This window comes from Delftia sp. WY8 (assembly GCF_018437695.1).
GTDB lineage: Bacteria > Pseudomonadota > Gammaproteobacteria > Burkholderiales > Burkholderiaceae_C > Comamonas > Comamonas tsuruhatensis.
Window position 1 is genome coordinate 282,510 of record NZ_CP049795.1, and the last position, 114,858, is coordinate 397,367.

Consider the following 114,858-nt stretch of genomic DNA (forward strand, 5'->3'; position numbering starts at 1 on the left):
GGCGCCTTCGCGCAGGAAGCTGGCCTGGATGGTCGGCTTGGCCAGCACCTGGTTCACGGCCTGGTTGAGGCGGTCCACGATGTCGGCGGGCGTGCCCGCAGGCGCCAGCAGCCCCCACCACAGATCGAACTCGTAGCCCGGGATGGCCGTTGCCATGGGCGTCAGGTCCGGCGCAATGGGGCTGGGCTTGAGGCTGGTGATGCCGATGGCGCGCAGCTTGCCGTTGCGCACCATGGGCAGGATGGACGGGCCGCTGGAGACCAGCATCTGCACCTGGTTGCCGATCACATCGGTCACGGCCGGACCCTGGCCCTTGTAGGGCACATGCATGATGTCCATGCCCGGCACCATGGAGCGCATCATCTCGGTCGCGAAGTGGTTGATGCTGCCGGTGCCCGAGGTGGCGTAGTTGAACTGGCCCGGGCTGGCCTTGATGGCGCGCACCAGATCCTGCGGCGTCCTGGCCGGGAATTCGTTGTTCACGGCCACCACCAGCGGGCCCTTGGCAAACATGGCCACGGGCGCCAGGTCCTTGACGGGGTCGAAGGGCATCTTGGCCTGCACCGCGGCATTCGTGGTCATGCTCGACGACACCGCCACCAGCGTGTAGCCGTCCGCCGTCGCCTTGGCCACCGAGGCCGTGCCGGTGTTGCCGCTGGCGCCGGGCCGGTTGTCCACGATCACGGTCTGCTTGAGCAGATCGCCCATTTCCTTGGCCACCTGGCGTGCGAACACATCGTTGGAGCCTCCCGGCGGATAGGGAACCACCATGGTGATGGCCTTGGACGGGAAGGCGCCCTGCGCCATCAATCCCGGCGAAGCCAGCCCGGCCAGCATGGCCACCGTTGCCGTGGCCGCCAGCGCCACCAGCCTGCGCCGCGTGCGGCAATGCGAAATGCTCATGTCTTTGTCTCCTGTCCTGTTTCTTGTCGTTGTGTTGCCCGGCATGCAGGACGCCGGTACACCGGAATGCCAGAACCCTATTCAGGCCACCAGCAGCCCCTGTGCATGCGCCGCAGCCACGATGGCCCGGGCACGCAGCACAAAGGGCTTGTCCACCATCTTTCCGTCCACCACATAGGCGCCCAGCGCATTGGCGTCAGCCTCGCGGGCCGCCTGGACCACCTTCAGCGAGTGGGAAATCTCCTGCTCGGTCGGCTGGTAGACCGCATTGGCCAGCGCGACCTGGCTGGGGTGTATGCACGTCTTGCCCAGAAAGCCCAGGCCGCGCGACAGCCGCGCCTCGGCGCTGAAGCCGTCGCTGTCGCGGATGTCGGCAAAGGCGCCGTCATAGGCATAGATGCCTGCCTCGGCAGCGGCCATGCGCACGGCAAGCAGCACCTGGGCAATGGCGGCGGGCTCGCGCCGGTTCACGCCAAAGGGCTCGAACAGGTCGCCCAGCCCCATCTGCAGGCCGGCCACGCTGGCGTGGGCGCCGGCCAGTTCGGCAGAGCAGCGCAGGGCGCGGGGTGTTTCGATGTTGAGCAGCAGGCCAGGCGCCTGGGGCACGCCGTTGGCATCTGCCGCATCGGCAATGCGCTGTGCGGCCTCGCGCACCTGCTGCACGGTCTCGGGCTTGGGCAGGTTGATGAGGTGCACGCCGTCGCGCACCATCTCGGCGATGTCGGCGCCGAAATGCGGCGTATCCATGGCGTTGACGCGCACGATCAGCGTCTTGCCATGGCCCCGGCTTTCAGGGCTGAGCAGGAAGCTGCGCAGCAGGCTGCGCGCCTCGTCCTTGCGCGCTTCGGCCACCGCGTCCTCCAGGTCGAAGGACAGCGCGTCGGCCTCGCCGGCCAGGGCCTTGGCGAACAGCTCGGGACGCGATGCGGGAACAAACAGTTTGCTTCTCATGGCCCGCATTGTGGGCGGCAGAAAGCCAAGAGAAACACAGGTAATATTTGTTCAAACCACACAAATTCTTTGTTTATGGAAACCAGCTACCTGCACAGCTTCCTGCTCGTGGTGGAGACCGGCTCCATGGCCGAGGCCGCGCGGCGCCTGGATATCACGGCGGCCGCCGTGGCCCAGCAGATCCGCATCCTGGAGCGCGAGTTCGACGCCCCCCTGCTGGCCCGCGCAGGCCCCACCGTGCTGCCCACCCCGGCCGGCCACCGCCTGGCCCAATCCGCGCCGCAGTTGCTGCGCGAACTGGCCAATGCCAAGACCCATGTCAGCCAGGAAGGCACGGCCGGGGAACTGGTCATAGGCACCATCAACACGGCGCTGCACAGCCTGCTGCCCGACATCCTGGCCGGCTTCGTGAAGAAGTGCCCTGACGCCAAGGTGTTCCTGCGGTCGGCCACCACGCGCGAGCTGTACGAGGCCGTGCGGCAGGGCGAGCTGGATGCGGCGGTCTGCCTGCACCCCTCGTTCGCCCTGGCCAAGACCTTCGACTGGACACTGCTGCGCGAGGAGCCGCTGGTGCTGCTGGTGCCGCGCCAGCTGGCGCACCTGGACCCGCACACGCTGCTGCGCACCCAGCCGCTGATCCGCTATGACCGCAGCTTGGGCGGCGGCCAGATGGTGGAGCGCTACCTGCGCGCCGCGCAGATCGCTCCCCAGGAGCGCTTTGAACTGAGCTCGCTGGTGGCGATTGCCATGATGGTGGACAGGGGCCTGGGCGTCTCCCTGGTGCCCGACACAGCCCTGAACCTGCCCGATGGCCAGGGCGTGGTGCGGCTGGCCCTGCCCGAGGAATCGCAGTCGCGGCGCTTCGGTGTGATGTGGCTGCGCTCTTCGGCACGCCTGCCGCTGATCCACAAGCTGGTGGAATGCGCGCGCACCGTGGTCAGGCAGCGCGGCGGTCCTCGCGCTGCCGCACGCGCAGCAACCAGGTCACCATAGTCCGCACCTTCAGGACTCCGCCACGGCCGCCGTGGCAACCAGGTCCTGGAACCTGCGCAGCACCGCAGACGCATCGCCCACGCGCGTGGCCAGATGCAGCGGAGCGGCCAGCCCCGGGCATTGCGACAGCGTGCGGTAGGCAATGCCGTCGCTGCGCAGGCGCTGCATGGAGGCCGGCACGATGGACAGCCCCAGCCCTGCCGAGACCAGGCTCAGCGTCGCCGTCATGCGCGGCGCCTCCTGCACCACGCGCGGGCTGAAACCGGCCTCCAGGCAGGCCTTGAGAATGGCGTCGTACAGGCCCTGCCCCACCCTGCGCCGGTACAGCACGAAATCCTCCGAGGCGAGCTGCGGCAAAGGCACGGGCCGGCGCAATGGGCGTGCCAGCGCATGCCCTGCCGGCAGGGCCAGCAGCATGGGCTCCTCCAGAATCGGCACGGCCTGCAGCCCCTGGCTGCCATGCAGGGGCGAGCGCACAAAGGCCGCGTCCAGCCGCTCTTGCAGCAATGCATCCATGAGCTCGCCCGTGCCCGCCTCCTCCAGCGCCACCGCGACGCCGGGCACCTGCTGGCGGAACATGCGCAGCACGCCGGGCACGAAGGGATGCAGTGCGGCAGAGCTGGTGAAACCCACGGCCAGCCGGCCCGTATCGCCGCGGGCGGCACGGCCCACCACTTCGGCCAGCCCATCGGAGCGGGCCAGCAGCGCCCTGGCCTCTTCCAGCAGCGCCAGCCCCGCCGCCGTGGGCCGCACGCCGCGCGGCAGGCGCTGCACCAACTCCACGCCCAATTCGTGCTCAAGGCCCTGCAGCAATCGCGTCAGCGGCGGCTGCTGCATGCCCAGGCGCTCGGCCGCGCGGGTGATGTGGCCTTCCTCGGCGATGGCGACAAAGGCGCGCAGTTGGCGAAGCTCGGGCACATCAATACTTTCAAGGTATGGGAAGGCTTCGATTGTGGCATTTGCAATCATGAATGGACGGATTTACGCTCGCGCCCCACAAGCACACCTACCTGAAAGGCAACACGATGACCTGGTCCGCAAAGCAGTACACAACGTTCGAGCAGGAACGCACCCGCCCCGTGCGCGACCTGGTGGCCGCCATTCCCGATCTGCCTGGCCGCGCCGTGCGGCTGGCCGTGGACCTGGGCTGCGGCCCCGGCAACTCCACCGAGGTCCTGGCCCAGCGCTTCCCCGGGGCCACCATGACGGGACTGGACAATTCCGAGGACATGCTGGATGCCGCACGCAAGCGGCTGCCGGGCACGGCCTTCTGCCTGGCCGACATCGCCACCTGGCAGCCCGACCAGCCGCAGGACGTGATCCTGGCCAATGCCTCGCTGCAGTGGCTGCCCGACCACCAGCAGCTTTACCCGCGCCTCGTCAGCCACCTGGCACCCGGTGGCAGCCTGGCCGTGCAGACGCCGGACAACCTGGAAGAACCGGCCCACCGGCTGGCGCGCGAAGTGGCCGCCAGCGGCCCATGGGCTGCCACGATTGGCGATGTGCGCCACCCCGCACGTCACAGCGCGGACTTCTACTACGCCCTGCTTCGCCCGCACTGCAGCAACGTCGATGTCTGGCGCACCACCTACTTCCACCCGCTGGCGGGCGGCCATGCCGCGGTGGTTGAGTGGTTCAAGGGTTCGGCGCTGCGACCCTTCGTCGCGCCGCTGGATGAGGAGCAAAAGGCCGGCTTCTACGCAGCGTATCTGCAGGCCATCTCCCAGGCCTACCCCGCGCTGGACGATGGCACGGTGCTGCTGCCCTTCCCCAGGCTGTTCATCGTGGCCAGCCGCTGAAGCAGTGCGCCTTAGGCCCTCAGCGCGCCGGATGCAACTCGATGAGATCCCACAGATTGCCGTAGAGGTCTTCGAACACGGCCACGGTGCCGTGGGGCTTGCGCTGGGGATCCTGCACAAAGCGCACGCCGCGCGAGCGGTAGGCCTCGAAGTCGCGCAGGCAGTCGTCGGTCTGCAGGAACAGGAACACGCGCCCGCCGGTCTGGTTACCCACGCGCGCGGCCTGTTCCTCATTCGTGGCACGGGCCAGCAGCAGGCGCACACCGCCGCCACCGGGAGCCACGGTGACCCAGCGCTTGCCCTCGGACAGGGCGGTGTCCTCGATCAGCACGAAGCCCAGCGCGCCCACATAAAAGCGCAGCGCCTCGTCATAGTCGCGCACGGCGACGCTCACCTGTCCTATCACCTGGGGCATGGAATCCTTTGCAGCAATGGTGCGGTCCTCGGACCACGGGGCCGCGAGGATAACGGAGCCCTGTCAATGCCCTGCCGCCCTGGCCCGTAAGCCCTGCGGCTGGCCCCACAATGGCGGCTTGCAATTGCCTCGTGAGGGACGGGAATCCATGCTGAATGCCTTGTGGCTGGGCTTTTTTCTGGTGGCGGCCGTGGCTGCGCTGGCCCAATGGCTGGTCGGCGGCCAGGCCGGGATTTTCTCGGCCATGGTGCAGGCGCTGTTTGCCATGGCCAGGCTGTCGGTCGAGGTCATGGTGCTGCTGTTCGGCACGCTGACGCTGTGGCTGGGCTTTCTGCGCATCGCAGAGAAGGCCGGCGTGGTGGAGTGGCTGGCGCGCGTGCTGGGCCCGTTGTTCGCCAGGCTCATGCCCGAGGTGCCGCGCGGCCATCCGGCCCTGGGCCTGATCACGCTGAACTTCGCGGCCAACGGGCTGGGACTGGACAACGCGGCCACGCCCATGGGCCTGAAGGCCATGCGCTCGCTGCAGGAGCTCAATCCCCGGCCCGACACCGCCACCAATGCGCAGATCCTGTTCCTGGTGCTCAATGCGTCGTCGCTGACCTTGCTGCCCGTGACCATCTTCATGTACCGCATGCAGCAGGGTGCGCCCGATCCCACCCTGGTCTTTCTGCCGATCTTGCTGGCCACCTCGGCCTCGACCCTGGTCGGCCTGCTGGCCGTGGCCGTCGTGCAGAGGCTGCCGCTGTGGAGCCCCGTGGTGCTGGGCTACCTGCTGCCGCTGGGCCTGGCGCTGGCGAGCTTCATGGCCTTTCTGGCCACGCTGTCGGCGGCCGCGCTGGCGCAGCTGTCATCGCTGCTGGGCAACCTGACGCTGTTTGCCCTGATCGTGCTGTTCGTCACCCTGGGCGCCTGGCGCAAGGTCGCGGTCTACGACAGCTTCATCGAGGGCGCCAAGGAAGGCTTTGACGTGGCCAAGGGCCTGCTGCCCTACCTGGTGGCCATGCTCTGCGCCGTGGGTGTGTTCCGCGCATCGGGCGCGCTGGAGTATGCGCTGTCGGGCATACGCTGGGTGGTCGATGCCATGGGCATGGACGCCCGCTTCGTGGACGCCCTGCCCACGGCCCTGGTCAAACCCTTCTCGGGCAGCGCGGCGCGCGCCATGCTGATCGAGACCATGCAGACCCAGGGCGTGGACAGCTTCGCCGCCCTGGTGGCCGCCACCATCCAGGGCAGCACCGAAACCACCTTCTACGTCCTGGCCGTCTACTTCGGCGCCGTGGGCATACAGCGTGCCCGCCACGCCGTGCCCTGCGCCCTCATCGCCGAGCTGGCCGGCGTGGTGGCGGCCATCGTGGTCTGCTACAAGTTCTTTGGCTGAAGGCACAAATGGGCGCTGCGCCTGAAGCCGACGCGGCCCAAGGCGAGGAAGACCGAGCAAGGGCCTACGCCACCCGCCCCGCCTCGCCCCGCCGCGAGGGTGTCGCACCTCTCGGGAGAAGCCGCGCAGCGGCTCAGGGGGAACTAAAGTTCCGGCATGATCGCCTCGGCATAGTCATACAGCGCCCCCAGGATTTCCTCGCCGCGCTCGTCGGCAGTTTCTGATAGCTGATCGACCATGGCAAACATCTGCTCGGCCGTGCGTGCGCCGCCCTTGCCTTCGATCAGGCAGGCCGCGCAGTGCTGCAGCCAGCGCTGGCGCTCGGCCGGGTTCAGGCTGGCGGGGAAGTTGCGGGCGCGGTAGCGGAACAGCAGTTCGGTCAGGCGGGCATCGTCGAATCCCGTGCGGTCCAGCGCCAGCTCCTGCGCGGACAGGCTGCGCAGGTGGTTCAGGCGGCGCCGGTCCTCATTGCCCACGAAACCGCCGTACAGGTCCTGGTCGGCATCCAGCCCTTCCTGCGCAGGGCGCTGGTGAACGGCACGCCACAGCGCGCTCATGTCGGGCAGGTCCCGTGCAATGGCCGCATGGCCCATGCACTGCTCCACATCGATGCCCCATTGCGCGGCCATGGCCGGGCTCAGCGTCTTGAGGCTGCCGACCACCATGGGCGACTTGTTGACGTGGATGCTCTTGATGGGCAGACGCTGCATGCCTTCGGGCAGGTCGGCCGCGCGCGAGAACAGGCGCAGGCGCAGCGTGTCCACGTCGATGGAGGCCAGCTCGGACGGGTCCTGCGCCAGATCCCAGCAGATGATCTCGTTCTTGTTGGTGGGGTGCGTGGCCAGCGGCCACATGACGGCGATGCAGCCGCGCTCGGGCCGGATCATGCCGCTGACGTGCAGGAAGGGCCTGGCATGCGCCGGCTCGGCCGGCAGGCCCATTTCCTGCAGCACACGGTCCTTCTTGTGCAGCGAGAAGGCGAAGTCGAACAATCTGGGCTGGACCTTGCGGATCAGCCGGGCCAGCCCGATGGTGGCACGCACGTCGGACAGGGCATCGTGCGCCTTCTCGTGCAGCAGGCCGTTGGCGCGGGCCAGGTCCTCGAGCTTGAAGCTTGGAGATCCATCCTCCTTTTTCGGCCAGACAATGCCTTCGGGGCGCAGCGCATAGACCATGCGCACCACGTCCAGCAGGTCCCAGCGCCCGCAGCCGTTTTGCCATTCGCGCGCATAGGGGTCGATGAGGTTGCGCCAGAACATGAAGCGCGTGATCTCGTCGTCAAAACGGATGGTGTTGTAGCCCACGCCCACGGTGCCGGCCTGGGCCAGTTCCGCCTCGATGCGGGCGGCGAACTGGGCCTCGGGCATGCCCTGCTCCAGGCATTGCTGGGGCGTGATGCCGGTGATCAGGCAGGACTGCGGATCGGGCAGGTAGTCGCCTGCCGGCTGGCAGTACCACATGACGGGCTCGCCGATTTCATTGAGTTCCGCATCGGTGCGGATGCCCGCGAATTGCGCGGGCCGGTCATAGCGCGGCTGGGCGCCGAAGGTCTCGTAGTCGTGCCAGAAGAAGGTATGGGCCATCGGGCGAGTATGCCTGCGAAAAAAGTGCGTCCGGACATCACAGCAAGGGTGAGCAAAGGCGCGCGCCGGAGTCGAACAGGCGCAGTGCGAAGCCCAGGTCGCGCTTGAAATGCACGCGCTGCGCCTGCTCCAGGTCCAGCTCGAACTGGCGCGCCAGGTCGCCATTGAGCTGGGGCCCGTAGGCGATGGCGCAGACTTCGTAGTTCAGGAAGAAGCTGCGGTAGTCGAAGTTGGCCGTGCCGATGATGGAGATGCTGCCGTCCACCACCAGCGTCTTGGAGTGCAGCATGCGCGCCTTGTATTCGTAGACGCGCACGCCGCAGCGGATCAGTTCGTCGTAGTAGGAGCGCGCGGCCGCCGTGACCAGGGCCGAATCGGAGCGGCGCGGCACCAGCAGCTGCACATCCACGCCGCGCAGCGAGGCATTGGTGAGCGCGGCCAGCGCGGCCTCCGTGGGAACGAAGTACGGCGTGGTCAGCCAGACACGCTCCTCGGCCGCGTTGATGGCCGCAAGATGGGCGCGGTAGATGGCCTGCAGGCCGTTGTCGGGGCCGGAGGTGATGATCTGCACGGGCAGCGGGCCCTCGGGCGCGTCCGGCAGCAGCAGGTCGATGTCGGCGGGCTCGCTCTTGGGGTCCTTTTCGAGGGCGTAGGCCCAGTCCTCGAGGAACACGGTCTGCAGCCAGTTGACGATGGCGCCCTCCAGGCGCAGGTGCACGTCGTGGTAGGCATCGGGCATGACACGCGCGTTCTCTTCGTCGGTCACGTTGACGCCGCCCGTGAAGCCCACCTTGCCGTCGCACACCAGGATCTTGCGGTGGGTGCGGAAGTTGATGACCGGGCGCAGCCGCCGGCCGATCTTGGTGCCATGGAACAGCGCGACCTCGGCGCCCGCATCCTCCAGCGGCTGCAGAAAGCGCCGCCCCAGCTTTTTGGAGCCCAGGGCATCCACCAGCAGGCGCACCTGTATGCCTGCGCGGGCCCGCTGTATGAGCAGGTCGCGCAGGGCCGTGCCGGTCTGGTCGGGCTCGAAGATGTAGTACTCGAGGTGGATGTGGTGGCGCGCGGCATTCACCGCGTCGATGATGGCGTCGAAGGTGGCCGCGCCACCGACCAGCAGCCGCAGGTCGGTGGCCGTGCTCACCGGAAAGTCGCTGGTGGCGGCCACCAGTCGCGCGACCTGGTGCAGGCGCTCGGGACTGCCAGGCATGCGCTCGCGCAGCCGCTGCACGCCCGAGCGCACGCGCGATGTCTTGCGCGCGCGCAGCCGCTTGATGCGCTGGCGCTTGAGCCGCTGCGGGCCGAAGAAATAGTAGATGGCCAGCCCGCCCACGGGAATCGCCGCCATGGACAGCAGCCAGCTCAGCGTGGCCACGGGCGCGCTGCGCTGCAAAAGGATCCACACCGCGACGATCACCACATAGACCGACCAGGTCACCGACAGCAGCAGCAGCGCATTCTCATGGGTCAGGTACTGACGAAGCCACTCCACAAAGACTCCTTCGGGCGGATCAAAGAAAAAGCCGGCAGCCCGGGGGCTGTCGGCTTGCGCGATGGGCATCAGGCGATGCACATCAGTCGGCGGTGGCCTCTTTGGGCTCGGCCGGCTCGGAAGCCGGATCCTGCCTGGGCTGGGGCGTGATGTCGAGCCTGACCTCGCCCTTTTCGGCGTCGTCGGCATCGACCACCCAGTCCACTTCCAGGCGGCCACCGTCGACGAGCTGCCCGAACAGCAGCTCGTCGGCCAGCGAGCGCCGGATGGTGTCCTGGATCAGGCGCTGCATGGGACGGGCGCCCATGAGCGGATCGAAGCCCTTCCTGGCCAGGTGCTTGCGCAGCGCATCGGTGAAGGTGACCTCCACGCGCTTTTCGGCCAGTTGCTGCTCCAGCTGCAGCAGGAACTTGTCGACCACGCGCAGGATGACCTGCTCGTCCAGCGGCTTGAAGCTGACGATGGCGTCCAGACGGTTGCGGAACTCCGGCGTGAACAGGCGCTTGATGTCGCCCATTTCGTCGCCGGCCTGGCGCGGGTTGGTGAAGCCGATCGAGGCCTTGTTGATGGTCTCTGCACCCGCGTTCGTGGTCATGATGAGGATCACGTTGCGGAAATCGGCCTTGCGCCCGTTGTTGTCCGTCAGCGTGCCGTGGTCCATGACCTGCAGCAGCACGTTGAAGATGTCCGGATGCGCCTTCTCGATTTCGTCGAGCAGCAGCACCGAATGCGGCTTCTTGGTCACGGCCTCGGTCAGCAGGCCGCCCTGGTCAAAGCCCACATAGCCCGGAGGCGCGCCGATCAGGCGGCTGACGGCATGGCGCTCCATGTACTCCGACATGTCGAAGCGGATCAGGTCCACGCCCAAAATGTAGGCCAGCTGCTTGGCCGCTTCCGTCTTGCCCACGCCGGTGGGGCCCGAGAACAGGAAGGAGCCGATCGGCTTGTCCGGCTTGCCCAGGCCCGAGCGCGCCATCTTGACCGAGGAGGCCAGCGCTTCCAGCGCCTTGTCCTGGCCGAAGACCACGCTCTTGAGGTCGCGCTCCAGCGTCTGCAGCTTGCTGCGGTCGTCGTTGGACACGTTGGCAGGCGGAATGCGCGCGATCTTGGCCACGATGGCCTCGATCTCGGCCTTGTCGATGGTCTGCTTGCGCTGCTCCACCGGAATGATGCGCTGCGCGGCGCCGGCCTCGTCGATCACGTCGATGGCCTTGTCGGGCAGGTGGCGGTCATTGATGTACTTGGCCGACAGCTCGGCCGCAGCCTGCAGGGCGGCAGCGGCGTACTGCACGCTGTGGTGTTCCTCGAAGCGCGACTTCAGGCCCTTGAGGATGTCCACGGTCTCGGCCACCGTGGGCTCGACCACATCCACCTTCTGGAAGCGCCGCGACAGGGCCGCGTCCTTCTCGAAGATGCCGCGGTACTCGGTGAACGTGGTGGCGCCGATGCACTTGAGCTGGCCGCTGGACAGCGCCGGCTTGAGCAGGTTGGACGCGTCCAGCGTGCCGCCCGAAGCGGCGCCCGCGCCGATCAGCGTGTGGATCTCGTCGATGAACAGGATGGCGTTGGGCTTGTCCTTCAGCGACTTGAGCACGCCCTTGAGGCGCTGCTCGAAATCGCCACGGTACTTGGTGCCTGCCAGCAGCGCGCCCATGTCCAGCGAATAGACCACGGCCTCGGTCAGCACCTCGGGCACCTTGCCTTCGGTGATGCGCCAAGCCAGGCCCTCGGCGATCGCGGTCTTGCCCACGCCGGCCTCGCCGACCAGCAGCGGGTTGTTCTTGCGGCGGCGGCACAGGATCTGGATGGTGCGCTCGACCTCGTAGTCGCGCCCGATCAGCGGATCGATCTTGCCATCCTTGGCCGCCTGGTTGAGGTTCAGCGTGAACTGCTCCAGGGGCGAGGCCTTTTCGTTGCGTTCGCCACCGGCACCCTCTTCGGATTCCGCAGGGTTCTCCGCCTTCGCAGGCTCGGGCGGCTCGCCCTTCTTGATGCCGTGGGCGATGAAATTGACCACGTCCAGGCGCGTCACGCCCTGCTGGTGCAGGTAGTAGACGGCATGCGAGTCCTTTTCACCGAAGATGGCCACGAGCACGTTGGCGCCCGTGACTTCCTTCTTGCCGTTGCCGGTCGATTGCACATGCATGATGGCGCGCTGAATCACACGCTGGAAACCCAGCGTGGGCTGCGTGTCCACTTCGTCGGTGCCCGCGACCTGGGGCGTGTTGTCCTTGATGAAGTTGGACAGGGCCGAGCGCAGGTCATCGATGTTGGCTGAGCAGGCGCGCAGCACTTCCGCTGCACTGGGGTTGTCCAGCAGGGCCAGCAGCAGGTGTTCCACGGTGATGAACTCGTGGCGCTGCTGGCGTGCTTCGACAAAGGCCATGTGCAAGCTGACTTCCAGTTCCTGGGCGATCATTGATGACTCCTTTTCGCTTGCTGGGGATTATTGACTGCAACCATAAATCAGGGCGGCCCGGGTTTATTCAACAGGCTCGAACATGGCCTGCAACGGATGGCCCGCTTTCTGGGCGGCCTGCAGCACCTGCTCGACCTTGGTGGCCGCCACATCGCGCGAGTACACGCCGCAGACGCCGCGGCCGTCGAGATGGATCTTGAGCATGATCTGGGTGGCCGTTTCGCGGTCCTTGCCGAAGAGTTCCTGCAGGACGATGATGACGAATTCCATGGGCGTGAAGTCATCGTTGAGCATCACGACCTGGTACATCTGCGGCGGCTGCACGCGCTGGCGCCGCCGCTCGAGCACCACGGCGCCGTCGTCATCGGACACGGGCCGTACTGTGGGAATGGCAGGAGGGGTCGAAGGGGGTTGGGTTGCCATGAAAATCATTCTAGCCATCGGAGCCACTGTTTTCCGGAAGGGATATGCGAGGCGTGCCTGAAGAATTCAAGCGCGGCGCCTGCCCGGGCTGGCCAGCACGCACCAAAGCAGTGCCTGCTTGCCGCCACCGGGCGCTGCGCCACCTTGCGCGTCATTCGTAGACCACCTTGACCTGGGCGCTGCCCGCCTGGGCATACCAGGCGGCCAGGGCCGCGTCGCTGGGATAGAAGCGGCTGCCGTCGCCCAGGGCCAGCTCGCAGCTGGCCGAGCCGCGCTCGTCCTCGCAGACCAGTCCCAGGCGCACTTTCATGCCGCGCTGCAGCTCGCCATGCTCGCCCTGCTCCACCACGGCGGGAAACTGGCGCAGCAGGCCAACCACGTCGGGCATCTTCTCGCCCACGCTGACCTGCAGGTAGCGCGCGAAGCGGCAGCGCGCATCGGCCAGGTTGAACAGCTGCTGTGCCTTCATGCGCAGGCCACCGCTGAAGTGGTCCAGCTGCAGGCGCCCGGTGATGACGACGAATTCGTCGTCCTTGAGCAGATCGCGATAGGTATTGAGCGTGTTCTCGTCCACCGAGGCCTCGATCACGCCCGAGCCGTCATCGATCTTGAACAGGCCCAGCCGCCCGCGCTGGCCGTTGATGGCGCGGAAGTCGCTGATGATGCCGGCCAGGGTCTGGGGCTCGCGGCTGTCGCGCAGCTCGGCCAGCGGCGTGCGCACGAAGCGGCGCACCTCCTTTTCGACCTCGTCGAACAGATGGCCCGACAGGTAAAAGCCCACGGCGGTCTTTTCCTGGGTCAGCCTCTCCTTCACGCCCCAGGGCAAGGCATCGGCCAGGGGCGGCTCCTGGGTGCTGGAGCCCACGGCGTCCTCGCCCATCATGTCGAACAGCCCGCCCTGGTTGGCATTGGCCAGCGTCTTGTTGGCGAACTCGAAGGCATGGTCGATGGAGGCCACCAGGGCCGCGCGGTTCAGTTCGATGGCATCGAAGGCACCGCCCTTGATCAGGGCTTCCAGCGTGCGCTTGTTCAGGCGCGTGCGGTCCACGCGCACGCAGAAGTCGGCCAGGCTCTTGAACGGCCCCTTGTCGGCGCCGCGCGGGCCCACGCCACGGCCTTCACGGGCCGCGATGATGGCCTCGATGGCCTGCTGGCCCGTGCCCTTGATGGCACCCAGGCCATAGCGTATGACCTTGTCGGTGACGGGCTCGAAGCGGTACATGCCGCGGTTGACATCCGGCGGCTCGAAGCTGATGCCCATCTTGAGCGCGTCTTCGTACAGCACCTTGAGCTTGTCGGTGTTGTCCATTTCCACGGTCATGTTCCCGCAGTAGAACTCTGCCGTGTAGTGCACCTTCAGCCAGGCCGTGTGATAGGCCAGCAGCGAGTAGGCGGCGGCGTGCGACTTGTTGAAGCCGTAGCCCGCGAACTTCTCCATCAGGTCGAAGACCTCGTCGGCCTTTTCCTCGCTGATGCCCTGCTTGGCCGCGCCCTCGCGGAAGATCCCGCGGTGCATGACCATTTCCTCGACCTTCTTTTTGCCCATGGCACGGCGCAAGAGGTCGGCGCCGCCCAGCGAGTAGCCGCCCAGCACCTGGGCCGTCTGCATCACCTGCTCCTGGTAGACCATGATCCCGTAGGTTTCGGCCAGCACCTTTTCGACCAGCGGATGCGGATACTCCACCACTTCCTTGCCGTGCTTGCGCGCCACGAAGCTGGGAATCAGGTCCATGGGTCCCGGGCGGTACAGGGCGTTCAGTGCGATCAGGTCTTCCAGCCGGCTGGGCTTGGCGTCGCGCAGCATGCCCTGCATGCCGCGCGATTCAAACTGGAACACGGCCTCGGTCTTGCCCTCGGAAAACAGCTGGTAGGTGCGCGCATCGTCCAGCGGGATGTTCTCGAATGCGAAGTTCTCCTGGCCCTTGTGGCGCTTGATGATGAACTCGCGCGCAATCTCCAGGATGGTCAGCGTGGCCAGGCCCAGAAAGTCGAACTTCACCAGGCCCACGGCCTCCACATCGTCCTTGTCGTACATGGCCACGGCCGAGTCGCTGCCCGGCTGCTGGTACAGCGGGCAGAAATCGGCCAGCTTGCCCGGGGCAATCACCACGCCGCCCGCGTGCATGCCGATGTTGCGTGTCATGCCTTCGAGCTTCTGGGCCATTTCAATCAGTGTCTTGACGTCTTCTTCTTTGTCGATGCGCTCGGCCAGCATGGGCTCGGCCTCGATGGCGTAGGTGTACTTGTCGCCCTCCTTCTTGGGGTTGGGCGGGTACTTGAGCGTGACGTGCAGGCCAGGCTTGTTGGGAATGAGCTTGGAGATGCCATCGCAGAAGGTGTAGCTCATGTCCAGCACGCGGCCCACGTCGCGGATGGCCGCGCGCGCGGCCATGGTGCCGAAGGTGGCGATCTGGCTGACGGCGTCGCGGCCGTACAGCTGCTTCACATAGTCGATGACGCGGTCGCGGTTGGCCTGGCAGAAGTCCACGTCGAAGTCGGGCATGGACACACGCTCGGGATTGAGGAAACGCTCGAACAGCAGGTTGTATTCCAGCGGGTCCAGGTCCGTGATCTTGAGCACGTAGGCCACCAGCGAGCCGGCGCCCGATCCGCGGCCCGGACCCACGGGACAGCCGTTGAGCTTGGCCCACTTGATGAAGTCGCCCACGATGAGGAAGTAGCCCGGAAAGCCCATCTTGAGGATGGTGCCGATCTCGAACTCCAGTCGCTCGACATAGCGCTCGCGCTGGGCCTCGCGCTTGGCGGGGTCGGGATAGAGATGGACCAGGCGTTCCTCCAGTCCCGCAAAGGACTCCTGGCGGAAGAACTCGTCCATGGTCATGCCTTCGGGCACGGGGAAGTTGGGCAGCTGCGGCTTGCCCAGCACCAGCGTCAGGCTGCAGCGACGCGCGATTTCCACGGTGTTGGCGATGGCGCTGGGAATGTCGGCAAACAGCGCCTGCATCTGCGCGACGGTCTTGAAATGCTGGTCGCGCGTGAAGCGGCGCACACGCTTGGGGTTGGCCAGGATCTCGCCCTCGGCGATGCACACGCGCGCCTCGTGCGCTTCGTAGTCGTCGGGGCCGAAGAACTGTATGGGGTGCGTGGCGACCACGGGCAGGTTCAGGCGATCGGCCAGTTGCACGGCGGCCAGCACATGGGCTTCGTCGTCAGGCCGGCCTGCGCGCTGCAGCTCGATGAAGAAGCGGTGCGGGAACATGCTCGCCAGCCGCTGGGCGACGGCTGCTGCGCCGGCCTCGTCACCGCGCATCAGTGCCTGGCCCACCGGGCCGGCCTGGGCGCCGGCCAGCACGATCAGACCTTCGCCCAGCTCCTGCAGCCAGGCCCATGTGTGCACGGCCTGGCCCTTGACCACATTGCGGGTCCAGCCCCGGGCCAGCAGCTCGGACAGGTTGTGGTAGCCCAGCGGGCTTTGCACCAGCACGATGATGCGCGAGATCGCGGCGCCGTTTTCGCCCTCGATCTGGATTTCCGCGCCCAGCACGGGCTTGACGCCCTTGGCCCGGCCTTCGCGATAGAACTTGACGCCGCCAAACAGGTTGTTGAAGTCTGTGACGGCCAGTGCGACCTGCCCATCCTCGGCGGCGGCCTTGACGATGGCGTTGATGCGGTTGGTTCCGTCCACGACGGAAAATTCGGTGTGCAGGCGCAAATGGACAAACATATGGGCGCCATTGTAGAAAGCTCCGCAATGCCGGGACCCGTTCGCGGCCATGCCTTTGCCGCCGCCCCCGCCTGCGGGGCGGGCATCGCAGGCCGTTACAATGCCTCGGCCCGGTTGCGGGAAAATCAGGCTTCATGCGGCCCCTCAGCGCGGCCCGCGTCCCTGCCCGCCAACCCTCTCACCGCCCTTCGATTGCCCGAGAAACGTCCACCATGCAGCGTATTCCCCTGTCCATCGTTCCCGCCGTGCTGGTCGCAGGCGTCCTGACAGCCTGCTCCAGTACGCAACAAGACCCTACTGCCAAGTGGACCCCGGACCGCATCTATACCGAGGCGCGCGACGAAGCCGCGTCCGGTGCGTTCGACAAGGCCGTTCCGCTGTTCGAGAAGCTCGAAGGCCGTGCCGCCGGCACGCCCCTGGCCCAGCAGGCCCAGCTCGACAAGGCCTATGCCCAGTACAAGAGCGGCGACAAGGTCCAGGCCACGGCCACGCTGGACCGCTTCCTGAAGCTGCACCCGGCCAGCCCCGCCACCGACTACGCCCTGTACCTCAAGGGCCTGGTCAACTTCAATGACAACCTGGGCATGTTCTCCTGGCTGTCGCGCCAGGATCTGTCCGAGCGCGACCAGAAGGCCGCCAAGGACTCCTTCGAGTCATTCCGCGAGCTGGTGACGCGCTTCCCCGAGTCGCGCTACGCCGAAGACTCGCGGCTGCGCATGCAGTACATCGTCAACTCGCTGGCGCAGTACGAAGTCCACGTGGCCCGCTACTACTACGGACGCGGCGCCTACGTGGCCGCCATCGCACGTGCGCAGACCGCCGTCAAGGACTACCAGGGCGTGCCCGCCGTGCGCGAAGCCATGCAGATCCTGGTGAACTCATACGATGCACTGGGCATGACCCAGCTGCGTGACGATGCGCAGCGCGTGCTGACCGCCTCGTACGGCCAGGACTCCGACAAGGACGTCACGGCAAAGCAGAAGTCGTGGTGGAAACTGTGGTGACCTGCGGCGCAGGCTGCGCCAGCGCCTGCAGGGCCTGAACAAAGGCCGCCTCGTCCTCCAGGGTCCGCATGGGCGGCAGCGCAGCGCGCAGCCGCCGCCCATAACCCTTGGCGGTCAATCTGGGATCGCAGACCACAAGCACGCCGCGATCCGTCTCGCGCCGGATCAGGCGCCCGGCGCCCTGCTTGAGCGCCATCGCGGCCTCGGGCAGCATGTAGTCGGCAAAGGCCTGCCGGCCCACGGATTCCAGACTGCGCGACCGTGCCTCGACCAGCGGATCGTCGGGCGGCGGAAACGGCAGCTTGTCGATGACCACCAGCTGCAGCGCATCGCCAGGCAAATCCACCCCTTCCCAGAAAGTGGCCGATGCCACGAGAATGCAGCCGCGCCCCGCGCTGGCGCCCTTGCCTTCGCCTGCCGCAACAAAGCGCTCGATCAAGGTCAGCTTGGGCGCCTGCCCCTGGACCAGCACATCAAGTTCACCGAACAGCCCCAGCGACTGCTGCAGCGTGTCGCCTATGGCGTGCAGGGCACGCAGCGTGGTGGTCAGCACCAGAGTGCGGCCGCCCAGGCGCTGGGCCGCATCCAGCGCCAGGCGTGCCACCTCGGCGCTGTGGGCCGTGCTTCCTGCCTCGGCAAAAGGCCGCGGCACATAAAGCGCCGCCTGCCGCGCATAGTCGAAGGGGCTGTCCACGCGCAGCACCTGGGCCTCTCGCAGTCCGCAGGGCTCGGTGAACCAGCTCAGCCGCTCGTCGTCGCCCAGCGTGGCAGAGGTGAAGATCCAGGCGGTGCCCGCTGGCGGCTCGTACGGGGCGGTGGGTGCGTTTTCCTGCGGCTCGGCGTCTTGCCCGCTTCCTTCCTGATGCTCTTGCTCTTGCGTCGGACCCAGCAGCCGCGTGCGCATGATGTGTGCAATGGTCAGCGGAGACTCCAGCATGCGCATCTGCTGGCTGCCCAGCTCCAGCCAGCGCACCGTGTCTTGCACGGCCGCCGCCGCGAAGGTGGCCAGGCGCCGCAGCAGTTCGCTGCCGCGCTCGAGCAGCCTGCGCAGTTCGGGATCGCTGACCTGCAATTGCACCAGCGGCTCCACCAGCGCCCGCAGGCTGCGCCCCAGCGTGACCAGGGCCGTGCGCCAGCTCTGGGCGTCCAGTCCCTGCGGCGTCACGCCCTGCCAGTACAGACGTCCGCCCACAGGGGGCTTGCCTGCGGCCAGGCGCAGCTCGCGCAGTGCCTGCTCCACACGCGCCGAGAGCATCATCCAGTCGGCCATGCCGCGTGCCAGTTCCTGGCCGGCGCGCAGCACATCGCGGGCATAGCCCGTCAATTGCTGGCCCGACAGACTCAGGCCAGCGAACTGCACGCCGGTGTCGTTGAGCTGGTGGGCCTCGTCCACCACCACCACGCCCGCGCTGGGCAGCAGTTGGGCCACACCCGAATCGCGCACGTCGAGGTCGGCAAACATCAGATGGTGGTTGATGACCACCACGTCGGCGTCCAGCGCGGTGCGGCGGGCCACGTTGACATGGCAGTCCTGCCAATGCGGGCAGTCCGAGCCCAGGCAGTTGTCGCGAGTGGAAGTGACCAGGGGCAGCGCGGGCGAGCGCTCGTCCAGCGCGGGCAGCTCGCCCAGGTCACCTGTGCGCGTGGTGCGCGCCCAGCGCTCGACCAGGGCCACGCTGCGCAGCACCTGCGGGTCCTGCGGCGCCGTGCGGCCCTGGCGCACGCGCTCCAGCCGCTCCAGGCACAGGTAGGCGCTGCGACCCTTGAGGCGCGCCATGCGCAGCGGCATGCCCAGGGCGGCCACCAGACGCGGCAGATCCCGTGCGAACAATTGGTCCTGCAGCGCACGCGTGGCCGTGGACACCAGCACGCGCTGGCCGCTGAGCAGGGCCGGCACCAGATAGGCATAGGTCTTGCCCACGCCCGTGCCGGCCTCCACGACCAGGGTCTGGCGCTCTTCGATGGCCTGGGCCACGGCCAGGGCCATGCGGGTCTGGCCTTCACGCGGCAGGAACTGCGCCTCGGCGCGCGACAGCAGGCCTTGCGGGGCGAAGGCCGCCTGCACGGCGGCGGTCAGGGAATGCACAGGACAGGTCCGGTTGTTGAAAAAGACAGCGCCACGGGAGCCGGGCGAACCGGCACCGGGGGCAGCGCTCCGATAATATGCGCCATGCCACTGGTGTGCCCATCCGCCGCCCCAAGAGCCCACCAAACCAGAGACCATGCAGCCAGCGTACCGACTCCAAGCCGCCACAGGCATCCATCGCGGTGACAGGCAATACCAGCAAGACCAGGTGATGCTCATGGCCCACCCGTATGTCCACGGCTGCCTGCTGGGCGTTCTGGCCGACGGCATGGGCGGGCGCAGCGGCGGGCGCAAGGCCTCCGACCAGGTCATGCTTACGGCGCGCCAGCTGTTCGAGCGCTTCGAGCCGGGCAAGGAGGACTGCACAGCGCTGCTGGAGAGCATCGTGCGCGAGTCGCACACGGTGATCCGTCTGACCGCCATTTCGGCCGAGCAGGAGCCGCACAGCACCATCGCCGCCTTCGTCCTGCTGCCCCAGGGCCGCTGCCACTGGGTGCATTCGGGCGATTCGCGCATCTACCACTACCAGGACGCGACCATGGTCCACCGCACCAAGGACCATTCCTATGTGCAGTCGCTGGTGGACCGGGGAGAGCTCACCGAATTCGAGGCCCACGTGCACCCCAAGTCCAACATCCTGCTGGGCTGCCTGGGCACCGAGGCCGAACCGCCCATGAGCCACCATGTGATCGAGCGCGTGTATCCGGGCACCACCCTCATGGCCTGCAGCGATGGCGTCTGGCACTACTACACGGCCGAGGAACTGGGCACCGTGCTCAACGCGCTCACTCCGCGCGAGGCCACGGAGTTCCTCATCGACAAGGCCCGCGTGCGCGCCCAGGGCGGGGGCGACAACCTGTCCTTGGTGGTGCTCAAGCTCGAGGCGCTGGAGTCGGCCCAGACGGCTTGAACCGGGGTTGGAGCATCCAGGCCCTCACGCCAGCCCCCACCCGGTTGGCCTGTTGGCGCGTGGCAGAGAAAAAAAGGATCAGGGAGCAGGCGGCACCGGCAGCGGCGCAGCCTGGGGACCGCGCTCGCGGGCCGCTTCGGCGGCACGGGCCTTGCGCTCGGCCGCTTCCTTCTGCTTGGCTTCGAACTGCGCACGCGATGCCGCGCGCCGCTCCTGCTCCTGGGCGGACTGGCGCTGCTCCATCTGGGCCTGCCGTTCGCGCTGGTGGCTGGCCTGCTGGGCGGCGCGCTGCTGCGCCTCCTGGGCGCGCTGCGCGCGCAGGGCCTGGGTATCGCGCTGCACGGCCGGCGGCCGTTCCTTGGCCTCCATGGTGGAGGCTGCCTTCTGCGCCTTCTTGGCCTCGATGTCTTCCAGGCGCTGGACGGCGCGCTCCTTGCGCTCCTCGTCGTTGATCTGAAGCTCGCGTTCGCGCAGCGGACGATCCTGCTCACGGGCCTCTTCGCGCGCCTGCTTGAGGCAGTCTTCCACGGCAAAGCGCTGGTAGCACTCGGACTCCAGGGCCGTGCGCCGGCGCTCGATGACGGCGCGCTGGGCTGCGATGTCGGCACGCGCGGCCTTGCGTTCGGCCTGGGCCTGCCTGGCCGCCTGGCCAGGCTCCCGCGCGGCATCGGCCGCCACGGCCGGGCCCGCCAAGGCCAGGCAGGCCAGCGCGGCGCCCAAAGGAACGGGCAGTTTCTTCACAAGGACAAAAGCAGAGGTGGGCAGTTTCAGCATGTACAGGTCCGGCAAACGACGCCAGGCGCGGCCACCTGCCTCAGGTCAGGCTGGTATCCACCACGCGGCGCTCCAGCGCCAGGAATTCCTTGGACTGCATCTCGTTCAGGCGCGAGACGGTGCGGGGGAACTCATGGGCCAGCGGGCCCTCAGTGTAAAGCTGCTCGGGCGGCACGGCGGCCGAGATGACCAGCTTGACCCTGCGGTCGTACAGCACGTCCACCAGCCAGGTGAAGCGCCGCGCGGGCGACGCCATGTTGACCGGCATATAGGGCACATCGGACAGCAGCACGGTATGGAACTGGCTTGCGATCTCCAGGTAGTCGTTCTGCGAGCGCGGGCCGCCGCACAGCTCGCGGAAGTCGAACCAGACCACGCCACCGGCGCGGCGGCGCGCACGGATCTCGCGCGCCTCGATGTGCAGCACCGGGTCCTCGTCCTTGACCTCGGCCAGCTTGTCGAAGGTCTCGGTCATGGCCGCATCGGCCTCGGCACCCAGCGGCGTGTGGTAGAGCCTGGCGTTTTCCAGCGTGCGGCGGCGGTAGTCCGTGCCGTTGTCCACGTTGACGACTTCCATGCGCTCGTTGAGCAGGTCGATGGCCGGCAGGATGCGGTCGCGGTGCAGGCCGCCCGGGTACAGCTCGTCGGGCTTGAAGTTGGAGGTGGTGACAAAGCCCACGCCGTTGGCGAACAGCGACACCAGCAGCCGGTGCAGGATCATCGCGTCCGTGATGTCGGCCACGTGGAATTCATCGAAGCAGATCAGTTTGTACTTCTTGGAGATGCGCGCACCCAGCACGTCCAGCGGGTTCTGGGTGCCCTGCAGCACGGCGAGTTCACGGTGGACCTCGCGCATGAATTCATGGAAATGCAGGCGCACCTTGCGCCTGAGCGGCACGGCGTTGAAGAAGCAATCCATGAGAAAGCTCTTGCCGCGCCCCACCCCGCCGTACATGTAGACGCCACGGGGGATCTCGGGATGGTTGATGAGCTTCTTGAAGGCGTTGGAGCGGCGCTGGCGGTAGACCGTCCAGTCGTCGGCACAGCGCTGCAGCGCCTCGACGGCGCGCAGTTGCGCAGGATCACTGTGAAAGCCCTTGGCTACCAGTTCGGCCTCGTAGGCCTCTCGCACTGAAACGCTCATGCAGCATCAACCATTTGCTATGTATTCAGAAGCTGAAAGCGCTTGCAGAGCAAGCGCTTTCAGGTCTCGGATTGGCTAGATGGCTAGCCTGGCACTCAGAAGTTCAGCGTACGCTTGTCGACTGCCAGGGCAGCCTCCTTGGTGGCTTCGGACAGCGAGGGGTGGGCATGGCAGATGCGGGCGATGTCTTCGCTCGATGCCTTGAACTCCATGGCAACCACGGCTTCGGAGATCAGCTCCGAGACCATGGGGCCGACCATGTGCACGCCCAGGATCTCGTCGGTTTCGGCATCGGCCAGGAACTTGACCATGCCCGTGGTGTCGCCCAGGGCGCGCGCACGGCCGTTGGCCAGGAAGGGGAAGGTGCCGGCCTTGTACTTGACGCCCTGCTCCTTCAGCTGCTGCTCGGTGCGGCCCACCCAGGCGATTTCGGGGCTGGTGTAGATCACCCAGGGAATGGTGCCGAAGTTCACATGGCCATGCTGGCCGGCGATGCGCTCGGCCACGGCCACGGCCTCTTCCTCGGCCTTGTGCGCCAGCATCGGGCCGCGCACCACGTCGCCCACGGCCCAGACGCCGGGCAGGCTGGTCTTGCAGTCGTCATCGACCACGATGCAGCCGCGCTCGTCCAGGGCCAGGCCCACCGCCTCGGCATTGAGGCCGGCGGTGTTGGCCGTGCGGCCAATGGAGATGATGAGCTTGTCAGCCTCCAGCGCCTGGGCTTCACCCTTGGCGTTGGTGTAGGCGATGGACACGCCCTTCTTGCCGGACTTGACTTCGCCGATCTTCACGCCCAGCTCGATCTTCAGGCCCTGCTTGTCGAAGGCCTTCTTGGCTTCCTTGGCGATCTGCTCGTCCACGGCGGGCAGGAACTTGTCCATGCCTTCGAGCACGATGACTTCGGTGCCAAGACGGCGCCAGACCGAGCCCATTTCCAGGCCGATCACGCCGGCGCCGATCAGCGCCAGCTTCTTGGGGGCCTTGCCCAGGCGCAGGGCGCCATCGTTGGAGAGGATGTTTTCCTCGTCAAAGGGCACGCCGGGCAGAGCGCGGGCGTTGGAGCCGGTGGCCACCACGATCTGCTTGCCCGTCAGCACTTCCTCTTCCTTGCCGGCGACCTTGATCTCGTAGCCGCCTTCGACGGCCTTGACGAAGGAGCCACGGCCGTGGAAGAACGTGACCTTGTTCTTCTTGAACAGGTACAGGATGCCGTCGTTGTTCTGCTTCACGACCGCATCCTTGCGGGCGATCATCTTGGCCACGTCCATCTCGACCTTGCCGGTGGAGATGCCATGGTCGGCAAAGTGCAGGTTGGCGTGCTCGAAGTGCTCGGACGACTGCAGCAGGGCCTTGGAGGGAATGCAGCCCACGTTGGTGCAGGTGCCGCCCGGAGCGGCGCCGCCGGCGGCGTTCTTCCACTCGTCGATACAGGCCACGTTGAAGCCCAGTTGCGCGGCACGGATGGCGGCGATGTAGCCGCCAGGGCCCGCGCCGATGACGATGACGTCGAATTGCTTGCTCATTTCAGGAATCTCTTGTCTGTGATGCATGAAAAAACCCACCGCAGGGCGCGCGGCCAAGGGTGGGTTTTCGTCGTGTCGAACCCTGTGGAATTACAGGTCGAACAGCAGGCGCGAAGGATCTTCCAGCGCGTCCTTCATGGCCACCAGGCCCAGCACAGCTTCGCGGCCGTCGATGATGCGGTGGTCATAGGACATGGCCAGATAGTTCATCGGGCGCACCACGACCTGGCCGTTCTCGACCATGGCACGGTCCTTGGTGGCGTGCACGCCCAGGATGGCCGACTGGGGCGGGTTGATGATGGGGGTGGACATCATCGAGCCGAAGGTGCCGCCATTGGAGATGGAGAAGGTGCCGCCGGTCATTTCTTCAATGCCCAGCTTGCCTTCGGCGGCCTTCTTGCCGAATTCGGCAATTTTCTTTTCGATGTCGGCGAAGCTCATCTGGTCTGCATTGCGCAGGATGGGCACCACCAGGCCACGGGGCGAACCCACGGCGATACCGATGTCGAAGTAGCCGTGGTAGACGATGTCGTTGCCGTCCACGGATGCGTTGAGCACCGGGTACTTCTTCAGGGCGTGCACGGCCGCCTTGACGAAGAAGGACATGAAGCCCAGCTTGGTGCCGTGTTCCTTGGTGAAGGCGTCCTGGAACTTCTTGCGCAGATCCATCACCGGGGCCATGTTCACTTCATTGAACGTGGTCAGGATGGCGTTGGTGGACTGCGACTGCAGCAGACGCTCGGCCACGCGGGCACGCAGGCGGCTCATGGGCACGCGCTGCTCGGGACGGCCGCTGAGGTCTTCCTTGGCGGACGGAGCCGACACCTGGGGCAGCGCCTTGGTGGGCACGCCGGTGGGAATGACGGCAGCGGTGGACTGCACGCCGCCCTTGATGGCGGCCAGCGCGTCACCCTTGGTCACGCGGCCATCCTTGCCGGAGCCAGCCACGCCGGCGGCCGACAGGTTGTTTTCGGCCAGCAGCTTGGCAGCGGCGGGCATGGCGACATCACCCTTGCTGCCACCGGTGGCGGCCGCGGCTGCGGGCGCTGCAGCGGGAGCGGCTGCAGCGGCGGGGGCGGCTGCAGGAGCGGCAGCGGCCACACCGGCCACGCCTTCGGTGTCGATCTTGGCGATCAGTTGCTCGGCCACCACGGTGGCGCCGTCACCTTGCACGATCTCGGCCAGCACGCCAGCGGCGGGCGCGGGCACTTCGAGCACGACCTTGTCGGTTTCGATCTCGATGAGGATCTCATCGACTGCAACCGCTTCGCCGGCCTTCTTCTTCCAGGTCAGCATGGTGGCCTCAGCGATGGACTCGGACAGCTGGGGAACTTTGACTTCAACGATAGCCATTTGTGATTCTTTCCAAAAGTGTTCTGTACTGATACGTAGCGGGTGGGGGCTGCCTTACTTGTTCAGGACAAAACCCTTGAGCTTGGAGAACGCGCCTTCCACCAGGGCCTTTTGCTGCTCCTGGTGCAGGTGGGCGTAACCCACGGCGGGCGATGCCGAGGCAGCGCGGCCGGAGTAGCCCAGCTTCTGGCCATCGAGCATGTTCTCGTGGATGTAGTGCTGCACGAAGAACCAGGCGCCCTGGTTCTGCGGCTCGTCCTGGCACCAGACGATGTCGGTGGCGTTGCCGAACTTCTTCAGTTCAGCGGCGAAAGCCTTGTGCGGGAAGGGGTACAGCTGCTCGACGCGGATGATGGCGACGTCCTTGCTTTCCTTCTCGGTGCGCTTCTTGACCAGGTCGTAGTAGACCTTGCCGGAGCATGCGATCACGCGCTTGACCTTGGCCGCGTTCTTCACGACGGCTTCGTCCTGCTCGGGGATCACGGTCTGGAAACCGCCGCTGGTGAACTCGGACAGCGGCGAGGTGGCGTCCTTGTTGCGCAGCAGCGACTTGGGGGTCATGATGACCAGCGGCTTGCGCAGCGGGCGCACCATCTGGCGGCGCAGCACGTGGAAGATCTGGCTGGCCGTGGTCGGCTGCACGATCTGCATGTTGGCGTCGGCGGCCAGCTGCATGAAGCGCTCCAGGCGGGCCGAGCTGTGCTCGGGGCCCTGGCCTTCGTAGCCGTGCGGCAGCATCAGCGTCAGGCCGTTGATGCGGCCCCACTTGACTTCACCGGAGGCGATGAACTGGTCGATCACGACCTGGGCGCCGTTGGCGAAATCGCCGAACTGGGCTTCCCAGATCACCAGGGTGTTGGGGTCGTTCGACGCATAGCCGTACTCGAAGCCCAGCACGGCTTCTTCGGACAGGATGGAGTCGATGACGGTGAACGGAGCCTGGCTGTCGGCCACGTTCTGCAGCGGGATGTAGGTGCCTTCGCTCCACTTCTCGCGCTTTTGGTCATGGATGACCGAGTGGCGGTGCGTGAAGGTGCCGCGGCCGCAGTCCTCGCCCGACAGGCGCACGGGGTAGCCCGATGCGACCAGCGATGCGAAGGCCATGTGCTCACCCATGCCCCAGTCCACGTTGACTTCGCCGCGGCCCATGGCTGCGCGGTCGTCATAGACCTTCTTGACCAGCGCGTGCGGCGTCACGGTCTCGGGGATGGTGGTGATGCGTTCGGCCAGGCGCTTCCATTCCGTCAGCGGGATGGCGGTGTCGCCGGCGTCCGTCCAGGTCTTGCCCAGGAACGGGCTCCAGTCCACGGCGTACTTGCTCTTGAAGTTGGTCAGCACCGGGTCCACGGTGTGGCGGCCTTCGTCCATGGCGGCGCGGTAGGCCTTGGCCATGTCGTCGCCCAGCGATTCGCCCAGGCCCTGTGCGGCCAGCTTGTCGGCGTACAGCTTGCGCGTGCCGGGGTGGGCGCCGATCTTCTTGTACATCAGCGGCTGGGTCAGCGCGGGGGTGTCCTGCTCGTTGTGGCCCAGCTTGCGGAAGCAGACGATGTCCACGACCACGTCCTTGGAGAATTCCATGCGGAACTCCAGGGCCAGCTGCACGGCCAGCGCCACGGCTTCCGGATCATCGCCGTTGACGTGCAGCACGGGCGACTCGATCATCTTGACGATGTCGGTGCAGTACAGCGTGGAGCGGGTGTCGCGCGGATCGGAGGTGGTGAAGCCGATCTGGTTGTTGATGATGATGTGCACCGTGCCGCCCGTGGTGTAGCCACGGGTCTGGGCCAGCGCCAGGGTTTCCTGGTTCACGCCCTGGCCGGCGAAGGCTGCATCGCCGTGCACCAGCACGGGCAGCACCTGCTTGCCGTGCGGGTCGTCGCGGCGGTCCATGCGCGAGCGCACCGAGCCTTCGACCACGGGGTTGACGATTTCCAGGTGCGAGGGGTTGAAGGCCAGCGACAGGTGGACGGGGCCGCCTGCGGTGGACACGTCGGAGCTGAAGCCCTGGTGGTACTTCACGTCACCGGCGGGCAGGTCCTCGGGGGCGGTGTGGTCGAACTCGGCGAACAGGTCCTTGGGCATCTTGCCCAGGGTGTTGACCAGCACGTTCAGGCGGCCGCGGTGGGCCATGCCGATCACGACTTCCTGCACGCCCTTCTGGCCGGCAGCGTTGATCAGCTCGTCCATGGCGACGATGAAGCTCTCGCCACCTTCCAGCGAGAAGCGCTTTTGGCCGACGTACTTGGTGTGCAGGTAGCGTTCCAGGCCTTCGGCAGCCGTCAGGCGGTCGAGGATGCGCTTTTTCCGGCTGGCATCAAAGCTGGGCTTGGTACGGCTGGTTTCCAGCTTTTGCTGCCACCAGCGCTTTTGCGTCTGGTCCGTGGCATACATGTACTCGGAGCCGATGGTGCCGCAGTAGGTTTCGCGCAGAGCGTTCATCAGCTCGCGCAGGGACATGCTTTCCTTGCCGAAGAAGGTGTTGCTCGTGTTGAACACCGTTTCCTGGTCGGCATCGGTGAAGCCGTAGAACGACGGCTCCAGCTCGGGAATTTCGGGGCGCTCGGTGCGCTTGAGGGGGTCCAGATCGGCCCAGCGTGCGCCGACATTGCGGTAGGCGGCGATCAGTTGCTGGACGGCGGTGCGCTTGCGGCCCAGCTCGGAGTCGGCGCCGGAGGCCACGACCACCTTGGTGCCGCCTTGCTTGGCGCGCTCGGCGAAAGCGTTGATGACGGGCTGGTGCGGAACGTCCTTGGCGTCGGTGCCATCGACTGCGGGCACATGTTGCAGTGCATCAAAGTACTCGCGCCAGGAATCCGGCACGCTACCGGGATTGGCCAGGTAGTTTTCGTACATTTCTTCGACGTAGGGGGCATTGCCGCCGAAGAGGTAGGTATTGCCTTGGTAGGCTTGGTAGACCGACGTCTGATCGCTCATATTGCGCTGACCTCAGCCTCCCTGAGGGAGGCATTAGCTGGTTTGTGGAACCTTCCGCGACACGGCTGTACCGATTGGCGGATGCGACTGTGGCTGGGGAAGGGCCTGGTTGCGACCGCCATTGTGCCACCGTTCAAACATCGCAGCAGGGCAGTTACCAAGTGATTACCTGAACTCTCCGGGAGTTCCCGCAGTCGCGTACATTGGCGCATCTTCCGAACGGACCGCCAGATGAACCTGCTGCCCCTACACAAACGCACTTTCATGCTGCTGCTGATTGCGGCAACCATAGGCTTCGGTGCCGTGCTCTGGGAGTTCATGGGGGCCATCTTCTGGGGCGTCGCCCTGGCCATCCTGTTTTCGCCGCTGCACCGGCGCCTGCTGGCGCGCATGCCACGGCGCACCAATCTCGCCGCCCTGTCCACCCTGCTGCTGTGCCTGGTGGTGGCCATCCTGCCGCTGGCGCTGATCGGCGCCTCGCTGGTGCGCGAGGCCTCGTTGATCTATGAGCGCGTCAACAGCGGCAACCTGGATGCAGGCACCTATGTGCAACAGATCATGGACGCCCTGCCCTCCTGGGTCACACCCTGGCTGGAGAGGTTGCACCTGGGTTCGCTGGCCGAGCTGCAGGACAAGCTGTCCAGCATCGCCATGCAGGCCTCCAAGCTGGTCGCCACCAAGGCGCTGGGCATAGGCCAGAACACCTTCGGGTTTCTGGTCGGCTTCTGCGTGATGCTGTACCTGCTGTTCTTCCTGCTGCGTGACGGCCGCGACCTGACACAGCGCATCCGCATGGCCATCCCGCTGCAGTCCGATCACAAGGCCGAGCTGTCGAGCAAGTTCACCACCGTGATCCGCGCCACCGTCAAGGGCAACCTGGCCGTGGCGGCCGCCCAGGGCGCGCTGGGCGGGCTGATCTTCTGGATTCTGGGCATCCAGGGGCCCGTGCTGTGGGGCGTGGTGATGGCGTTCCTGTCGCTGCTGCCCGCCGTGGGCGCCGGCCTGATCTGGGCACCGGTGGCCATCTACTTCCTGGCCACCGGTGACATGGGCAAGGGCCTGATCCTGATCGCCTACGGCGTGCTGGTGATCGGACTGGTGGACAACGTGCTGCGCCCGCTGCTGGTGGGCAAGGACACCAAGATGCCCGACTACATCGTGCTGATCTCGACACTGGGCGGCATGGCTCTCTTCGGACTGACGGGTTTTGTGATAGGACCCGTGATCGCGGCGCTGTTCATGGCAATCTGGGACATGTTCACGCGCATGCAGCTGCAGGATGAGGAAAGGCGCCGCCAAATGGCCCAAACGGTGAACCCATCGGTGAACAAGACGGGTTTGGCGCATGCTGAATATCAGACGTCGGATGATCTGGGCCTCAAGCATGCCCCGCGCGATCCAGGCCCGCCGGCACGCTGATCCACCCCGGCCTCCGCTCCCGGGGGAGGCCAAAAACCCCATTCGGCAATTCAATCGACGCAAATGGTTCGCATTCACCCAATAGACTGGATTGATCGATGCCATTCAGCCAGCCAATGAATACCGGATTGATATAAAACAAAATATCCGAAGCCTTCAAACCAGATAATCAATTCAACTGATGAATCAGCCGGACACCGGGCCGGCAAGCCCCGCGCAGCAAGGCGCAGCGGGGAGGCCGCGCATGAATGCCGCACAGGCCGACTCGGGATTAAGGGTTATTTCCCGGATTGTTTTCGGGGTGCACTCGTAGAATTTGCTTACAAGCGTCAATTTCTATTAGAAGGTACCCCACATGGTCCAATTCTCCAGACGCCAGTTCATGAAAGTGACTGGTTCGACTCTGGCCGGATCCAGCCTGGCGTTGATGGGCTTCTCGCCCACGGCCGCCCTGGCTGAAGTGCGCCAGTTCAAGCTGGCCGCCACCACGGTCACCCGCCAGACCTGCACCTACTGTTCGGTAGGCTGCGGCATCCTGATGTATTCGCTGAGCGATGGCGTCAAGAACGCCAAGCTGTCGGTGATCCACGTCGAGGGAGATCCCGACCACCCCGTCAACCGCGGAACGCTGTGCCCCAAGGGCGCATCGCTGCTGGACTTCGTCCACAGCCCGCACCGCCTGAAGTATCCCGAGTACCGCGCGCCCGGCTCCACCGAGTGGAAGCGCATGTCCTGGGATGAGGCGCTGACCCGCATCACCAAGCTGCTCAAGGACGACCGCGACGCGAACTTCGTCGAGCAAAACGACAAGGGCCAGACGGTGAACCGCTGGCTGACCACCGGCATGCTGGCCGCCTCGGCCTCCAGCAACGAAGCCGGCTACGTCACACACAAGGTGGCCCGCTCCTGGGGCCTGCTCGCACTCGATAACCAAGCACGTGTCTGACACGGCCCGACGGTGGCAGGTCTTGCCCCGACGTTTGGCCGTGGAGCGATGACGAACCATTGGGTCGACATCAAGAACGCGGACGTTATCCTGATCATGGGCGGCAATGCCGCTGAAGCACATCCCTGCGGTTTCAAGTGGGTGACCGAAGCGAAGGAGCACAACGGTGCGCACTTCATGGTGGTCGATCCGCGCTTCAACCGCTCCGCCTCCGTGGCCGATTTCTACGCCCCCATCCGGTCGGGCTCGGACATCGTGTTCCTGGGTGGCGTGATCAACTATCTGCTGACGAACGACAAGATCCATCACGAGTACGTGAGGAACTACACCGACTTCTCGTACATCGTGAAGGAGGAGTTTGCGTTCGACGAGGGCATCTTCTCGGGCTACGACCCACAGACCCGCAAGTACGACAAGTCCAGCTGGGACTATGAACTCGACGCCGACGGCTACGTGAAGGTGGACGCCAGCCTGCAGCATCCGCGCTGCGTGTACCAATGGCTCAAGCGCCACTACGCCAGCTATACGCCCGAGAAGGTGGAGAGCGCCTGCGGCACGCCCAAGGAAAAATTCCTGCATGTGTGCGAGAAGCTGGCCTCGACGGCAGTGCCGGGCCGCGCCGCAACCATCCTGTACGCACTGGGCTGGACACAGCACACCACGGGTGCGCAGATCCTGCGCACGGGCGCCATGGTGCAGCTTCTGCTGGGCAACATCGGCGTGGCCGGCGGCGGCATGAATGCGCTGCGCGGGCACTCCAACATCCAGGGCCTGACGGACCTGGGGATTCTGTCGGCTTCGCTGCCAGGCTATCTGACGCTGCCCAACGAAGGCGAGCAGGACTACCAGAAGTACATCGACGCGCGCACGCCCAAGGCCATGCGCCCGGGCCAGATGAACTACTGGTCGAACACGCCCAAGTTCCACGTGAGCCTGATGAAGGCCTGGTGGGGACCGGCGGCCACGGCCGAGAACAACTGGGCCTTCAACTACCTGCCCAAGCTGGACAAGCAGTACGACATGCTGCAGGTGTTCGACATGATGGCGCAGGGCAAGATCAACGGCTACATCGCCCAGGGCTTCAACCCGCTGGCGGCTCTTGCGAACAGCAACAATGTGCGCGAAGGCCTCAAGAAGCTGAAGTTCCTGGTGATCATGGACCCGCTGGTCACCGAAACGTCGGAGTTCTGGAAGAACCACGGCGAGTTCAACGACGTAGATTCGGCATCCATCCAGACCGAGGTGTTCCGCCTGCCCACGACCTGCTTTGCCGAGGAAGACGGCGCCGTCGTCAGTTCCTCGCGCGTGCTGCAGTGGCACTGGAAGGCGGCCGAGCCCCCGGGCGAAGCCAAGACCGACATCGCCATCATGTCGGCCCTGCACCTGCGCCTGAAGCAGGCCTACGAGAAGGACGGCGGCAAGTTCCCCGAGCCGATCACCAAGCTGTGGTGGCCGTATGCCCATGCCGATCATCCGACTTCGGAAGAGATCGCCAAGGAGTACAACGGCCGCGCGCTGGTGGACCTGTTCGACCCCAAGGACCCGACCAAGCTCATCCGCAAGGCCGGCGAGCAGCTCGCCGGCTTCGGCGAGATGCGCGACGACGGCACGACGATGGGCGGCTGCTGGATCTGGGCTGGCTGCTGGACCTCGTCCGGCAACCAGATGGCCCGACGCGACAACAGCGACCCTACGGGCATAGGCAATACGCTGAACTGGGCCTGGGCCTGGCCGGCCAACCGCCGCGTGCTCTACAACCGTGCCTCGTGCGACCGCAACGGCCAGCCGTTCAATCCCCAGCGCACGCTGATCCGCTGGAACGGCAAGGCCTGGGGCGGCGCCGACGTGCCCGACATGGGTCCGACCATGCCGCCGGAGACCACCGATCCGTTCATCATGAACCCCGAGGGCGTGGCGCGCTTCTTCGCCCGCAAGGGCATGAACGAGGGACCGTTCCCCACCCACTACGAGGCCTTCGACAACCCGCTGGGATACAACCCCATGTATCCCGACAACAAGCTGGCTGTCATCAACCCGGCCGCCCGCATCTTCGACTCCGCCAAGGATTCGGCAGGCTCGCCCAGCGAGTTCCCGCATGTGGGCACGACGTACCGCCTGACCGAGCACTTCCACTATTGGACCAAGCACGTTCAGTTGAACAACATCGTTCAGCCCGAGCAGTTCGTGGAAATCGGCGAGGCGCTGGCCAAGGAACTGGGCATCGAGACGGGCCAGCATGTGAAGGTCAGCTCCAAGCGCGGCTTCGTCAAGGCCGCCGCCGTGGTGACCAAGCGCATCAAGCCCATGAAGATCGATGGCAAGACCATCCACCACGTGGGCGTGCCCATTCACTGGGGCTTCTCGTCGACGGGCCGCAAGGGCTACATGGCCAACAACCTGACGGCATCGGTGGGCGATGGCAACAGCCTTACCCCGGAATCCAAGACCTTCCTCGTGAAGGTGGAAAAGGTTTAAGGAGCAGCTGATGTCATCAACCATGTCTCTCGATATCAAGCGTCGCTCGGCCACGACGACGCCTGCTCCCAGTGCGCGCGAAACGCACAGCGGTGAGGTGGCCAAGCTCATCGATGTCTCCAAGTGCATCGGGTGCAAGGCCTGCCAGACCGCCTGCATGGAGTGGAACGACCTGCGCGACGAAATCGGCACCTGCGCGGCCGGCGTCTATGACAACCCGACCGATCTGACCGATCAGTCGTGGACCGTCATGCGCTTTACCGAGTACGAGAACGAAGCGACCGGCAACCTGGAGTGGCTGATCCGCAAGGACGGCTGCATGCACTGCGAGGACCCGGGCTGCCTGAAGGCCTGCCCCTCGCCGGGCGCCATCGTGCAGTACAGCAACGGCATCGTGGACTTCCAGCAGGACCAGTGCGTGGGCTGCGGCTACTGCGTCACGGGCTGCCCGTTCAACATCCCGCGCATCTCCAAGAAGGACCACAAGGCCTACAAGTGCACGCTGTGCTCGGACCGCGTGGCCGTCGGCCGGGAGCCTGCCTGTGTCAAGACCTGCCCCACCGGCGCCATCATGTTCGGCACCAAGGAGGCGATGAAGGACCAGGCCGAGCACCGCATCGGCGACCTCAAGCGGCGCGGCTATGCCGAGGCGGGCCTGTATGACCCGCAGGGCGTGGGCGGCACCCATGTGATGTACGTGCTGCATCACGCGGACAAGCCTTCGCTGTACAAGGGCCTGCCCGACGACCCGAAGATCAGCCCCATGGTGTCCCTGTGGAAGGGTGTGGCCAAGCCGCTGGCCATGGCCGCGCTGGGCGCAGCTGCCGTCGGCAGCCTGTTCCACTACATCACCAAGGGCCCGAACGACGTGTCCAAGGAACTGGAAGACGAAATGGACCGCAAGGACCAGGAAGCCGCTGAAAAGGAGGCCCGCCGATGAAACGCAACCCACGTGACCTGGTGCGCTACAACGCATCGGAGCGTGCCAACCACTGGGTGGTCGGCATCTGCTTCATCCTGCTGGCGCTGTCGGGCCTGGCGTTCTTCCACCCGGCCTTCTTCCCGCTCACGCAGCTGTTCGGCGGCGGGCCGTGGACACGCATCCTGCACCCCTACATCGGGGTGGTGATGGCGCTGTTCTTCATCATCATGGCGCTGCGCTTCTGGCGCCTGAACGTGGTCGAGCCGCGCGACATCGAGTGGCTCAAGAACGTCAACAAGATGATCGACGGCGACGACCACGACATGCCCGAGCAGGGCAAGTACAACGGCGGCCAGAAGCTGCTGTTCTGGGGCCTGGTCATCGGCATGCTGGCGATCACCGTGACCGGCGCGCTCATGTGGCGCGCCTGGTGGACGCTGCCCGTCAACGTGGTGCGCGCCGCCTCGGTGGTGCACGCCATTGCGGGCGTGTGGATGATCGGCCTGATCATCATGCACGTGTACGCGGCCATCTGGACCCGGGGCACCATCCGCGCCATGCTGTACGGCACGGTGACACGGGCCTGGGCCAAGCAGCACCACCGGGGGTGGTATCGCAAGATGACCGGTGATAATGACTGACACCCCCTGAGCGGCTTACGCCGCTTCCCCCTCTCTACTCGCTGCGCGAGGGAGGGGGACGGCACCCTCGGTGCGGGACGGCCCTTCCTCGGTGCCCCTCGCCTTGGGCCGCGCCAGTTTTCACAGACATGGCGTCATACTAGGCATCAGCCTGAGCACCCAGCCGCCCAGCGATCCGGGCGGCTGTTTTTTTGGGATTCATTCCAATGCAACGCATTCTTCAACCCGGCGATATCGAGTCGCTGGACCACACCAGTTTTCCGCGCGTGCTGCTGCCGCAGTTGCCGGGGCTGTTCGTCGAGCGGGCGGCGCGGCTGCGGCAGCTGGCCGAGGGCAATCCGATTGCCGACTACCTGCGGTTTGTGGCGCAGATCGTGGACGCGCAGGCCAAGGCGGCCGGGCAGCTGACGCTGGCCGCGCCCGATGCGGCGCTGATCGCGCGGGCGCAGGAGCATTCCATGCCGCTGCTGCCTGCCGCCGACCATATCGATGCCGCCTGGCATGGCGTGCTGGACCGCATGCTCGATGCCCTGTCGGGCGCCGACGGCCTGCCAGCGCCGCTGCAGCCGCTGCTGCAGGAGCTGCGCGCGCTGGACACGGCCGGGCGTGACGAGATCGCGCAGCGGCTGCTGCAAAAGGAAGTGGCGGCCCGCCACGTGGGCATGGCGCCCTTTGTGATGGCTGCGCTGCAGGTGGTGTTTGCCACGCGCGCCAGCGGCCTGAACGCACGCGACGTGCCCTATACCGATCCCGCCTCGATCTGTCCCGTCTGCGCCAGCGAGCCCGTGGCCAGCGTGTTGCGCATTGGCGGCAAGGCCGCAGGCCATCGCTACCTGCACTGCGGCACCTGCTGCACGGAGTGGCACATGGTGCGCGTCAAGTGCTCCCACTGCGAGTCGACCAAGGGCGTCGAGTACCAGGGCATCGATGGCGCAGGCGATACCGTGCTGGCCGAGACCTGCGAGGAATGCGGCAGCTACCGCAAGGTGGTCAACCAGGAAAAGGACCCGATGGCCGAGCCCCTGGCCGACGACCTGGCCTCGCTGATGCTGGACCTGCTGATGGGCGAGGAGACGCGCTTTCAGCGCGCCAGCGCCAATCCCCTGCTCTACGTGGCCTTTGCCGAGGAGCAGGACGAGGCCGGCGACGCGCTGATAGACCCCGCCACGCCTGCTGCCTGACCCTTTCGCACACCATGACCGATACCGCCGCCACCTCTGCCGCTTCCTCCACCCCGTCCGCGCTGCGCCTGCCTGCCGTGGACAAGGTGCTGCTGAGCGCCGACATGCTCGCGCTGCGCGAGCGCCACGGCCTTGATGCCTGCACCCAGGCCGTGCGCGAGACACTGGCACAGATGCGGGCCGATGCGCAGCAGCGGCTGCGGTCCGGCGAGCCCGATGCAGGCGCGCCCGGCATCACCGAGGTGATCCAGGCGGCCGGCCTGCGCCTGGCGCGGCGCTTTGCGCCCCGCCTGCGCACGGTCTTCAACCTCACGGGCACGGTGCTGCACACCAACCTGGGCCGCGCCCTGCTGCCGCAGGAGGCCGTGGACGCCGTGGTGGCCGCCATGACGGCGCCGGCCAACCTGGAGTACGACCTGGAGGACGGCGGCCGTGGCGACCGCGACGACCTGATCGAATCCCTGGTCTGCGAACTCACGGGCGCCGAGGCCTGCACCGTGGTCAACAACAACGCCGCCGCCGTGCTGCTGACCCTGGCCACGCTGGCGGCCGGGCGCGAGGTCATCGTCTCGCGCGGCGAGCTGGTGGAGATCGGCGGGGCCTTCCGCATCCCCGACGTGATGACGCGCGCGGGCGCCACCCTGGTCGAGGTGGGCACCACCAACCGTACCCATGCGCGCGACTACGAAGGCGCTGTCGGCGAACACACCGGCCTGCTCATGAAGGTGCATTGCAGCAACTACGCCATCACCGGCTTCACCAAGGCCGTGAGCGACGCCGAGGTGGCATCCATTGCCCACGCGCACGGCCTGCAGATGGTGGTGGACCTGGGCAGCGGCACCCTGGTCGATCTGCGCGAATGGGGCCTGCCCTACGAGGTCACGGTGCGCGAGACCATCGAGTCGGGCGCCGACATCGTCACCTTCAGCGGCGACAAGCTGCTGGGCGGTCCGCAGGCCGGCCTGATCGTGGGCCGCAAGGACCTGATCGCCCGCATCAAGAAACACCCGCTCAAGCGCGCGCTGCGCGTGAGCAAGCTCACCCTGGCCGCGCTGGAGCCCACGCTGCGCCTGTACCTGCACCCCGAAAAGCTGGCCGAGCGCCTGACCACGCTGCGCCTGTTCACGCGCCCCCAGGCCGACATGCAGGCCCGCGCGCAGGCGCTGCAGCCGCTGGTGCAGCAGGCGCTGGGCAGCCGCTATGTGGTGGAAACCGCCGAGATGAACAGCCAGATCGGCAGCGGCGCCCTGCCCGTGGAGAACCTGCCCAGCTGGGGCCTGCGACTGCATCCGGCCGACGGTCGCCAGGCCGGCCGCCAGCTCACCCGGCTTGAAGCGGGCCTGCGCGGCCTGCCCCGCCCCGTCATCGGCCGGCTGCATGACGACGCGCTGTGGCTGGACCTGCGCTGCCTGGAGGCAGCCGACGAGCCAGCCTTCACCGAACAGCTGCCGCTGCTGCACATCGCCTGAGGACGAACGCATGATCATTGGCACCGCCGGCCACATCGACCACGGCAAGACCACCCTGGTGCGCGCGCTCACGGGCGTGGACACCGACCGCCTCAAGGAAGAGAAGGCGCGCGGCATCTCCATCGAGCTGGGCTATGCCTACACGCCGCTGCCCAATGGCGAGGTACTGGGCATCATCGACGTGCCCGGCCACGAAAAATTCGTGCACACCATGGCCGCAGGCGCCGTGGGCATAGACCACGCCCTGCTGGTGGTGGCGGCCGACGACGGCGTCATGCCGCAGACGCGCGAGCACCTGGACATCCTGCAGCTGCTGGGCGTGCGCGAAGCCACCGTGGCCCTGACCAAGGCCGACCGCGCCACGCCCGAGCGCCTGCAGCAGGTGTGTGCCGAGATCGAGTCCCTGCTGGCGCCCACGGCGCTGGCCGGCGCCCCGGTCTTTCCCACCGCCGCCGCCCAGCCCGGTGACACGGGCGTGGCGCAGCTGCGCGAGCACCTCATGGCGCGTGCCCAGTCCATTCCCGCGCGGGCCAGCGACGGACTGTTCCGCCTGGCCGTGGACCGCAGCTTCACGCTGCCGGGCCAGGGCACCGTGGTCACAGGCACCGTGTTCGGCGGGCAGGTGAAAGTCGGCGACACGCTGGTGCACTCGGCCTCGGGCACCGAGGTGCGCGTGCGCAGCCTGCATGCCCAGAACCAGGCCAGCGAACAGGGCCTTGCCGGCCAGCGCTGCGCGCTCAACCTGTCGGGCATTGCCAAGGAAGCCATCACGCGCGGCGACTGGATCGCCGACGCACGGCTGCTGCAGGCCAGCGACCGGATCGACGTGCGCCTGCAACTGCTGGCCGATGCGCCATCACTGGCCCAATGGACGCCTGTGCATGTGCACATCGGTACGGCGCGCTGCACGGCCCACGTGGCCCTGCTGCAGGACCAGCCGCTGGGTCCCGGCGAGCAGGCCATCGTCCAACTGGTGCTGGACATGCCCGTACATGCCCAACCCGGCGACCGGCTCATCGTGCGCAATGCCCAGGCCAACCGTACGATTGCGGGCGGCAGCGTCATCGACCCCTTTGCTCCCGCACGCAAGCGCCGCAGCCCCGAGCGCACGGCCTATCTGCAGGCGCTGGAATCGCTGATTGCCACCGGAGACGCCAGCGCGCTGGTGCAAGGCGCGGCGCACGGCATTGCCACGTCGCAGCTCATGCGCCTGACGGGCCGCGCATCCGTGGCCACGGACAACGTCGGGCACCGGCTGCACCGACTTCCACTGGCCGAGGGCGACACGCTGTTGCTGGGTGACGCACGCTGGACGCAGCTGCGCGGCCAGGTGCTGGACAGCATGGCGCGCTTTCACGAAAAAAACCCCGACGAGCCCGGTGTGAACGCGGCACGCCTGCGCCGCATGGCACTGTCCGGCCTGGTCCATGCAGGACATGACGCGCTGTGGAAAGGCCTGCTGCAAACGCTGCTGCAGGATGGCAGCCTGGCCGCCAGCGGCGCCTGGCTGCACCTGCCCGGCCACAGCGTGCAACTGTCGGACAGCGAAACACAGATCGCCCAGAAACTGCTGCCGGCCATCGAAGCCGGCCGCTACGACCCGCCCTGGGTGCGCGACCTGGCACGCGACAACGCCATCGGCGAGGAAACCGTGCGCCAGCTGCTGCGCAAGCTCGCGCGCCAGGGACTGCTGTTTCAGGTGACCAAGGACCTGTTCTACTCCGCCGCCCGCACGGACGAACTCGCCGCCCTGGTGCGCGAACTGGCCGCCGCCACCCCCAACGGCGAAATCCAGGCCCACGCCTTTCGCGATGCCACAGGCCTGGGCCGCAAGCGCGCCATCCAGATCCTCGAATTCTTCGACCGCATCGGCTACACCCGCCGCCTGCGCGACGCCCACCTGCTGCGCCCCGATGTGCAGTGGACCACTGGCGCCACAGCAAGAATTTGAGGCAAGGGGCCGCTACAATGGCCAGCTTTGCTTCGCCACGGCGCCAGCAACCGGCGCGGCCCAGGGCGAGAGACACCGAGCAAGGGCCGCCCCGCAGCAAGGGTGTCGTCCCCCTCCCCCGCGAAGCGGGTAGAGAGGCGCCGTGCAACGGGGGGAAGCGGCGTAAGCCGCTCAGGGGGAGCTTCAATCCAGAAGGAAAGCATACGCACCCGGTGGTGCGCCCGGGCTTCAAACCCGGTCAGGGGCGTCAGCCGCTCCTGGGTAGGTTCGACTCCTGCTGCTTTCCGCCAATCCCCCCGACTCTGATCCCAGCCAGGTTCCGGCTATTGCAAGGGCACGACGATGGCCACGCGGCGGTTCTCCGCCGCATCGCTGGGCACCACGGGCATGGCGCGGCCCAGGCCCTTGACCTCGATATCCTGGCGCGCCAGGCCGGCTTCGGCCAGCACATCGGCCACGGCCTCTGCGCGGCGCAGCGACAGGCGCATGTTGTAGGCATCGCTGCCGCGATCGTCCGTATGGCCTTCCACGCGCAGCCGCTCTATGCCCACGCCCTTGAGCGCCCGCCCCAGTTCCAGCACCTTGGTGCGCGCCTGGGCGCCGACTTCGGCCGAGTCAAAGCCGAACAGCAGCTTGCCCGACATCTGCAGCTCCCAGCCCTGCTCCGCCTGTGCAAAGCCCTGGCTGCGCAGCACTTGCTGCTGCTGCTCGGTCAGGCCCTGCGGCGTAGGCGGCGCCTCGGGCGCCGCCTTGCAGCCCGCCAGCGCAAGGGCCAGCACAGCGGCCGCACCTGCGCCGCACATCCGGGTCCAGCTCCGTCGTTTCAACATGTCATCCTCCTGTGACTCGTTCGGCCTGGCGCATGGCCTTGGCCTGGTACATGGCCTGGTCGGCATGGCGCATCAGCGTCTCCATGCTCTGGCCATGCTTGGGAAAAAGGGCCACGCCCGCACTGACCGAAGGCTGCAGCACCACGCCTTCGCTGACCACCAAAGGCTCATGCATGGCGGCCTCTATCTTGTCCCGCACCATCTGCGCATCGCCGCCCCCGCCCACGGGATAGAGCAGGATGGCGAACTCATCGCCGCCCAGCCGCGCGACCAGATCGCTCTCGCGCACCTGCGAGCGCAGTCTTGCGCCTACGGCCTTGAGCAGCACATCGCCCACAGCATGGCCGTACGCGTCGTTGACCTGCTTGAAGCGGTCGTTGTCCAGAAACAGCACGGCCAGCTTCTGTCCGGTTTCGGCCGCGTTGTCCAGCGCCTGCTGCAGGCGCTGCTCGAAATGCAGGCGGTTGGCCAGCCCCGTGAGGCTGTCTCGCGAAGCCTGGCGCTCCAGGGCCGAATTTTGCTGCTGCAGCCGCTCGTGGCGTGTCTGCAGCTCGGCCAGCAGGGCATTGAAGTTGTCTCCCAACTCGCGCAGTTCGGCAATGCGCGCCAGCGGCACGCGCTGGTCCATGGACCGGTCATGGCGCACGGCGTGCGCCACGCGCGCCAACTGCTGCAGCGGTTCGGCAATGTCGCGCAGCATGCGGCGCGATTGGCGCAGCCCCACATAGCCGCTCACGCCCACGCACAGCACCAGCACGATGAAGCCTGCGCCCAGAAAGCGGACCAGGCCCACGCCATCGCTGGACAGCTGCACGCTCCCGACCAGGCGGCCATCCTGGCGCACATCGGCCTCGGCGCGCGGCAGGCCTATGCCTATGGCCAGCAGTTCACCCACGCTGGACAGCGCCGAGCCGCCATGGCCCGACCACTGCACGAACGGGCGCTGCTCGGCATCGAAAACCTCGGCATGGGCCACGCCTTCGCCGCGCAGCAATTGGTCCAGCACGCGGGCAGCCTCGTCACGGTCACCGAAGACCAGCGATGCCTCGACCGTATAGGCCAGCGAACGTGCCACCAGATGCAGGTTGTTGGACAGGTAAAGACGCAGGGTGGCCACGCCGACGATGAGCAGCAGCGCGCCCGCCAGCGCAATGGCCACCGCCGCCATGCGCATGTGCGCGCGGCGGATCACGTTGCGCAGGGAGGCGCTGCCGGACAGGAACAACTTCATGGCAACGTCCTGTGGCGCGCAAGCTGCAGCACCTTGGGATTGACGCGCAGGCCGCTGCGTGCCACGGAGTCGAGGCTGACCTCGAAGCCCGCGCCCTCGCCACGGCGGCGCAGGCAGAACATGGCGCCGATGCGGCACAGCTCTCCCCGCTCGCTGATGGTCAGCAGCGGCCGTCCGGCCAGTTGCTCCATGAGCTTGCGCCAGGCCGCTTCATCGAGCTGGCCGGCATAGATGCCTTCGCATTCGGCCAGGATGCGCGCATCGGAAAGCACGACGCGCCGGACTTCCAGCCGCTGGCTGCCCACGGTCTGCGGGGCACCATTGAGCAGATCATCGGCATATTCGGTGGAGCCCACCACGCACAGCCGCAGCACCGCGCTTTCCGTGGGCCAGCGCGTGTAGCCCAGGATGCCTAAGACTGTGCGTGTCACGCCCAGCTCATGCTCGTCGGCCGATGGTTCGGCGTGCGCCTGCCCCACCAGCCCCACCCAACCCGTTTGCAGCGCCAGCAGGCACACGGCCACCCAGGCCCAGGCTGGCGGCAGGCCCTTGATCCTGCCACCCATGCACCACCTGCGGGATGGGAGAAGTGAGCGCTGCGAGCGCTGTGAGCGATTTATGCGAACAGCCAACCAAGGCTCCTTGAACGGGAAATCCATGCATTGCACCACGACGGCGCATCGAAGCATTTTTTCACATATCGCCCGCCTCGGAGCACCCGGAGTGTCGCGCTGGGTCATCATCCTTTCTTAGTCGCTGCGGCACATCAAGGTGCCGCGGCAGGCAGGCGGTAGTGATAGGCGTAGAGCGGATGAAAGCCCAGGCTTTCATACAGCCCGCGCGCCACCCGGTTGGGAGCCCGCACCTGCAGCTCGGCCCATTGCGCCCCCTGCGTCCGTCCCCAGTGCAGCAGGCCGCACACCAGCGCACGGCCCAGCCCCCGCCCGCGCATTGCAGGTGCGATGACGATGTCATACAGGCCCACGCACCCGCGCTCCAGCACGGCCAGGCCGAACCCGGCCACCTCGCCCCCGACGCGCAGCGTGGCAAAGGCGGCGGGCCAGGCAATGGACTGCAGCATGTGGTGATGCGCCTGCCTGTGCCGGGGCGGCACGGCGCCGGCCTCGGCAAAGCCTTGCAGCCAGGCCGCACCGGGCCGGGCATCCATGGCGAGGGTCCAGCCTTTTCCGTCCGCCGGCTGCGCCATGTCCGCCAAGGCTGCGCGCATCACGAGCGAAGGATCAGCCAGCAGGTAGCCGGCCTGCGCCAGCTGGGCATCGGCCTCGGGGCTGGCCAGGGGCGAGAGGCGGAAGACGGGCGGCAGGCCCTGGCGTTGGTAGAAGGCTTCGATCTGCGCCAGCAAGGCGCCAAGGCGGGCGCCGGGCTGATGGGCATTGGCCGAGTTGGCCCGCTTGGTATGGCCCTGCGCGGCGCGCAGCAGCCAGTCCCCGCAGAGCACGGTGCGCTGGGCCGGCCAGGCGTTGAAGCCGCGCTGCTCCACGCCGACCACCGTCTCGGGATCGCAGTCCACGGATGCGCGGTCATGAGCGAAAGACTTGGACATGCCCGCTTGTACCATGGCCGCCCGCCGTGCCCGCCCATAATATGGCGCGCCGCCGCGCTGGCGGCAGGCACTCTTTTCCACTACTGCGATCGCCCCCGTTCGCCGGATTGCTCCATGACCACAGACACCTCCCAAGCTCCCCGACTCACCTCGCTGTCCCATGGCGGCGGCTGCGGCTGCAAGATCGCGCCGGGCCTGCTGGCGGAGCTGATCGGCAAGAGCGCGCTGCCCAAGCAGTTCTTCCCGGACCTGCTGGTGGGCACGGAGACCGCCGACGACGCCGCCGTCTACCGCATCAACGACGAGCAGGCCATCGTGGCGACCACGGATTTCTTCATGCCCATCGTGGACGATCCGTATGACTTCGGCCGCATCGCCGCGACGAATGCGCTGTCCGACATCTACGCCATGGGCGGCCAGCCGCTGATGGCCCTGGCCATCGTGGGCATGCCCATCAATGTGCTGCCACACGACACCATTGCCAAGATCCTGGAAGGCGGCGAGTCGGTCTGCCGCGATGCCGGCATTCCGCTGGCCGGCGGCCACTCCATCGACTCGGTCGAGCCCATCTACGGCCTGGTGGGCATCGGCATCGTCAACCCGCGCCAGATGAAACGCAACGCCGACGCCAAGGCCGGCGATGTGCTGATCCTGGGCAAGCCGCTGGGCGTAGGCATCCTGTCGGCCGCGCTCAAGAAGAACCTGCTGGACGAAGCCGGCTACCGCGCCATGGTGGAGGCAACCACCTTGCTCAACCGCCCCGGCACGGCGCTGGGCAAGATGGACGGCGTGCACGCGCTGACCGATGTGACGGGCTTCGGCCTGCTGGGCCACGGCCTGGAACTGGCACGCGGCGCGGGCCTGACGGCGCGCATCGACAGCCGCAGCCTGCCCGTGCTGCCCACGGTGCAGGGCTTTGCCGAGCAGGGCGTCATTACGGGCGCCTCGGGCCGCAACTGGGCCTCGTATGGCACACAGGTGGTGCTGGGCGCCGGCATCACCGATGCCCAGCGCGCGCTGCTGACCGATCCGCAGACCTCGGGCGGCCTGCTCGTATCGTGCACGCCCGATGTGGCGGACCAGGTGCTTGCGCTGTTTGCCGAACAGGGCTTTGGCGATGCAGCCATCGTCGGCCGCATGGAAGCGGGCCAGGCCCGCGTCGTGGTGGATTGAGCCAGGCAACCAGTCAAGCGAAACGGGGGCCTGGGCCCCCGTTTGCATTGCATGCCGGATGCAGCCCCTTCAGGCGGGCACTGCATCACGCCGGACAGCGGATGTCACTCGCTCACGGTCTGCGTCTTGTAGGCCGGGCTGGCCTGGATGGCGCTGTCGGTGAACGGCAGCTTGAGCCACTGGCGCGCACCGTAGGCCTTGGTGTAGTCCGCATAGTGGGCCGAGGCAGGATCGTCCGACAGCGAAAAGGTCAGGAAGGTATGGGCCTCCACTCCGGCCGCCGGGAAGCTCACCACCTGCATGTAGCTGTTGCCGTGCGGCTGCCCGTCCATGCTGTAGCCGCCCTGCTCTATCTTGTTTTCCGAGCAGGTGATGGTGAAGTAGCCCACCTCGCCGCATCCGCCATACAGCGCCGTCTTCTCTCCGCCACGCTGCGAGAACAGCACGGTGCCACGCGCCGCATCCATGGCAAAGCCGCTGGCCTGCACGGCCTTCACTGCTTCGGCGAACGCCTTTTGCAGCGCCGCCTTGGCCGTGGGCTTGATGCCGCGCGGCGTGTTGACGGGGTCGGACGCATCGAAGGGCACGGCATACAGGTCGGCCGATTTGATCTGGCTGGCCACGCGCTTCCAGAACTCGTCCCAGACATGGGAGCCCCTGGATGCCGCCGTGCCCGTGCCGTCCCAGGCCTGCAGCGCCGTGCAGGCAGCCGATACGTCCACCGTTTCACCCGCCGAGGACACGGGGCCTGGACAGACCTGGGCCAATGCCTCGTCCTTGAAACGCGCGCTGTACACACGGCTGTCCAGCACCATCTGGCGAACGATGTCGCTGGTGGCCAGCTTGCCCGGATAGCCGTCCGTGCCCGCCAGCCGCTGCAGCGCCATGGTGTGGCCCAGGCGCGTGCGCAGGCTCTGGGCCGACGAAGTGGAGCCGAAGATGGCCGGATAGCCGGTCAGCGGCGCCGAGGCATTGGACAGCCAGTAGCTGTCGTTCATGTTGCCCACGTAGTCGCCACGCAGCAGGCTGGGCATGCGTGCCGGGCCGATGGCGCCGGCCTGCACCGAATCCGCATCCGAGCCCCAGTCGCACTGGCTGCTGCCGCCGGCCAGCACCGGCACCTGGGGCAGCGCCGCGTTGATGGCGGCCGAGGCCGGCGTGGCGCAGGCCTGCAGCTGCGCGGGCGGCACGTTGGGCACGGCGCCTATGTCGGCATACCAGACCTGGGCGTTGCCGCGTCCCGCAGCGACGGTGTTGACCCAGGGAATGGCCGACTCCTCCTTCTGGATGCGGATGAACTCGTCCAGCGACCTGGCCTGGTTCCAGCGCAGCCAGTTGCGGAAAGTGCGGTAGTTGTAGGCGTTGATGTCGCGGATGGCGAACACGCTCTGCGTGGTCCAGCCCAGCGCCGGGTCCATGGCGCCGAGGTTGACCACCGGGCCGTGAACGGTCTTGTACAGCGTGCGCGTGACCTGGTCCTGCCCGCCGGAGGCATTGCGCACGCTCACCGTGATCCTGCTGGCCTGCATGGCCTCGGTCTTGCCGTCGCGCACATAGCGGGTCGGATCATTGGGGGCCAGTTGGTACATGAACAGGCCGAAGCGCCGCGCCGTGGACACGGTGTGGCTCCAGGCCACGTCGTTGTTGAAGCCGATCAGCACCATCGGGATACCCAGGAAGCTGGCGCCACTGACGTCGATCTCGCCCGGAATCGTGAGCTGCGATTGGTAGAAGCGGTCCGGCCCCTTCCAGTACCAGTGCGGATTGCCGAACAGCACGCTGCTGCCGCCCGTGGCCTGCTGGCCGAAGCCGTACATGTTGCTGCCTATGCCCGTGGTGCCGCCCACCTGCAATGATGGCGCCACCACCTGGCCCGGCTTGAGCGCGGCCAGCTGCGTCGCGGCCGACCGGCCCTTCGCCGGCTTGGCCGAGGCCGTTGCCGCCGCAGCCGCTGCAGGCGGCACGGCATTGGCGATCTGGGCCACGAAATTGCTGTAGCCGCCGGCAAGATTGGCCGTGTACATGCGCCGCCAGATGTCCTGGGCCGTGATGGCCTGCACCCAAGGCTGGCCCGCGCAGGCCGCATTGGTCTTGGCCCCGGCCGGGGTCTCGCGCACCACGCGGTTGTAGCCTGCCACGAAGCCATCGACCAGTTGCTTGAGCTTGTCGGGCTGGGCCTGGATCATGGCGGCCACGGCGTCATCGGAGACGACATGGCGGAAGAAGAAGTCCGAATCGATGTTGCGCGGCCGGTCGATGGTGCTGTCATAGACGGCCTGGGCATCGCCGCCGAAGTGGCGCGAACGCTCCCCGCGGTAGGTCAGGAAGGAGTCGGCCATGGTGCACAGGTTGTCCTGCGCCTGGGCATAGCCCGCACCATAGCCCAGGCCCGTCCAGTCCTTGGCCTTGATGTGCGGAATGCCCATCTCCGTGCGGCGGATCTCCGCGCTGTACTTGCTGCCGGAGCCGTCTCCCGAACCGCCGCAGGCCGCCAAGGCGGCCAGGGCTATCAATGACAAGGGTTTCCATCCACTGCGAAGCGCTGGGTGCATGCTTTGTCTCCTGGTGTTATGCGTACACAAAGGCCCCGGTCTGCCACGGGGCCCGCATCAGCATAGGAGCGAGGCAATGCACTGCCTACCCGGCAGTTTCACTAGGAAATGTCTGATGCCCGACAGTCGATGTGGACAGCCGCCCGGCTCTCCATCGGCCGGCACGGGCAGAAGACTCAGGCGGCAGATTCAGCCAGCTGGCTCAGCGCCGCCGTCATGCGCCGGTCGATCTTGCGGCTGAGCACCACCGAGGTATAGGTCTGCTGTATGCCGTCGATCAGGCCTATGCGGTCCAGCAGCGCGTCGAGCTTTTCGTTGCTCTCGCAGCGCACGAACACCATGTAGTCGTACTGGCCGCTGACGGCGGAGACTTCCTCGACCTCGGTGAAACGGTTGAGTGCCTGCATTACTGAAGTGGCCGTCTTGGGCTGCACGCGAATGCCGCAGTACGCGCGCACCGCAGACTGCTCCACGCGCGCACCCAGGCGAACGCCGTATCCGGCGATCACGCCTTCCTGCTCCAGCCGGGCAATGCGGGCCACCACCGTCGTGCGCGCCAGATTCATCTGCCGGGCCAGATGCGCGGTGGAAGCCCGCGCATTGGTCTGCAGCAGGCGCAGCAGTTGGCGGTCGGTTTCATCAAGACGGTATTCCATGCAGCTCCCTGGACGTCAACGGCAAGAGCCTATGGCGGCGGCTCGGACGTGTTCAACATTTCGGCAGATATATCCACCAATCCGGCAATTCTATGCGCTGCAAATCGTCGCTTTCATCAACAAGATCCTCGTTTCATCCGAAACCGCCGCATCTGGAGTGCATCCCCATCCCGCATCGCCCAGCAGCGATGGCACATGGGCACCACCAGGCAAGAGTAATGGCTATCAGAAACAAAAGTAACTAATTACAAATCCCCCGACACACCCCGATGCTCTGCCGCTGCATGTCACCCGGCTGGGACCTCGCATAAATACTTAGCATGCATCCCATCCTTCCTTTGGCGACGCTGCTCCGCGGGCAGGGCTGCCGCCTGCGGCCGTACTGGCCGGGCTCGACGGAACACGGCAAACCGCTTGGGAAGGCGCAGCACGCATGATGGATCAGTACTTGCAAATACATGCATTTCCGCTAGATTGGCCCCGCAGGCGTAAATTTTGTGAACTCAAGTTACCCCGCATCCGTCGGTTTCCGACGCAGGGCCTGCCCGCAGTTACGCGGCTTGCCGCAGCACGCCAAAGGAGGGTTTTCCGATTTCCCGCTGCCCGCCGGACCGCTCGTTCCCCATGACAAGGGCATGCCCGGCATGCCCGACGAACGCGCGCAGTGTCCGGTGCCTCCATTCAGTCTCCACAGGGGAGACATATGTCATATCGCGCCGTATCTGGAGATCCGTGGATTTCACAAGCTGCAACGCCCTGGCGGGACAGCTTTGTGCTGGGCGGGGTGCTGTTTCTGTGCTCGGCCGTGGCGCTGGGCCTGCGCTCTCCGGGGCATCTTTCATCTCTGTGGCTGTCCAACGCCCTGCTCCTGGGCTGGATGCTGCGCAGCCCCGCCTACAGCCATAGACACTGCTGGACGGCGGCCGCCGTGGCCATGGCGTTGGCCGAATGGTTGTCGGGCAGCCCGCTTGACCAGACCCTGTGGCTGACTTTCGCCGATCTGGCAGCCGTGGCCTGCGGCTGGGTGATGATGCGGCGCCTGCCGCTGCGGGTGCGGCAGATGCGCTCCCCCTCATCGGTGCTGCACCTGGTGATGTGCAGCCTGCTTGTGAGCGTGGTCGGCGCCGTGCTGGGCTCGGTGGGCATGCACCAGCTGATGCATTGGCCCTGGCAGCCCATGATGGCCATGTGGTTCAGCAGCGAGCTGATGCACATGACTCTGTTGCTGCCCGTTCTGTTGAGCTTTCCCGCAAGCCTGGAGCCGCTGTCCTGGCGTGGCCAGCCGTTCAGGCAGATCGTGCAGGCCCTGCTGCCGCTGTTGGCCCTGGTGATCTCCGAGGCCATTGCCATCTACCTGGGCGGGCCGGGCGCGCTGTCCCTGAGCATGCCGGCCATGCTGCTGTGTGCCATGCGCTACCGGCTGTTCGTGGTCGCCCTGCTCAACCTCGCCAGCTGTGCCATCAAGCTGGCCACGTTTTCAGATGTACTGCTCACCTCGCCCAGTTCCGAACTGGAGACCACGTTCTCGTTCCGCCTGGGCCTGGCCATGCTGTCCATAGGCCCGCTGGCCGTGGCCTGCACGCTCATGGCCTTCAAGGACATGCTCAGCAAACTGCGCCATGCAGTGAACCACGATGCGCTGACCGGCCTGCTGGCACGCACCAGCTTTCTGGAGCGCGCTCAGCGCACGCTGGAGCGCCTGCAGCGCGAGCACCAGTCGGGCGCCATGCTGATGCTGGACCTGGACCACTTCAAGCACACCAACGACCGCCACGGCCATGCCGCTGGCGACCGGGTGCTGCAGGAAGTCTCGGCACGCCTGTCGCAAGCGCTGCGCCCGCATGAACTCATAGGCCGCCTGGGCGGTGAGGAATTCGCCGTGCTGCTGCCTGGCGCCGACTGCGCCACGGCCAGCGCCGTGGCCCAGCGGCTGTGCGAAGCCACGCGCGAAATCCGCATCGAGACAAGCGATGGCGCAACCATCTGCCCCACGCTGAGCATTGGCATCGCCTGCACGAACATGGCCCAGCCTCCGCTGGGTTTGAGCGCCTTGCTGCGCACGGCCGACACGGCGCTGTACCAGGCCAAGGCCAGCGGCCGGGACCGGTATTTCGTGGCGGGCGAGCGGCCGGACGAGGCCGGTACACCGGCCTTTGCCTGCGAGCATTCCGGGGGCGCCAAGGCGGCCTGACACCAGGCGCTGCCTCGGCGTTTTGCCCGCGCTCAGCGCAGGCGGCGGGCGCCGTTTACTTCGTCGAGCTTGAAGCCCGCCACGGCCTGTGCCAGCTGCACGGCCTGTTGCTGCAGCGATTGCGCAGCCGCCGTGACCTCTTCCACCAGGGCGGCGTTCTGCTGCGTGACCTGGTCCATCTGTCCAATGGCGCTACCCACCTCGGCAATGCCACGGCTTTGCTCCTGGCTGGCGTTGCTGATCTCGGCCACCAGCGTGCTGAGCTTGCGCACGCCGTCCACGGCCTGGTCGATGGTGGTGCCCGCATTGCGCACCAGCCGACTGCCCGTGTCGATCTGGCCCACGGAATCGTCGATCAGCGCCTTGATCTCCCGCGCCGCCGTGGCGCTGCGCTGGGCCAGCGTGCGCACCTCGCTGGCGACCACCGCAAAGCCACGGCCCTGCTCGCCGGCACGGGCCGCTTCGACGGCAGCATTGAGCGCGAGGATGTTTGTCTGGAAGGCGATGGAGTCGATCACGCCGATGATGCTTTCGATCTTGCGTGCCGACGCCTCGATGCCACCCATGGTCTGCACCACCTGGCCCACGGCCTCACCGCCTTGCGTGGCGATCTGCGAGGCGCTGGTGGCCAGCTCGCTGGCCTGGCGGGCATTGGCCGCGTTTTGCTGCACGGTTGCCGTGATCTGCTCCATGGCGGCTGCCGTCTGCTCCAGCGAGCTGGCCTGCTGCTCGGTGCGTGACGACAGGTCCTGGTTGCCGCCCGCGATCTCGGCCGACGCCATGCGCACCGATTCCGACGATTCGCGAATGCGCAGCAGCACCGTGGCGATCTTGTCCACGAACTGATTGAAGGACTGGCCGATCTGCGCCAGTTCGTCCCGGCCTGCCGCCGTGAGGCGGCGGGTCAGATCGCCCTCGCCGGAAGCAATGTCCTGCAAGGCATCGCGCGCCACGGCCAGGCGCATGAGCATCCGGCGCAGCACCACGGTCAACAGCACGGCCGTACCCAGCACGGAAAGCGCGGTGATGAAGGCGGCCACCTGCAGCAGCGCGCTTACGGAATGCGTGGCCTGTGCGCGGTCGATCACCACGGCCAGCGTCCAGGGCGTGCCCTCCACCTTGGCGGCATAGACCATCTGCGGCTCTCCATCGAGCACCAGGTCGGCACGTCCGCCCTGCTCGGCCAGGCGCTTGATCAGGGCCGCATCGAGCTCCGGTGCAATCGCCGAAGCGGGCTTGAGCGCCAGCTCGGGCCTGGCGTAGGCCAGCAGACGGCCTTCGCCGTCCATCAGAAAGGCTAAGCTCTTTTCCTGGGGGCGTATGGCCGCCACTTTCCTGGACATGGCCGCCAGCCGCACATCGGTGCCGACGACGGCCGTGATCGCGCCCGAGGCCCCGACCGGATCGACAAAGCTGATCGTCAGCTCACCCGTGCTGGCGTCCACGTAGGCTGGCGTGACGCCCGGACGGCCTTCCCGCACGGCCTGCTTGAACCAGTCGCGCTGGGTGCCGTCGTAGTTCTCCGGCATGGGATGGGTGAACACGGCACGCTTGTCCGCATGCACGAAGTAGGCGTCATCGAAGCCGCCGGCCTGCTGGCCTGCCAGCAGGAAAGGAATCGGGTCCGGCTGTTGCACCGCCGTTTTCAGCGAGCCGGTGATGCGCTGCTTGTCCTGGACCCAGTCGGTCAATGCGGCTGCATGGGCCTGCGTGAGCTGGCCGATGTTTTCGTCGATGCCGGACAGCGTGCTGCCGCGCGCCGTCCAGAAGGTGGCCATGGACAGCGCGAACAGCGCGGCCACTGTGATTGCCACGCAGATGAGGATCAGGCGGGCACGAAGTGTTTGAAACATGATGCGTAGTAAAGGCAAAAACGAGGGCTGTGGATGCCCACCGAGCCTATCCGAGACACACCGGCCGCCAGAGCTCAAAGAGTGCGTACTTGCCCTTGCAATTGCACGCTTCCTGGCTGCAGGTGATCCGCTGCACCACCCCTTCGAGCAAGCAGCGCTTTGCTTGCAACGCCACCGGGGTCTGAGTCGTCAGGTTTTTGCAAGTTATCGTCACATCCTGGACGGATGCATGCTATAGTGTCAATTTGTAACACAGACATTTCCCGCCCTGCAGGCGGGATCTTTTTGTCGCAAACGCCAGGGCCTTGCACCAGGGTCCTGCCGTTTGCGCCGCGCACCCTGTGTTTTTCCCTCCCTCATATTTTTGGGGTGCACCATGCGGCCTTTTCTTGCCCTTCCTGGACTGCCATGGATCCATGAAGGCCCCTGACCAGCATCGGCAGGGAGCAGGATACAAAATGTTTCATCTTGATGCAAAGATGCCGATAAGCAGGCAGACCTGTCATTCAAGGGGAGAGAAACATGAAGCGATGCATCATCAAAGTGGCCGGCGCCTGCTACACGGCCCTGTTTCCCAGCACCTGCGCAGCGGTGGCAGATGCGATGACCCGGTTTCCATACGCCACAAAAATCAGCGTCAGACTCGCCTAGACTCAGGCAACATGGGAACCTGTTCTCAAACAGGCTCTCTGACAATACGCCTGTCGTCATCCGGGTGTTGCGCGGCAGTGTAGGCTCACTTTGCCAAAAGCTCTCCCGGATTCCTTTATATTGGCAGATCAACATTCATTGATATACATGACCACAGACTACAAGACACTGCTGCAGCAAAAAGCCCAGCTCGAAGCCCAGATCGCCGAAGTGCTCAAGACCGAAAAGTCCGGAGCCATTGCCCAGGTGCGCACCATCATCGACCAATACGGATTGACCGAGGCCGATGTCTTTCCCTCGTCCAAAGCCAAGACTGGCGCTGGTTTTCGCGTGGTCGGCGTTCCCAAGTACCGCGATCCGGCCACCGGTGCGACCTGGACCGGCCGCGGCAAGCAGCCCCGCTGGATTGAAGGCAAGGACCGCACTCCCTTCGCCATATGAGGTCCGGCGCAGCCCGCCCCCTGGCAGCCACTAAGCTGCGACAGAGCCCGCCAAGTGCGGGCTTTTTGTTGCCAGAAGCAAGGGGTTAACCCTATTGCCCAGAAGTTACAAATTCTTCAATGTAGTGCTGATGTGTGAGCCGAGAGGTGCCTGCATGTTTCGGTACCCAAGCAATCACAACAAGGGAAACAGCAGGTATCACACAGGGAACTGTCCTACACCTGCACTCTCCAAAATCATGATGCCCACGTCATTGCAGCACCCGCAAGCCATGGGCATCCCGTCACGCAACGGCAAGGCCCCAACGGCCACTGGAGCAATCCGCCACCACCACGAACCATTTTCCAGCCGAGCCAGGGAGACTATCTCCTCCCTCCCCTCTCACTGACTTACCCTGGCAGGCCCGCAAGGGCCACGGCTTTTCTCTGCAACAGGACCGCCCCCGGCGGTCCTTTTTTTCTGCACGCGCTATCGCAGGGCTGGCACAGCGTTGCCAACCTTGAATACGGCCACCATACCCGACAGGCGCTGCGCCTGGTCGCTCAGTGCGGCCGCTGCCGCTGCGGACTCCTCCACCAAGGCCGCGTTTTGCTGCGTCATCTGGTCCAGATGGCTGACAGCCTGGTTGACCTGGCCAATACCGTCGCGCTGCTCGGTGGAAGACGCCGTGATCTCGCCAATCATGTCCGAGACCTTGCGCACGCTGCCCACGATGTCATCCATCACCTGGCCGGCCTGGGCGACCTGGGCAGAGCCTTCCTGCGCGGCATCGACCGAGGTGCTGATCAGCCCCTTGATCTCCTTGGCGGCCTCTGCGCTGCGATGGGCCAGGGCCCGCACTTCGCCAGCCACGACAGCGAAGCCACGGCCCTGCTCACCCGCGCGGGCCGCTTCCACAGCGGCATTGAGCGCGAGGATGTTGGTCTGAAAAGCAATGGAGTCGATCACGCCGATGATGTCGGAGATGCGGCGTGCGCTGTCGCTGATGCGGTCCATGCTGGCCACCACATGGCCCACCACGGCGCCCCCGCGCTCGGCCGCCTGGGCGGCGCTGCCGGCCAGGTGATTGGCCTGGCGCGCGGTGTCGGCGGCCTGGCCCACGGTCGCGGTCAGTTGCTCCATGCTGGCGGCTGTTTCCTCCAGGTTCGACGCCGTCTGCTCGGTGCGCGAAGATAGGTTGTGATTCCCGGCGGCAATCTCGGTGGATGCAGTGGAGATCGAGTGCACGCTGTCACGCACCTCCGTCACCAGCCCACGCAGCCGTGCCGCCATGCCCGAGACCGAGCGCAGCAGATGACCGAATTCGTCCTTGCGGCTGTCCTCGGCCGACACGGTAAGGTCGCCCTGCGCAATGGCATCGGTCAGTTGCACGGCTCGCTCCAGCGGACGCGTGATGGCACGCGTCAGCACGAAGGCCAGCGCCAGTCCGGCCAGGAGCACCACGCCCTGGACAATCCAGGCCAGCACACTGGCCTGTTGGCGCGCGGCCTGGGCCTGCTCCATGGCCGCATCGCGCTGGCTGCGCTGCAGCTGCACGAAGACTTCCAGCGAGTCCACATAGCGGCCGATGGCACCCAGGTACTGTTGCTGGACGAACTCGCGGAACGCCGCGGCATCGCCCGTCAACTTAATCTCGCGGGCCCGCTTGTTCAGCGCCAGCACCTCGGCACGGATGCTGGCGATGCGCTCCAGCGCAGCCTTGTCGGCCTCGCTGGCACCCTTGACGATCTCGGCCTGCAGCTTGGTGATCAGGCCAGAGCCTTCCTTGACCCGGCCGTCGAGCAGGCGCGTCAATTCCTCATCGGTGGAGGCATTGCTGGCCAGCACCCGCTCGCCCGTGGTTTCCGTTGCGCCCTTCCATTGAATGGCCAGACCGATGCGGTTCTCATATTCGGACAGCGTCTGCATGCCCTGGTCCATGGCGCGGGCCGCCGCAAACTGTGCCCACAGCGATACCGCAAGCATCATCGCCAACAAGCCGCCCAGCGTGCCCCAAAGCTTGGCGGACACGCTCCATTGATCAAATTTCATTCGTAGAACTCTCGTCGGAAAAACTGAACAGAGGAAAGGTGAAACAACAGGCCACGCGCACTAGCGCCGGCCGTCTTCCGGTGAAAAGCCCCGCCATATCGACATGGCCCATCAATCCGGAAAAGATGACTTGCTTTTTCGTCAGAAATACCGGGAACTTGAGGCTGCGCGCGGGCAGACCCGATATCACCCGCTGTGCACAACGCGAAACAGTGCATATGCAGTGGCAAGCGCCGGTGACATCGGATGCAAAATGCAATGACGCTTGCGGCTGCCGCGCCATTGAATGCCTGGGCTTGGAAGCTGCCAGCCGCCGTCTTTCGCACCTGCAAGTGCATAACACGCTGTGGATGTGTCACTCGATACCGATCGCCTCTATGTACTGATTGCGCCGCTGAGCATTTTGCTGCTCAGTTGCACGCTGGCCGTGTGCTGGCTGGTGCAGCGTCGCCAGCGCTATCTGCTGTGGATTGCCGGCGGCTATGCCCTGGTTTCCCTGGCGCTTGCATGGCAGAGCATTGCCCCCCGCGAACAACTCCACCATTGGGCCGTGTACACAGGCGCCATGTACCTGTTTGGCACCTGGTGCTTTGCGCGCTGCATGGCGGGGCGTTACGGGGTCTCGGCCCATCCCGTGCTGGGTTTGCTCATAGGTGCGGTGGTTCTGGCCGCGCTGTACTACTACAGCCGGATCCAGGTCGATCTGTGGGTACGCGTGCATTGGCTCAACACAGGCCTGGGCCTGCTGCAGTTGCTGCCGGCGCCCGCCATGCTGCGGCGCCGGCCACCGCAGGATTGGCTGGAGAGAATGCTCTACTGGTCCTACGTGGTGTTTGCCGGCTACACCGCCGCCCGGCCGCTGCTGGTGCTGGCCCTGGGCAGCACCGACCTCAATGAGATTGCTCGCTCCACCTACTGGCTGGTGACTCTGGTCAGCACGCTGTCGTTTGCTCTGCTGTTCACCCTGATGCTGCTGGCCTGCACGGTGCGCGATGTCTTCACCGCTCTGCGCCAGGAGCGCAACCACGACTCGCTGACCAACCTGCTCAACCGTCGCGCCTTCCAGGAGGCCGCCGAGCTGCGCCTGGCCGATTCGCACATGGCGCCGGTTTCCGTGCTGATCGGCGACATAGACCACTTCAAGCGCATCAACGACAGCTGGGGCCATGACTGTGGCGACCGCGTTCTGCAGGCCGTGGCCAGGACCTTGCAGCAGCATGTGCGCAGCGACGATCTGGTCTCACGCTTTGGCGGCGAGGAATTCGTGCTGCTGCTGATGCGCACCACGCCCGAGGAGGCCGAGCGCGTGGCCGAGCGCATACGCGCTCAGCTCAGCGCGGACGGCTATGTGCTGGCAGCCGGCCAGCGGATCACCATCAGCTTCGGCATCGCCCCCGTGGCCGCCAACACCGCCCTGACCGATGCGCTGACGCGCGCCGACGCCCTGCTCTACTCCGCCAAGCAGGCAGGCCGTGACCGTGTGCACGTGGCCGCGGACCCCGGCCGCAAGCTGCCCCAGACCGCCTGATAAAGGAAGCAAGGAACGCCTTGCTCGGGCTTGCGCCCGTCAAAACTCGCTGAAAAGAAAAGCCCGCCAGGCAGTGGCGGGCTTGTTCGTCATCAAGGCAGCGTGGGCGCCTTACTTTTTCGCATCCTTCAGGGCTTCCTTCACATCGCCCAGCTTTTTCTGAGCCGTGCCTTCGACCTGCTTGGCAATGCCCTTGGCCTGCTGTTCGGGGCTGTCGATCAACTCGCCAGCCTTTTGCTGCACCTTGCCTGCGGCATCCTTGAGCGTGCCCTTGATCTGATCCGTGTTCATAGCTGCGTCCTTTGCTGCAAGAGCTTCTAAAAAAGGGATGGATCCTTGCAGACCCGACGCAACGATAAGCGCGCCCCGCAAGGACAGCCGCCAGCGCTCGGCAACGATGAGCGTGGTCTCAGGCCTACAGCCTCATCTCTTCCCCGGAGCGCGGCCTGCCGCCATGCCTGTTTCGGAGCGCAGGCGTTTCAGTGCCTCGTCCACCACCGCTTCCTTGTGCGCCTCGAACAGGCCTGCCGCAGCGTCCTTGTGCTCTTGCAGCAACTGGCACAGGCGCGAAATTTCCTCTCTCAATCCCGCCGCACCCTGCTCGACCCCGGCCTGGTCGGCATCGCCGGCTTCGTCCAATTCGAAGCTGCGCCGTATGCGCGCAACGATTTCTGCATTCATGGAACGGTGGCCGGCCTTTGCCGCTTCCGAGATGCGATCACGCATGCCATCCGGAAAACGGACGATGAAGCGCTCCTGGGTTTCGCTGGGAAAGGGTTTGCGTTGCATTGCGCGATGGTACCTGCCGGATGCAAATTCAGATTCATGCCTAGTTGACATGATTCCAAGTTGGCATAAAACTCGAAACGACCCGCCCGGGGGCTGTGCAAGCCCACATCCACGCCCTCGAACCACCAGCCCTGAATCCAGGACACATTGCGCAAGGACAGAACCATGCCGGACACAGACATGCCAGCCTCCGTGCATCCTGCGCAGGCCGTCGCCAGCCCGCCCGACCCGGAGACCCTGGCAACAGACGCGCTATGCCACATCAGCGCAGCGCTGAGCGTGCTGGAAATGCATGTGGAAAGGTCCAGCCGCGCCATGGTGATCGGTGTCCGCGACCTGCTGCGCGGCTATCACCTCAAGGCGGACCGCGCCGCTGCCGAGCAACCGGTGGAGGCCCTGGCCAGCAGCGTGCTGCCACAGATGTCCGCCGACCTTCAGGGCCTGCTGGAAATCATTGACCGCGTGAACGACGACGAGACGGACGACCCCATCCTCTATGCCGTGAGCTACCTGCTCAGGGCGGCCAAGAGATTCTCGGATGCGGCGCCGCAGGCCTAGCAGCCTGCGCATCGCCGCTTTCCATCACTCCTCGTTGGTCCACTCCACCCGAGCGCCCAGACTGCGCAGGTTCTCCACGAAGTGCGGATGCGCCCGGCGGATCGGCGTGGCGTTGCGGATCTCCGAGCGGCCCTCGATGCTGCTGGCGACCATGAACAGCGCAATCGCCACGCGGATGATGTAGGGGCTCTCCACCACGGCCGGCGTCAGCGGATTGCCGCCGAAGGTGACCACACGATGCGGGTCCGAAGAAAACACATGGGCACCGAACTTGGACAGCTCGCCCGTCCAGCCCAACGCGCCGTCGTAGATCTTGTTCCAGAACAGCGCATTGCCCTGCGCATGCACACCCAGCGCAATGAAGATGGGCAGCAGATCCACCGGAAAGTACGGCCACGGCGCAGCCTCGACCTTGGTGAGCACATTGCTGGTGAACGGCGTCTGCACCTTCAGCGGCCCCGAGCGCAGCGCGCGTGACCAGCCGTTCTTGTGCTCCACCTGCACGCCAAACTTGGCGAAGGTGCGGTCGATCAGCGGAAAGTTGTCCGGCGTGCTGTTGCGCACCTCCACATCGCCGCCCGTGATCGCGCCCAGCGCGAGAAAGGTGGTGATCTCGTGGAAGTCTTCCTCGAAGGTGAACTCGCCGCCGCTCAGCGGCGCGCCGCCACGCACCGTCAGCCGCGAGGTGCCGATGCCGTCGATGTCGGCGCCCATCATCACCATGAAGCGGCAGAACTCCTGCACATGCGGCTCGCAGGCCGCATTGGTCAGCATGGACTCGCCCTGCGCGGCCACTGCGCACAGCACGAAGTTCTCTGTCGCCGTGACGGAGGCGTAGTCCAGCCAGTGGCGCACGGCCTTGAGCGGCTGTGCGCTGTGGATCAGCAGCGAGCCGCTGGCGCGCTCCACCTCACCTCCGAAGGAGCGGAAGATGTCCACGTGCGGATCGATCTCACGCACGCCCAGCGTGCAGCCCTTGACGTTGTCCTCCAGCCGCGCCACGCCAAAGCGCGCCAGCAGCGGCGGCACCAGCATGATGGAAGAGCGCATCTCCTCCGGCAGGCGATGCGACGATGCATCAAAGCGCGTATCGCGATGATGCAACTGCAGCGTGCGTGTGGTTTCGTCCAGCTGCACCTCGCTGCCCAGCGTGCGGAAGATGTCCAGGATCTTGCGCACATCGGTGATGTCCGGCACGCCATACAGCCGCAGCGGCTGATCGGTCAATAGCGTGGCGCACAGGATCGGCAACACGGCATTCTTGTTGGCGGAAGGAACGACGCGGCCGCGCAAGGGCGTGCCGCCGTGGACGATGAGATTGGACATGGGGGTGCAGCGCAAGCAGCGAAAGGACAACGCGTGATTCTAGGGTTGCCAAGCCCCCCCGGCGGACCTGCATCGGCTGCGCGCACCCGCTGTTTCAACAGGTTTCTTCTCTGGATCGCCAACCCGACAACAAAGCGTCAGGCTCTGCCCTGGAGTTCGTGCCCGTAGACGATGAAGCCACGATGCTCGGCCACCTGGTCATACAGCGCACGGCCCGCTTCGTTGGAAGACTGCGTCTGCCAGTAGACACGGCGCGCTCCCGCCAGGGATGCCTGCTCGTAGACCGCGCGGATGAGCGACTTGCCTATGCCCTGCTTGCGCCGGCGTGCATCGGCAAACAGATCCTGCAAATAGCACACGGGCTCCAGCCGCGTGGTGCTGCGGTGGAACAGGTAGTGCGCCAGGCCCACCAGCTCACCCTCGCTCTCTGCCACCAGCGCAAACACCGGCTCCAGCGGATTGAGAAAGCGCTCCCAGGTCGCCTGCGTGATGTCCTCGGGCAGCGCCGTCTCGCCAGCGCGCCCGTAAAAGGCGTTGTAGCCCTGCCAAAGAGGAAGCCATTGCTGATGGTCCGCCTGTGCAACGGGCCGGATCTGAAGCGTGGGAACGGAGGACATGGAACTCCTGGCAAATGAGATGGGGATCCCGAATTCTAGGGACTGCCAGCCGCCGCAAAGCCGTTGCCGACGCGCTGCTCACACCTGTGAAGACCTGCGGACAGGCCGCACAGCGCGTGCGCAAAACACATACGCAGCGTACAGACCCGGCCTACATGCGGCCACAAACTTGACCCGCACGGAAACGCCGCGAAACCAATTGAAATAGATCCCGTCAGAGTCCGCGCTCCCCAAAGGCTTCCGAAATCACATGACGGAGATACAAGATGCATCGAGTCGTTCCCACAGAAAGCTTCAACCCGGACCCGGATGCCCGCTACCACCGCAGCCTGCTGGAAGCCTTTCCCGTGCGCGGCGGCCAGCAGCTGTTGCTGCTGCGCATGGAGCCACGGCCTCTGCTGGAACGCCTTTCAATGCTCGGGCTGCGCATTCTGAACCGCATCCGCAATTGAACTGGCAAGAACCACCAAACACTCCCGAGAGCTGCACGATGCGCCACCTCTTCCTCGTCTTCCTGTGGTCTGCAATCTGCGCCATCTCCTTTGCGGTGGCGATGCTGGCCAGCCCCATGTTCAGCCACGCCATCTGACAGCGGTGCCCTCTGCACCCGCATGCGCGCAGGCCCATGCGCGGCATCTCCAATGACCGCCAGTTTGCCGGCCCGCCTTTTCACAAGGCGGCCATTTCTGACCTGGGTACGAATGACGCACTACACTGCGCCAGTCCATTTGCCTGCAAAGGAGTTGCCATGAAGAAACGCAGACTGCAGATTCACCCCGTAGTGGGCGCATTGCTGATGGGAATTGCCGGCCTTACGGCCCTGCCCAGCACCTGGGCCTGCACCCGCCTTGTCTTTCTTGGTGCGAATGGCCAGGTCGTCACCGCGCGCTCCATGGATTGGAAAAGCGACATCGTCAGCAATCTCTGGGTGCTCCCGCGTGGAATGGAGCGCTCAGGCAAGGCAGGCCCCAACTCGTTGCGCTGGACGTCCAAATACGGAAGCGTCATCACCTCGGGCTATGACGTCTCCACCACCGATGGAGTCAATGAAGCCGGCCTCAACGCCAACCTGCTCTGGCTGGTGGAGTCCCAATACCCGGCCTTCGGTGCGGGCAGCAAGCCTGGCCTGACCATTGCAGCCTGGGCGCAATACGTGCTGGACAACTTCGCCACCGTCCAGGAAGCCGTTGCGGCGCTGGAGAAAGAACCTTTCACCATCGTCTCCGACAACGTTCCCGGAGAGAACCGGCTGACGACGCTGCATCTCTCGATGTCCGACGCCAGCGGCGACAGTGCCATCGTCGAGTACATCAATGGCCGGCAGGTGATACATCACGGCCGGCAATACCAGGTCATGACCAATTCACCGACGTTTGATCAGCAGTTGGCTCTCAACACCTATTGGCAGCAAGTGGGCGGCACCACCATGCTGCCCGGCACCAATCGCGCCGCCGATCGATTTGCCCGCGCATCCTTCTACGTCAACGCCATCCCCAAAAGTCAGGACCCCAACAAGGCGCTGGCCAGCGTCTTCAGCGTGATCCGCAACGCCTCGGTGCCCTACGGCCTGAATACGCCCGAGGAACCCAATATCTCGTCAACCCGCTGGAGAACCGTTTTCGACCACCAGCGCAAGCTCTACTTCTTCGAATCAGCGTTGACGCCAAATACCTTCTGGATAAACCTCAAGGCACTCGACTTCAGCCAGAAAACCGGCAAGGTTCTCAAGCTGGATCTGGGCCCAGACCAGAACCACACCTTCTCGGGCGATGCCACGCGGCAGTTTCAGGAATCAGTACCGTTTCAATTTCTAGGCATCTAGGGAAGAGGAAAAATGCGACCAGAAACACCAAATCAACAACGGCCGCTGGCGGCCCCCAACTTTGCACGGTGCCTGCAGGCATCACAACCATGACCGTTACCGTCATCGGCGGGGGCGGCGCGACGGGAGGGCCCGTCAGGGCAGGCCTCGGCACTGATCGGAGTTCTTCCTGCAAACCGCGCCCGTCGGGTGCGCCCAAGCGGAAAATCATCTGGTAGCCTGCATGCAAGCGAGGCGATCAGTGCCTCTTAGAAAGGATCAGCATGCTTTCCAGAATTTGCGCAGCTGCATTTTTCGCTGCCCTCACGCTTGTACAAATGCCGGCAATCGCCCAGGCGGACGTTCCGTCCACTGCGGTGACCTTCAAGAAAGGCACGTCGGGCGCGACTGTCCAAGGCAAGCTCCAAGGCAACAAGGAGCAGGCGCGCGACTACATAGTGCGTGCGGTTGCCGGGCAGAAGATGACCGTGCACATGGAGACGAAATCCACCTCCACCTACTTCAACGTGCTGCCGCCCGGCAGCGAGGAAGCGCTGTACCGGGGCGAGGTGGCAGACGGCCCCACATGGACCGGTGCATTGCCCGCCAGCGGTGACTACCGTGTGCGTGTCTTCCTCAACCGCGCAGCCGCCCGCCAGGGCAAGTCTTCGGCGTACGCGCTCAAGATTTCCGTAGTGGATTGACGTAGCGCGGCGTCAAGACGATCCACAACCTGCTCGTCCCGCAGACACGCGCAACACATGCTCGGCTTGTTTGAATCCTGCTCGGCCAGCTCAACGAAGCCGGCCAGCCTCTGACCAAGAACATGCTCCGCGACCGCTTCGACGCCGCTCGGGATGCCGCCGGCATTCCCAAGGCGCAGTTCCAGCCTCGGGGCCTGCGCGCCACGGCCGCCACCACGTTGGATGACGACGGCGGGATACGGCTGGAGCACACGACGGAGCGCATGACCGCCCAGTACATCCGCCACAAGGTCGGCAAGAAGGTGAAGCCCGTTCGGCGAATTGCGGAACACGCCCAGAGTTGCGGAACGCGGCCTGGAAATTTCGGCCCCATCTTGCTACTTCTTCGATAGCAAAGAAAAAAGGCCTCGTATTGCTACGAGGCCTCGTGTTCTTTGGTGGGTCCTGCGAGATTCGAACTCGCGACCAACGGATTAAAAGTCCGATCCCCCGAAATAGGCACAAGAGAAAACACCTTTTACATCAACAACTTGCAGCGATGGCCGCCCACCGAGTGTTTTTAAGATCATGCCTTTTCCACCCTATTTCAGCGTACTTCGGGCAGGTTTTGGTCATGGTATGTGAGCCGAGGCTACAGCGGCAGTCATGCGACCGTTCACTCACTGCACACGCCTACCAGTATCTACGAGCTGGCAGTCTGGCCTGATCCTTCAGCGGACATCACAGATCGGCCAAGAGGGAACAGTCCCGGACTGGCTTGATCGCCAGCTTCAGGCTGATCTGAGCTACTCACAGTGCGGCACTCAGATGGCAGCAATAGCCAAGCACCAGCCGTTGACCGTAGCCCGTCCTTAGCGACCTGCGAGGTTAGGTTCCACGCCTGCCCCCTGCGATTGACGACAAGGAGCCCAATGCTCGCCCAGCTCCAATCACACTCACATAAGTGGATCAGCACAGGTTGGCGCAGCTCCTTCCTGGTACCAGCAGCGTTTCAGTCACGAAGACACATGTGGCTCGCGATACAAGATATACGTCGCGACCCACGCGGTGCTCGGTCAAGAAGAGCTTGCGACTCTACTGCGTGCTTTTTTACCCTCCGCCAACGGGCCAACTTGACGAAACATGACGAAACACAAAACTATCAAAATCTCCAAGACAATAGTATTTTATGATGAGTTCCCAAATCGGTATCCGTGAGATGTGGTACATTGTTCCCAAAAGGGGAACAGAAGCATCATGAGACTGATTGGACGCCACAAGTTAAACCATTCTTCACCTGACGCGTGTCGTTGGCTGAGGGGGTGGGCGTCGGAAGTATCTTCTGCCCACTGGAAAGGTCCAGAAGACGTGATTTTTCAATTCCCTAGAGCAATGTGTATAAAGCCAGGTTTTTTTGTATTTTCTGTAGCAGATCTTAATTTATCGCTTGAGCTGAACATTGTTTTTCCCCAAGGAATCGCCTGCGTAATAGATCTACGTGAGAATAATGCAAATGGAAGCTAAAATAATTAGAACCGAAGATCAATACCATCAGTATCTGGCCGAAATACAGATGCTGATGGCGAATGCCCCCTCTCTCGGCACTATCGATAGCGATAGGCTAGAGCTTCTGAGTGTTCTTATTGAATCGTACGAACGGAATAAATACCCCGTCGAATTACCAGATCCAATTGATGCAATATTATTCAGAATGAGAGAGAAAGGGTTGCGTCAAACAGACTTAGTTCAATACCTGGGAACTAAAAGTAGAGTTTCAGAAATTCTGTCGCGAAAAAGATCTCTTACCGTTCAAATGATTAGAGATCTATCTGTTGGATTAGGAATTTCCACAGAGACTTTGGTTGGAATTAACTCCAGCACTGCTGAAGAGATAAAAAGTGACATGGAATGGGAGAAATTCCCATTAAAGGAAATTAACCAGCGCGGCTGGCTTAATTCAGCAATGAAGAAGGGAGCAGATAGTGTTGAAAAAGCCGTCAAGGGATTTATTGAAGAAGCCGGCTTAAATTTCGGGGCTGCTGCATTTAGACGAAGAATATCTGGAGAGGCAACAACGCCCACTACAAAATATTCTTTATATGCATGGCTTGCCAGGGCTGTTATTCTAGCTAGAAGACGAAAGGTTTCCCTTGGCCCATTTAGCAAAGATCAACTTTCGGCTGATTTTTTAAGGGATGTCGCTCAATTAAGCTGGTTTGATAAGGGGCCTCTTCTAGCTATAGAGTATTTGGAGAAGCATGGGATTGCAGTAGTAATAGAGGATCATTTGAAAGGAACACACCTTGATGGTGCTGCTTTACTTGATTCCGATGGAACTCCAATTATTGCAATAACGCTGCGACATGATCGTTTAGATAATTTTTGGTTTACGTTGCTGCATGAGTTGGCTCATATATGGAAGCACGTTGGTGTTGACGAGGCTTTTTTGGATGACTTAGACTCCGAATCAGAAGATAAAAGGGAGGCTGAAGCAAACAGATTGGCACGCGAAGCATTCATACCTCGCGCTCTATGGAGGCGGAGTAATGCATTCATATCGCCAAACCGCCAGAATATTGAGCAACTAGCTAAGGAGCTTCGCATACACCCCGCGATAATTGCCGGAAGAATTCGACGAGAAAGCGGAAACTATTCCTTGTTCTCAGAACTTGTTGGAAGAGACGAAGTCAGAAATCTATTACGCGATTTAAAAACATGCGAGGTATAATATGAAATTGCAATATGTCCCTTTATTGAAGGCTCTGGACGCCGAAAAAATAGCTTTAGAAAATATCGAACCAGCAATACGGCGCCGCATTATTCCCTTGTTCGATATTCCGAGGGTTCCTTCAGGTGATGGTGCACCAAAGTATCTCTATGAATTTGGAACTCCCGCCAAAACGATGATTGATTATGCAATCTCGAGAATTGCATCTGTCAGCTCTGGACTCATGGCCATGGTTGACTCCTATCATTGGTTAGGCAATGCAAATATAGAAACGGGGGAACACGTTTTCAGCTATTTGATTAATCAACTTACAGCAAAAGGCGTGATTGCCATTCCGGTAATTGGTTATGATCGCTGGGAAGATGCAACTTATAGAGCCGCCACACGCCTCTTTAATTACACTAGATTTCCCCTAACTTGCCTGAGGCTGGACTATTCAGCAATAGAGGACTCTCTTGAGCCAGACCTTCTTCAGGAAAACATAGAATCTATTCTTGATGATCTAGAGCTACACCCGTCCAAATGCTGCATACTTATTGATTTTGGCGATGTCTATTCCAAAAAAGTTTCTGAGATCCATGATGAAATAGCGCGTGTAATTAATGTGCTTGAAATAATGAATTTCAAGTTTTTCATTACGGCGGCGTGCAGCTTACCTGCCACAGTCGATAAAGCCATCCAAACCACAGACACAGAAGGTCAATTCCGGCGCAAAGAAATGGCGGCTTGGAAAATGATTTCAAAATCAGCGGTTGGACGTCGGAATAAAATAATATATGGAGACTATGCTATTCGAGGCCCTCAAAGCAATGAAGGCGTAAGAAACAAGCACTCAAATGGTAAAATACGGTATACCATCGACGAGCATTTTTTCATAGCGCGTGGACACTCCGTTTCCCTGGGGGATAAGTTCGGTCAATTTTATAAATTGGCTGAAAGAGTGATTTCATCCATTTACTACAAAGATCCAAACTACAGCTGGGGGGACAAGCAAATTGTCAATGCTGTCGCAGGCCTCACACCTAAAACACACGCCTTCTGGATATCTGTAGATACCAATCATCACATTACATATGTGATAGAAGAAAATTTGCAGTTCTCAATAGACAACTCTATTAATAGCAACGTAGTGGCTCTCTGAAGTTTCTAGTGTATTGTTTCTATAGATGAAATTCATCACTAATGCTGGCAGCGCGCAGTTTCATTGGGCAGCTGCCAGCCTTGTTGCACGAGTGACGACTATGTGGCTCTGACATATAGAAAGTCGAGCCGCCTTAGATTTCATCAATACCATCTTACCGTGCGACTGAACATCTAATGGTCAGCTGCAGTTGCACTCCAGTAGAGCCCTGCTGCCTGCATCACAGTCCCCGTAAATTTCCAAGCACGTCCTCAACCCCCTGGTTCAACTGCCGCATTGACAGCTCAATTTCCAGATTGATGGCCTTGACCTGGTCCCGTTTGTCCGGGGCATCGCTCACCTGGATGCGCCGGCGCGCCTTCACCAGATTGGATATGTGCCTGTCCACCAGGCCCGCAGCCCCATCTAGCTGGGCCAGCGGCACATCCAGCAGCACCGCATCTGCCTCCTCTCCTCGTTCCACCCGCCCCTTCGCCTCGGCCATGCTCAGATTGATGCGCTTGACGTTCTCGTAGTAGCCAGCGCTCTGCCCGTTCACGCCGCGCGAGTTGCCATAGACCCGGCCGACCAGCACGAGCTGGTGCGCGGCCAAGTCCTCCCCCGTCCAGGCCGCTGTCGCCATGCCGACGACCTTCGAAGCCTCCCGACCCACGCCCCCTGTGACCTGCCCGAACAGGTACTCGATGGCCTCGGGCGTGGGGCTGAACTCGCCCGGCCGCCACTCGTTGCCGCCAGAAGCCGCGTTGGCAAGGCGAGCCGCAGCCCTGTAGGGCCAGGCCGTCGCGTCCTTCGCTCGGGCGTCACCCGGTGTGGGGGTCTTCGAGTCGCGGTCTTCCCGGTAGATCTCCCGGCCCGTCCAGTCCTTGTTTTGCCACAGCTCCACCGTGGGATCGAGCCAGGTGGGGGACACCAACTGCCCCAGGTTTGAAGAGCCGCCCAGCGGGTTGTAGGCATCCATGGCCAGCACGGCCATGTCCAGGACGTGACCCATTCGGCTTTTTGTCGGGTCGTCGTGCACGGCCATCTCCACGATAGTGCGCCCGACGTTGGGGAACACATGGAACCCCAACGGCAGAGGGATGGCCACATAGTCCTGCCGGCCGAGCGGAATGATGATGGACCGCTCTTTCACAAAGTCCGGGATCTTCTTCCATTCGTCGTCTGCACCATCCCCCCCGCCCATCATCAGGTAGCCGGCCATGGCCGACACCATGCCCAGGGCCACCCCTCCCATCATGATCCTGCGGCCAGCCGGCCCCGCCAGCGTCTCCAGCATGCGCTTGTTGCCCTGGATTGCCGCATTCAGAAAAGCGAAGTGCGCGCCGGCCACAGGCATGTTCCGGCCCTTGCGGTTGAAGTTCACCGTGATGTTCTTGGCGATGCTCGCGGCCTCCTGGCGGCTGATGCCCTGGTCCAGGGCCGCCTTGTAGACGCCAAGGCGCGTCGTGGCTTCCAGGGTTTCATTGAAGTCCGACAGCCAGTTCAGCAGCGCGCGGCCGCTGCCGATCACCTTGCCCTCGCCCACTTGGTCCAGCGCTTTCTGCAGTGCCTTGGCGCGGTCCTTGGGATCGGCGTGCAGGTCACGGTATCCGGTGGTGCCACCGTCCAGCTGCAGCTGCTCCCACAGCTTGGCCCATTCGCTCGTGCCGGCGCCTTCCTCCCGGCGCTCGCGGCGCAGGTCCTTGTAAATGGCGCGGATGTTGCGCCGGATATTGCGGAACACCTCGGCCTGCTTGCCGGCCAGCGGCGTGATGGACAGCTGCAGCATGGCCCCCTGCAGGTCGCGCGTCAGGTTCATGACGCCAAACACCGGGTTGTACTGTGTGTTCACGGACGCGAACCAGCGCGTGATCCAGGCCACGCCCCGCGTGAATCGGTCCAACTCCATGGCGTCCAAGTTCTTCATGGCCACGGCCAGGCGCACGGCCTTCTCGTTGCGCTCGTTGAAGACGATGTACTGGTCTTTGCCGCCGATGCGCACCGACACGACATTGGCGCGCAGCTTGGCCGCATGGTCCACCATCGTGCGCACCAGGCCGGTATCGGGGTCCAGCGCCTTTTTCTTGGGCAGCTCCAGGCTCCACAGGTCTTTGTCCGGGTTCTGGGCGGCCAGCAGGTACAGGCGCTTGACCACATTGTTCTTTTCGCCGCGCGTCAGCGCCGCCTCCCGTTGCATGACGATGTGGCTCAGGATGTTGGTCACGCGCTCGTTCGAGCCCGTGCGCTTCTTGGCCGCATCGCCCTTGGTGCTGAACCCCTGGCCGATGGGGTGGGCCTTGCTCTCCGGGTGGGCTTCGTCGCGGTGCAGGGGCACGTAGTGCTGATAGGTCTTGCGCCAGGCCGTCAGCGTGGCCTGGTCCATGAGCCCGTAGTTCTCCAGCGTCTGCAGCGTGCCCTCGCTCATCCGGTCCACGCGTGCAGCCAGCTCGTCCAGCACCTGGCGCTGCTCCGGGCTATAGCCGGCCATCACCGTCGCTGCCTCTGCATCGCTCATGCCCGACAGGGACAGGCGTTCCTCCTCTGTGCCGGCGAAGGCCTCCGCGCCGTCCCAGCGGTCCTTGTCGATGAGGGCCTGGCCCAGCGCCTTCTGCACCGGGCCGGTGGCCATGCCTCGGGCCTGGGCGCGCTGCAGCTGGCGGCGCAGATCTTCCACGGTCTTGCTGGCGGCCTCGCGCTGGGCCTGCAGCTGCTGGGCGCCCGGGTTGCGCTCGGCCATGACGCGGTTGGCCTCGGGCGCATGGCGGGCGTGCAGGAAGCGCTCCAGCTCCTCGATGGCCACGCCCGTGGCGTTCAGGCGCCGCAGCAGCGGCTGCACTTCGTCGCGCAGGAAGTTGGCCGTGCGCTTGGCCACGCGCTTGTGGTACAGCTCCTCGCCTCGGTAGGCGTCATTCGTCTCGCTGACCGTGCCGTTCAGGGCCTTGATGTGCTCCTGAATGCGCTTGAGGTCGATGAACTTGTCCTGCCAGGCGTAGAGGAAGTCATCGACGGAACGGTAGCCGGTAAGGTAGGCCACCTTGTCCTGCATGCGGCCGAGCAGGCCCTTGGACTGTACCGGCGTGGCCGCGCCGGCAGCGGGGCCGCGGCTGTAGAAAACCCGGCGGCTGCGGCTGGGGTCGGTTAGAACTTGTGCGTGCCGCTCAACAAACTCTCCCAGTAGGGAGCCTCGCTGCCCTCGACTGCCTTGGTCCTGGCCGCCCGCTCGGCGTAGAAGGGCACGCCAGACAGCCGCTCGCGCAACTGTTCGCCAGCCAGCTTCCGCTTCTGCCGGTCCGCTTCCAGCCACTTCACGTCTTGCTCGGATGGATTGTCCAACCAAGCCAGCCAGTTGCTGTCTTGATAGTTGCTTCCCGGAATGGGAAAGTCGGAACGATCCACTGTCTGCGTCATATTCGATTTGGCTGGAGGTTGGAAACGCATTATCCATTGCGCCCACACTGGCCGCAATCATGCGCTCCACATTGCCCACGTCATCCCCATAGACCCATCGCAGGCCGGGCACACCGTGACCGCCGCGCACCTGGTCGGGATGCGGCGCCAGGTGGCGCGTGGTGCCGAACTTCAGCGCGCTGGAAATCATCTGCTCCAGCCGGCGGCGCAGCGCGGTCTTGCTCAGGCCGTGCGGGTCGCCGATGAAGATGCTGTCCGTGTTGTGCGCGAAGGTCGAGGCGATGCTGTAGGCCATGGCGCCCGAGTCGCCCTGGTCCAGCCGCGACACGTCCAGCCACACGTCGGGCGTGGGCGGCACGTCCTCGGGGTTCACGCCAGGCCGGCCGGTGACGGCCTCCATGCCCTCGGCGGTATAGAGCATGTCGTAGACCTGCTCGCCGCCATAAGGGTTCGGTTGGCGCACCGACAGAATGGCCTTCTTGCCGCCCGACATGGTGAGCGTGTACTCCTGGCGCCCGGCGATGCTGACCGGCTTGCTGACGAGGATCTCGGGGTCGTGCTCGTGAGCGATGGCAGCAAGGTCCGTCAGCTCCGACTTGGGGAAGGTGAAAAGGTCGTCCAGCTCGGATAGCTCCAGCAACGCGCGGCGGCCCGCGCCGCTGTCCAGGCTGAACGCAGGCTTTGCCGCCGGCGCCGAGGCGGCAGCCAGGGCGCCACGCTCCACCCAGCGGCGCGCCGGCAGGATGAAGTCGCGGATGATCTCCGCGTCCGTCATGGCCAGGTCGCGCAGCGCGGGCACATGGGCGCGCAGCCAGGCGCGGATGGCGGCGACGGCGCGCCGGACAAAGCCGAGTTGAGGCCGTGTCTCGGCCATCTCGGCCAGCACCTCCTCCGCGGCGTAGCGCCGGCCCACCAGGTCGTCCAGCTCGCCATACTCCTGCAGCTTGGCGCGCACCTCGCGCGGGCGGGCCACGATGATCTGGTCCAGCACCGCGTCCAGCTTCTCGCCGAAGGCACCGCGCAGGCCGTGGTGGCCCAGCGCCTCGTGGTACAGCACGCGGGCCGCTTCCTCGGGCGTGGCCAGCTGACTGGCCACCAGGTAGACCTCCCCATCGAAGTAGAAGCCCTTGGGCACGCCCTCCGCTCCCTCGGCGGCCTGCAGCCGTTCCGTGTCGCGCGCCTCCTGGGGCACGCGCGGGTCTTGCAGGTCGAACACCACGTTGACACGCGGCGCATTGGCCCAGGCCTTGCGCACTTCGTCCACGACCTTCTGCGTGCGCGCCATGGGCGCCTGCTGCGCAGCACGGGCACCAGCTGGCACCGTGCTGCCAGCAATGCGCAGCAGTTCCTGCGCCAGGTCGGCCGTCATGGCCGGCGCCACGGCGCTCTCGCCGCGCCGGAAACCCACGTCCTCGCGCGCAAGGTGCTTGGCCCGAATGAAATACCCGCCGTCCTTCTTGAACGTGTAGGCGTCGTAGAGCATGGCCGTGTCGCGATCAATGCCCTGCACGACGATGCCCTGCAGAGGCTTGCCGCTCTTGGTCGTGTGCGTGACCAGCGGGCGGCCTTCGCGCGGCAGCTGGCCGCTCAGGGAGCCAGGCTCCCCCGTGGCCGGTTGGGCCGGCGCGGACTGGGCCTGTGGGGCGGCCGTGCTGGGCGCCGTGGCCGGCTGGGCGCCTGCAGGCGCTGGCCCAGCAGTTGCAGCTGCAGCTGCCTGCCGAGGCTTGGTGCGCGCGGGCAGGTCCAGGTGTTCCAGCCGCTCGAAAAGCTCCTCCACGCTGGCCGCATCGGTCAAATCGATCTGCCGGTGCGCGCGAGTGGGCTGCTCGCCCTTGGCCAGCTTGTCCAGCACCACCACGCGCGTCATGACGCCGGCCGCCGCGCGGCTGAACGTGGACGCCGGCAGCAGCACGTCGGCCGCACGGTGCAGCTCGGGCTTTGTGTAAGGGCGCTCCCCGTCCTGGCCGGCCTTGTCCGCCCGCTCGTAGAGCCAGGCCTCCAGCTTCTTGTCGGCAGCTGGGCCCGCCGGAATAATGGCAACGACACGCCCGCCCTCGCGCAGATGGCTGTATGCCTTGGCCAGGTGGTCCACGGCCGTGCGGCCGGCGGTACCGAATGGCGGGTTCATGGCGATCACGTCGTACTTGTTGGCCGCTGCCAGGTCCTCGAAGCTGCCCGCCACGATGCGGTCGCTGTCGCGCACGTCGGCCAGGGCCAGGCGCGAGCGCAGCACGGGCGACGGCTCCACCATGGTCCGGCGCGAGTGCGTGGGCAGCCAGCGCGCGATAGCACCATGGCCGGCTGAAGGCTCGGCCGTGTCCTCGCCTTCGCGCACGTCGCCCCATTCCACCATCTTCAAGCCCAGCGGCTCGGGCGTGGCGAAGTAGTCCGCACCCTCGCGCGCCTTGGTCGCGCTGGTCTTCTTCTGCTGGGAGAAATACAGGCTCCGCGCACGGTCCCATTCCGAGATCACGTTGTTGCGGGCGCGGTCCATGTCCTTGCCACCCGTGCCCTCGCCCTCGTGGCCGGGTTCGTAGGTGTCGGCCTCTTCGAAGGCCTGCACGTAGGCGTCCTGCAGCGAGCGCGCCAGCTCGCCCAGGGCCAGGTTCTCGGCCGTGGCTGCGCGCGTGGCGATGGTCGAGGCAAAGGCCGTGCGCTCCCATGACGTGCCTGTGTTCAGGTAGCGCATGATGGCGTTGCTGATCTGGCCAGTGCGGTAGACGCGGCCCTCCTGCTGGATGGACTTCGTGGGCGAGGTCGGCAGGCCCAGGTTGATGAGCACGCGCTGGTGTTTGCCCGTGGTGTCGTGGCCGCTCCAGCCCTTGTCCTTGGCCGACTGCACGAGCATTACGCTCGGCCCGCGCCCGTCGTCGTTGAAGGCCTCGTATGCGGCCAGGTTGTCGCGGCGCTTCTCCCGGCCGTTCACCACCAGCAGCTCGGGGAACTCCTGGCGGAACACCTGCAGGGGCGACGGCAGTTTGTGCAGCTGAGCGCGCTCCAGGTCGCCGAACTGGCCCTGGAACTCGGCCAGCGCACTGGCCACGGCCGCCCGGTCCCCCGCGTCCACAAGGCCCAGATCCAGCGCGAAAGGGTTGACGCCGCCGCCCTTGATGTAGTCATGGAACACAACCACCTTGCGGCCCAGGGCCATGTGGGCACGCACGATGGGCACGGCCTCCGTGGCCTTGATGGCCTCCAGCAGGTAGCGGCGCGTCAGGTAGTCCACCTGCTTGTTCACCAGCTCTTCCAGCTTGGCGTGGCCGGTGCTGTCGCGCCGATGGTCTGCCAGCCAGGTGAAAGCCTCATCGATCCGGTTACCGATTGCGGAATCGAACAGAACGAACCGGCGGTCGTAGTCGGCCTTCACGTCCAGCAGGCGCGAGGACAGAACGCCGCGCCGCTTGAGCCAGGTGTTGAACTGGCGCTGCATCAGGCCCCGGTCCACGCCGACCTCGGGCTGCGTCAGCTTGTTGTAGCGCATCCGGTAGCCGAAGTGCTGCATGAAAAACTGCTCGCGGTTGCCGCCTTCGTTGTATCCCCGGAACTCCCGGGACTCGTCGCTGCGCCCGTCGTCGTAGTCAAACAGGTAACCATTGGCCCAGTCCACGTTCAGCTCGTAGGCGAACGGCGTGGCCGACAAGGCCAGCAGCTTGGTGCGGCGGCCGTCGCCACGCGCCGCGGCCACATCGTCGCGCACGGCCTGCAGGTCCGCCAGCAGCTTCTCGAAGGCGGCCCTGGCCCGTGCCTCAAGCCGCTCGGCCTGGTCGGTCTTGCCGGCTTCGCGCGCATCGTCGGCCTTCTGGCGCAGCTCCGCGGCGGCCTGCAGGTCGGCCGCATACAGCATCTGGTAGCGCGCATGGGCGCCGTCCGGATGCATGGTGATCGCCCGCAGCCGCGCGAGCGCGGCCGTGGGCGTGGCCTCCTGCGATGACATGAGGGTGTGGGCCTCGTCGGCCACCACAAGATCCCAGGCCCGGCCGGCCAGGGCGTCGTTCATGCCCAGGTTGGCGTATGTTGTCAGCGTCACGCCACGCCCGGCCACCGTCGAGTCGGGCAGTTGCTGGATGTCCAGGTCCAGCGCGCGGCCCGAGTGCATCCAGTCTGCACCGATCTTGTCATCGGGCACGACAACCAGGATGTTGTTTTTGCCGGCGTCCACGAAGCGCCGCACGGCGCCCAGGCCTGAGAAGGTCTTGCCGGTGCCTGTGCCATTGGTGAGCAGCATGCCCGGGCCGGCGGCAAAGGCGCGCTCCGTCTTCGCCACATCCTCCTGCTGGCCGGGCAGCAGCTGCGGCAGTGCCGCGCGCACGTTGGCCAGGTGCGCGGCCTCGCCCGCGCTGGGCGCAACCGCCGGATCTACTGCGCGTTCTGCGCTGCGTTCATCGCTGCTATCGCTTCGGTTTCGAGTCGCTGCGCGTGCTGTACGAGTGATCGCTGCAAGCTGGCCAGCTGTGACTGGTCGAGCCGGTACTCCATCGCTGCCAGCTCCAAGCACTCCCTGACTGTTGTCAGTTCCGGCAAGCTGCTGCGCAGCTGCGGCTGGTGCATCTCCTCGATGTACGCGCTGATCGCTTCGTTTTCCACGAACAGCGGCATCACCAGCCTGAACGCCAGAGTCGTCGGATCGTCCAGGCCCATCGCCTCGGCCGGTTTGTCCAGGTGCTTGCCGATCATCGCCGGCAGCGTCTCGGGGGTCGCCGCGAACAGCTCGCGCATCGGCGGAAACAGGGGCTGGCTCAGGGCGATGTCGTTCCAGATGGGCAGCGGTGTCTGATACATGGGGGATGTCCTTTTCGTTGGGGGTATTGTCGGGTGCCCGCGCCTGGCTGTCGCGCATGTCCTCGACGTAGCGCACCACATAGGGCTTCATGCGGCCGGCCGCCTCGGGGCCGAACTTGTCCACCACCATGCGCACCACGGCGCGCATGGCATCGCGCAGGTCGGTACCGGCGTCCTGCAGGTTGGCCACGGCTTGGGCAAACAGCGGTTTGGCCTTGGCGTAGGTCTGCTCGTCGAAGGACAGGCCGGAGCCGAGCTTGCCCGCGCCACCGAACAGCTCACCCAGCCCATCGATGGCGGCGGCCAGGCCCGCGCCGGCATTCTTGGCTGCGCTGGCCAGGGCCTCGCCTGGGCCGCGCTCGGGCTGCACCTGAGCGACCGGGCCGGCCTTCAAGGCACGGGCATCGGGATGCGTGCCGTGGGTGCGTTCGCGCAGACCTGGCACATCCACCCATGCATCGCCTTCCTTTTCCACAGGACGCACGGTGACGCTCCAGCGGCCATCCGCATCGGGCGCCGTGTACGAGACAACGCGGTCATGCGTGCCGTCTTGGCTTCGGACGATGTTGCCCGGCGTGAAATAAGCTGCGCGCTCGGCTTCCTGCGCGGCGGCCTTGCCGCGCGGCTTGGACTTGGCCGGGTCGGCCAGCTTCAGCAGGCGCTGAATCGGGAACTGCAGGCGGTCCTGGCCATCGACCTTGATGTGCCCGGCCTTCACGCGCACGGCGCCGGGGCCACCCTCAAATGTGTAGCCGCCATAGATGCCGGGGCGCACATCCCCGGGCGCCTTCGCGCCGAGCCAGCGCAGATAGTCCAGGGCCGCAGCCTGGGCGGCCTCCTGCGTCAAGGCCTTGCCGTGGGGCACCGAGTCACCGGAGCGCGGCGAGGCCTGGCGCTCCGTGACCACCTCGTCCAGCACTTCATCGAACATGGCTTCCAGATCGTGGCGCTGGGCCGGCTCGGCTTCGGCCGGCGCATCGAAGATGCCTTTTTGCCCGCTCAGGGAGTCGTTCGCATCCTGGCCCAGCTGGAAGTGCTCCGCGCTGGCAGCCTGGCGCTCGGCCACTTCCTTGCGCTCGCGCTCGGCCCGCGCCTGGGCTTCGGCCTGGGCATCCTCGCGCGCACGGCGCTGCTCGGCCTCCTGCTGCTCGGCCTGCTGGGCTTGGATTTCTTCGGGGGTGTAGCTGGAAAGCTCCAGCGCGGGCGCTACGGCGCCGCTGTCGGCGTCGGCTTCTTGCCCTGGGCGTTCTGCGCGATCTCCAGCAGCTGCTCGCCCTGCTCCGTCTGGCTCTTGTCGCCGTGCTTCTGGCCCTGCTGCATCAGCACGCTCCCCAGCAGCATCGCTGCCAGGGGGTTCTCGGCTGCCTTGCGGGGCTGGGGCTTGCTGGGATTCGGTGCTTGTGTCATTGGTCTGTTGTCGCTGTGGGACGGGTTGGCCGCTCAGTGCGGCAAGGATCGCGGCAGGGCCAACCTGCTCGCCGAACATATCACCGCTGGCCGATGTCGCCAAGGCTGCGCCCATGTATGCGCGCAGGGACTCCACCAGGCGGTCGCGGCCCACGGGCCGGGTCAGGTAGTGGCCGCTGTACAGCAGGCGCAGCATGCCCACGGTCAGGGCATCGGGCACGTCGCCCGTCAGCATGTCCACCTGCTGCACGGCATCGTGCAGGGCCGCGCGCTCGCGCCGGGCCTTCTGCACAAGGCGGATGGCCTGCAGCAGGTTCTCGGTCACGTCCACCTCGGCGTTGATGGCGCCGCGCTCGGCCGCAAGGCGCAGGTTGGCCCACTCGCCGGCCACGGCCTTGAGGGATTCGCCAATCGCGCGTATGTCGTTGTCCGTGCTGCCGAACAGCGATTCCACCAGGTCGCCGTCGCCGTAGGCCTTGTGCACGAGAGCGGCCTGCAGGCGGGTGACGCCGGCCGGCGAGAGCGCGCCGTTGGCGTCCATCATGCCGGCCACGTCCTGGCCATGCTCCTGCAGCTTGCCGATGAATGCCCGCGCGAAATCCCGGTTGGCCGCACTGTCCAGGGCTCCGCTGTCGAACACCTCCAGCACGCCGCCGTCCACGAGGGCCGCGTCCGTGGCGGCCTGCTCCGTGGCGGACAGGCCCAGGGCCTGGCTCTGGCTCTTGGCGCCCATGTTGACCTGGTTGTCCTTCTCGGAATACAGGCGCACCAGCACAGGGGCCTGCATGCCCTCGATGGCGGCCGGGTCGATGCCGTGCATGTCGCTGTCGGCGGCCAGTTCCTGCCGGTAGGCGTAGGCCGTGCCGCGCTCGTAGGCTGCGCGCAGGCCTGCCACACGGCCGTTGTTCAGGGCCTTCACGGTGCCCGGGTGCGCTGCGTCGAACAGCGGATTGACGGCGCCGTCCGCGAAGTTGGACGGCTGCACATCGGCTGCCTCCATCACGCCATAGCGGAACGGCACGCGCTGGCCATCGCTCATCACAGCCACGTCGGCCCGGCCCAGCGCCTGCACGGCGTCGGCCTGGTCGCCCACGGCGAACACCATGGGAGCGCCCGATTCAGGGCTGCGCGAGACGCCCAGCCGCAGGTAATCGGGGTTCTGGGCCATGCCCTGCATCTGCACCACGCTGGCAGGCCGGCTGCGGTCGCGGTTCTGGATCTCCTGCACAGGCGCGCCGGCGGCGCCAGTGCCTTCGGGGTTGGTGCCGGCGCGGCGCGTCTTCACGGCAGCCCATTCGTGCTGCAGCTGGTCCCAGATGGGCGTGCCCCGGCGCAGGGTGGCCACCTTCTCGCCGCGCTCGTGCACAAACTGGGGCCAGGTCTTGGACCGCACTGCACCCGGATCAAACGCCGGGGCCTGTTCGGCCGCCGCAGCTTCGGCGGCCACGGCCTGGGGCTCATCGCCCAGAGCTTCCAGCTCGTCCTCGCGCGCAGCGTCCTGCACCAGGCGCTGGGCCAGCGCTGCGCGCTCCTCCTGCTGCACAGGGTTCAGTCCCGTGGTGCTGTCGATCACCTCCAGCTCGGCCAGGCGCGTGGCCGCCGTGGTGCTGTCCATGGATTCGGGCGTGCCATCGGGCTGCTGCACGCGCTGCTGCTCCGTCTGCGGCGCAGCCGGCGCCGCGACAGGCGCCGAGGCCTGGGCGTCCTGCACGGGCGCAGCTGCGGCGCCGTCACCTGGGGAGGCGTCTGCGGTCGTGGCCACGTCCGTGACCGTCTTGCCTTCGGCGTCCTTGTAGGTCACGTCGATGACCGTGCTGCGACCGCCGGAGTCCGCCTGGCCGCCCCTACGATCCTTCACGCCGGCCACCACGCCCCGGGCAGCACCCGGAGCAGATCCGCCCAGCGCGCCCAGCACGAAGTTGGCGGCCGAGTCCTCGCCGATTTCCTTGCCGTGGGCAACGCTTTTGGTGCCCAGGTCCGAGGCCACGCCTTCGGCCAGCTCCTGCGTTCCCTCCTCCAGCGCCGAGATGCCCGCGCCGGCCGCCGTCTTGCCCAGCACCGAGCGGCCGGTCACGCGGGCCAGCAGCGGGTCCAGGCCACCCGTCACCAGCTTGCCGGTGAAGCGGTCGCCGAACGCGGCCACCGCGCCCTGCAGCAGCGCCGAGGCATCCTCGGCCTTGGCGCTGGTGATGCGCCGCGCCTCGTCGGGCTGCGCGCCGGCATCGATCATGCGGCGGTACAGCGGGCTGGTGTCCAGCAGCTGCTCGTGAGACTGCTTGGAGATGAACTCCCGGGCGTTCTCCACGCCCTCGCCTGCCGCCATGGCCCCGCCCACCGCGCCCGCCGCGCTCGGGCTGCGCGTGGCCAGCGCCGTGGCCACGACTGGGAACATGCTGCCGAACACATCAGCGCCCTGCATCAGGAAGCCGCGCACGGACGGGTCTTTGCCGAAATCGATCTCACCCTTGAGCAGGTTCCCCGTGATCTGGGAGTTGGCCACGGCGTCCTGTGTGGCCTGGCTGGTCGTGTCGTGGATGGCCTTCTGCGCATCGCGGCCAGCGCGGGCCAGCGCCTCGGCGCCCGGCAGGCGCACACCCACGGCCGCGCGCTCGGCCTGCAGCTCGCGGCGGTCGCGCTGCTGCTGCGTCATGGGGCCGTTGATGGCCTCGTCTGTGTCAATGCCTGGGATGAAAGCGCCGCCGGGCATGACCGTGGCAGGGTCACCGCCGGCGCCGCTGCGCACCGTAGCGCGCAGGCCCGACTGCGCCGCCTCGGGCATGGAGGCCACGCCGGAGAGTGCCGCGCCGCCCGCGCGCTTGAATACGTCGGTGATGGCATCCGCCACATAGCCGCCGATGCCCTGAGATTTTGGCTTCGGCCCCTCCTCTACCTTCGGTTGCTCGGCAAGCGGGGCCTGCTCCCACCAGCTTTCTTTTCCACTGTCGTTCGCCAGCGGCGCCTGTTCCCACCAATTTTGATCTGCCATGCATTGCTCCTTCGAGCTTCGCAGGCTGGCAGGCTTGGCACGCGCAAAGAGTCGTCGGCGAGAACCGGGTCGCACCAGCGCTTACACTCGCGGCCGGCCAGATGGTTGGCCATTTAAAGATGACCGGATATGAACAAGAAGACCATGTACCTCATCGCCGCAGCGTCTCTATTTTTCGCTTGGCTATTCAGATTCGAGATCGTTGCAGCAGGCAGCGGGGAAACCTCCCCGATGGCTTATCGACTTGACCGATGGACTGGAGCGGTAATGCTTGCTGTGCCCAGCGGAACCGTGAAACTTGAGGCATACAAGGCACCAAAAGAAGAGAAGCGGCCAGAAGAGCCAGAAGGCGAGCAATGGTGGAAAGATGCTCCTGTCGTGAAGTAAATATCTAGGGCTTAATACGAAGAACACCTTTCGGGTCAATAAATTTCGTTCCACTTGGAATCTTTGCATATTCCTCAGCCCCTGACAGCTTCCTTGGCTGCTGCTGATTGAATTTAACCAGCGCCTCATCAACGTCTTTAACATTGGGATTTTTGCCCCACCACTGCATGAACTCCTGCTCTTTCTCAGGATTTCGCTTGGTGGAATCAACAGTCCCTTTAAGGGGATTCCCTGGAACAAACTCCCCGAAGTTCTTCTGCACCTTCACAGGGTCGTAGTCGTACTTGGCTTTGGCGTTGTCGGCTCCGGGGGGCTGAATGATGCCCGCGCGCACCGCCCGGATCTGGGTGTCCGAGATGCTGGGGTTTGACTCGCGCGCCATGGCTTCGCGCACATCCCGCAGCTCGCGCTTGTCGTTCAGCCGCTCGCGGCGGTCCTCCATGGCAATGCCGTGCGATGCGGCAGCACGGGCATCCGCGCCGGCTGCGATGCGGCTGGCCTGGTCTGCACGGCCGTCCGCCTTGAGCTGCAGCTGCCGCTGGAAGTTGTCGTGGTTCAGCTTGTAGATCGCGCCCGGGTCCACGGTGGAGCGAAGCATGGCGTCGGCCTGCTCGGCCGTGGTGCGCACGGGCTCCAGCGGCTTGCCATCGACGCCGACCATGTTCATGACGATCCCGCCGTCCTTGCCGCGCTCGATCCCCGTGACCTTCGAGGCTCCACCCAGCCCGTACCTGTTCAGGTACTCCATGGCGGGGCCGTAGTTGCCCGAGGCGAATGCCGCGACGGCCGGGCCCAGGGCCTGCTTGCGCTCTTCGGTTTCGAGCTGGGCCTTGGAGTAGCTGGTGGCCAGGGCCTTCTGCGCGGCCTCGTTCGCCTCTTTCGCATAGCCGGCCTGGTGCAGCATGAAGGCTCGCTTTTCCTGGTTGCCGAGGAAGTCCGAGAAGGTGGGCTTGCGGCGCTGTCCGTCCGCTCCCATCAGGCCCGTCTCGAATTCTTCGCCCAGCTGCTTGTCCAGTGCCTCGATACCGTCCTCGCGTGCCCAGGCCTTTTCCGAGCGCGCCTGCTCCTTCCCCTTGAAGGCACGGTCTTCCACCTGGCCGCGTATCCGCATGCCGGCCTCGGGGTCATGCTTGGCGATGGCATCTGCCACGGACATGGAGCGCATTCGGTCAATCTCTGCCTTGTTGGCATCGACGCCACCCGTGAGCTGCTTGCCCATGAAGTTCGTGGTCAGCCCCTGCATGGCCATCGTCTTGGCGTCTCCTGCCTCGTTGCTGGCGACATAGGCATTCTTGGCCTGGTCGAAATCGATCTTGTAGCCCTGCGCGGCCAGCCCCTCCAGTTCCTTGCCCTGCTCCTCCGTGTACGCCTGGGATTCCGTGGGCTTTGCGTTTACAGCATTGCCCACCTCGATGTCCCGGCCGACCTGTTTTGTCAGGCTGTAGGCTGCATTGAAGTTGTTGAAAAAATCCGAGAGAGAAGAACGTCCGCCGCGCATCACACGACCTCCTTGAATTCCATACCCAATGCCGTGTAGTCCACGCGCATAAAGCCCGACTTGTCCACCATCACCGCTTCGGGGAATCGCTGCTGCACCTCATCTGCCATGACGCCGATATAGCGCCTGCCGGGATCGGCCTTGTAGGCGAACTCATAGAGATTCAACCCCGTGGACTCATCCACCCCAACGGCCCTCACCTCCTCTTTCAGGCGTGGGTCGGAAGCCTTCCACAATTGCGCCAGTCCAACGGCCGTGCCGCCCAGGCCGCCCAACAGGCCGCCCGTCGAATCGTTGGAGCGCATGTTGGCCTGGTGGTTTGCCTGGGCGCCCCACATGCTGGTGGCGTTGCTGCCCATCTGGCCGGCCATGCCACCAGCCTGCCCGTACCCCGAGTTCAGCCCCGCCAACCCGTTGTTCGCAGCCATCTGTGCGGCCGTGCCAAAGCCGGCGCCCTGCCCTGTGGTTTGCATGCCCATGGCCGGGTAGCCGGCCAATGCGGTTTGCGCGCGGTCGGTGAGCGCCCTGCCCTCGGCACGCGCCGCCGTGCGGGCCGAGTTCTTGCCGGTGGCCATGGCCAGGGCTTCGCCAGCTGCGAGCGCGTTGGAGGCGGCGCCATATTTGCCGTCCGCAGGGTTGATGCCCATGCGCGCCATTTCTGCGTTCTGGGTGCGCTTGGAGCTTTCGTAGGCCTGGGAGACATCGGCGGCCGCCTGGCCGGCCAGCTCCTCGCGCTTGGCCTCGGTGTCGAAGGTGCGCGCATCCTCGACCATGGTGTCCTGCAGGCCCGTCAACTGGTCACGGCGCCCCAGCGCATATTCGCGGTCTTCCTGGGACTGCTCCCAGGCCTGCCGCTGGGTGTCCAGCGCGAACTGCGTCTGCTCTTTCTGCAGTGGCGCCATCTCATCCGACTGGCTCAGGATCTTCTGAATGGCAGCGTCCTGGATGCCCATGGACTTGACCTGTGCCTCGACCAGGCGCGGGTCGGGCGCGGGCGCGCTGCTGCCCTTTCCACCCTCCAGTGTCATGCCGCCAGGTCGTGGGCAGAACGCCCGTTCGGGCAGAAGATCAAATTCAGTCGTGTGCCAGCGCATGCCTGCACTCCTTTTTCCACATCACAAAAATAAGCACGTCGCCGCCGTCCGGCGCCGCGCCGTGTAGCCGGGCCTCCTCACGAAACCCCAGGTGCTGGTTGAAGCGCCGCGCCAGGGCGTTGCTCTCGTTCACGTAGCCGCTGACGCGCTCCACGCCGCACACCAGAAACGGATAGGCAAAGCAGGCGCGCAGGTAGCTGCGCACGAGCCAGCGCGCGCCGGGCTCGGCCGCGACGTGCATCCAGAGGTTGCGGCCGTTGAAGCCTTCATAGAGCACGCCGGCCACCAGCCGGCCGCCACGGCGCAGGCCAATGGCGCGCATGTCCTGGGCGCGGGCCAGGCCCGGCACCAGGCCCTGCATGAAGGGCAGCACCACGTCGAGGTCGTATTCGAGGGAATGGCTCATGCGGTGCTCACCACCATCGGATGGCACACATCAATGCAGCAAGACCACCGGCCGCAGCACCTGTCGAGGCGGCGATGTACGCGATGCCGACACGCCCAGCCAGCTTCTGCGACTCGCGCGCAGTGAGTTGTGCGCGTAGGAGGATCATTTCGACAGCACAGCAATGATTTCGGGCAGACGCCAAATCAGCACCAGCCCGCTAAGCACCAGGCCCAAGCGCGTGATGATCTGCAAGAACTTTTCCGGGGTCACGTTGATGACTTCCATCGTTACTCCTAGCATCTTGATGGTGATGCGTTTATCATTCGCCAACACTTTTCTCCTTGACGTATCCAAGGGGTGAGACAAGAAAGCCCCGGCTGCTGCAAACAGCGCGGGGCTTTCGCTTTTTTGCAATGGGGTCAACGATGGCAGGCTTGGTACGGCTCAGTCCGGCGCTTCAGGCCAAGTAATGGCCAGAGGGTCGGGCTGGCCGGTAATGTCGCGCAGGGCCTGCCGGTAGACCCGCCATGCCTCCGGCACGGGCTCGCCGGTTTCCTGGGCGCGCAGCGTCACCCAGTCGCAGGCCGCCAGGCGCGTGTCGCGCTGGGCACGCACAGCCGCCCAGGCCTGCGCGAGGTCGAGGGCCCAGCACCGGCTGGCCACGTCGAAGTGGTGGAATGGAGTGGGCGCCGCCGGCACGGCCACCAGGCCACCGTCCCAATAGAAGGCGTTCGGGTCCGGCACCGGATGCGGCACGCGGCGAAAGCTGCTGTTCGCCCCGGGCAAATCCTTGAGGTGGCGGCACGGAGCGTTGCCCGAGCGCAGGATGCGGCCGGCGCCGTCGATCTGGATGAAGTGGATCATCGGCGGCCTCCCGTGGCGACGATGTTGGACAGGAAGACCGTGACCGTCTCGCCGGGGCCGGCCGAGGCCATCAGGCGGTACTGCGTCCAGCCTGCGGGCGGGTTGGCGTCGAAGCAGCTGTTGTGGGCCGAGGTCCGGTAGCCGTTGGGCATCGATGTGCCGGTGTACTGCAGGCCGATTCCGCCCCGGTACAGCGTCAGGCTCAGGCTGCCATTGCTGTTCACGGGCATGGCGTTGACAAGGGCGATGACCACGACGCCGGAGCCACCGTCCGCGTTGTTCACCCATGCAGAGCACAGCTCCACGGACTGCCCACCCGACAGCGTGACCTGGCCGCCCGAGCCGCTGGCCATGGACGTGACCGAGCCGCCCGCAATCTGCAGCGTGCCAATGGCCGCCTGCCCGATGTAGGCTGTGCCGATGGCCGCCGTGTCCATGAACACGCCGATGTTGTTGGACGTGATGCGCTGCAGCCGGTTGATGAAGTCGCTGGTGTTCATCGTCGTGCCATCCGGAAACGCCACGGTGTCGCCGATGCGGGCCTTGTCCTTGGTGGCCAGTGGCCCCAGGCCGTTGACCTGGGCGGCCTTGAGATTGCGCAGCCATTGCGCATCGAGGCCGTTGGCGTCCAGGATGACGTTGCCGGCGTTGTCGCGCACGGTGAGCCCGCGCGTGTCCACCTTGCGTGCCGCTACCGTGCCGTCCACCAGCAGGTCGCCGTTGAGCACGGCGGCCGGGATCAGCCAGGCCGCGCCCATCCAGTGCCGTGTCTGCGTGAAACCAGCGCCGTTGGTGATGGTCACGGCATCGCCCACGATCAGGTGGTTGGTGTTGGGTGCACTGCCGCTGTTGCCCAAGGCCTGCCAGACAGCCTGGCGCGCAGTGGCATCGCTCCAGAAGCTGCCGCTGGCCGACAGCAGCACCGAGCCGCGCAGGCCGTCAACGAGCTTCTTGCCCAGCCCGTCGATGCGCATGTTTCCCTTGAGGTAGACGTTGCGCTGCAGGTAGATGCCGTCGCCATCGACGCCGAACACCACGTCTTCGGGCCGCGGCGTGCTCATCTGGCCGGCGTTGTAGCTGGGGGAGACGACGGCGAACTTGTCGGCCATGATGATGAAGGCGCTGGAGGTCTTGCCGTTGACCTCCTCGGCCGCGATGCCGTAGCCAGCCAGGGCTCCGCCGGCCTGCACCTTGAGCGTGTACTGCGCGCGCAGCCCCTCGCTGTAGCCGGCCAGCACCGTCATCTCCTGCTCCAGCATGGCGCGGCCCGGCTTGCCGTCCTGGTAGTAGTTGCCCAGGGAGGCCTGCAGCTGCAGCACGTTGGTGGCCATGGCCCGCTGGCCGTCCGCGAACGCCGCCTGTGTGGCGCGCAGGCCTGCGCTGGCGTTGCGCAGGCTGGCCGTCACCTCGCGCACGGCCATGGCCAGGCTGCGCTCGTTGCTCTGCACCACGGTCTGCAGCTCGCGCACCTCGGCGCCGCGCTTGGCGGCCTCATCGGCGATGGAGCGCAGCAGCTCGTCGCGGATCTCCTGCGCCAGGTGGTCGAAGCGGCTGGGGTCGTCCAGGGTCTTGGCCAGGCTCTTGAACAGGCGCGATTCGATGATGGATTTGGCGAAGCGCTCCACGGCCACGGTGGCCGACAGCCCGCCGCCCAGGTCGATGACAATCTCGCCCTCCCCGGGTGTCTTGTCGGTGGCCAGCAGCTGGGTGACGCCCTGCACCGAGCCCTGCAGGTCCAGCAGCTCGCGCAGGGTGACGCCGCGCTCGAACTCGTTGCCCCGGGCGCCGGCCCGCACTTCCAGGTGCTCGGTCACGGCCTGCATCCAGTTGGACAGGGCCTTGTCCTGAACGTTGACCCTGGCCAGGGCCGGCAGGCGGGCCGCGCCCGTGTCGATTTTCTTGCGATTGGTCATACGCTGCGCAGCTCCTCGGTGGTCGAGCACAGCACCACGCTGGTGACGCGGGCCGCGCCCTCGATCTCCACCTGATGCTCCAGCCAGCGCCCGGGCGGCAGGCGCTGCGGCTGCAGGTCGGTGAACCGGGCCGTGTGCTGCAGCTGGCCGTCGCCCCACAGGCGCAGAGTGATCGGGTGCTGGGCGTCCTGCCGGCCGTAGACCTTGGCCCAGGCCAGCGGCAGCTGCTGGCCCTGGGTGGCCAGGCCTGTGCGCCAGCGCGCCGTGCGCAGGGCATCGCCCGTGAAGCATTCCAGGATGTCCTGGCCGCGCGCCACGTACATGAGGTCGTTGAAGCGGTCCACCCAAACCGCCGTCACACCCGCGCCGCCCAGGTCGGTATGGCCGAGCTTGGCCCCGTCCTGCGCGCTGAACGCCAGGCAGCCGCCGCCGGCCCCGGCGTAGAACAGGTAGTAGACGCCCTCGTGCTCGGCCGCGAACATGGTGGATGGCTGCATGCGCTGCCAGTCCTGGCGCGCGATCAGCTGCCGCGTGACCACCTGCACGCCGCCCGGGCTGGCCAGGCACAGGCCATCTGGCGAGGCATAGAGCACGCCGCCCTGCACGGGAACGATGGAGCGGCGGGCGCTGCAGGACTGGTTGCTGTCCAGCTTGATGGCCGACATCTGGGCCGAGTGCGCACCTGTCACGAAGTACGGATTGCCGGCCGTGCCCACGAACAGCGTCTGGTCGAACACAGCCATGCCCACGATGGGCCATTCGGTCGTGACCTGGTAGTCCACGGGCCAGGCGTAGGGGATGTAGGGCTCGCAGAAGGCCACGGTGTTGTCGATGAAGCCGGCCATGATGCCGTTGGGCATGCCTGTGAGCCCACGCAGGTAGGGGTTGGCGCCCACGCTGGGCTTGTTGTCGCCCTCGTACTGGCTGTCCATGCGGTACGGCGGCGCGGCCCAGGTGAACTGCGGCTGCAGGCTTTCCAGCTCCTCGCCCTTCTTGTCATCGAGGAAGCTGGCCACGGAGATCTGCAGCTCCTGCACCAGCTGCCAGGCCTGCGCTGCGGCCGACGCATTGCTGCGGTAGATGCGCCACTTCACGACGTGGCGCACGGCATGCTGCTCGCCCGTCATGGTCTGGGGCCGCTGGATGGTCACGGTGTCGTTCTGGTCCACCTCCAGCATGTCGGAGATGGGCGACGGCTCGGACTCCTCGCCCCAGTCGGTCACGAAGGCCACGACGTAGAAGCGCGAGTCCACCACGCGCTCCACGGTCTTGCCGGCCAGGTCGGCCACGCCGCCCAGCTGGTCCAGCCAGGTGCCGATCACGGCCGTGTCGCCCGTGGCCGCGATGTACTGGCTGGCCAGCTGGGTCTGGATGCTGGACACCAGCGTGCTGCAGCGCTGCTGGATCTCGACCAGGCGCGCGTTGAAGCTGCCGGCCTGGGCCGAGGCGTCCGACTTGCTGTCGGTGTAGGCATCCAGGGCCTTGTAGTAGGCCTCCAGGTCACGCCGGTACTGCACCCAATCGGGGTGCTCGATGGCGTTGTTGTCGGAGTCGAAATGGTACTGAGCCACCTTGGGCTCGCTGGGCTTCGTCGGCGCCGTGCCCGCGCCGGCCCAGGACTTGGACAAGGCAAGGTCCGCGAATTCCCTGAGCAGCTTGTCCAGCTCGCTGCGCCAGTTGGTGCATTTGCTACCGGGCGCCACCGAGGCCTCCACCAGGTCGGCCAGCTTGGCGGCCTGGTCAGCCGTGAGCACGGTTTCGCCGGAGCGCTCGCCAGCCGAGTCCGGGAACTCGTGCCGCTGCAGCGCCTCGACCAGTTCGGGCCTGCGGAAGGGATAGCTGTAGGGCATGGCCGCCACCGGCACGGCCCAGCCGCTGGCCGTGCTGATAGCCCCGAGCCGCGTGGTGTCCATCTCGCAGGCCTTGGCGCGGGCGGCCGAGACCACGGCGTAGAGGTTGCCAGCCCAGGCGCCGGCCCCTACGGCGGTGGACAGGGACAGCCCGTAGTTGGACGTGGCGCCGGCATAGGCCTTGCCATTGGCATCCCAGCGAATGGCCTCCTGATGGCCCTCGTGCTGGATCACCGTGGCCAGCAGATCCGCGCGCACCAGCTCGGCGAAGTCGCCATACAGCCAGGTCTTGGCCTCCTCAGTCGTGAACTCGTCCACCACCTGCAGCGTGACCGTGGGCTTGACCGGGCGCACCACGCCCAGCAGCCGGTCGTTGCCGCGCACGTCCAGCGCACGCGGCGCCGCGCTGCCGTCGTTGGTGGTCTGGTAGGTGCGCTCGGTGGCCTCGTCATTGATCTGGCCCTTGACCAGGGACAGCTCCTGCACCCAGGAGCGGATGGGCGCGGCCGGGTTCTGCACCACGGCGCCGCTGGCATCGCGCGCGAAGCGGTGCAGCGTGCGGGTGCCGGCCAAGCATGCCGAGTGGCGCCGGTCGGTGGCCAGCGGCCAGAACTCGGAGCTGGGCAGGAAGAGATTGAAGTGCTCCCGGGCGAAGTTCGCGCCCAGCGCGCGGTCGGACACGCTGGGCGCCTCGCCCGGGAATGCGGACAGCTTGTAGGTGGTCATGGCCTGCAGGCTGGCAGGCTTGGCACCAGCGCGGACTGGCCGCTACAGCACGACGGCCGCCGCCGCGATGAACAGCTCATCGCGTTGCTGCTCGCTCAGGCCCAGCGCCACGGCCACACGCGCGAGGAACGGGCTGCTGCGCTCCCAGGTCACGGTGTCGTTCAAAGCGACCTCGGCCAGCAGCTTCTCGTTGGGATCTTCGATGCCGGCCATGAAGGCCAGCACCTGCGGCCACATACCGGCCTGGATCAGCGCCGCCTTGCCCTGGGCGCGGGTGATGGTCGGAGGCACGGGAACTGGTAGCGGGTCCGCAGGCGCCGGCACATTGCCAGCCGAGCACCAGGCCAAGTAGGCCAGGTAGTCGGGATTACGGTTCGGAAACTCGGGCGTGTCGGTGATGGCGATGATGGACGTGGTGCCATCCGCATTTTTGCGAAACACCAGCTTGTCGTGGGAGAGTTGGTAGATCGGTGTTTTCATGAAATTTGGCCGCCCGTTGTCAATGTTCCAGCGTTAACGCCAGGTACAGCGTTTGCACCCGCTCCGCCCGTGTTGATCGTTGAATTGCCTCCGGCAAAGAACTTTGCTCCCGCCCCTCCAAGAGATCCGGTAACAGTCGTATTTGCCCAAGCCACCACCGAATTAGAAGTAGCATTAATGAAATAGCCACTGCATGAGGCATTCAAAAATGTAGTTCTCTGACCAGAGACATATATTCTTCCTGCATATGTAGGATTCAAGGCATAACTGAAAGATCCGCTAATCGTGATGTTTCCAACAAGAATATTGGCACCATTGGCAGAGTACATTAAAACATATGAAGCCACTCCATTGCCACCAAAGGTGATGTCGTATATATCCAATAAACAATTGTGATCCGCCAATATCAAATATGTATTAATATTCCCTTGTGCAGTAACCAATGAAAGATTCTTAATAGTCACTCGGCAAGCTGCAATCGAAAATGCAGAGGTGCCTGTTACTGCCTCAACGTTCGTGACACCTTGTCCGGAGCCCTCAAAAATAAAATTTCCACCAAAGGCAGAGGATGCACCAACATAGACTCCAGAAAAATTACCTGGACCAATCTTGACTACGGTAGAAACGTTGGCCCTGTCATACAGATTGGCAGCATACACTGCTTGTGCAATGGTTCTGAACGCGCCTCCTGGACTATCTGTCAAGCCACTGTTCGCATCACTGCCATCTGAACGGACATAAAAAGTTAGTCCTGTATAAGCGTACTGCCTGACAGACAGACTTTGCCTAGCCGCCGCTGCTGTTGCCGCACCAGTTCCTCCACTGGAAATGGGTTGCACCCCAAAAGCGCTCTGCAGTCGCCATGGGCCGAATCCCAGAACGCCCATTTTCCGGCGCTCCATCACCGGACTTTCTTCCGTCAGTAGCCGGGTAATTTGATACTGGTAGTTAGGCGAGGTATGCGCCCTCGTTTCCACATAGCACCACATATCCGGACCCCACGGGCTGTTCTTGAAATTGAACCCGTCATAGATCCGGTTCTCATCAGGCAGAAGATTCAAGTCTGAGCCGGCAGGAAGCAAGACGGGCTTCGAGTTCAGCGCATCAGTGATGCCGTAGCCCGTGGTCGTGGTGGGCTTGCCGGTGAGATTGGCGAACTGCTTGGCAGCGTCCAGCGCTGCCTGCAGCCCGGCCACGGTTTCAATGGCCTGCGTACCCGTGTGCGTGCCCCGGTCCCGCAGTTGCGCGTCGGAGGCATTCTTGGTGGCACCAGTCGCCACACCGCTGAGCTTTGTTGCCGCCTCGTCGGTGAAATCGTTGGCGCTCAGGCCCTTGCCTGGCACCTTGTCCACCTTGCCCTGCAGATCCGCCGCCGTGGCCAAGGGTTGGGCAAACGTGGGGTTCGGGTACTGGCCGGCCAGCACGCCACCGGCCGCGCCGGTCGGTGCACGCGGATTCGACATGCGCTCATCCGTGGTCTGCACCACCTCGCGCATACCCCCGGCCGTCATGCGCATCTCCAGCAGGTCGCCCGAGTTGTAGGCCCGGGGCGCCGTGCCCTCTTGGCCGCGCAGCACCGTCAGGCGGCACTCGCCGATCACCGAGTTGTCCACGGCGGTAACGCGCAGGATCTCGTAATCGGTTTCGAGCGATCCGCTGCGCTTGTAGGCCGTGAGCACGTACCAGCCGCCGGCGGGAGGATTCAGCAGCGTGCCGGCCGCGCCATCGGACACGCGCAGCACGCCATAGTCCAGCTCGCTGGCCGGGGCCCCTGTCTGCGGCGCCGCGCGCACGTCGGCAATGAACTGGGTTTGGAAGTTGTTCAGGAACAGCTGCGGCATTTCTATTTTTCCTTGATGGGCACGATCAGCTCCACCTCCTTGGTGCGGCCGTCGTTGGTCGTGGCGGCCACGCTGATCTGGTACTTCTGGCCGCTCAGGCCGCCCGCGTAGATCCAGACCTTCACGCGCTGGCCCACGAAGGCAAAGGACGGCGGCATGGGCATAGCGGGCTGCACCTTGAGCTGCACGGAAACAATCTCGTCGCCGGGCGGAAACCAGTCGGCGAACTCGATGTCGTAGTCCTGCGTGTCTGCAGGCTGCATGGGGGAAGTGCGGAACATGCTTTGCCCCTGGTCGGTGACGTAGAAGGTGGTCATTCCTGCGGGCACGAGGAAGGTGCGGGATTCGGGCGCCTGCTCATCGAAGGGCAGGCGCTTGTGCACGGCGGGATCGATGTCGATGAAGGCCACGCCCTGGGCCTGCAGCGGCGCGCGCACCAGGCGCTGCCCACGGGCCGTGATGGCAGCCTTTGCCTGGACCAGCGCGGCCAGACGCGCCTCGACCCGCCCCTGCGTGACGACAAAGGCCTGGCCCTTGCCGTCCACAGGCGAACGCAACCAGCGGCGCACGTAGATGCGGCCATCGGCTGTGCCACGCGCCGTGGGCGTGGATTGCACAGGGCCACGGCGCAGCAAACGCGCCTGGGGCTTGAAGCTGGCACGCGCGGTCGCGTCCACGCCAACGCGGGCCTGCACATGGGCCGTGATCGTGGCGCTGGCCCGGGCCTGGACTGCCACACGCCCGCGCACGGGAGGCAGCGTGACCTGGACGATGGCGCGGCCGGTGGCTGCCAGCAGGCTGCGCACATGGACCCGGCCCAGCACGCCCTCGACAGCTGCGCGCGCCACGGAATCAGCCGAGAGCTTGGCGTGCACGCGGCCCAGCGGGCCGGTGAGCGCAGCAGCTGGTGCCGAGTGGACCACGGCATAGGCGAGCACTCTCCCGCCAGCACGCACACGGGCATAGCCCTTGGCGTCCACGCGGATGCGCACCACAGGATCGGAGGCCCGCCCGTTCAGCGCGAAGCCATTGAGTGCTCCCCGGTTCATGGCTTACAGCAGCTGCAGCGTGAAGTCGCCTGTCAGGGCTTGGCTGTCCACCAGGAACACGTCGTTGATCTGCAGCGTGCGCGGCGTGGGCAGCGGCTCGGAATACATGAGAGTGGCCGTGCCATCGGTGGCCGAGTCACCTTCCATGATTCCGATGTGCGTGACCGTGACCTGGGCGCCTGTGACGGGCGGAAACTCCGCGCGCACGGCGTTGTAGGTGGCGCCGTTGTTGGGCGCAGCAAAGGCGCCCGTGGGCACGCGCTGGTACCAGGGTGCTGCTACCTCGGTGCCGGCGGTGAAAGCGTCGGTGGGGTCTGCCGTGAACAGGGCGAAGAACGTGTTGCGGATGGCCGGGAAGGCCTGCTTGCGCAGCGTGGCGCTGATGATCGCGTTGGCGAGGGATGTGCTGAAACCAGCCATGACGGCTCCTATGGCTTCGAGCACTCCAGCGCCCAGATTGAAGATGCCCGCCAGGATGGCAGGCTTGGTTCACTTCTGGGCCACGGCCGTGGTGGCCGCAGCCTGGGCCTGAATGCCCAGCGCCTCGTTGTAGAGGGCACGGTGTGCCGCCGCGACGGTGGCGTTGCCGCCGAACTCGGCGTCGATGGACCAGGCCCGGAACAGCACGAAGTGCCGCAGCGCGTCCATCCAGCGCTCAGGCACCGAGGGCGTGCCTTTCTCGTCGGCCAGGTCCACGGCCGCGACACCCACTATGGCGCGCACCTTGGTGCCGGCGGCCACGGGCGGATAGACCAGGAATTCCTGGGGCGTGCCCAGGTCGTGCATGTAGTGCTGCACCTCGCGGCCCGGCGAGCCCGAGCGCCAGGCGCCGGCCACGGCGTCCAGCACCCACAGGTCGGTCTTTGTGATGCGCCGCTGCGTGGCGTTGGCGTTGTTGGTGATGTCGATCAGCGTGAGCACGTCGGCCGGCAGCACCTGCCGCCACCCGGCGGCCAGCACCAGGTCGCGCGGCTGGGCCATCTGGTCGGGCCGCTGCTCGGCGAAAGCACGCTGCGCCGCGTTGAACCAGTCCAGCAGATCCGCGCGGGTCCAGCGGATGTGCCCCTTGTCCTGCAGGTCGCGCGCTGCATCGTCCAGCAGCTGGGCCACGGTCAAAGCCATGACGCCCTCCCCCGCGAGCCGCGGCTGGTGTTGGAGCGCCACACGTCGGCCGTCGCGTCATCCATGGCGCGCTGGAAGAACGCCAGGGCCACGCCGGCCTGGTCGGGCTTGTAGTAGTCCGTGCCCTCGGTGGCCAGCAGCTCGGCCTTGGCGCCCTCGCGGATGGCCTCATGGTAGAGCGAGGCCACCTCGTCGGGCACGCTGTTGCCACGCAGGGACGGCATCAGCGAGGCGTAGACCTGCAGCCGGCCCGCACTGCCCGTGCGCACAGTGAATTCGCGCAGGTTCGTCGTGACCAGGTAGAGCTTGCCGCGCAGTTCCTGCTGCCAGGGATCGGCAGGCAGATCGCGCGCCTTGGCCACCTCCAGGGGGCGCCCGGCCAGCGTGGCACGCTCCAGGCGCAGCAGCTCCGCGCCCTGGGGCAGCTCGAAGGTGTATTCAGCGAAGGCCTCGCCGCTCACGTCCGTGGGCTCCAGCCATTCCTGCCAGGCGCGCGTAGCCTTGAGGAAGGTGCGCGCGGCGCGGTTCAGCGTCAGGTGGATGAGCGGGACCGGCGCCTTGGGGGCGGCCAGGACCAGCTCAGGCATCCAGTTTTCCCAGCTGGCCATGGTGCGATCAGCCGGTCACGTTGGAAGCGCGCGAGGCCTTGCGCACGCGGCCGGTGGGCGCAGAGTCGGATTCCTGGGGCATGCCGGTGCCGCCGTCCAGGATGTCGTCGTCGTCGTCCGGGCCCACGCTGGGCGAGAAGGTGCCGCGCGAGGAAGGGGCCTTGCCGTCCTGGGCTGCACGGCGGGCTTCGCGCTCGGCAGACATGCGCAGGAATTTCTGCTCGGCCTCGAACTCCTCTTCAGTCTGGAAGTTGCGGGCCAGCAGGTGCTGGGCATCTGCCTCGTCCTCAACGTCGCAGGCCAGCGGCTTGCCGTTGAAGACATAGGTGGCGTCCTTAAGGCGCACGATCAGGGTTCCGTCCTTGCGTGCGGGCAACGAAGTGAACAGCTTCATGGTGTTGGTTCTCCGGGGTTCAAAAAGCCCCGGCAGCCGTGGCCACCGGGGGAAAGCCCCTTGCGGGGCGCGCACACGCTGTCAGGCGTTCGTGTAGATCAGGTCCAGGGCGAAGAGGCCTGCGGCCGTGCCCGCGCCTGTGACCTTGAGGACGATGCGGCGGTCTTCGTCCTTGGGCACCAGCTTGGCAAAGGCTGCGGGCACCAGGTGCACATAGCCGCCGGCCGCGCCCGCGTCGTTGTCCGTCACCCAGGCGCCGCCGCCGTCGTCGGCCGCCGTGCTGATGTCGCCGGCCGCATCCGCTAGGCCAATGGAGGCCTTGAATCCCGCGCCCAGGGCGGCAGGCACGCGGATGAACAGGGACACCGGCAGCGTGCCGGCGGGCAGGATGCCGATGACGCCACGGGCGCCGACTGCATGGTCTGCCACGGCCAGGGGCTGGCCGAAGCGCGAGCGCACCAGCTCGGAGCCGCCGGGGGTGATGGGGGCCTGATGGCCTGCGGCCACGGCACTGAGTTGCTTGAAAGCCATGTCTGACTCCTTCTATTCGGTGGGTGGATCAGCGCGAAGCGGCGGCGGTATCGACGCCGTACACGCCGTGGTCCTGCTTTTCGCCCTCGATCTCGAAGACGGTCTTCTTCACACCGAAGATGGACGACGTGGTGATGATGACCTGGTTGCCACGGTCGGCCGTTTCCTCGTGCCAGCCGTAGCGCATGCCGGTGCCAGGCGAGCCGAAGGCGATCACGCCGGCCTGCGCGCCCATGAACAGCGCACGCGCCGTCTCCACGTCGCCCGTGGCGCCGTGGGTGTTGTGGCGGATCACGTTGCGGTGGCTGTGCAGCACCACATTGCGGTGCATGCCCAGTGCACTCTTGAACAACGGCGACTTCAGACCCAAAGCAGCAGCGGCTGCCTTCTGGATTTCCAGCCAACCGCCCGTGCCCGTTTCCTTACGGAGGTCGTCCTCTTGGAACTTGTGCATCACCATGACGAACACTTCTTCGCCATCGACCACGCAGGGCTGCAGGACGGGGATGTTCGTCGCGCCGCCGCCCTGCGTTTCGGCACGGACAATGGCGCGGTCGATCACGCCCAGAGACATCTTGTCGGTCGCGTCCAGATTGGTCACGGCCGTGGCATCGCCGCCGAACAGGTGCTGGTTGGCCGTGGGCGCCGTCAGCGGGTTCTTGGCACGACCTTGGTAGCCCAGAGGCAGGATGAAGTTGGCATTGATGCCGCGCGATCCCGACAGGTAGGTGAAGGTCAGTTCGTCCTGGAAACGGCCCCACCAGCTGGACTGCTGCTGCTTGGCACGCACGCGCAGGTCATGCAGCGTGCGCTTGCGCGACATGCGGCCGCCGGTGTTGACGCCGCCGCGCGCCTGGTCGATGTACAGCTCATCGGTGTAGAAGCGCTGCCCTTCTTCCTTGCCTTCCAGCACATCGTCGCCCTCGACGGGTGCCATGCGCAGCTCGGCCAGCAGGTCATAGCTGATGAGGTCGCCGGCTTCGGATTCCAGATCCGTCAGCAGCTGGATAGGGGTCTTGGCGCCCTGGCCCACGGCCGCGAAGCGCTTGCCGAAGTACGAGGCCTGCGACACATCGAGTGCCAGGTTGCCAGAAAAGCGCTTGACGGCGCGGGGGCTGTTCACGCCCACCACTGTTTTGCCCATAGGAGTGCTCCTGTGTGGTAGCGAGCACTCCAGCGCCCCGGTTGAAAAATGATCCAGCCCTCAAGATGGCAGGCTTGGTACGGGCCGCAGCGCGGCCGGGGTCTTTTTGACGGTGGTTTCAGGGGCGGCCACGACGATCATGCGCGCGGCCTGCCCCTTCTTGAATTCGAGCTGGATGCGGGCGCCGCCCACCTCCAGCACATCGCCCATGCGCAGCTCCACGAAGATGCGGCGCGCGTCGGGGGTAGAGGCAGTGGACGGCATGGGGGCGGTGTCAGCCCAGGCGGTTGTAGCGTTCACGCTTTTCCTCGGACATGCCAGCCAGCGCGCGCTCGTAATCCAGGCCCGTGAGCTTGTCCAGCTCGGCGAACTCGTCGCTCACGGGATCGGCATCGCCCGCGCCGCCGGGCACGTCGGCCAGGTTGGTGACCACGGCCGAGGCATCCGGTTTGCGCTGTACATCGGCAGGCTTCTTGGTCGTGGCAATGCCGTGCAGGGCCACCACGCGGCGGTGCCCTTCTTCCAGGAACCAGCGCATGGGCTTGTTCTCGTTGCCCGGCGCCGCCCCCAGAGCGCGCACCATGGCGTCCAGGTCGGCCTGCTTGGCCTTGTCCTGGCGGTAGTCCACGATGCCCAGCGCCGGGTTCTTGGCCGCGTCATCCAGGAAGCCGTTGATGGTGCTGTTCCAGGCCTGCTGCGCGGACTGGGCCTGCATCTCGGCCGACATGGTGGCCCGCGTCTTCATGTCGCGCAGCGTGTCGCGCTCGTCTTGCAGGCGATCCAGTTCCGCGTCCAGCTCGGCCTGCTCCAGTTCGCCCTCGTTGAACTTGGCCCGCGCGGCGGCCACAGCGTCCTTGTTGGCCTTCACCTGGGCATCGTAGTCGGCGGGCAGTTCCGCGCGATAGCCGCCCGCCTGAGGGGCAGTCTGCGGATTCGGAGCCGGCGCGTCGGTCGGCTGCGTGGCGTCGGTGGGTTCTGCGGGTGCAGCAGCAGGAGCGGCTGCAGGCGCTGCAGCGGTGGTGTCCGTGGGTTCGGTGGGCGTGCCGGGTTCGGGCTTGCCCTTTCCCGCGTCGGCGTCGGCGTCGTCGCCCTCCTCTTCCTCTTGCGCATCGAGGGGGCCTCGACCCAGGGCAGCCAGCGCTGCAGCGTTGTCTTCCTCGGGGTCGTAGTCGTTGTCGTCGGCTTCCATGGCCTCGCGCTCGGCGTCGGACAGGAGGCGCAGGTGGTCGTCGTTCAAGCTCATGTGTGCGTCCTTTCGTGGTTTGGATCACGGCAGGGTGGCAGGCTTGGTACGAGAGGAACCTTGCCTCAAGAACCTACTAGCACAATCGTCGAGATAGAATTGCCGCTTATAGGCATGATTCGCAATCATTAATTTAATAAATATTAAATCTACATTAACCAAGCATTTGATCTAAAATTTAAATATATTCAAATAAATTTATGGAGAAATCAAATAATTCAACCGAAAAAAATTGGAAAGAAGTATTAAAAGATAATTCAATAAGAATTATATATACAATATTTTCTTTGCTAGCATTGGTAATATCAATACTATTTGGAAACCATATAATAGATAACCAAGTCCTATTAAATAAATTTGGCTTTTATGGCGGAATAGCCACTTTTATAGGATTGGTCATTGCGATTATGGAAATAATTCACAATGTAAAATTATCAAAAGGAATTAAGAGCGAAGCAAAAACTCTATTTGAAAATGTATCCCGAGTAAATCACGCAGCATATTTCAGCGAGTACCTAATTTCACTGGATGAAACAAACGATCATCTATCAGGTGATCGATATTTACAGGCACTCAAGTGCTTCCAGTACTATCGTAGAACATATGCACGTTTACCAATCGATTCTTCCATGCATGATAGCCTTAGAGATTTAATAAGAAACACCGAGGTTTCATTGCACTCCTACAGCAATGCAACTCCAAAGAACCCAATAACCAAGCAGCAACGCACTGAAATTCAAACTAGCATCCTGGCTATCAAATCTAAAATTGAAGATATTTCAAGACAAAAAGGATTTTAAAAATGTTTCCTGAAAAAATTAGAAGATTTGTTTCCGAATTAACAACAAAGACAGAACGAGGGGAATTCTCCTGGGTGTACGATGACTTGAATTCAAGCGTATCGCTAGAAACGACTGCATTTCATGTAGTTCTCAGATATTCATTTAATGAGACGGAAGAGTGCGGAGAATACATATTCTTCTACTCTGATCATCATGATGGGAGAGACTATAGATTCTATACCAATCAATTTTTCAATGACTACGCAACAGCTCGAAGATTGTATGATTCAGCACAGTCTTCTGGCCTAAGTCTACCTTTTTAAAGCTTAGGTAAGAATATTTGCATGCATAACTATTGATGCGATATAGGAAGAATTTTCAGGCAGTCATAAAACGCAAACTGCGACAGTTCGGAATGTAGCGATGTATTTCTCCGTCAAGGCGACTTTTTACATCACATCTAATTGACAGCGTACGCGACCCCGATTGCCAGCCAACTGCATGTGAATTACCGTGTTCTTTCAGATGAGCTTGTCTAGGCGCGTAATTTCCAAGTCTTTGCTCATTTTCTTGGCTAGCACGCGCCGTTGTTGCAGCAGCACATCAAGGTCCAGCTCGGCTGGCAGACCAAAGTGTTTCCTCATTGGCCGCAGTTTGGGGGGAGTGAGTAAAGTACTTGGCGGTGGTGGATGGCATCTCAATTTCTTTGGTCCGCGCCAATATCCGGCAAGCTCGGAGTTGGAATCACGGGCCAGGCATCCCGTTGGATTTTGACATCAGCTGCGTGCCCTGCAGCCTTTGCTGCCATGTCCCCATACGCTGCGCGGCAGTCGTCATATACGGCGTTGAGGGCAGCGGCGTACTCAAGGACGGCAGCAGGGGGAGCGCTGGCAAGTCGGCGGGCGGCATCTGCGGATTGCTCGCGCAGGCCGTCAGAGACAGCGCGCAGCTGATCAAGATCACGGCGCAGCAGCGCCTCGCGGGTTCGGGCGGCATTCAGCGCCTCCTGGTAGTTGGTGTTGATGGACTGCTCTGCGCGGCGCACTCGGGCGTCGGCCGCGCGCTGTGCTGTGCTGACTGCCAGCTTTTCGCCCACGGCTGCGGCGCGGGCCTCGGCCAGGTCGGCGCCCAGCCGCGCGCCCTGGTAGCTCCAGGCGAGTACAGCGGCCAGGCCTGCGGCGGCCAGATGAGAGATGGCGCGCACGCTCATTGCTGCGCGTCCATGCATGCGGCGTGCCGCGCCTGCTGGCGAGTCCAGACGCCGCGGCAAACCTTGTTGCCGGGCGTGCTGCAGTCGTAGCGCCACCTGGTGGGCTGCCCGCCCGCGCCCCACTGGTAGGCGGCGTAGCCCTGCAGGGGCTGGGCGCTGGTCATGAAACGGTAGGCCAGGTAGGCATGGCAGGCGCCGGCATAGTCGCCGGCCCGCGTGCGCGCCAGCATCGAGGAGCCGCGCCAGGCGCTGCAGCCGTACTGGCCCGCGAAGTCCACGGCCTGGGCGAACTCGACAGGATGCACCAGCGTGTCGCCCAGCGAATCGCGCACGCAGGCCCCGTACTGCTGCTCCAGCAGGTTCACGGCCAGGTCGCGGGCGCGCTCCCTGGTGATGGGCGGATCTGCCATGGTCACGCGCGTGCCGTCCTCGTAGCGCGTGGCGCCGTGGCCGATGGTGGGCACGTCGCCGCGCACCGGGATGATGGGCGCGGCGCTGAACCCTTCGGCCGCGATCCAGGACGCCAGGATGGCGGCGCCAATGCCCAGGCCTGCGGCAGGCACTCGGCCCCCGCTCACGACCGCGCCTCGCATGCTGCGGCCAGTTCCTGCGCCTGGCGCGCCCGGCGGTCCTCCCGCTCATTGCTCCAGCGCCACAGCAGGTAGATGACCTGCAGCACCACGTAGAGGATGGTCAGGGCCGTGGCCGTGTGGGTCATGGTCCAGCCGTTGGCGACGTTGGTGGCCACCACGGTGACCGGCGGCGCGGCCTTGGCGCCCTCCACGGCCGCCGTGCGCACGATGGTTTCTCGATCCATATCAGTCCTTGTTGTCGAATTGGTTCAGCCGGCCCGACATGGCGTCGAGCGTTTGGCGGCTCTGGGCTTGGATCTGGGCCACGCGCTCGCGCGAGTCGGCCTCGATGTGTGCCACCTGCAGGCGCACGTCCTGGTCACCCTTGATCTGCAGCGTCTTGTTGGCCAGGTCGGCCTGGGTCTTGGCCAGCTTGCGGCGCAGCTCGTCCAGCTCCATGTCCGCGTCGCGGCGCACGGTGGCGGCCACGCCCTCCATCTGCTGGGCCAGCGCCGGGTTGCCGCCGGCGGCGCGCAGCTGCTCGGCCTCGGCTTCCAGCTTCTCAGCGCGGGCGTTGATCTCCCGGACCTTGGCCTGCTGCTCGGCCAGCGCCTGGCGCGCGCTCTCCTGCTGCATCTGCAGGGCCTCGGCCTGGGCCTGCATCTGCTGCTGGACCTGCTGCTGCTCTTCGGGAGTGAGTGGCTTGTTGGGGTCGCGCTCGCCGGTCAGCTTGCGCAGTTCGTCGGCCACCAGGTCGTTGTTCGGCAGGTCGGAATACTCCATGGCCAGCGTCATGATGCGAATGGCCACCTCGGGCGGCAGACGGCCCGCCAGCTGGTTCAGGCTCTCGAACATGACCTGGCGCAGCGTGCCCGAATAGTCCTGCTCAGACACCACGAAGTCGGCCATGCTGGCCGTGATGTCGTTCAGGTAGCGCACGCTCCCGTCTGGTTGGACCTCGGGCTGGTTGACCTTCACCCAGTCCAGCCGGCCCTTGTGGCCGGACAGGCGGATCACCTTCTCCTCCGTGTACCACTGCTCCACCAGGCTCAGCAGCTTCTCGCCCTGGATCTGCACAGCGAAGCGCAGGTTGTCGAAGGGCTGCGTGGTCACGACCGAGCCCTGCAGCTGGCGGGCCTCGATCGCGCGGCCGCTGACGGCATTGGTGCGCCGCCCCAGGTTCTCGTCGCTGATGCCCGCGGACTTCTGGATGGCCTGGCCGTCCAGCGTCATCATCTGCACCTGGCCGGCCGCCATCTCGCTGTCGCGGTGGACCTCGAACTTCTTGCCGGCCTTGTAGATCACCACGCCGTCAGGCTGGTTGACCTCCTCGCGCGCTTCGTTGATGTCATCGAAGGCGCCCTTCTCCGCAAAGATCTGGTTCGTGGACAGCAAGAACAGCGCCTTGCTGGCCCGCTTGTTCAGGTCCATCTGCAGGTCGCGCACGCGGCGCACCACGCCGTAGGGCATGCGGTCCCGGCCGCGCCGGTAGCACCAGATGGGCGTCAGGCTGAAACTGTTGTGGCGCATGGGCGTTGGGCCCAGGGCCAGCAGATGACCCTCGGTGAAGACCGCGACGTGCATGCGCATGGCGACACGCTCCACGATGGAGCCGCCGTGCGCCCCCACCACGGCGCGCAGCGCATGGTCCCAGGGCTCCACGAACGAGCCCTTGAAGGGGCCGCTGGTCACCACCTGCACGGACGCCGGCATGCGGAACTGGCACTCGATCAGGCGCACGCGGCGCCGCGCCTCGCTGTCGATGTTGCCGCGCCCGCCGGCCAGGTAGCTGCCGCTGGTGCCGCTGACATGGCGCTCGCTGGTATGGCCCTGGAAGAAGAATTCGTCCTCGGCCCACTGCTGGGCGCTGAACTCCTCCTCGCGCAGCACGGCCCGCTCCAGCACGTCGCGGCGCTGCGGGTACATGGTGATGGCCACGTCCTCGTCCACCCAGCGCGTGCGGAACAGGTAGCGCGCATCGCTCAGGTCCGGCTCCATGGCCATCGAGTCCCAGAGCACATTGCGCCAGTCCTCGTACTTGTCGTAGATGATGTCCTTGGTGGGGTCGTTGCGCACGCCGGAGTCCACCCAGCCCACGCCCACCTTCACGGTGTCCTCGAAGGCGCGCGAACGGTTGAACGTGGTGCGGTTCACGTCGCTGACATACTTGAGCACCTTGGTCTTCACGTCGGCCAGCTGCACGTCGTCCTCGGCGCGCGGCAGCACGCTCCAGTCCACGCGCGCGCGGCGCTCCGTGCCAATGAGCCAGTCGCACATCACGGCCACCTCGTTGAACACCAGGGGCACCTGGCCGCGCTCCTCCAGCGTGGCCGCATCGGCCGGGTCCCACTGGTCGCCGTCGTAGTAGTCGGCGTCGATGGACATCTGCAGGCGGTTCTCGGCCTGGATCTCGCGCTCACGGTAGTACCAGCTCAGGAGCTTGCGCAGGGTCTTGCGGGCCTCGGGCTGGTCTAGAGGGTGCGGCGGCGCCTCCTCGTCGGCGTCGAACTCCAGCGGCACATCGTTCAGGATGCGCTCGCCCACGCCCGCGCGGCGGTTGAAGCGGGCCTCAAGCTGGGACATATTCGGCCCCCAGGTCCGGGATGGTCAGGGCCTCGGCCGCGATTTCCTTGCCATCGGACTTGACCACCAGGGTGCCGAACTCCTGGCCCGCGCGCTGCCATGTGGGTTCGCTGGGCATGCTCACCAGGTCGGGCAGGCCCTCGTTGACGATGGTGGCCACTCGCACCCAGTTCGGCCGGTTGGGCTCGATGCCCAGCACCTCGCAGGCCTTGACGCAGGCTTTGGCCAGGTAGGCGGGGTCATCGTAGAGATAGGCCGCGCTCTCCATCACCACGTACCACGGGGCTTTGGGGCGGTAGGCCGGGATCAGGACCAGCGCGCGCTCGGCGTTGATCCAGGTGTAGACGGCCAGCAAGTCCCCATGCTGGCGGTGAAGGTGCGCTTTGCGCAGGTCGATACATGCAGGCATGCCCGCGAAAGTGGCAGGCTTGGTACGGGATCAGCGTGCCATGCCGCCCGCGCGTCGCCTGAGAGGCACAGCGCCCGCAGTGTCGTTGTCCATCAGCGGCAGGGCCATGTTGATGTAGCGCCACACGTCCGCGCCGTGGCTGGCGTCATCGTGCAGCGGTGGCCCGGGCTCGCCCGTGCGCGGGTCGATCTGGCGCTTGTACCGGCTCAGGCAGTCCAACAGCTTGGCGCAGCGCTGGGCATCGATGTAGGCCGAGGAGAAGATGCCGCGCGCCAGGCGGATGCCCGACTCCAGGCCCGCGCGCTCCAGCACCTCCACCTCGCGGCCCATGTCCTCCAGGATCTGCTGGGCCGTCTGCCCGGTCTTGAAGTCGCCGTGGGCGCCGTCGTGTGGCAGAAAGTCCGTGCCCCAGCGGTAGGGCAGCTTCTCCATCTGCTCCACATACCACTCCAGCGTCTTCTGGTTGTCCTGCATGAAGTTGATGACGCGGAAATCCATGGCCGTGCGCTGCACGAAGGCGATGGCCATGTTGTCGGCCCAGCCCAGGTCCCAGACCGTGTGCACGGGCAGCTTGGGGTTGTAGGGCACCAGGCACACTCGGTCGTCGTTGTACAGGCGCTCCACCTCCTTCGCGTAGATTGCGCCGGCCAGCGTGCGCTTCGGGCGACCCTCCCAGACGTTCCAGTAGGTGTCGGGATCGCGCTTGAAGTGCCGGCGGCGCTCTTTCTCCAGCACCTCGGGGAACCAGGGGTTGTCGCGCCAGTTGATTTCGCACAGCCAGGTGTCGCTGTCAGCCGCCTCGATAAACCGCGCGTAGGTGGCGTCGGTGACCAGGTCCGGGTTGAGCGTGAGCCAGATTTCCGAGCCAGGCCGGCGGATGGTCGGCACCAAGACCTCCCAAGACCGCGCGCTGACGCTCTGGGCCTCTTCCACCCACACGATGTCGATGGCCTCATAGGACTTGATGGAGTCCACCGTGTGGCTCTGCAAGCCCGCGAACAGGATGAGCGTTCCGTTGGCGCCGCGAATCTCCGTGTCCAGCACCTCGTAGAAGCCGCCCAGGCCCAGGGCCGCGATCTGGTCGGACAGCAGGCGGTGCACCGAGTCCCGCATGGACTTCTGGATCTCGCGCGCGCACAGGATACGCAGGGGGCGGTTGCTGCCCATCACCAGCAAGGCCATGGCCACGGACCAGGACTTGGCCCCGCCGCGCCCGCCGTACATGACCTTGAAGCGCTTGGGCTGGAACAGGCCGCGCAGCTTCGCGGGGAACTCGACCCGGACGCGCGAGCGGTCTACCTCGTAGTCCTTGGCAAAGTCGGGCTCCTCATCGGCCAGGGACGCGGCCTGCAGGCTGGCGGACAGCAGGTTCATGCGCCCTCCCCGTCTCGGGGATCGTTCTCGCGCGCCGGCGCATCCACGAAGTGCAGCTCGAAGTGGCCCACGTTGCCGCCGCCGTTCGGCCCCTTGCCCGCGTCCTTGTCGTTCATGCCAAATGCCTGGCGCTCCATGTCCACCACGATGCGCAGGCTCTCGGCCAGCACCTTCATGGTCTTCGAGCGCTCAGGCAGGCTGATGACCTTCTGGTAGAGGTCGTTCAGCTTGTCCATGCCGTTGTCGTCGGGCTCGCGCAGCATCTCGCCCAGCTCCTGCAGGTAGGCCACCGTGTCCGCGTCAGCCATCTGCTCCAGTTCATCCAGCAGCGCATTGGTAATCTTGCGCGCCCGCTGGATGTCCCGCCTGTGCGCCAGCCGGATGGTGGCCACAGCCTGCGCATTCGCGTCCACCACCTCACGTTCGGATGCACTGCGTTCCGTGCGTACCTCGCTGCGTACCGCCTCCTTGCGTACCAGCTGCTCGGCCTTGTCCTGGATGCGCTCCGACAGATCCCGGCTCCAATCGTCACGCTTGGCACGCTTGCGGATCGCCCCCTCGCTGATGCCCTGCTCTGCTGCGATCTGCCTAAGGCTCTTGATGCCGGCCCTGTAGTCCAGCTCGATGCGCTCCCACTGCGGGGCCTGCTTTTGTTCCTTGCTCATCCTCCCCACGGTGGCAGGCTTGGGACGCATCCACTTGGACATGGCTATAGTGAGCGAGACACCAATTCAAGTGACTTCTGCACTCACTCTCTGCTCCACTGGCGTACAAAGTGACAACTTTAAAAAATACAAAGCGGATCAGCGTATTTCGTCTATCCAAACACTAACATGAGGAAATAGAAAAATGGAAATCACAGAATTTGTAACCAACTATCGCAATCATCCAGTGCTTTTTATCGGCACAGGAATCAGCCTAAGATATCTCGAAAAATCTTTTACTTGGGATGGTCTTTTAAGACACGTTTGTATGGAGGCATTCGATAGTGAAGAGAAATACTACGACATAAAATCAAATCACCCTTTATTAGATGATTTTGATTATCCTGCCATTGGAAAAACCCTGGAAGCAGATTTTAATCAAGCCTTAGAAAAAGATCGGCACGGAAAATTCAAAGCTATAAATGACCAATTTTATGGCGAAATGAAAAAAGGTATTAAAACCAGCCGCCTAAAACTATACATTGCTGATCTTCTAAAATCAGGCACAGAAAATCCAGAAATCGCCCAAGAAATCGCAGAACTGAAGAAAATAAGAAAAAATATAGGCTCAATAGTCACAACTAACTATGACACTTTTATAGAGAGTCTTTTTGAATTCGAGCCACTTGTTGGAAATGACATTCTGCTAAGCAACCCATATGGGTCCGTTTACAAGATACACGGATGTGTTTCTGACCCCACAAAAATAATAATAACTTCCGAAGATTATAAAAATTTCACAGAGCGCTACGAGTTGATTCGAGCCCAACTACTATCAATATTTATTCACAACCCAATTATATTTCTTGGCTACAAGGTAGGTGACGAAAATATTAAGGGTTTATTGAAAACAATTTTCACTTACGTTGAGCCCAACTCGACCATGGCTGAGAAGATACGTAAGAACTTTCTACTGGTCGAATACGCGAAAGGCTCTTCTTCCCGAGAGATCACAGATCATGACATTGATCTCAACGGCTTCTCGACTATAAGAATAAATAAAATTAAAACTGATGACTATACCTCCATATACCGAGCATTAGGAGACTTATCTCTTCCAATTTCAGCTATGGATGTAAGAAAAGTTCAAAGCGTAGTTAAAGAAATTTACGCTGGTGGAAACGTGAGTGTCAAAATAACCGAAGATTTGGATGCGCTTAGCAATGGAGACAAAATACTTGCAATCGGTTCAAAAAAGACGATCCAATATCATTATCAAACAGCCAACGAAACAATGGCCAATTATTTTGGCATAATAGAAGAAGCAAACTCACACGTAATTGGTTTGATTGATAAATATAGCATTGCCAGCAACCAATATTTTCCAATTTTTGGATTCAGCACTATAAATACCAATGTAGCAGCAGCCGCACACCTAAAAAAGCAGCAAATAAAGAAACTAAAAGATGCTGATGCAGCAATACAAGAAAGGTACAGAGTAATCTACTATTCTATAGATGAAATATTGGCTGATGGCAATCTTGCCGCAAGTTACAAGAGCAACGTCATCTATCACTCATTTAGAAATGATGCAATATCACTGGATGATTGTGAGAAATATTTAAAAAACCACCCAAAGAAATCAAATACAGATTATAGAAGGCTGTTATGCGCTTATGATCTAAAAAAACATCAACCCGCTGATGCCGATCTTTAATATCAATGCCAATCCGATTTTCGGAATAATTGGATTGGCTTTTTTACACCCTCGCTATAAAGATACAAGTCGGTAGCGGAGCACCGGCTTACGCGCCGGCAGCTCTGTGAGCCTGCTTTCCACCTGCCCCTCACGCACCAGGTACAGCAGTGCCCAATCGATCTCCCCCTTGCTGCGGCCCAGGGCCAGGACCAGCTCGGAATGGAAGAACCAGCGCCCGGGGGCCTGGCGTAGATACCGCAGCAGCACGTCGGTGCCACTGCCCGGGCGGATGACGCCTTGAGGGCGCGGGTTGTTGCGCCGCATGCCCTCTTCCTCCTGCCGGCCTTCCAATTGGCTAGCCATCCAATCCATGCAGTTCAAGCGGGGCCACCTTCTTGTTTTTGCGTGTCGTCGCGGTTCATCTTCGCGGCCTTGGTTTCCAAGATGGTCCTCTTTCAAAAATCCAGAATCGGCGTGGCGTTGAGCAGGCCCAGCGCCCACAGCACAGCGGCGCGGTCGCGGGCATCGATGTTCGGGGCGTAGGCCAGCGCACGCCATGCCAGGACCTGGCGCAGGTGCGCGGCCATGAACGCGGCTTCCTTGCGCGCCGCCGGCGCAGGTCCCTGGTCCAGCCAGGAATGGCACGCGGCACAGCCCCAGGCGCTGTAGTGGTCGTCGGCCTTCCTGCGCTCGCCCTTCCCGTGGATGGACAGATTGCTGTGGCAGCAGACCACGGTGGTGGTGTCGTTCGTGCAGATCCCCGGTACCAGCAGCAAGCACTGCTGACCCTTGGCTAAGGTACGCAGGCGCGGGTTGCGCTGGGCCACGGTCTTCGGCGTGGGCACGACCTGGTGCTGGTCGATGAGCGCCACAGTGGCAGCGCGCGGCCGGGCCTCGGCCATGGCGCGGGCAGCACGGGCCTCCAGGCGCTGCTCGCGCGCCAGCTCGTGGGCAGCATGGGACGCAGGAGCGGCCCGCCGGCGGAAACCTGCCCCGCCGGACTTGATGGCAGTGCGGCACATCAGGACTGCTGCTCCATGAACAGGCCCAGCTGCTGGCCTCCCTGTCCCACAAGCCCACGGCGGGCCAGCGCACCGGCACGCCAGCGGGCGCGCATGGCCTCGGCCTGCAGCCCGGTGATTTCGGTCCTGCGGTCGCCGCTGTCGTGGCCTGGGCAGTAGTCGATGCTCTCTGCCCAAGAGCCATGGCCGCGCATCCGGAAGAACATCGTCCCAGCGCTGTGGACACAGGCCTGGCACAACGGCGCATCGCAGGTATGGACTGAGCGGTACCGGATGGGGATCGCGTGCGACGGCGCCGCCAAAAGGTGCGGCGCCTTCTTCTCCAGCTCGCCCCGCTTGCGCTCCCAGCCCAGCCAGGTATCGCACAGCAATTCGGCCTTGCCGCCACAGAACAGGCATTTGCGCGCGGTCATGGGCACACCCCGCCAATCACCTCGCCCGTGTCCGGGTGGGTCTGCTCGCGCTCCCATTGTTCGAAGGTCGCCGGGAACTCCACGTTCAGATCGTTGATGGCGTGGGCCATCACGCGGTCGATCAGGTCGCCGTACTCGCGCACGCCCAGGCTCTCCGTGCTGATGCGCTCCTGCGTGGTGGTCGTGGCGCCGCTGATCGGGTCATGGTGCGTCACCGTGCGACTGCCCAGGTACTCGGTGCGGAAGTGCTCCTTCCATGCATTTTTGGAGTGCCGATGGCCCAGGATGACCGCCTGCCGCGCAATCTCGGCCAGCACGAAGTCGTGATAGAAAACGCGCTGCCTGTCTGTCTTGGCGTCCTCGTGCAGACGCACGAACACCTCCAGCCGGCGGCCAGCCTCCCACTGCTGCATGCACCAGGGCGCCACGCGCTGCAGGAAGTTGGCCCGGGCCTGTTCAGGGCCGTCCCAATGGGCGTGCAGGGCGATTTCAGCCACGGCCACCTCCCCGCAGATCAGCCGCGCGGCGATAGGGCCAGGCCACCATGGCCGCGTCGCGGCTGTGCTCGTTGCTCGGGCCCGTCCAGCCCGTGACGGCCGCGAAGCGCCGCGCATCCAGCTTGCCACCCTTCCCTGCCGGGCTGATGCCGTGGGCCGGGATGCCCAGGTCTGCGCAGTGCGCCGTGATGTCTGCACAGCGTGCGTCCACCTGGCCCACGTTGCGCGCCATCTTGGCGCTGGCGGCGCCGGTCTTGCCGCGTGTCCAGGTGTGCGACTGCAGCCTGCTGTCCTCGAAGACCACGCGCGACGGCATGCGCGCGGCCAGCGTGCGCTCGATGTGGTGCGGCGGGATGGTCAGCAGCTCCACCAGCTGGCCATCTACGAAAACGGCCACACCCGTGTTGGCTCCGGGGTCCATTCCGAGAATCACGCTCATGCGCGGACCCTCCCGGGGATCAACGCCGTGAACATGCCGCCCTCCTCGCGCCATGTCTCGTTCCTGCGAATCTGCCCGATGGTGGGCTTGGAGACGCCGTAGCGGTCTGCCAGGACTGCCTCTGGTTCAGTGCTCGCGCGGATGGCCCGCACTTTTTCGATATCCAGCTTGCCCCGCGCGGCTTGTTGGGCGCGGGCAATGCGCAGCTTTGTCAGCGGGGTGAGGCTGCGCCCACGCGACTTTTCCGCGCGCGTTCCCAGCTTCATGTGCTCGTAGGCCACGCATGCGGGATCGTCACAACCAGCACGCACGGTCTGCTGCAGGCCCAGCGGGCCGCGCTTGATTGCCCAGACCACGCGGCGTGCGGATGTGACCGACCCGTCCGGGCCAAAGCGCACCATGGGGCCACGGCGCGGGTCGATGTAGCCGGTCCAGATCAAGCAGCCGTCCAGGGTGCGACGGCATTTGCCCTCGATCAGCTGCAGGCGCAGCTCGTCGGACATCACCCAATCGGCGGCCACGTAGTGAGGGAAACGGTCCAACTGAATCAGGCGGATGCGCCCTTCAGACACGAGCGCGTCAATGATGGCGCGTAGCTGAGCGCGTGCCGAATCAGACATCGTGCCGGCCAGGGCAGCGTACTGCACAGGGCCGGCTTCAATGGTGGCCAGCACCTGGTCGCGGTCGAATTCAAACCTGCGGGTCATCGGGTGTTCCTGAGAGCGAAGTGGTAGACGCCGAACCCATCAGGGCCGGCGCTTTCGGGGCGGACGCGGCCGGCGCGCACGGCTGCCTCGGCCTCTACCTGGTTGACGGAGATTTCGCGGCCCTGCTGGACCGCGTAGAAGCGGAACCCGGGCCGGTAGCGCAGCACGGCGCCGGTCTTGAGCAACTGCAGCAGCGTCATCGCGGCCAGCCCTCCATGCCCAGGGCCTGCATTGCGGCGCGGATGGCCGTGCGCGTCAGCGTCTGGTCGCCGGCCTGCACGCGCGCCACGATGCGGCGGGCCCAGTCCTTGCCATCGCCGTGCGGCTCGATCTGGACGTGCACAGGCGCAGCGTTGGGCGCCGGCAGTGCCCGCCAACCCTGCTCCTCGGCGTGCGTCCTACGCGGCGTGGCGGCCCTGCACATGGCCTCAAATTGCGGCAGATGCGGCGGGTAGTCCGGGTGCTCTGCCGTGAGGCGCGCCACAGCGGACTCGATCACGTCCGGCGCGTACTTGGCCAGCGTCGTGCGCCAGACCCGCATCGCGGCGCGCACGCCCAGGTCGCGGCCTTGGCCGTCCAGCACGCCCGTGGCGAACTTGCTCAGGAACAACGCCCCATAGCAGCCCTGCATCACGAGAAACAGGTTTTTCACGGCGGGGTTGGCGGCAGGCTCTCGCGCACCGTCGTTCAGCGCTGTAGGTGCCAGCGCGGAAATGCTCTGCATGGGTCAGTCCTCCACGATGGCCGCATACGCGGCGCTGTGCTTGTTGTTGGCCTGCGGGCCTCTGGCAGCTACGGCGATGGACGGCGGCGGCAGCGCGGCCGCCAGCCATTCGAGGGGCTGCAATGGCCGGGCCTTCGCACACTCCCGCAGCTTGTCGATCAGCACCGCGTCACCGTGGGCCTTACGCAGACCGCCGAGAAAGGAGCGCGCCGCCTTGTCCGCAGTCCCGGCGTTGACCAGCATGGAGAGGCCGTAGCCGAAGATGATTTCGCCCGGGTCGGTCAACCTGGCGGGTGAACCGCCCGTACCGTCAGGTACGGAATACATAGGGTGTCCCTGTCCCTGTCCCTCTCCCTGTCTCTTGGAGTGGGTTTCGTCAGGGACATGCGGCCCTTGTCCATCGGGACCGAGATGGCTGTCCCCTGGGACAACACCGCCTTGTCCCTCGGGACAAGAACCTTTGTCACCAGGGAGCGGCAAAGGCTGTCCCGCAGGACGTCCCGAGGAAATCCACTCCTCGTACGAGGGACGTCCCACGCTTGTCCCGTGCCTGTCGTTGTGCTTTTTGATGCGCGCGCACTCCGTCCGCCAGCGCTGCATCAGCTTCGAGGCCCACGCATCCCGGGCCTTTTCGGCCACCACGGGGTGGTGGTAGCGGCCATCGCTGCAGAGCACCCAGCCATGCATGGCGCCTTCGCGCACACGCTTCCACTTCGGATCGATGCGCCCGCGCAGGGCATAGCCGGCCTGCTTCGCAATCCAGGCATCGTTGTCAGGCATGGACCCCGCTGGCACCTGGTGCCAGGCCGCTGACCACAACAGCACGGCAGCCCAACAGGCTTCCGGCGTTTCGTTGGCAGCAAGGTCTGAGTCACGCAAGCGCGCAACGTCAAGGGGCATGAAGGCGAAATCAGCGAGGTCGCAATCCTCGGGAACCATGGGCTCAGGCAGTTGTTGCTCGTGCATTCCCCACCTCTTCCTCGGCCGCAGGCAGACCAAAGGTCTCCGGCGGGGCTCCAAGCGCTTCCACCAGCAGCGGATTGCCCCGCAGCTGACGCACGATCAGACTTGCCTCATGCAACGCTTCTTTCGCATGCTCTTCCAGCAGCGCCTCGATGTAGGCCGGGCGCTCCATGCCCTTGGCCCGGGCCAGCGCGTCAAGTACGCGCAGGGTGTTGGCGTCGCACTGCTGCCGCAGCTCCATGGTGTCGGAGCAGCTGGTTCGGCCGGTGGCTCGTGCGAAGGCAACAAGCCGGAGGGCAGCACGCCGCAGAGGGCCTGCGGTGGTCCCTTGCTCAATCATGCAACGCTCCCGTCGGCTCGTACTCCGGCCAAATCTCCTGCCAGTCATCTGGATACCAGACATGGCGCGGCACCTTCCCCGCTGTCACCCGTTCAATGCGAACGACTGTCTTGGGTTTGGGCCGGCGTACACCGTCGCGCCAATGTCGAACTTGAGCATCTTGTTTTGCCCCAACCAGTTCTCGAAATTCGGCGATGGAAGGTGCACCGGGTGCTTCGAGGAACTGCCGTAGTTCCTCACAAGGTTTGCATGGCTTTGGTGTAGTCATGCCCGAATTCTATATCTTTTGATACTGTTTTGGATATCTTTTGATAGTCTCAAGAAAAAGTATCGTTCGATACGCACGCTCTAAGCTGTACTGCATGGACAACGATGAACAGAGCAACTTCCGCCGCGAGAGGCTGGAGGCCCTCGCCGTACACATGGGGGGACGCGCAGCCCTAGGTCGAGCCATCGGCTACAAGGACGGCGCATACATCAATCACATGGTCAACGGCTTGCGTCCGATCACAGAGAAGACCATCGCGCAATGCGAGCAGTTGCCAGGGGCCGCTGGATGGTTCAGTGATGCACGCTTCCAAGAACTAGCCTTGTCTCGGGAGGTGGTCGCCGCGATTTCGAAACTCGACCCAACGGAAATCCGCAGGATCGAGAACCTACTTCGCGGGATGCTGGACCTACCACAACTGCGCGGCCAGTAATAGAAACCTGCTATCAAGTTTCAATTTGACAAACTTCGCTCGCCCGGGAATACTGTACGTATTCACAGTATTTAGAGGCAAGAGTGAGCACAGGCGAAGATTCCAGTCCGACGCGGTCGGCCAGATCCATACATCACTACGGCGGCGGCCTGCTCTGCCTTGGGACTGTGCAGGAGCAAGAAGCTTTCGCGCGAGGGCGTATTGAAAGTGCCGCCGACTTGGTGGAACTGTGCGCTTTATCTCTAAGGCATGACCATGCTTCCGTCCATAGCGTGCTGATGCAGGCCTACAGCATGCTGCACGAAGCCACGGAAGCGCTTCCACATCAAACCCACCCATGAATCCAGGTCAGCACGCATCAGTTGATGCCGGTGCTGACCTTTTTTTTTACCGAAGAAAGTATCTTTTGATATTGTCTAGATCAGTATCTTTTGATAAAGTCCAGTCCGTCAGCAGCAATCTCGCTGTTGACGGGCTCCGCGGCAATGGCCGGGCTTGCCCCGGTCTTTCAAAAATTGCAGCCGATGTTTGCCTCACCTGCGAGGCATCCCGGCACACGCATCAGTGGGCATGGGCCACTGCTCTGCTCTGGCAGTCCTGCCAGGCCCAGTCGGCCAAGCGCCGTAGACGGGCAATGAGGTGAGGCAAACAGGGAGGCCAAGAACAGAAAAGCCCTGCGCGCAAGCGCTGACAGCTCGGAAAGTACGGGCGAAACAAAAGCGGCCTCGAAGAGAGGCCGTTTCTGTTTCAGGTTCCGTGTGTTGTCAGGAGATCAGATGTTGGATGTGTTTGACGGCCAACCTGCGCATGTCAGGTTCTTCGTAGACGTTGCTGGCAAGGTATGTAAACGGCTGATCGAGAGATTCGGGATTTTCGCCATAGCAGTAGCGCTTCCAACGCCGCTCCAAGCGTCGCCGTCGCAACCAGCTGGCACTGGCCCACAGCTCTACATATGCACTCTGGTGGCGGGCGAAGCTGGCCTCAAGGAGTTGGAGTGTGGCGCATTCGTCGGCTCTGACATCTTGTCCCAGCAGCTTGGTGAGTTCAGGCAGGAAGGCTCCGCAAAATTTCATGCGCGCTTGGCTGTAGAGCATGTGTCGCGCCTGGACATGTCCAAAAACGGCGGTAAGGCATCCGCCCAGGACCACGAGCAAAACGTCGCGCATGCTCGAAATGGCTTCAATGACCATAAAAATACTTTGGATGTTTTCTGGCTGTTGCTTGGTGCATTCGTTGGACTTTTTGCACTGCACACAGGTCTAGTCGATGAATTATCCAGGTGGTTTTACGAGCGGCTGGACTCGCTGATTGAGTGGCTGAAAAAGTAGGAAATAGACAGTTTGTGGCAGGCCCTCAACCGAGGGCCATCACGCTGGCGCCCTGCCCCAGGACGCCGCCGCGATGGAGCCGGAGCCATCTGGCAATCTCAACCTTTGGAGTGGGTTCTGACCCGGCTCCATCGATCTCTACTGGAGTTCCTATGACGATTGATCCGCTAATTGCTCGCGGACGTCCGACAAGTTCACAAACCCGACTTGGCTGGTATGGCTCGCCACTTCAAGTATCGACGCAACGATGTCGTGACGGATTAGAACTCTCCGAGTTCCCCCGAGTCCTCCCCAATCTTTGGCCCGGATCGAGAGGTATGGATGCTGATGTAGATCCAACTCACATCCAACCATCAGAGCCTGCTTTTCATTCTCCAAAGTTGGAACGTGAAAAAAGCGTTCCAAGTGCTTCCAAGCTGGCTCAACAAGGACTCCTGGGAATAGGTAAATAAAGTAGATGTCAGACGATTTCATGTCCGCCCTCCATTGCGATGGTTGCTTGATAACCCTCCATCGTAGCTGTGGCAGTGGCGGACGCCCGACATAGGTAAATCATCCCGAACTTCCCTCACCAGGGCCTGCACACGCAGGCCCTTTTTCATTCCCGAAGGCCCACATGAATGCACGACTCCCCTCTATCTGCTGGGCCTCTGTGGCCGCTGCAGAGAACGCGGCGCGCTACGACCGCGCCGAGGCAGAAGACGCCGAACTGACCACCTACGTCCGCGAGTACTACGGCCCACCTTTCACTGCCGAGTTTGTGCAGGAGGCCCTGCAGGCCGCGCAGTACGAGCTGGCCAAGCAAATCGCCGCCGCCAGCGAGCGCATGGGCCAAAGCCTGAATCCCGAACACCCGCAGCTGGCCGTCATGGGTAATTCCATGGACGAGTGGCTGCGGGCCTATGCCCGCCAACGTGCCCGCGAAGACATCGCGGACCTTCAACGAAACCGCCACTGATCGAGGAGCCACCATGCACCAACGTGACGAAATCCCGGACCCTCCGCCGCTGGCATGGCTGATTGCCATGCTGCTGGGCATCAGCCTGCTGTGCCTGCAGGCAACGCTGGACGATGAGCCCGGCAGGGCGCCGCCCGCCACCGTCAGCGCGCTGGCGTGCCCCGGCATGCATGCGGAATGGCTGGACGAGAGGCAAGTGGAATGCCACCGCGAAAAGCCATGAAGCTCTCCGAACTCACCGACGCCGAGAAGGTGCCCATGCTGCTCGAATTGCTTGAAGAGGCCGGGGAAAAACTGGACCGCGCTTGGCCTGCCGGTGGGCGCCGCTACCTGTCCGCCGTCCGCGAAATGCGCGGCGATCCGGAAGACCCGGAATGACCGCCCCATCCACCAAGCGCCACGCCGGCGCCGACCATCGCCCGCTGCTGCGGGCGTTTCTTTTTCCACAACCTGCGAGGTTCCCATGAACGCTGTTTCCCAGAAAGAGGCTGCAGCCCTTGAACTGGTGCCGGCGGCAGACGCGGCTGCCGTCCCCGCTCCTGCCACCCTTCCCCCGTCCTTCGCGGCCACCTTCATGCTGACGCTGCAGGAGCGCGGCGCAGGCCTGGAGCAGATCGAGAAGATGATGGATCTGCTGGAGCGCAACGAGCGCCACGAAGCCGAGAAGGCCTACAACGAAGCCCTGGCCGCATTCAAGGCCAAGAACATCCGCATCGTGAAGCGCAAGCTGGTGGACTTCCCCGGCAAGAGTGGCGGCAGAACCAGCTACAAGCATGCCGAGCTGGACGACGTGGTGCAGGCCGTTGGTCCAGAGCTGTCGGCCCATGGCTTCGCGTGGTCGTGGAAGACGCACCAGGCCGGCCGGGACATCACCGTGGCCTGCAAGCTTCGGCACCGTCTGGGCCATGCCGAGACAGTCCAGCTGACGGCCCAGCCCGACGAGACGGGCGGCAAGAACGCCATCCAGGCCATCATTTCCACCACGACCTACCTGCAGCGGCACACGCTCAAGCAGATCACGGGCGTGGCCGAAGCCGGCGAGGATGACGACGGCCAGGCCGGCGCGGCGGCGCCCCTCACCGAACTGGCCCAGGGCTGGGTGGACTACATCAAGAGCGTGCGCGGAACGGACCAGTTCGACAAGGGCTGTCGTGAAGGCCGCGCGGCCCTTTGGGACGACCGCCCCGGCCTCATCGCCTTCAACGCTGCCACCAGGAGCACAGCATGAGGGAAATCCTTTTCCGCTGCTCGAGCATCGGCAAGTTGATGACCGCGCCCGTGAGCATCGATCCCTCGCTCATCACGCCCGAGGTCGAAGCCATCCAGGCGAAGAAGAAGCGCACGGACGAAGAGAAGGCCACGCTGGAACGCCTCAAGCTGGGCACGCTCAGCGAAACCGCCAAGACCTACATCCGAGAGCTGGTGCGACAGGAGCTTTGGGGCGTGGACTTCGAGGTGTCCAGCAAATACACCGACAAGGGCCTGGCGGTGGAAGCCGATGGCCTGGCCCTACTGAACCGCGTGCGGGGGCTGGCCCTGGTAAAGAACACCGAACGGCGCAGCGACGGCCAGATCACGGGCGAAGCCGACACCGTGGACCTGGGGCCGCGCCGCTGCGGTCACGACCTGAAATGCTCATGGAGCCTGCAGACCTTCCCCGCATTCGTGCGCGACTGCGAGGACTCGCTGTATGCATGGCAGATGCGCGGCTACATGCGCCTGTGGGACGTGGACCGCTGGGAGGTCAACTACGCCATGGTCAACACGCCCGAGGAACTGCTGGGCCAGTACGAGCCACAGCAGCTGCACCTGGTCGAGCACATTCCAGAGCACATGCGCCTGACCACCTGGGCCATCGAGCGCGACCGCGCCCTGGAGGCGCAGATGGACGTGAAGCTGGAACTGGCCCGGGCGTACTACGCGCAGTGCATCGCGGAATTCGCGGCCACGCACCCTGAGCCAGCGCCTGCTGCCCGCGAAGTGGCACAGCCGCAGCCCGAGCTGATCGGCTTCGACCTCGCTTCGCAGCCCGAGCTGCATGCCGAAGCGATAAGCCCATCACTGCCTGCGCCAGAGCCCGCGCGTCCAGCCGCAACCCAGCCTGCCGCGCTGGACCAACTGCAGTTGCAGGAACTGGTTGCTAGCGGCCAGACGTTGAAGCTGGGCCAGATCAACGCGCGCCTGGGTATTTTCGAGATCAGCGCCATGACCGCCAATGCGGTGGGCGTCCAGACCGTCAAGGACCGAGGCGCCGTGCACATGCCTGCCACCAGCTTCGAGGCGTTCTGCAATGGGCTCATCGCCCATATCGCCGATGTGCGCGACAGCTACCAGGCTGAGACATGAGCCTTCGCAGCGTTCTCATTGGCCTTGCAGGCATGAGCCTGCTGGCCGACAGCACTGGCTTCGCCGGTGCATTCCTTTTGGCAGCCGCAATTGCTGCATGACCAGAACTTTTCATCCATGGCCCTACCAAACGACGGGCCCACTTTTCGAAACCCTACCGGAGAAAAAACAATGAGCGAATACAAGACCCTGCTGCAGCAAAAGGCCGAACTGGATGCACGCATCGCTGAAGTGATGAAGACGGAGAAGGCAGGGGCGGTGGCAGAGGTACGCGCCCTGATTCAGCAATACCAGTTGACCGAGCAGGACGTGTTCCCTGCCAGCCGCACCAAGGCGAAG

The 114,858-nt window shown here is 64.6% G+C and carries 98 protein-coding genes and 1 tRNA gene (2 of these 99 running past the window's edge); 35 read left to right on the forward strand and 64 right to left on the reverse strand.

All coding sequences use genetic code 11. The features are described 5' to 3' along the window. Together G4D77_RS01215 and G4D77_RS01220 are read right to left on the reverse strand one after the other, a co-directional pair. A protein-coding gene (locus G4D77_RS01215) for a tripartite tricarboxylate transporter substrate binding protein (protein ID WP_154834420.1) crosses the window boundary here: on the reverse strand, nt 1-903 show its 5' portion. The gene continues 102 nt to the left of window position 1, outside the view; the window shows 903 of its 1,005 coding nt (coding positions 1-903); its start codon is at nt 901-903; the stop codon falls past the left edge of the window. A gap of 81 nt (nt 904-984) precedes the next feature. After that, entirely contained in the window at nt 985-1,854 is an 870-nt protein-coding gene (locus G4D77_RS01220) for an HpcH/HpaI aldolase/citrate lyase family protein (protein ID WP_154834421.1), read from the reverse strand. A 75-nt stretch (nt 1,855-1,929) separates the two neighbouring features. Between G4D77_RS01220 and G4D77_RS01225 the strand changes: the two genes are divergently transcribed. Continuing rightward, the gene (locus tag G4D77_RS01225; RefSeq protein ID WP_154834422.1) at nt 1,930-2,847 is read left to right on the forward strand and encodes a LysR family transcriptional regulator; all 918 of its coding nucleotides are present in this window, start codon (nt 1,930-1,932) and stop codon (nt 2,845-2,847) included. Nucleotides 2,848-2,856: 9 nt separating this feature from the next. On the opposite strand, the gene G4D77_RS01230 is transcribed toward G4D77_RS01225, so the two are convergent. Then, entirely contained in the window at nt 2,857-3,765 is a 909-nt protein-coding gene (locus G4D77_RS01230) for a LysR family transcriptional regulator (RefSeq protein ID WP_193616004.1), read from the reverse strand. 107 nt (nt 3,766-3,872) lie between these two features. On the opposite strand from G4D77_RS01230, the gene tam reads away from it, so the two are divergent. Further along, nucleotides 3,873-4,646, forward strand: coding sequence for a trans-aconitate 2-methyltransferase (gene tam, locus G4D77_RS01235; protein WP_193616005.1), 774 nt, complete (start codon nt 3,873-3,875; stop codon nt 4,644-4,646). Nucleotides 4,647-4,665: 19 nt separating this feature from the next. On the opposite strand, the gene G4D77_RS01240 is transcribed toward tam, so the two are convergent. Then, nucleotides 4,666-5,061 (reverse strand): VOC family protein, encoded by a 396-nt coding sequence (locus tag G4D77_RS01240; protein WP_016454836.1) that lies wholly within the window; start codon nt 5,059-5,061, stop codon nt 4,666-4,668. A gap of 148 nt (nt 5,062-5,209) precedes the next feature. On the opposite strand from G4D77_RS01240, the gene G4D77_RS01245 reads away from it, so the two are divergent. Further along, nucleotides 5,210-6,439, forward strand: a complete 1,230-nt coding sequence (locus G4D77_RS01245; protein ID WP_047327730.1) for a spore maturation protein — start codon at nt 5,210-5,212, stop codon at nt 6,437-6,439. 143 nt (nt 6,440-6,582) lie between these two features. Here the strand turns inward: G4D77_RS01245 and sbcB are convergent, their stop codons facing one another. From sbcB to dnaE, 5 genes are all read right to left on the reverse strand, one after another. Beyond that, the gene (sbcB, locus tag G4D77_RS01250; protein ID WP_017404791.1) at nt 6,583-8,022 is read right to left on the reverse strand and encodes an exodeoxyribonuclease I; all 1,440 of its coding nucleotides are present in this window, start codon (nt 8,020-8,022) and stop codon (nt 6,583-6,585) included. A 37-nt stretch (nt 8,023-8,059) separates the two neighbouring features. After that, complete coding sequence (gene cls / locus G4D77_RS01255; RefSeq protein ID WP_126312737.1) at nt 8,060-9,514, reverse strand: cardiolipin synthase; 1,455 nt, start codon at nt 9,512-9,514, stop codon at nt 8,060-8,062. Between the two features lie 82 nt (nt 9,515-9,596). Beyond that, a complete protein-coding gene (gene clpA / locus G4D77_RS01260) occupies nt 9,597-11,933 on the reverse strand; it encodes an ATP-dependent Clp protease ATP-binding subunit ClpA (protein WP_016446866.1) in 2,337 nt (778 codons plus the stop codon). A 63-nt stretch (nt 11,934-11,996) separates the two neighbouring features. Then, nucleotides 11,997-12,374 (reverse strand): ATP-dependent Clp protease adapter ClpS, encoded by a 378-nt coding sequence (clpS, locus tag G4D77_RS01265; protein WP_016454840.1) that lies wholly within the window; start codon nt 12,372-12,374, stop codon nt 11,997-11,999. 133 nt (nt 12,375-12,507) lie between these two features. After that, the gene (gene dnaE / locus G4D77_RS01270; RefSeq protein WP_017404787.1) at nt 12,508-16,041 is read right to left on the reverse strand and encodes a DNA polymerase III subunit alpha; all 3,534 of its coding nucleotides are present in this window, start codon (nt 16,039-16,041) and stop codon (nt 12,508-12,510) included. A 212-nt stretch (nt 16,042-16,253) separates the two neighbouring features. On the opposite strand from dnaE, the gene G4D77_RS01275 reads away from it, so the two are divergent. Continuing rightward, complete coding sequence (locus G4D77_RS01275; RefSeq protein WP_016454842.1) at nt 16,254-17,045, forward strand: outer membrane protein assembly factor BamD; 792 nt, start codon at nt 16,254-16,256, stop codon at nt 17,043-17,045. Here G4D77_RS01275 and yoaA read toward each other — a convergent pair. Then, nucleotides 17,008-19,131, reverse strand: coding sequence for a DNA repair helicase YoaA (gene yoaA / locus G4D77_RS01280; RefSeq protein ID WP_154834423.1), 2,124 nt, complete (start codon nt 19,129-19,131; stop codon nt 17,008-17,010). The genes G4D77_RS01275 and yoaA overlap by 38 nt on opposite strands. A 136-nt stretch (nt 19,132-19,267) precedes the next feature. Here yoaA and G4D77_RS01285 point away from each other — a divergent pair, with 136 nt between their 5' ends. Then, nucleotides 19,268-20,041, forward strand: coding sequence for a PP2C family protein-serine/threonine phosphatase (locus tag G4D77_RS01285; RefSeq protein WP_026062214.1), 774 nt, complete (start codon nt 19,268-19,270; stop codon nt 20,039-20,041). A 78-nt stretch (nt 20,042-20,119) separates the two neighbouring features. On the opposite strand, the gene G4D77_RS01290 is transcribed toward G4D77_RS01285, so the two are convergent. The 5 genes from G4D77_RS01290 to G4D77_RS01310 form a co-directional block, all read right to left on the reverse strand. After that, a complete protein-coding gene (locus G4D77_RS01290; RefSeq protein ID WP_026062213.1) occupies nt 20,120-20,815 on the reverse strand; it encodes a hypothetical protein in 696 nt (231 codons plus the stop codon). Nucleotides 20,816-20,855: 40 nt separating this feature from the next. Next, a complete protein-coding gene (gene zapE / locus G4D77_RS01295) occupies nt 20,856-21,959 on the reverse strand; it encodes a cell division protein ZapE (protein ID WP_016446859.1) in 1,104 nt (367 codons plus the stop codon). A gap of 95 nt (nt 21,960-22,054) precedes the next feature. Beyond that, nucleotides 22,055-23,482 (reverse strand): dihydrolipoyl dehydrogenase, encoded by a 1,428-nt coding sequence (gene lpdA, locus G4D77_RS01300; protein WP_016446858.1) that lies wholly within the window; start codon nt 23,480-23,482, stop codon nt 22,055-22,057. Nucleotides 23,483-23,572: 90 nt separating this feature from the next. Next, a complete protein-coding gene (odhB, locus tag G4D77_RS01305) occupies nt 23,573-24,835 on the reverse strand; it encodes a 2-oxoglutarate dehydrogenase complex dihydrolipoyllysine-residue succinyltransferase (protein WP_016454845.1) in 1,263 nt (420 codons plus the stop codon). Between the two features lie 54 nt (nt 24,836-24,889). After that, nucleotides 24,890-27,769 (reverse strand): 2-oxoglutarate dehydrogenase E1 component, encoded by a 2,880-nt coding sequence (locus G4D77_RS01310; protein ID WP_016446856.1) that lies wholly within the window; start codon nt 27,767-27,769, stop codon nt 24,890-24,892. 231 nt (nt 27,770-28,000) lie between these two features. On the opposite strand from G4D77_RS01310, the gene G4D77_RS01315 reads away from it, so the two are divergent. The 8 genes from G4D77_RS01315 (at nt 28,001) to G4D77_RS01350 (ending at nt 39,063) form a co-directional block, all read left to right on the forward strand. Beyond that, nucleotides 28,001-29,188 carry an AI-2E family transporter gene (locus G4D77_RS01315; RefSeq protein ID WP_046985511.1) on the forward strand — a complete coding sequence of 396 codons (1,188 nt, stop codon included), beginning with the start codon at nt 28,001-28,003 and terminating at the stop codon, nt 29,186-29,188. 355 nt (nt 29,189-29,543) lie between these two features. After that, on the forward strand, nt 29,544-32,609 hold the full coding sequence (gene fdnG / locus G4D77_RS01320; protein WP_080650104.1) for a formate dehydrogenase-N subunit alpha: 3,066 nt from the start codon (nt 29,544-29,546) through the stop codon (nt 32,607-32,609). A 10-nt stretch (nt 32,610-32,619) separates the two neighbouring features. Beyond that, the gene (fdxH, locus tag G4D77_RS01325; protein WP_012205325.1) at nt 32,620-33,549 is read left to right on the forward strand and encodes a formate dehydrogenase subunit beta; all 930 of its coding nucleotides are present in this window, start codon (nt 32,620-32,622) and stop codon (nt 33,547-33,549) included. Next, nucleotides 33,546-34,172 carry a formate dehydrogenase subunit gamma gene (locus G4D77_RS01330; protein WP_012205324.1) on the forward strand — a complete coding sequence of 209 codons (627 nt, stop codon included), beginning with the start codon at nt 33,546-33,548 and terminating at the stop codon, nt 34,170-34,172. The genes fdxH and G4D77_RS01330 overlap by 4 nt, the downstream gene beginning before the upstream one ends. Nucleotides 34,173-34,378: 206 nt before the next feature. After that, a complete protein-coding gene (gene fdhE / locus G4D77_RS01335) occupies nt 34,379-35,353 on the forward strand; it encodes a formate dehydrogenase accessory protein FdhE (RefSeq protein WP_154834425.1) in 975 nt (324 codons plus the stop codon). Between the two features lie 14 nt (nt 35,354-35,367). Next, complete coding sequence (selA, locus tag G4D77_RS01340; RefSeq protein WP_154834426.1) at nt 35,368-36,822, forward strand: L-seryl-tRNA(Sec) selenium transferase; 1,455 nt, start codon at nt 35,368-35,370, stop codon at nt 36,820-36,822. A 10-nt stretch (nt 36,823-36,832) separates the two neighbouring features. Continuing rightward, a complete protein-coding gene (selB, locus tag G4D77_RS01345) occupies nt 36,833-38,773 on the forward strand; it encodes a selenocysteine-specific translation elongation factor (protein WP_154834427.1) in 1,941 nt (646 codons plus the stop codon). A 194-nt stretch (nt 38,774-38,967) separates the two neighbouring features. Continuing rightward, a tRNA-Sec gene (locus tag G4D77_RS01350) sits at nt 38,968-39,063 on the forward strand. Between the two features lie 33 nt (nt 39,064-39,096). On the opposite strand, the gene yfiB is transcribed toward G4D77_RS01350, so the two are convergent. From yfiB to G4D77_RS01370, 4 genes are all read right to left on the reverse strand, one after another. Beyond that, the gene (yfiB, locus tag G4D77_RS01355; RefSeq protein ID WP_016446849.1) at nt 39,097-39,603 is read right to left on the reverse strand and encodes an outer membrane lipoprotein YfiB; all 507 of its coding nucleotides are present in this window, start codon (nt 39,601-39,603) and stop codon (nt 39,097-39,099) included. A gap of 1 nt (nt 39,604) precedes the next feature. Continuing rightward, nucleotides 39,605-40,834, reverse strand: a complete 1,230-nt coding sequence (dgcN, locus tag G4D77_RS01360) for a diguanylate cyclase DgcN/YfiN (protein ID WP_016446848.1) — start codon at nt 40,832-40,834, stop codon at nt 39,605-39,607. After that, complete coding sequence (gene yfiR, locus G4D77_RS01365) at nt 40,831-41,400, reverse strand: regulatory sequestration protein YfiR (protein ID WP_016446847.1); 570 nt, start codon at nt 41,398-41,400, stop codon at nt 40,831-40,833. The genes dgcN and yfiR overlap by 4 nt, the downstream gene beginning before the upstream one ends. A gap of 200 nt (nt 41,401-41,600) precedes the next feature. Further along, the gene (locus G4D77_RS01370; RefSeq protein WP_016446846.1) at nt 41,601-42,413 is read right to left on the reverse strand and encodes a GNAT family N-acetyltransferase; all 813 of its coding nucleotides are present in this window, start codon (nt 42,411-42,413) and stop codon (nt 41,601-41,603) included. Nucleotides 42,414-42,512: 99 nt separating this feature from the next. On the opposite strand from G4D77_RS01370, the gene selD reads away from it, so the two are divergent. Beyond that, nucleotides 42,513-43,571: a selenide, water dikinase SelD gene (gene selD / locus G4D77_RS01375; RefSeq protein WP_016446845.1), complete on the forward strand. Its 1,059-nt coding sequence runs from the start codon at nt 42,513-42,515 to the stop codon at nt 43,569-43,571. Nucleotides 43,572-43,675: 104 nt separating this feature from the next. On the opposite strand, the gene G4D77_RS01380 is transcribed toward selD, so the two are convergent. Beyond that, nucleotides 43,676-46,123, reverse strand: a complete 2,448-nt coding sequence (locus G4D77_RS01380) for a penicillin acylase family protein (RefSeq protein WP_154834428.1) — start codon at nt 46,121-46,123, stop codon at nt 43,676-43,678. A gap of 176 nt (nt 46,124-46,299) precedes the next feature. Beyond that, nucleotides 46,300-46,779, reverse strand: coding sequence for an Lrp/AsnC family transcriptional regulator (locus G4D77_RS01385; RefSeq protein WP_016446843.1), 480 nt, complete (start codon nt 46,777-46,779; stop codon nt 46,300-46,302). 703 nt (nt 46,780-47,482) lie between these two features. Here G4D77_RS01385 and G4D77_RS01390 point away from each other — a divergent pair. Further along, a complete protein-coding gene (locus tag G4D77_RS01390; RefSeq protein ID WP_133072355.1) occupies nt 47,483-48,970 on the forward strand; it encodes a GGDEF domain-containing protein in 1,488 nt (495 codons plus the stop codon). A gap of 32 nt (nt 48,971-49,002) precedes the next feature. On the opposite strand, the gene G4D77_RS01395 is transcribed toward G4D77_RS01390, so the two are convergent. After that, nucleotides 49,003-50,823, reverse strand: a complete 1,821-nt coding sequence (locus tag G4D77_RS01395; RefSeq protein WP_154834429.1) for a methyl-accepting chemotaxis protein — start codon at nt 50,821-50,823, stop codon at nt 49,003-49,005. Between the two features lie 798 nt (nt 50,824-51,621). Here G4D77_RS01395 and G4D77_RS01400 point away from each other — a divergent pair. Next, nucleotides 51,622-51,915, forward strand: a complete 294-nt coding sequence (locus tag G4D77_RS01400; protein WP_016446839.1) for an H-NS histone family protein — start codon at nt 51,622-51,624, stop codon at nt 51,913-51,915. A gap of 468 nt (nt 51,916-52,383) precedes the next feature. On the opposite strand, the gene G4D77_RS01405 is transcribed toward G4D77_RS01400, so the two are convergent. Then, complete coding sequence (locus G4D77_RS01405) at nt 52,384-53,946, reverse strand: methyl-accepting chemotaxis protein (protein ID WP_016446838.1); 1,563 nt, start codon at nt 53,944-53,946, stop codon at nt 52,384-52,386. 346 nt (nt 53,947-54,292) lie between these two features. Between G4D77_RS01405 and G4D77_RS01410 the strand changes: the two genes are divergently transcribed. Then, entirely contained in the window at nt 54,293-55,474 is a 1,182-nt protein-coding gene (locus G4D77_RS01410; RefSeq protein ID WP_046239572.1) for a GGDEF domain-containing protein, read from the forward strand. 111 nt (nt 55,475-55,585) lie between these two features. On the opposite strand, the gene G4D77_RS01415 is transcribed toward G4D77_RS01410, so the two are convergent. Next, entirely contained in the window at nt 55,586-55,765 is a 180-nt protein-coding gene (locus G4D77_RS01415; protein ID WP_016446836.1) for a CsbD family protein, read from the reverse strand. 132 nt (nt 55,766-55,897) lie between these two features. Further along, complete coding sequence (locus G4D77_RS01420; protein ID WP_232356999.1) at nt 55,898-56,200, reverse strand: Arc family DNA-binding protein; 303 nt, start codon at nt 56,198-56,200, stop codon at nt 55,898-55,900. A gap of 228 nt (nt 56,201-56,428) precedes the next feature. On the opposite strand from G4D77_RS01420, the gene G4D77_RS01425 reads away from it, so the two are divergent. Next, nucleotides 56,429-56,821 carry a hypothetical protein gene (locus tag G4D77_RS01425; protein WP_016446834.1) on the forward strand — a complete coding sequence of 131 codons (393 nt, stop codon included), beginning with the start codon at nt 56,429-56,431 and terminating at the stop codon, nt 56,819-56,821. A gap of 24 nt (nt 56,822-56,845) precedes the next feature. On the opposite strand, the gene G4D77_RS01430 is transcribed toward G4D77_RS01425, so the two are convergent. Both G4D77_RS01430 and G4D77_RS01435 read right to left on the reverse strand, forming a co-directional pair. Beyond that, the gene (locus G4D77_RS01430) at nt 56,846-58,147 is read right to left on the reverse strand and encodes a UDP-N-acetylglucosamine 1-carboxyvinyltransferase (protein ID WP_047218176.1); all 1,302 of its coding nucleotides are present in this window, start codon (nt 58,145-58,147) and stop codon (nt 56,846-56,848) included. 137 nt (nt 58,148-58,284) lie between these two features. After that, complete coding sequence (locus tag G4D77_RS01435) at nt 58,285-58,764, reverse strand: GNAT family N-acetyltransferase (RefSeq protein ID WP_016446832.1); 480 nt, start codon at nt 58,762-58,764, stop codon at nt 58,285-58,287. Between the two features lie 266 nt (nt 58,765-59,030). Here G4D77_RS01435 and G4D77_RS01440 point away from each other — a divergent pair, with 266 nt between their 5' ends. From G4D77_RS01440 to G4D77_RS01470, 6 genes are all read left to right on the forward strand, one after another. Next, the gene (locus G4D77_RS01440; RefSeq protein WP_017405224.1) at nt 59,031-59,216 is read left to right on the forward strand and encodes a hypothetical protein; all 186 of its coding nucleotides are present in this window, start codon (nt 59,031-59,033) and stop codon (nt 59,214-59,216) included. Between the two features lie 296 nt (nt 59,217-59,512). Then, entirely contained in the window at nt 59,513-60,586 is a 1,074-nt protein-coding gene (locus G4D77_RS01445) for a linear amide C-N hydrolase (RefSeq protein ID WP_154834430.1), read from the forward strand. A gap of 263 nt (nt 60,587-60,849) precedes the next feature. After that, nucleotides 60,850-61,269, forward strand: a complete 420-nt coding sequence (locus G4D77_RS01450; RefSeq protein ID WP_154834431.1) for a hypothetical protein — start codon at nt 60,850-60,852, stop codon at nt 61,267-61,269. 122 nt (nt 61,270-61,391) lie between these two features. After that, nucleotides 61,392-61,661, forward strand: coding sequence for a site-specific integrase (locus G4D77_RS01455; RefSeq protein WP_227740759.1), 270 nt, complete (start codon nt 61,392-61,394; stop codon nt 61,659-61,661). Between the two features lie 1,100 nt (nt 61,662-62,761). Continuing rightward, nucleotides 62,762-63,976: an ImmA/IrrE family metallo-endopeptidase gene (locus G4D77_RS01465; protein ID WP_250134249.1), complete on the forward strand. Its 1,215-nt coding sequence runs from the start codon at nt 62,762-62,764 to the stop codon at nt 63,974-63,976. A gap of 1 nt (nt 63,977) precedes the next feature. Next, nucleotides 63,978-65,117 carry a beta family protein gene (locus G4D77_RS01470; protein WP_213757846.1) on the forward strand — a complete coding sequence of 380 codons (1,140 nt, stop codon included), beginning with the start codon at nt 63,978-63,980 and terminating at the stop codon, nt 65,115-65,117. A 220-nt stretch (nt 65,118-65,337) separates the two neighbouring features. Here G4D77_RS01470 and G4D77_RS30765 read toward each other — a convergent pair whose 3' ends face one another. Beyond that, nucleotides 65,338-77,676: an LPD38 domain-containing protein gene (locus G4D77_RS30765; protein ID WP_250134250.1), complete on the reverse strand. Its 12,339-nt coding sequence runs from the start codon at nt 77,674-77,676 to the stop codon at nt 65,338-65,340. A gap of 129 nt (nt 77,677-77,805) precedes the next feature. Between G4D77_RS30765 and G4D77_RS01485 the strand changes: the two genes are divergently transcribed. After that, nucleotides 77,806-78,063, forward strand: coding sequence for a hypothetical protein (locus G4D77_RS01485; protein WP_126313059.1), 258 nt, complete (start codon nt 77,806-77,808; stop codon nt 78,061-78,063). 4 nt (nt 78,064-78,067) lie between these two features. On the opposite strand, the gene G4D77_RS01490 is transcribed toward G4D77_RS01485, so the two are convergent. The 18 genes from G4D77_RS01490 to G4D77_RS01570 all read right to left on the reverse strand — a co-directional run bounded on the left by G4D77_RS01490 (nt 78,068) and on the right by G4D77_RS01570 (nt 94,808). Next, the gene (locus tag G4D77_RS01490) at nt 78,068-79,561 is read right to left on the reverse strand and encodes a hypothetical protein (protein WP_213757847.1); all 1,494 of its coding nucleotides are present in this window, start codon (nt 79,559-79,561) and stop codon (nt 78,068-78,070) included. Beyond that, on the reverse strand, nt 79,561-80,589 hold the full coding sequence (locus G4D77_RS01495) for a tail fiber domain-containing protein (RefSeq protein ID WP_250134251.1): 1,029 nt from the start codon (nt 80,587-80,589) through the stop codon (nt 79,561-79,563). Before G4D77_RS01495 ends, G4D77_RS01490 begins: the two co-directional genes overlap by 1 nt. Before the next feature lie 46 nt (nt 80,590-80,635). Next, on the reverse strand, nt 80,636-81,061 hold the full coding sequence (locus tag G4D77_RS01500) for a GNAT family N-acetyltransferase (RefSeq protein WP_213757849.1): 426 nt from the start codon (nt 81,059-81,061) through the stop codon (nt 80,636-80,638). A 144-nt stretch (nt 81,062-81,205) separates the two neighbouring features. Then, nucleotides 81,206-81,328 (reverse strand): hypothetical protein, encoded by a 123-nt coding sequence (locus G4D77_RS30970; RefSeq protein WP_279492596.1) that lies wholly within the window; start codon nt 81,326-81,328, stop codon nt 81,206-81,208. Between the two features lie 159 nt (nt 81,329-81,487). Continuing rightward, entirely contained in the window at nt 81,488-81,907 is a 420-nt protein-coding gene (locus G4D77_RS01505) for a tail fiber assembly protein (protein ID WP_213757850.1), read from the reverse strand. Further along, on the reverse strand, nt 81,904-83,820 hold the full coding sequence (locus G4D77_RS01510) for a phage tail tip fiber protein (RefSeq protein WP_213757851.1): 1,917 nt from the start codon (nt 83,818-83,820) through the stop codon (nt 81,904-81,906). Before G4D77_RS01510 ends, G4D77_RS01505 begins: the two co-directional genes overlap by 4 nt. Next, a complete protein-coding gene (locus G4D77_RS01515) occupies nt 83,817-86,396 on the reverse strand; it encodes a hypothetical protein (RefSeq protein ID WP_213757852.1) in 2,580 nt (859 codons plus the stop codon). The genes G4D77_RS01510 and G4D77_RS01515 overlap by 4 nt, the downstream gene beginning before the upstream one ends. A gap of 42 nt (nt 86,397-86,438) precedes the next feature. Then, the gene (locus G4D77_RS01520; protein ID WP_213757853.1) at nt 86,439-86,876 is read right to left on the reverse strand and encodes a hypothetical protein; all 438 of its coding nucleotides are present in this window, start codon (nt 86,874-86,876) and stop codon (nt 86,439-86,441) included. Beyond that, nucleotides 86,873-88,717 (reverse strand): hypothetical protein, encoded by a 1,845-nt coding sequence (locus tag G4D77_RS01525; protein WP_213757854.1) that lies wholly within the window; start codon nt 88,715-88,717, stop codon nt 86,873-86,875. Before G4D77_RS01525 ends, G4D77_RS01520 begins: the two co-directional genes overlap by 4 nt. Nucleotides 88,718-88,719: 2 nt before the next feature. Continuing rightward, on the reverse strand, nt 88,720-89,766 hold the full coding sequence (locus G4D77_RS01530; protein WP_180317229.1) for a phage fiber-tail adaptor protein: 1,047 nt from the start codon (nt 89,764-89,766) through the stop codon (nt 88,720-88,722). 3 nt (nt 89,767-89,769) lie between these two features. Beyond that, complete coding sequence (locus G4D77_RS01535) at nt 89,770-90,186, reverse strand: phage tail fiber protein (RefSeq protein ID WP_047218288.1); 417 nt, start codon at nt 90,184-90,186, stop codon at nt 89,770-89,772. Between the two features lie 69 nt (nt 90,187-90,255). Next, on the reverse strand, nt 90,256-90,888 hold the full coding sequence (locus G4D77_RS01540; protein ID WP_213757855.1) for a phage adaptor protein: 633 nt from the start codon (nt 90,886-90,888) through the stop codon (nt 90,256-90,258). Next, complete coding sequence (locus G4D77_RS01545) at nt 90,879-91,475, reverse strand: hypothetical protein (protein WP_213757856.1); 597 nt, start codon at nt 91,473-91,475, stop codon at nt 90,879-90,881. Before G4D77_RS01545 ends, G4D77_RS01540 begins: the two co-directional genes overlap by 10 nt. 28 nt (nt 91,476-91,503) lie before the next feature. Then, complete coding sequence (locus tag G4D77_RS01550) at nt 91,504-91,890, reverse strand: hypothetical protein (RefSeq protein ID WP_213757857.1); 387 nt, start codon at nt 91,888-91,890, stop codon at nt 91,504-91,506. Nucleotides 91,891-91,971: 81 nt separating this feature from the next. After that, nucleotides 91,972-92,421 carry a hypothetical protein gene (locus tag G4D77_RS01555; RefSeq protein WP_160853471.1) on the reverse strand — a complete coding sequence of 150 codons (450 nt, stop codon included), beginning with the start codon at nt 92,419-92,421 and terminating at the stop codon, nt 91,972-91,974. Nucleotides 92,422-92,449: 28 nt separating this feature from the next. Continuing rightward, nucleotides 92,450-93,565, reverse strand: a complete 1,116-nt coding sequence (locus tag G4D77_RS01560; protein WP_213757858.1) for a N4-gp56 family major capsid protein — start codon at nt 93,563-93,565, stop codon at nt 92,450-92,452. A gap of 60 nt (nt 93,566-93,625) precedes the next feature. Next, the gene (locus G4D77_RS01565) at nt 93,626-93,865 is read right to left on the reverse strand and encodes a hypothetical protein (protein ID WP_250134252.1); all 240 of its coding nucleotides are present in this window, start codon (nt 93,863-93,865) and stop codon (nt 93,626-93,628) included. Then, on the reverse strand, nt 93,840-94,808 hold the full coding sequence (locus G4D77_RS01570; RefSeq protein WP_213757859.1) for a hypothetical protein: 969 nt from the start codon (nt 94,806-94,808) through the stop codon (nt 93,840-93,842). Before G4D77_RS01570 ends, G4D77_RS01565 begins: the two co-directional genes overlap by 26 nt. Nucleotides 94,809-95,008: 200 nt before the next feature. Between G4D77_RS01570 and G4D77_RS01575 the strand changes: the two genes are divergently transcribed. Beyond that, nucleotides 95,009-95,608, forward strand: coding sequence for a hypothetical protein (locus G4D77_RS01575; protein WP_213757860.1), 600 nt, complete (start codon nt 95,009-95,011; stop codon nt 95,606-95,608). Between the two features lie 679 nt (nt 95,609-96,287). On the opposite strand, the gene G4D77_RS01580 is transcribed toward G4D77_RS01575, so the two are convergent. From G4D77_RS01580 to G4D77_RS01610, 7 genes are all read right to left on the reverse strand, one after another. Beyond that, nucleotides 96,288-96,800, reverse strand: coding sequence for a hypothetical protein (locus tag G4D77_RS01580; RefSeq protein ID WP_213757861.1), 513 nt, complete (start codon nt 96,798-96,800; stop codon nt 96,288-96,290). Beyond that, on the reverse strand, nt 96,797-97,378 hold the full coding sequence (locus G4D77_RS01585) for a glycoside hydrolase family protein (protein ID WP_213757862.1): 582 nt from the start codon (nt 97,376-97,378) through the stop codon (nt 96,797-96,799). The genes G4D77_RS01580 and G4D77_RS01585 overlap by 4 nt, the downstream gene beginning before the upstream one ends. Beyond that, the gene (locus G4D77_RS01590; protein ID WP_017406469.1) at nt 97,375-97,617 is read right to left on the reverse strand and encodes a hypothetical protein; all 243 of its coding nucleotides are present in this window, start codon (nt 97,615-97,617) and stop codon (nt 97,375-97,377) included. Before G4D77_RS01590 ends, G4D77_RS01585 begins: the two co-directional genes overlap by 4 nt. A 1-nt stretch (nt 97,618) precedes the next feature. Then, on the reverse strand, nt 97,619-99,955 hold the full coding sequence (locus G4D77_RS01595; protein WP_213757863.1) for a portal protein: 2,337 nt from the start codon (nt 99,953-99,955) through the stop codon (nt 97,619-97,621). Beyond that, nucleotides 99,942-100,310 carry a hypothetical protein gene (locus G4D77_RS01600; RefSeq protein WP_250134253.1) on the reverse strand — a complete coding sequence of 123 codons (369 nt, stop codon included), beginning with the start codon at nt 100,308-100,310 and terminating at the stop codon, nt 99,942-99,944. Before G4D77_RS01600 ends, G4D77_RS01595 begins: the two co-directional genes overlap by 14 nt. An 84-nt stretch (nt 100,311-100,394) precedes the next feature. Continuing rightward, nucleotides 100,395-101,738 carry a PBSX family phage terminase large subunit gene (locus tag G4D77_RS01605; protein WP_213757865.1) on the reverse strand — a complete coding sequence of 448 codons (1,344 nt, stop codon included), beginning with the start codon at nt 101,736-101,738 and terminating at the stop codon, nt 100,395-100,397. Next, nucleotides 101,735-102,445, reverse strand: a complete 711-nt coding sequence (locus G4D77_RS01610; protein WP_502762153.1) for a hypothetical protein — start codon at nt 102,443-102,445, stop codon at nt 101,735-101,737. The genes G4D77_RS01605 and G4D77_RS01610 overlap by 4 nt, the downstream gene beginning before the upstream one ends. A gap of 142 nt (nt 102,446-102,587) precedes the next feature. Here G4D77_RS01610 and G4D77_RS01615 point away from each other — a divergent pair, with 142 nt between their 5' ends. Further along, nucleotides 102,588-104,099 carry an SIR2 family protein gene (locus G4D77_RS01615; protein ID WP_213757866.1) on the forward strand — a complete coding sequence of 504 codons (1,512 nt, stop codon included), beginning with the start codon at nt 102,588-102,590 and terminating at the stop codon, nt 104,097-104,099. A gap of 54 nt (nt 104,100-104,153) precedes the next feature. Here G4D77_RS01615 and G4D77_RS01620 read toward each other — a convergent pair whose 3' ends face one another. From G4D77_RS01620 to G4D77_RS01670, 11 genes are all read right to left on the reverse strand, one after another. Then, nucleotides 104,154-104,444 (reverse strand): hypothetical protein, encoded by a 291-nt coding sequence (locus G4D77_RS01620; RefSeq protein WP_250134254.1) that lies wholly within the window; start codon nt 104,442-104,444, stop codon nt 104,154-104,156. A gap of 92 nt (nt 104,445-104,536) precedes the next feature. Beyond that, the gene (locus G4D77_RS01625) at nt 104,537-105,103 is read right to left on the reverse strand and encodes a nuclease domain-containing protein (RefSeq protein ID WP_213757868.1); all 567 of its coding nucleotides are present in this window, start codon (nt 105,101-105,103) and stop codon (nt 104,537-104,539) included. Further along, nucleotides 105,103-105,516 carry a hypothetical protein gene (locus G4D77_RS01630; protein WP_126313085.1) on the reverse strand — a complete coding sequence of 138 codons (414 nt, stop codon included), beginning with the start codon at nt 105,514-105,516 and terminating at the stop codon, nt 105,103-105,105. Before G4D77_RS01630 ends, G4D77_RS01625 begins: the two co-directional genes overlap by 1 nt. Next, entirely contained in the window at nt 105,513-106,013 is a 501-nt protein-coding gene (locus tag G4D77_RS01635) for a recombination protein NinB (protein WP_213757869.1), read from the reverse strand. Before G4D77_RS01635 ends, G4D77_RS01630 begins: the two co-directional genes overlap by 4 nt. Then, on the reverse strand, nt 106,006-106,452 hold the full coding sequence (locus tag G4D77_RS01640; protein ID WP_026062239.1) for a hypothetical protein: 447 nt from the start codon (nt 106,450-106,452) through the stop codon (nt 106,006-106,008). Before G4D77_RS01640 ends, G4D77_RS01635 begins: the two co-directional genes overlap by 8 nt. Beyond that, nucleotides 106,449-107,159 (reverse strand): HNH endonuclease family protein, encoded by a 711-nt coding sequence (locus tag G4D77_RS01645; RefSeq protein WP_213757870.1) that lies wholly within the window; start codon nt 107,157-107,159, stop codon nt 106,449-106,451. Before G4D77_RS01645 ends, G4D77_RS01640 begins: the two co-directional genes overlap by 4 nt. Next, nucleotides 107,156-107,359, reverse strand: coding sequence for a hypothetical protein (locus tag G4D77_RS01650; protein ID WP_213757871.1), 204 nt, complete (start codon nt 107,357-107,359; stop codon nt 107,156-107,158). Before G4D77_RS01650 ends, G4D77_RS01645 begins: the two co-directional genes overlap by 4 nt. Beyond that, nucleotides 107,356-107,883, reverse strand: a complete 528-nt coding sequence (locus G4D77_RS01655; protein WP_213757872.1) for a hypothetical protein — start codon at nt 107,881-107,883, stop codon at nt 107,356-107,358. The genes G4D77_RS01650 and G4D77_RS01655 overlap by 4 nt, the downstream gene beginning before the upstream one ends. A gap of 3 nt (nt 107,884-107,886) precedes the next feature. After that, nucleotides 107,887-108,849, reverse strand: coding sequence for a DUF1376 domain-containing protein (locus G4D77_RS01660; protein ID WP_213757873.1), 963 nt, complete (start codon nt 108,847-108,849; stop codon nt 107,887-107,889). Next, complete coding sequence (locus G4D77_RS01665) at nt 108,827-109,087, reverse strand: hypothetical protein (protein ID WP_016452841.1); 261 nt, start codon at nt 109,085-109,087, stop codon at nt 108,827-108,829. The genes G4D77_RS01660 and G4D77_RS01665 overlap by 23 nt, the downstream gene beginning before the upstream one ends. Before the next feature lie 91 nt (nt 109,088-109,178). Further along, complete coding sequence (locus tag G4D77_RS01670; RefSeq protein WP_213757874.1) at nt 109,179-109,454, reverse strand: helix-turn-helix domain-containing protein; 276 nt, start codon at nt 109,452-109,454, stop codon at nt 109,179-109,181. A gap of 94 nt (nt 109,455-109,548) precedes the next feature. On the opposite strand from G4D77_RS01670, the gene G4D77_RS01675 reads away from it, so the two are divergent. The 8 genes from G4D77_RS01675 to G4D77_RS01710 all read left to right on the forward strand — a co-directional run. After that, complete coding sequence (locus G4D77_RS01675) at nt 109,549-109,887, forward strand: hypothetical protein (protein WP_213757875.1); 339 nt, start codon at nt 109,549-109,551, stop codon at nt 109,885-109,887. Between the two features lie 776 nt (nt 109,888-110,663). Beyond that, the gene (locus tag G4D77_RS01680; protein ID WP_213757876.1) at nt 110,664-111,215 is read left to right on the forward strand and encodes a hypothetical protein; all 552 of its coding nucleotides are present in this window, start codon (nt 110,664-110,666) and stop codon (nt 111,213-111,215) included. Between the two features lie 616 nt (nt 111,216-111,831). Next, complete coding sequence (locus G4D77_RS01685; RefSeq protein ID WP_213757877.1) at nt 111,832-112,173, forward strand: hypothetical protein; 342 nt, start codon at nt 111,832-111,834, stop codon at nt 112,171-112,173. A 13-nt stretch (nt 112,174-112,186) separates the two neighbouring features. Next, entirely contained in the window at nt 112,187-112,396 is a 210-nt protein-coding gene (locus tag G4D77_RS01690; RefSeq protein ID WP_213757878.1) for a hypothetical protein, read from the forward strand. After that, the gene (locus G4D77_RS01695) at nt 112,393-112,551 is read left to right on the forward strand and encodes a hypothetical protein (protein ID WP_016452848.1); all 159 of its coding nucleotides are present in this window, start codon (nt 112,393-112,395) and stop codon (nt 112,549-112,551) included. The genes G4D77_RS01690 and G4D77_RS01695 overlap by 4 nt, the downstream gene beginning before the upstream one ends. 85 nt (nt 112,552-112,636) lie before the next feature. Further along, nucleotides 112,637-113,401, forward strand: coding sequence for an ERF family protein (locus G4D77_RS01700; protein WP_213757879.1), 765 nt, complete (start codon nt 112,637-112,639; stop codon nt 113,399-113,401). Then, entirely contained in the window at nt 113,398-114,519 is a 1,122-nt protein-coding gene (locus G4D77_RS01705) for a hypothetical protein (RefSeq protein ID WP_213757880.1), read from the forward strand. Before G4D77_RS01700 ends, G4D77_RS01705 begins: the two co-directional genes overlap by 4 nt. A gap of 171 nt (nt 114,520-114,690) precedes the next feature. Further along, nucleotides 114,691-114,858 carry the 5' portion of an H-NS histone family protein gene (locus tag G4D77_RS01710; protein ID WP_213757881.1) on the forward strand. Its footprint extends 123 nt past the window's final position, so the window shows 168 of its 291 coding nt (coding positions 1-168); it begins with the start codon at nt 114,691-114,693; the stop codon falls past the right edge of the window.

Excerpts from the sequence above, each read along its gene's own strand:
- G4D77_RS01220 (WP_154834421.1), bottom strand. The coding sequence starts at position 1,854 with ATGAGAAGCAAACTGTTTGTTCCCGCATCGCGTCCCGAGCTGTTCGCC.
- G4D77_RS01225 (WP_154834422.1), top strand. The coding sequence starts at position 1,930 with ATGGAAACCAGCTACCTGCACAGCTTCCTGCTCGTGGTGGAGACCGGC.
- tam (WP_193616005.1), top strand. The coding sequence starts at position 3,873 with ATGACCTGGTCCGCAAAGCAGTACACAACGTTCGAGCAGGAACGCACC.
- G4D77_RS01240 (WP_016454836.1), bottom strand. The coding sequence starts at position 5,061 with ATGCCCCAGGTGATAGGACAGGTGAGCGTCGCCGTGCGCGACTATGAC.
- G4D77_RS01245 (WP_047327730.1), top strand. The coding sequence starts at position 5,210 with ATGCTGAATGCCTTGTGGCTGGGCTTTTTTCTGGTGGCGGCCGTGGCT.
- sbcB (WP_017404791.1), bottom strand. The coding sequence starts at position 8,022 with ATGGCCCATACCTTCTTCTGGCACGACTACGAGACCTTCGGCGCCCAG.
- clpA (WP_016446866.1), bottom strand. The coding sequence starts at position 11,933 with ATGATCGCCCAGGAACTGGAAGTCAGCTTGCACATGGCCTTTGTCGAA.
- clpS (WP_016454840.1), bottom strand. The coding sequence starts at position 12,374 with ATGGCTAGAATGATTTTCATGGCAACCCAACCCCCTTCGACCCCTCCT.
- dnaE (WP_017404787.1), bottom strand. The coding sequence starts at position 16,041 with ATGTTTGTCCATTTGCGCCTGCACACCGAATTTTCCGTCGTGGACGGA.
- G4D77_RS01275 (WP_016454842.1), top strand. The coding sequence starts at position 16,254 with ATGCAGCGTATTCCCCTGTCCATCGTTCCCGCCGTGCTGGTCGCAGGC.
- G4D77_RS01285 (WP_026062214.1), top strand. The coding sequence starts at position 19,268 with ATGCAGCCAGCGTACCGACTCCAAGCCGCCACAGGCATCCATCGCGGT.
- G4D77_RS01290 (WP_026062213.1), bottom strand. The coding sequence starts at position 20,815 with ATGCTGAAACTGCCCACCTCTGCTTTTGTCCTTGTGAAGAAACTGCCC.
- zapE (WP_016446859.1), bottom strand. The coding sequence starts at position 21,959 with ATGAGCGTTTCAGTGCGAGAGGCCTACGAGGCCGAACTGGTAGCCAAG.
- lpdA (WP_016446858.1), bottom strand. The coding sequence starts at position 23,482 with ATGAGCAAGCAATTCGACGTCATCGTCATCGGCGCGGGCCCTGGCGGC.
- odhB (WP_016454845.1), bottom strand. The coding sequence starts at position 24,835 with ATGGCTATCGTTGAAGTCAAAGTTCCCCAGCTGTCCGAGTCCATCGCT.
- G4D77_RS01310 (WP_016446856.1), bottom strand. The coding sequence starts at position 27,769 with ATGAGCGATCAGACGTCGGTCTACCAAGCCTACCAAGGCAATACCTAC.
- G4D77_RS01315 (WP_046985511.1), top strand. The coding sequence starts at position 28,001 with ATGAACCTGCTGCCCCTACACAAACGCACTTTCATGCTGCTGCTGATT.
- fdxH (WP_012205325.1), top strand. The coding sequence starts at position 32,620 with ATGTCATCAACCATGTCTCTCGATATCAAGCGTCGCTCGGCCACGACG.
- G4D77_RS01330 (WP_012205324.1), top strand. The coding sequence starts at position 33,546 with ATGAAACGCAACCCACGTGACCTGGTGCGCTACAACGCATCGGAGCGT.
- fdhE (WP_154834425.1), top strand. The coding sequence starts at position 34,379 with ATGCAACGCATTCTTCAACCCGGCGATATCGAGTCGCTGGACCACACC.
- selA (WP_154834426.1), top strand. The coding sequence starts at position 35,368 with ATGACCGATACCGCCGCCACCTCTGCCGCTTCCTCCACCCCGTCCGCG.
- selB (WP_154834427.1), top strand. The coding sequence starts at position 36,833 with ATGATCATTGGCACCGCCGGCCACATCGACCACGGCAAGACCACCCTG.
- yfiB (WP_016446849.1), bottom strand. The coding sequence starts at position 39,603 with ATGTTGAAACGACGGAGCTGGACCCGGATGTGCGGCGCAGGTGCGGCC.
- dgcN (WP_016446848.1), bottom strand. The coding sequence starts at position 40,834 with ATGAAGTTGTTCCTGTCCGGCAGCGCCTCCCTGCGCAACGTGATCCGC.
- yfiR (WP_016446847.1), bottom strand. The coding sequence starts at position 41,400 with ATGGGTGGCAGGATCAAGGGCCTGCCGCCAGCCTGGGCCTGGGTGGCC.
- G4D77_RS01370 (WP_016446846.1), bottom strand. The coding sequence starts at position 42,413 with ATGGTACAAGCGGGCATGTCCAAGTCTTTCGCTCATGACCGCGCATCC.
- selD (WP_016446845.1), top strand. The coding sequence starts at position 42,513 with ATGACCACAGACACCTCCCAAGCTCCCCGACTCACCTCGCTGTCCCAT.
- G4D77_RS01380 (WP_154834428.1), bottom strand. The coding sequence starts at position 46,123 with ATGCACCCAGCGCTTCGCAGTGGATGGAAACCCTTGTCATTGATAGCC.
- G4D77_RS01385 (WP_016446843.1), bottom strand. The coding sequence starts at position 46,779 with ATGGAATACCGTCTTGATGAAACCGACCGCCAACTGCTGCGCCTGCTG.
- G4D77_RS01390 (WP_133072355.1), top strand. The coding sequence starts at position 47,483 with ATGTCATATCGCGCCGTATCTGGAGATCCGTGGATTTCACAAGCTGCA.
- G4D77_RS01395 (WP_154834429.1), bottom strand. The coding sequence starts at position 50,823 with ATGTTTCAAACACTTCGTGCCCGCCTGATCCTCATCTGCGTGGCAATC.
- G4D77_RS01400 (WP_016446839.1), top strand. The coding sequence starts at position 51,622 with ATGACCACAGACTACAAGACACTGCTGCAGCAAAAAGCCCAGCTCGAA.
- G4D77_RS01405 (WP_016446838.1), bottom strand. The coding sequence starts at position 53,946 with ATGAAATTTGATCAATGGAGCGTGTCCGCCAAGCTTTGGGGCACGCTG.
- G4D77_RS01415 (WP_016446836.1), bottom strand. The coding sequence starts at position 55,765 with ATGAACACGGATCAGATCAAGGGCACGCTCAAGGATGCCGCAGGCAAG.
- G4D77_RS01420 (WP_232356999.1), bottom strand. The coding sequence starts at position 56,200 with ATGCGTGATCGCATCTCGGAAGCGGCAAAGGCCGGCCACCGTTCCATG.
- G4D77_RS01425 (WP_016446834.1), top strand. The coding sequence starts at position 56,429 with ATGCCGGACACAGACATGCCAGCCTCCGTGCATCCTGCGCAGGCCGTC.
- G4D77_RS01430 (WP_047218176.1), bottom strand. The coding sequence starts at position 58,147 with ATGTCCAATCTCATCGTCCACGGCGGCACGCCCTTGCGCGGCCGCGTC.
- G4D77_RS01435 (WP_016446832.1), bottom strand. The coding sequence starts at position 58,764 with ATGTCCTCCGTTCCCACGCTTCAGATCCGGCCCGTTGCACAGGCGGAC.
- G4D77_RS01440 (WP_017405224.1), top strand. The coding sequence starts at position 59,031 with ATGCATCGAGTCGTTCCCACAGAAAGCTTCAACCCGGACCCGGATGCC.
- G4D77_RS01445 (WP_154834430.1), top strand. The coding sequence starts at position 59,513 with ATGAAGAAACGCAGACTGCAGATTCACCCCGTAGTGGGCGCATTGCTG.
- G4D77_RS01450 (WP_154834431.1), top strand. The coding sequence starts at position 60,850 with ATGCTTTCCAGAATTTGCGCAGCTGCATTTTTCGCTGCCCTCACGCTT.
- G4D77_RS01455 (WP_227740759.1), top strand. The coding sequence starts at position 61,392 with ATGCTCCGCGACCGCTTCGACGCCGCTCGGGATGCCGCCGGCATTCCC.
- G4D77_RS01465 (WP_250134249.1), top strand. The coding sequence starts at position 62,762 with ATGGAAGCTAAAATAATTAGAACCGAAGATCAATACCATCAGTATCTG.
- G4D77_RS01470 (WP_213757846.1), top strand. The coding sequence starts at position 63,978 with ATGAAATTGCAATATGTCCCTTTATTGAAGGCTCTGGACGCCGAAAAA.
- G4D77_RS30765 (WP_250134250.1), bottom strand. The coding sequence starts at position 77,676 with ATGGCAGATCAAAATTGGTGGGAACAGGCGCCGCTGGCGAACGACAGT.
- G4D77_RS01485 (WP_126313059.1), top strand. The coding sequence starts at position 77,806 with ATGAACAAGAAGACCATGTACCTCATCGCCGCAGCGTCTCTATTTTTC.
- G4D77_RS01490 (WP_213757847.1), bottom strand. The coding sequence starts at position 79,561 with ATGCGCGGCGGACGTTCTTCTCTCTCGGATTTTTTCAACAACTTCAAT.
- G4D77_RS01495 (WP_250134251.1), bottom strand. The coding sequence starts at position 80,589 with ATGACACTGGAGGGTGGAAAGGGCAGCAGCGCGCCCGCGCCCGACCCG.
- G4D77_RS01500 (WP_213757849.1), bottom strand. The coding sequence starts at position 81,061 with ATGAGCCATTCCCTCGAATACGACCTCGACGTGGTGCTGCCCTTCATG.
- G4D77_RS30970 (WP_279492596.1), bottom strand. The coding sequence starts at position 81,328 with ATGGAAGTCATCAACGTGACCCCGGAAAAGTTCTTGCAGATCATCACG.
- G4D77_RS01505 (WP_213757850.1), bottom strand. The coding sequence starts at position 81,907 with ATGATCCACTTCATCCAGATCGACGGCGCCGGCCGCATCCTGCGCTCG.
- G4D77_RS01510 (WP_213757851.1), bottom strand. The coding sequence starts at position 83,820 with ATGACCAATCGCAAGAAAATCGACACGGGCGCGGCCCGCCTGCCGGCC.
- G4D77_RS01515 (WP_213757852.1), bottom strand. The coding sequence starts at position 86,396 with ATGACCACCTACAAGCTGTCCGCATTCCCGGGCGAGGCGCCCAGCGTG.
- G4D77_RS01520 (WP_213757853.1), bottom strand. The coding sequence starts at position 86,876 with ATGAAAACACCGATCTACCAACTCTCCCACGACAAGCTGGTGTTTCGC.
- G4D77_RS01525 (WP_213757854.1), bottom strand. The coding sequence starts at position 88,717 with ATGCCGCAGCTGTTCCTGAACAACTTCCAAACCCAGTTCATTGCCGAC.
- G4D77_RS01530 (WP_180317229.1), bottom strand. The coding sequence starts at position 89,766 with ATGAACCGGGGAGCACTCAATGGCTTCGCGCTGAACGGGCGGGCCTCC.
- G4D77_RS01535 (WP_047218288.1), bottom strand. The coding sequence starts at position 90,186 with ATGGCTGGTTTCAGCACATCCCTCGCCAACGCGATCATCAGCGCCACG.
- G4D77_RS01540 (WP_213757855.1), bottom strand. The coding sequence starts at position 90,888 with ATGGCTTTGACCGTGGCCCAGCTGCTGGACGATGCAGCGCGCGACCTG.
- G4D77_RS01545 (WP_213757856.1), bottom strand. The coding sequence starts at position 91,475 with ATGCCTGAGCTGGTCCTGGCCGCCCCCAAGGCGCCGGTCCCGCTCATC.
- G4D77_RS01550 (WP_213757857.1), bottom strand. The coding sequence starts at position 91,890 with ATGAAGCTGTTCACTTCGTTGCCCGCACGCAAGGACGGAACCCTGATC.
- G4D77_RS01555 (WP_160853471.1), bottom strand. The coding sequence starts at position 92,421 with ATGGCTTTCAAGCAACTCAGTGCCGTGGCCGCAGGCCATCAGGCCCCC.
- G4D77_RS01560 (WP_213757858.1), bottom strand. The coding sequence starts at position 93,565 with ATGGGCAAAACAGTGGTGGGCGTGAACAGCCCCCGCGCCGTCAAGCGC.
- G4D77_RS01570 (WP_213757859.1), bottom strand. The coding sequence starts at position 94,808 with ATGAGCTTGAACGACGACCACCTGCGCCTCCTGTCCGACGCCGAGCGC.
- G4D77_RS01575 (WP_213757860.1), top strand. The coding sequence starts at position 95,009 with ATGGAGAAATCAAATAATTCAACCGAAAAAAATTGGAAAGAAGTATTA.
- G4D77_RS01580 (WP_213757861.1), bottom strand. The coding sequence starts at position 96,800 with ATGAGCGTGCGCGCCATCTCTCATCTGGCCGCCGCAGGCCTGGCCGCT.
- G4D77_RS01590 (WP_017406469.1), bottom strand. The coding sequence starts at position 97,617 with ATGGATCGAGAAACCATCGTGCGCACGGCGGCCGTGGAGGGCGCCAAG.
- G4D77_RS01595 (WP_213757863.1), bottom strand. The coding sequence starts at position 99,955 with ATGTCCCAGCTTGAGGCCCGCTTCAACCGCCGCGCGGGCGTGGGCGAG.
- G4D77_RS01605 (WP_213757865.1), bottom strand. The coding sequence starts at position 101,738 with ATGAACCTGCTGTCCGCCAGCCTGCAGGCCGCGTCCCTGGCCGATGAG.
- G4D77_RS01610 (WP_502762153.1), bottom strand. The coding sequence starts at position 102,445 with ATGTCCAAGTGGATGCGTCCCAAGCCTGCCACCGTGGGGAGGATGAGC.
- G4D77_RS01615 (WP_213757866.1), top strand. The coding sequence starts at position 102,588 with ATGGAAATCACAGAATTTGTAACCAACTATCGCAATCATCCAGTGCTT.
- G4D77_RS01620 (WP_250134254.1), bottom strand. The coding sequence starts at position 104,444 with ATGGCTAGCCAATTGGAAGGCCGGCAGGAGGAAGAGGGCATGCGGCGC.
- G4D77_RS01625 (WP_213757868.1), bottom strand. The coding sequence starts at position 105,103 with ATGTGCCGCACTGCCATCAAGTCCGGCGGGGCAGGTTTCCGCCGGCGG.
- G4D77_RS01630 (WP_126313085.1), bottom strand. The coding sequence starts at position 105,516 with ATGACCGCGCGCAAATGCCTGTTCTGTGGCGGCAAGGCCGAATTGCTG.
- G4D77_RS01640 (WP_026062239.1), bottom strand. The coding sequence starts at position 106,452 with ATGAGCGTGATTCTCGGAATGGACCCCGGAGCCAACACGGGTGTGGCC.
- G4D77_RS01645 (WP_213757870.1), bottom strand. The coding sequence starts at position 107,159 with ATGACCCGCAGGTTTGAATTCGACCGCGACCAGGTGCTGGCCACCATT.
- G4D77_RS01650 (WP_213757871.1), bottom strand. The coding sequence starts at position 107,359 with ATGACGCTGCTGCAGTTGCTCAAGACCGGCGCCGTGCTGCGCTACCGG.
- G4D77_RS01655 (WP_213757872.1), bottom strand. The coding sequence starts at position 107,883 with ATGCAGAGCATTTCCGCGCTGGCACCTACAGCGCTGAACGACGGTGCG.
- G4D77_RS01660 (WP_213757873.1), bottom strand. The coding sequence starts at position 108,849 with ATGCACGAGCAACAACTGCCTGAGCCCATGGTTCCCGAGGATTGCGAC.
- G4D77_RS01665 (WP_016452841.1), bottom strand. The coding sequence starts at position 109,087 with ATGGAGCTGCGGCAGCAGTGCGACGCCAACACCCTGCGCGTACTTGAC.
- G4D77_RS01670 (WP_213757874.1), bottom strand. The coding sequence starts at position 109,454 with ATGACTACACCAAAGCCATGCAAACCTTGTGAGGAACTACGGCAGTTC.
- G4D77_RS01675 (WP_213757875.1), top strand. The coding sequence starts at position 109,549 with ATGGACAACGATGAACAGAGCAACTTCCGCCGCGAGAGGCTGGAGGCC.
- G4D77_RS01680 (WP_213757876.1), top strand. The coding sequence starts at position 110,664 with ATGTTGGATGTGTTTGACGGCCAACCTGCGCATGTCAGGTTCTTCGTA.
- G4D77_RS01685 (WP_213757877.1), top strand. The coding sequence starts at position 111,832 with ATGAATGCACGACTCCCCTCTATCTGCTGGGCCTCTGTGGCCGCTGCA.
- G4D77_RS01690 (WP_213757878.1), top strand. The coding sequence starts at position 112,187 with ATGCACCAACGTGACGAAATCCCGGACCCTCCGCCGCTGGCATGGCTG.
- G4D77_RS01695 (WP_016452848.1), top strand. The coding sequence starts at position 112,393 with ATGAAGCTCTCCGAACTCACCGACGCCGAGAAGGTGCCCATGCTGCTC.
- G4D77_RS01700 (WP_213757879.1), top strand. The coding sequence starts at position 112,637 with ATGAACGCTGTTTCCCAGAAAGAGGCTGCAGCCCTTGAACTGGTGCCG.
- G4D77_RS01705 (WP_213757880.1), top strand. The coding sequence starts at position 113,398 with ATGAGGGAAATCCTTTTCCGCTGCTCGAGCATCGGCAAGTTGATGACC.